Source organism: Ruegeria sp. YTSC192 (assembly GCF_059609705.1).
Genome location: NZ_JBXWMG010000005.1, coordinates 1 through 110517, shown reverse-complemented (window position 1 = coordinate 110517; position 110517 = coordinate 1). Strand labels below are relative to the sequence as shown.

The 110517-nt window shown below is 59.1% G+C and carries 114 protein-coding genes, 3 tRNA genes and 1 riboswitch (1 of these 118 only partly in view); of the genes, 55 read left to right on the top strand and 62 right to left on the bottom strand.

The genetic code is table 11. The annotated features are described in order from the left end of the window. Both rpoH and AC2FD8_RS09210 read right to left on the bottom strand, forming a co-directional pair. A protein-coding gene (gene rpoH, locus AC2FD8_RS09215) for an RNA polymerase sigma factor RpoH (RefSeq protein WP_496855597.1) crosses the window boundary here: on the bottom strand, positions 1-741 show its 5' portion. It extends 156 nt beyond the left edge of the window; 741 of the gene's 897 nt are visible here — the first part of the coding sequence; the start codon lies at positions 739-741; its stop codon lies off the left edge, out of view. A gap of 145 nt (positions 742-886) precedes the next feature. Beyond that, the gene (locus AC2FD8_RS09210) at positions 887-1921 is read right to left on the bottom strand and encodes an RluA family pseudouridine synthase (protein WP_496855595.1); all 1035 of its coding nucleotides are present in this window, start codon (positions 1919-1921) and stop codon (positions 887-889) included. Here AC2FD8_RS09210 and AC2FD8_RS09205 point away from each other — a divergent pair. After that, positions 1920-2228, top strand: coding sequence for a DUF6476 family protein (locus AC2FD8_RS09205; protein ID WP_496855593.1), 309 nt, complete (start codon positions 1920-1922; stop codon positions 2226-2228). The two genes, AC2FD8_RS09210 and AC2FD8_RS09205, sit on opposite strands and share 2 nt — an antisense overlap. Here the strand turns inward: AC2FD8_RS09205 and lipB are convergent. Beyond that, complete coding sequence (gene lipB / locus AC2FD8_RS09200; protein WP_496855591.1) at positions 2225-2890, bottom strand: lipoyl(octanoyl) transferase LipB; 666 nt, start codon at positions 2888-2890, stop codon at positions 2225-2227. The two genes, AC2FD8_RS09205 and lipB, sit on opposite strands and share 4 nt — an antisense overlap. A 39-nt stretch (positions 2891-2929) precedes the next feature. Beyond that, positions 2930-3589, bottom strand: coding sequence for a DsbA family oxidoreductase (locus AC2FD8_RS09195; protein ID WP_496855589.1), 660 nt, complete (start codon positions 3587-3589; stop codon positions 2930-2932). A gap of 130 nt (positions 3590-3719) precedes the next feature. On the opposite strand from AC2FD8_RS09195, the gene AC2FD8_RS09190 reads away from it, so the two are divergent. Beyond that, positions 3720-3806, top strand: a tRNA-Leu gene (locus AC2FD8_RS09190). A gap of 654 nt (positions 3807-4460) precedes the next feature. Here AC2FD8_RS09190 and AC2FD8_RS09185 read toward each other — a convergent pair. Then, entirely contained in the window at positions 4461-4877 is a 417-nt protein-coding gene (locus AC2FD8_RS09185) for an HIT family protein (protein WP_496855587.1), read from the bottom strand. Positions 4878-5184: 307 nt separating this feature from the next. On the opposite strand from AC2FD8_RS09185, the gene ctaD reads away from it, so the two are divergent. The 3 genes from ctaD (at position 5185) to AC2FD8_RS09170 (ending at position 8149) form a co-directional block, all read left to right on the top strand. Continuing rightward, the gene (ctaD, locus tag AC2FD8_RS09180) at positions 5185-6858 is read left to right on the top strand and encodes a cytochrome c oxidase subunit I (protein WP_496855585.1); all 1674 of its coding nucleotides are present in this window, start codon (positions 5185-5187) and stop codon (positions 6856-6858) included. Between the two features lie 146 nt (positions 6859-7004). Beyond that, complete coding sequence (locus tag AC2FD8_RS09175; RefSeq protein ID WP_496855583.1) at positions 7005-7604, top strand: 2-hydroxychromene-2-carboxylate isomerase; 600 nt, start codon at positions 7005-7007, stop codon at positions 7602-7604. Positions 7605-7648: 44 nt separating this feature from the next. After that, complete coding sequence (locus AC2FD8_RS09170) at positions 7649-8149, top strand: DUF2244 domain-containing protein (protein ID WP_496855581.1); 501 nt, start codon at positions 7649-7651, stop codon at positions 8147-8149. 2 nt (positions 8150-8151) lie between these two features. Here the strand turns inward: AC2FD8_RS09170 and AC2FD8_RS09165 are convergent, their stop codons facing one another. After that, positions 8152-8637: a GatB/YqeY domain-containing protein gene (locus tag AC2FD8_RS09165; protein ID WP_496855579.1), complete on the bottom strand. Its 486-nt coding sequence runs from the start codon at positions 8635-8637 to the stop codon at positions 8152-8154. A 182-nt stretch (positions 8638-8819) separates the two neighbouring features. Between AC2FD8_RS09165 and carA the strand changes: the two genes are divergently transcribed. Together carA and AC2FD8_RS09155 are read left to right on the top strand one after the other, a co-directional pair. Then, entirely contained in the window at positions 8820-9986 is a 1167-nt protein-coding gene (gene carA, locus AC2FD8_RS09160) for a glutamine-hydrolyzing carbamoyl-phosphate synthase small subunit (RefSeq protein ID WP_496855577.1), read from the top strand. Positions 9987-10080: 94 nt separating this feature from the next. After that, positions 10081-11964 carry a glycosyltransferase family 2 protein gene (locus tag AC2FD8_RS09155; protein ID WP_496855575.1) on the top strand — a complete coding sequence of 628 codons (1884 nt, stop codon included), beginning with the start codon at positions 10081-10083 and terminating at the stop codon, positions 11962-11964. Positions 11965-12060: 96 nt separating this feature from the next. Here AC2FD8_RS09155 and AC2FD8_RS09150 read toward each other — a convergent pair whose 3' ends face one another. After that, positions 12061-12708: a GntR family transcriptional regulator gene (locus AC2FD8_RS09150; protein ID WP_496855573.1), complete on the bottom strand. Its 648-nt coding sequence runs from the start codon at positions 12706-12708 to the stop codon at positions 12061-12063. Between the two features lie 100 nt (positions 12709-12808). Between AC2FD8_RS09150 and AC2FD8_RS09145 the strand changes: the two genes are divergently transcribed. The 3 genes from AC2FD8_RS09145 to AC2FD8_RS09135 all read left to right on the top strand — a co-directional run bounded on the left by AC2FD8_RS09145 (position 12809) and on the right by AC2FD8_RS09135 (position 15058). Next, entirely contained in the window at positions 12809-13453 is a 645-nt protein-coding gene (locus AC2FD8_RS09145) for a pyrimidine 5'-nucleotidase (protein WP_496855571.1), read from the top strand. Between the two features lie 86 nt (positions 13454-13539). Then, on the top strand, positions 13540-13788 hold the full coding sequence (locus AC2FD8_RS09140) for a hypothetical protein (RefSeq protein ID WP_496855569.1): 249 nt from the start codon (positions 13540-13542) through the stop codon (positions 13786-13788). A 73-nt stretch (positions 13789-13861) separates the two neighbouring features. Beyond that, positions 13862-15058, top strand: a complete 1197-nt coding sequence (locus AC2FD8_RS09135) for a UbiH/UbiF family hydroxylase (protein WP_496855567.1) — start codon at positions 13862-13864, stop codon at positions 15056-15058. A gap of 12 nt (positions 15059-15070) precedes the next feature. On the opposite strand, the gene AC2FD8_RS09130 is transcribed toward AC2FD8_RS09135, so the two are convergent. Then, positions 15071-16198, bottom strand: coding sequence for an aminotransferase class V-fold PLP-dependent enzyme (locus AC2FD8_RS09130; RefSeq protein WP_496855565.1), 1128 nt, complete (start codon positions 16196-16198; stop codon positions 15071-15073). A 230-nt stretch (positions 16199-16428) separates the two neighbouring features. Between AC2FD8_RS09130 and hutC the strand changes: the two genes are divergently transcribed. Further along, the gene (gene hutC, locus AC2FD8_RS09125) at positions 16429-17130 is read left to right on the top strand and encodes a histidine utilization transcriptional repressor HutC (RefSeq protein ID WP_496855563.1); all 702 of its coding nucleotides are present in this window, start codon (positions 16429-16431) and stop codon (positions 17128-17130) included. A gap of 6 nt (positions 17131-17136) precedes the next feature. Here the strand turns inward: hutC and AC2FD8_RS09120 are convergent, their stop codons facing one another. Continuing rightward, positions 17137-17595 carry an Lrp/AsnC family transcriptional regulator gene (locus tag AC2FD8_RS09120; RefSeq protein ID WP_496855561.1) on the bottom strand — a complete coding sequence of 153 codons (459 nt, stop codon included), beginning with the start codon at positions 17593-17595 and terminating at the stop codon, positions 17137-17139. Then, on the bottom strand, positions 17592-18047 hold the full coding sequence (locus tag AC2FD8_RS09115) for an Lrp/AsnC family transcriptional regulator (protein ID WP_496855559.1): 456 nt from the start codon (positions 18045-18047) through the stop codon (positions 17592-17594). The genes AC2FD8_RS09120 and AC2FD8_RS09115 overlap by 4 nt, the downstream gene beginning before the upstream one ends. A 131-nt stretch (positions 18048-18178) precedes the next feature. Here AC2FD8_RS09115 and ilvC point away from each other — a divergent pair, with 131 nt between their 5' ends. Both ilvC and AC2FD8_RS09105 read left to right on the top strand, forming a co-directional pair. Next, on the top strand, positions 18179-19201 hold the full coding sequence (gene ilvC / locus AC2FD8_RS09110; protein ID WP_496855557.1) for a ketol-acid reductoisomerase: 1023 nt from the start codon (positions 18179-18181) through the stop codon (positions 19199-19201). A gap of 229 nt (positions 19202-19430) precedes the next feature. Then, positions 19431-20333, top strand: a complete 903-nt coding sequence (locus tag AC2FD8_RS09105; RefSeq protein ID WP_496855785.1) for a DMT family transporter — start codon at positions 19431-19433, stop codon at positions 20331-20333. Here AC2FD8_RS09105 and glmM read toward each other — a convergent pair. From glmM to AC2FD8_RS09065, 8 genes are all read right to left on the bottom strand, one after another. Continuing rightward, positions 20330-21673: a phosphoglucosamine mutase gene (gene glmM, locus AC2FD8_RS09100; protein WP_496855555.1), complete on the bottom strand. Its 1344-nt coding sequence runs from the start codon at positions 21671-21673 to the stop codon at positions 20330-20332. The two genes, AC2FD8_RS09105 and glmM, sit on opposite strands and share 4 nt — an antisense overlap. A 35-nt stretch (positions 21674-21708) precedes the next feature. Continuing rightward, a complete protein-coding gene (gene folP, locus AC2FD8_RS09095; protein ID WP_496855553.1) occupies positions 21709-22707 on the bottom strand; it encodes a dihydropteroate synthase in 999 nt (332 codons plus the stop codon). Beyond that, a complete protein-coding gene (locus AC2FD8_RS09090) occupies positions 22704-23624 on the bottom strand; it encodes a dihydroneopterin aldolase (RefSeq protein WP_496855551.1) in 921 nt (306 codons plus the stop codon). Before AC2FD8_RS09090 ends, folP begins: the two co-directional genes overlap by 4 nt. A 163-nt stretch (positions 23625-23787) precedes the next feature. After that, complete coding sequence (locus AC2FD8_RS09085) at positions 23788-24429, bottom strand: cell wall hydrolase (RefSeq protein WP_496855549.1); 642 nt, start codon at positions 24427-24429, stop codon at positions 23788-23790. Between the two features lie 186 nt (positions 24430-24615). Beyond that, entirely contained in the window at positions 24616-27177 is a 2562-nt protein-coding gene (locus tag AC2FD8_RS09080; RefSeq protein ID WP_496855547.1) for a putative PEP-binding protein, read from the bottom strand. A gap of 68 nt (positions 27178-27245) precedes the next feature. Further along, a complete protein-coding gene (gene glyS / locus AC2FD8_RS09075) occupies positions 27246-29441 on the bottom strand; it encodes a glycine--tRNA ligase subunit beta (RefSeq protein ID WP_496855545.1) in 2196 nt (731 codons plus the stop codon). A 9-nt stretch (positions 29442-29450) separates the two neighbouring features. Next, complete coding sequence (gltS, locus tag AC2FD8_RS09070) at positions 29451-30662, bottom strand: sodium/glutamate symporter (protein ID WP_496855543.1); 1212 nt, start codon at positions 30660-30662, stop codon at positions 29451-29453. Between the two features lie 10 nt (positions 30663-30672). Further along, positions 30673-31194 (bottom strand): DUF6446 family protein, encoded by a 522-nt coding sequence (locus tag AC2FD8_RS09065; protein ID WP_496855541.1) that lies wholly within the window; start codon positions 31192-31194, stop codon positions 30673-30675. Between the two features lie 79 nt (positions 31195-31273). Here AC2FD8_RS09065 and AC2FD8_RS09060 point away from each other — a divergent pair, with 79 nt between their 5' ends. Continuing rightward, positions 31274-31906 carry a MarC family protein gene (locus tag AC2FD8_RS09060; RefSeq protein WP_496855539.1) on the top strand — a complete coding sequence of 211 codons (633 nt, stop codon included), beginning with the start codon at positions 31274-31276 and terminating at the stop codon, positions 31904-31906. Positions 31907-31914: 8 nt separating this feature from the next. On the opposite strand, the gene AC2FD8_RS09055 is transcribed toward AC2FD8_RS09060, so the two are convergent. After that, the gene (locus AC2FD8_RS09055; RefSeq protein WP_496855537.1) at positions 31915-32844 is read right to left on the bottom strand and encodes a glycine--tRNA ligase subunit alpha; all 930 of its coding nucleotides are present in this window, start codon (positions 32842-32844) and stop codon (positions 31915-31917) included. Positions 32845-33049: 205 nt separating this feature from the next. On the opposite strand from AC2FD8_RS09055, the gene AC2FD8_RS09050 reads away from it, so the two are divergent. Continuing rightward, on the top strand, positions 33050-34789 hold the full coding sequence (locus tag AC2FD8_RS09050; RefSeq protein ID WP_496855535.1) for a serine protease: 1740 nt from the start codon (positions 33050-33052) through the stop codon (positions 34787-34789). Between the two features lie 60 nt (positions 34790-34849). On the opposite strand, the gene AC2FD8_RS09045 is transcribed toward AC2FD8_RS09050, so the two are convergent. From AC2FD8_RS09045 to metZ, 5 genes are all read right to left on the bottom strand, one after another. After that, on the bottom strand, positions 34850-36424 hold the full coding sequence (locus AC2FD8_RS09045; protein WP_496855533.1) for a 5-guanidino-2-oxopentanoate decarboxylase: 1575 nt from the start codon (positions 36422-36424) through the stop codon (positions 34850-34852). Next, a complete protein-coding gene (locus AC2FD8_RS09040; RefSeq protein ID WP_496855531.1) occupies positions 36424-37872 on the bottom strand; it encodes a TrkH family potassium uptake protein in 1449 nt (482 codons plus the stop codon). Before AC2FD8_RS09040 ends, AC2FD8_RS09045 begins: the two co-directional genes overlap by 1 nt. 51 nt (positions 37873-37923) lie before the next feature. Beyond that, positions 37924-38598, bottom strand: coding sequence for a hypothetical protein (locus AC2FD8_RS09035; protein ID WP_496855529.1), 675 nt, complete (start codon positions 38596-38598; stop codon positions 37924-37926). Positions 38599-38880: 282 nt separating this feature from the next. Further along, the gene (gene folE2, locus AC2FD8_RS09030) at positions 38881-39984 is read right to left on the bottom strand and encodes a GTP cyclohydrolase FolE2 (RefSeq protein ID WP_496855527.1); all 1104 of its coding nucleotides are present in this window, start codon (positions 39982-39984) and stop codon (positions 38881-38883) included. Between the two features lie 218 nt (positions 39985-40202). Then, positions 40203-41396, bottom strand: coding sequence for an O-succinylhomoserine sulfhydrylase (gene metZ, locus AC2FD8_RS09025; protein ID WP_496855525.1), 1194 nt, complete (start codon positions 41394-41396; stop codon positions 40203-40205). Between the two features lie 65 nt (positions 41397-41461). Beyond that, positions 41462-41539, bottom strand: a riboswitch (SAM riboswitch). 132 nt (positions 41540-41671) lie between these two features. On the opposite strand from metZ, the gene AC2FD8_RS09020 reads away from it, so the two are divergent. Continuing rightward, positions 41672-42607 carry an alpha/beta hydrolase gene (locus tag AC2FD8_RS09020; RefSeq protein WP_496855523.1) on the top strand — a complete coding sequence of 312 codons (936 nt, stop codon included), beginning with the start codon at positions 41672-41674 and terminating at the stop codon, positions 42605-42607. A 23-nt stretch (positions 42608-42630) separates the two neighbouring features. Beyond that, positions 42631-43320, top strand: coding sequence for a glutathione S-transferase N-terminal domain-containing protein (locus AC2FD8_RS09015; RefSeq protein ID WP_496855521.1), 690 nt, complete (start codon positions 42631-42633; stop codon positions 43318-43320). A gap of 69 nt (positions 43321-43389) precedes the next feature. Here the strand turns inward: AC2FD8_RS09015 and AC2FD8_RS09010 are convergent, their stop codons facing one another. Both AC2FD8_RS09010 and AC2FD8_RS09005 read right to left on the bottom strand, forming a co-directional pair. After that, positions 43390-44208, bottom strand: a complete 819-nt coding sequence (locus AC2FD8_RS09010) for a DUF2189 domain-containing protein (RefSeq protein WP_496855519.1) — start codon at positions 44206-44208, stop codon at positions 43390-43392. An 84-nt stretch (positions 44209-44292) separates the two neighbouring features. Then, positions 44293-44664: an OB-fold nucleic acid binding domain-containing protein gene (locus tag AC2FD8_RS09005; protein ID WP_496855517.1), complete on the bottom strand. Its 372-nt coding sequence runs from the start codon at positions 44662-44664 to the stop codon at positions 44293-44295. A gap of 127 nt (positions 44665-44791) precedes the next feature. On the opposite strand from AC2FD8_RS09005, the gene AC2FD8_RS09000 reads away from it, so the two are divergent. Both AC2FD8_RS09000 and AC2FD8_RS08995 read left to right on the top strand, forming a co-directional pair. Beyond that, positions 44792-45115, top strand: a complete 324-nt coding sequence (locus AC2FD8_RS09000; protein WP_496855515.1) for a 2Fe-2S iron-sulfur cluster-binding protein — start codon at positions 44792-44794, stop codon at positions 45113-45115. Beyond that, complete coding sequence (locus tag AC2FD8_RS08995) at positions 45115-45882, top strand: FG-GAP repeat domain-containing protein (protein WP_496855513.1); 768 nt, start codon at positions 45115-45117, stop codon at positions 45880-45882. The genes AC2FD8_RS09000 and AC2FD8_RS08995 overlap by 1 nt, the downstream gene beginning before the upstream one ends. Before the next feature lie 80 nt (positions 45883-45962). Here AC2FD8_RS08995 and purD read toward each other — a convergent pair whose 3' ends face one another. Beyond that, positions 45963-47225 (bottom strand): phosphoribosylamine--glycine ligase, encoded by a 1263-nt coding sequence (gene purD / locus AC2FD8_RS08990; RefSeq protein ID WP_496855511.1) that lies wholly within the window; start codon positions 47223-47225, stop codon positions 45963-45965. Positions 47226-47301: 76 nt separating this feature from the next. On the opposite strand from purD, the gene xseA reads away from it, so the two are divergent. Further along, complete coding sequence (gene xseA / locus AC2FD8_RS08985) at positions 47302-48786, top strand: exodeoxyribonuclease VII large subunit (protein WP_496855509.1); 1485 nt, start codon at positions 47302-47304, stop codon at positions 48784-48786. Positions 48787-48789: 3 nt separating this feature from the next. On the opposite strand, the gene AC2FD8_RS08980 is transcribed toward xseA, so the two are convergent. Then, complete coding sequence (locus AC2FD8_RS08980; protein WP_496855507.1) at positions 48790-49185, bottom strand: hypothetical protein; 396 nt, start codon at positions 49183-49185, stop codon at positions 48790-48792. A 129-nt stretch (positions 49186-49314) separates the two neighbouring features. Here AC2FD8_RS08980 and AC2FD8_RS08975 point away from each other — a divergent pair, with 129 nt between their 5' ends. From AC2FD8_RS08975 to AC2FD8_RS08955, 5 genes are all read left to right on the top strand, one after another. After that, positions 49315-49953, top strand: a complete 639-nt coding sequence (locus tag AC2FD8_RS08975; protein ID WP_496855505.1) for a lysoplasmalogenase — start codon at positions 49315-49317, stop codon at positions 49951-49953. A 59-nt stretch (positions 49954-50012) separates the two neighbouring features. Next, a complete protein-coding gene (gene ftsY, locus AC2FD8_RS08970; protein WP_496855503.1) occupies positions 50013-51122 on the top strand; it encodes a signal recognition particle-docking protein FtsY in 1110 nt (369 codons plus the stop codon). 88 nt (positions 51123-51210) lie between these two features. Beyond that, positions 51211-52113, top strand: coding sequence for an EamA family transporter (locus tag AC2FD8_RS08965; protein ID WP_496855501.1), 903 nt, complete (start codon positions 51211-51213; stop codon positions 52111-52113). 16 nt (positions 52114-52129) lie between these two features. Beyond that, complete coding sequence (locus AC2FD8_RS08960; protein WP_496855499.1) at positions 52130-52735, top strand: inner membrane-spanning protein YciB; 606 nt, start codon at positions 52130-52132, stop codon at positions 52733-52735. Positions 52736-52856: 121 nt separating this feature from the next. Next, a complete protein-coding gene (locus AC2FD8_RS08955; protein ID WP_496855784.1) occupies positions 52857-53525 on the top strand; it encodes a Crp/Fnr family transcriptional regulator in 669 nt (222 codons plus the stop codon). Between the two features lie 223 nt (positions 53526-53748). Here AC2FD8_RS08955 and AC2FD8_RS08950 read toward each other — a convergent pair whose 3' ends face one another. The 6 genes from AC2FD8_RS08950 to rpiA all read right to left on the bottom strand — a co-directional run bounded on the left by AC2FD8_RS08950 (position 53749) and on the right by rpiA (position 59931). Then, the gene (locus AC2FD8_RS08950; protein WP_496855783.1) at positions 53749-55185 is read right to left on the bottom strand and encodes a Do family serine endopeptidase; all 1437 of its coding nucleotides are present in this window, start codon (positions 55183-55185) and stop codon (positions 53749-53751) included. Between the two features lie 185 nt (positions 55186-55370). Further along, the gene (locus AC2FD8_RS08945) at positions 55371-55565 is read right to left on the bottom strand and encodes a DUF2065 domain-containing protein (RefSeq protein ID WP_496855497.1); all 195 of its coding nucleotides are present in this window, start codon (positions 55563-55565) and stop codon (positions 55371-55373) included. Then, positions 55565-56443, bottom strand: coding sequence for a protease modulator HflC (gene hflC, locus AC2FD8_RS08940; RefSeq protein ID WP_496855495.1), 879 nt, complete (start codon positions 56441-56443; stop codon positions 55565-55567). Before hflC ends, AC2FD8_RS08945 begins: the two co-directional genes overlap by 1 nt. Then, positions 56443-57588: an FtsH protease activity modulator HflK gene (gene hflK / locus AC2FD8_RS08935; protein WP_496855493.1), complete on the bottom strand. Its 1146-nt coding sequence runs from the start codon at positions 57586-57588 to the stop codon at positions 56443-56445. Before hflK ends, hflC begins: the two co-directional genes overlap by 1 nt. Positions 57589-57660: 72 nt before the next feature. Then, complete coding sequence (gene gor, locus AC2FD8_RS08930) at positions 57661-59019, bottom strand: glutathione-disulfide reductase (protein WP_496855492.1); 1359 nt, start codon at positions 59017-59019, stop codon at positions 57661-57663. Positions 59020-59142: 123 nt separating this feature from the next. Further along, entirely contained in the window at positions 59143-59931 is a 789-nt protein-coding gene (gene rpiA, locus AC2FD8_RS08925; RefSeq protein WP_496855491.1) for a ribose-5-phosphate isomerase RpiA, read from the bottom strand. A gap of 169 nt (positions 59932-60100) precedes the next feature. On the opposite strand from rpiA, the gene AC2FD8_RS08920 reads away from it, so the two are divergent. From AC2FD8_RS08920 to AC2FD8_RS08905, 4 genes are read left to right on the top strand one after another with little or no spacing between them, the layout of a single operon-like run. Further along, on the top strand, positions 60101-60802 hold the full coding sequence (locus tag AC2FD8_RS08920) for a glutathione S-transferase family protein (RefSeq protein WP_496855782.1): 702 nt from the start codon (positions 60101-60103) through the stop codon (positions 60800-60802). Between the two features lies 1 nt (position 60803). Further along, a complete protein-coding gene (locus tag AC2FD8_RS08915) occupies positions 60804-62177 on the top strand; it encodes an L-serine ammonia-lyase (RefSeq protein ID WP_496855489.1) in 1374 nt (457 codons plus the stop codon). A 21-nt stretch (positions 62178-62198) separates the two neighbouring features. Then, complete coding sequence (locus tag AC2FD8_RS08910) at positions 62199-62615, top strand: GFA family protein (protein WP_496855487.1); 417 nt, start codon at positions 62199-62201, stop codon at positions 62613-62615. 45 nt (positions 62616-62660) lie between these two features. After that, on the top strand, positions 62661-63575 hold the full coding sequence (locus tag AC2FD8_RS08905; protein ID WP_496855485.1) for a DMT family transporter: 915 nt from the start codon (positions 62661-62663) through the stop codon (positions 63573-63575). On the opposite strand, the gene AC2FD8_RS08900 is transcribed toward AC2FD8_RS08905, so the two are convergent. Next, positions 63520-64227, bottom strand: coding sequence for a thiamine diphosphokinase (locus AC2FD8_RS08900; protein ID WP_496855483.1), 708 nt, complete (start codon positions 64225-64227; stop codon positions 63520-63522). The genes AC2FD8_RS08905 and AC2FD8_RS08900 overlap by 56 nt on opposite strands. Positions 64228-64350: 123 nt before the next feature. Here AC2FD8_RS08900 and AC2FD8_RS08895 point away from each other — a divergent pair, with 123 nt between their 5' ends. Beyond that, positions 64351-65979, top strand: coding sequence for a hypothetical protein (locus tag AC2FD8_RS08895; RefSeq protein ID WP_496855481.1), 1629 nt, complete (start codon positions 64351-64353; stop codon positions 65977-65979). Here the strand turns inward: AC2FD8_RS08895 and AC2FD8_RS08890 are convergent. The 6 genes from AC2FD8_RS08890 to nthA all read right to left on the bottom strand — a co-directional run bounded on the left by AC2FD8_RS08890 (position 65863) and on the right by nthA (position 69734). Continuing rightward, positions 65863-66297: a hypothetical protein gene (locus tag AC2FD8_RS08890; protein WP_496855479.1), complete on the bottom strand. Its 435-nt coding sequence runs from the start codon at positions 66295-66297 to the stop codon at positions 65863-65865. The genes AC2FD8_RS08895 and AC2FD8_RS08890 overlap by 117 nt on opposite strands. A 68-nt stretch (positions 66298-66365) precedes the next feature. Next, entirely contained in the window at positions 66366-66605 is a 240-nt protein-coding gene (locus tag AC2FD8_RS08885) for a DUF2842 domain-containing protein (RefSeq protein WP_496855477.1), read from the bottom strand. Continuing rightward, positions 66605-67900 carry an adenylosuccinate synthase gene (locus tag AC2FD8_RS08880; RefSeq protein ID WP_496855475.1) on the bottom strand — a complete coding sequence of 432 codons (1296 nt, stop codon included), beginning with the start codon at positions 67898-67900 and terminating at the stop codon, positions 66605-66607. Before AC2FD8_RS08880 ends, AC2FD8_RS08885 begins: the two co-directional genes overlap by 1 nt. A 213-nt stretch (positions 67901-68113) precedes the next feature. Next, positions 68114-68449, bottom strand: coding sequence for a nitrile hydratase accessory protein (locus AC2FD8_RS08875; protein WP_496855473.1), 336 nt, complete (start codon positions 68447-68449; stop codon positions 68114-68116). Continuing rightward, positions 68446-69123: a nitrile hydratase subunit beta gene (nthB, locus tag AC2FD8_RS08870; RefSeq protein WP_496855471.1), complete on the bottom strand. Its 678-nt coding sequence runs from the start codon at positions 69121-69123 to the stop codon at positions 68446-68448. The genes AC2FD8_RS08875 and nthB overlap by 4 nt, the downstream gene beginning before the upstream one ends. After that, entirely contained in the window at positions 69120-69734 is a 615-nt protein-coding gene (gene nthA / locus AC2FD8_RS08865; protein ID WP_496855469.1) for a nitrile hydratase subunit alpha, read from the bottom strand. The genes nthB and nthA overlap by 4 nt, the downstream gene beginning before the upstream one ends. 150 nt (positions 69735-69884) lie before the next feature. Between nthA and secG the strand changes: the two genes are divergently transcribed. From secG to AC2FD8_RS08810, 11 genes are all read left to right on the top strand, one after another. Further along, positions 69885-70250, top strand: coding sequence for a preprotein translocase subunit SecG (gene secG, locus AC2FD8_RS08860; RefSeq protein ID WP_496855467.1), 366 nt, complete (start codon positions 69885-69887; stop codon positions 70248-70250). 160 nt (positions 70251-70410) lie between these two features. Beyond that, entirely contained in the window at positions 70411-72054 is a 1644-nt protein-coding gene (pyrG, locus tag AC2FD8_RS08855; protein ID WP_496855466.1) for a CTP synthase, read from the top strand. A gap of 97 nt (positions 72055-72151) precedes the next feature. Continuing rightward, positions 72152-72928 carry an isocitrate lyase/PEP mutase family protein gene (locus tag AC2FD8_RS08850; protein WP_496855464.1) on the top strand — a complete coding sequence of 259 codons (777 nt, stop codon included), beginning with the start codon at positions 72152-72154 and terminating at the stop codon, positions 72926-72928. Positions 72929-72990: 62 nt separating this feature from the next. Beyond that, complete coding sequence (locus AC2FD8_RS08845) at positions 72991-73284, top strand: DUF1330 domain-containing protein (protein ID WP_496855462.1); 294 nt, start codon at positions 72991-72993, stop codon at positions 73282-73284. Positions 73285-73326: 42 nt separating this feature from the next. Next, a complete protein-coding gene (locus AC2FD8_RS08840; RefSeq protein ID WP_496855460.1) occupies positions 73327-73776 on the top strand; it encodes a tellurite resistance TerB family protein in 450 nt (149 codons plus the stop codon). A 20-nt stretch (positions 73777-73796) separates the two neighbouring features. Continuing rightward, the gene (locus tag AC2FD8_RS08835; RefSeq protein WP_496855458.1) at positions 73797-74234 is read left to right on the top strand and encodes a tellurite resistance TerB family protein; all 438 of its coding nucleotides are present in this window, start codon (positions 73797-73799) and stop codon (positions 74232-74234) included. Positions 74235-74239: 5 nt separating this feature from the next. Next, positions 74240-74983, top strand: a complete 744-nt coding sequence (locus AC2FD8_RS08830) for a phosphate/phosphite/phosphonate ABC transporter substrate-binding protein (RefSeq protein WP_496855781.1) — start codon at positions 74240-74242, stop codon at positions 74981-74983. A 110-nt stretch (positions 74984-75093) separates the two neighbouring features. Continuing rightward, positions 75094-75885 carry an ABC transporter ATP-binding protein gene (locus AC2FD8_RS08825; protein WP_496855457.1) on the top strand — a complete coding sequence of 264 codons (792 nt, stop codon included), beginning with the start codon at positions 75094-75096 and terminating at the stop codon, positions 75883-75885. A gap of 34 nt (positions 75886-75919) precedes the next feature. Next, complete coding sequence (locus AC2FD8_RS08820; protein ID WP_496855455.1) at positions 75920-76669, top strand: transporter substrate-binding domain-containing protein; 750 nt, start codon at positions 75920-75922, stop codon at positions 76667-76669. 81 nt (positions 76670-76750) lie between these two features. Continuing rightward, the gene (locus tag AC2FD8_RS08815) at positions 76751-77638 is read left to right on the top strand and encodes an ABC transporter permease (RefSeq protein ID WP_496855780.1); all 888 of its coding nucleotides are present in this window, start codon (positions 76751-76753) and stop codon (positions 77636-77638) included. Next, complete coding sequence (locus AC2FD8_RS08810) at positions 77635-78441, top strand: ABC transporter permease (RefSeq protein WP_496855454.1); 807 nt, start codon at positions 77635-77637, stop codon at positions 78439-78441. Before AC2FD8_RS08815 ends, AC2FD8_RS08810 begins: the two co-directional genes overlap by 4 nt. Before the next feature lie 91 nt (positions 78442-78532). On the opposite strand, the gene AC2FD8_RS08805 is transcribed toward AC2FD8_RS08810, so the two are convergent. After that, a tRNA-His gene (locus AC2FD8_RS08805) sits at positions 78533-78609 on the bottom strand. A gap of 47 nt (positions 78610-78656) precedes the next feature. Continuing rightward, positions 78657-79139, bottom strand: a complete 483-nt coding sequence (locus AC2FD8_RS08800) for a GNAT family N-acetyltransferase (RefSeq protein WP_496855452.1) — start codon at positions 79137-79139, stop codon at positions 78657-78659. 78 nt (positions 79140-79217) lie between these two features. On the opposite strand from AC2FD8_RS08800, the gene AC2FD8_RS08795 reads away from it, so the two are divergent. After that, positions 79218-79406 carry a DUF6324 family protein gene (locus AC2FD8_RS08795; RefSeq protein WP_496855450.1) on the top strand — a complete coding sequence of 63 codons (189 nt, stop codon included), beginning with the start codon at positions 79218-79220 and terminating at the stop codon, positions 79404-79406. 6 nt (positions 79407-79412) lie between these two features. Here AC2FD8_RS08795 and AC2FD8_RS08790 read toward each other — a convergent pair whose 3' ends face one another. The 6 genes from AC2FD8_RS08790 to AC2FD8_RS08765 all read right to left on the bottom strand — a co-directional run bounded on the left by AC2FD8_RS08790 (position 79413) and on the right by AC2FD8_RS08765 (position 83374). Further along, the gene (locus tag AC2FD8_RS08790) at positions 79413-79844 is read right to left on the bottom strand and encodes an MmcB family DNA repair protein (RefSeq protein WP_496855449.1); all 432 of its coding nucleotides are present in this window, start codon (positions 79842-79844) and stop codon (positions 79413-79415) included. A 313-nt stretch (positions 79845-80157) separates the two neighbouring features. Further along, on the bottom strand, positions 80158-80463 hold the full coding sequence (locus AC2FD8_RS08785; RefSeq protein ID WP_496855447.1) for a hypothetical protein: 306 nt from the start codon (positions 80461-80463) through the stop codon (positions 80158-80160). 59 nt (positions 80464-80522) lie between these two features. Next, entirely contained in the window at positions 80523-81005 is a 483-nt protein-coding gene (gene nusB, locus AC2FD8_RS08780; RefSeq protein ID WP_496855445.1) for a transcription antitermination factor NusB, read from the bottom strand. Further along, complete coding sequence (locus tag AC2FD8_RS08775; protein WP_496855443.1) at positions 81002-81553, bottom strand: 6,7-dimethyl-8-ribityllumazine synthase; 552 nt, start codon at positions 81551-81553, stop codon at positions 81002-81004. The genes nusB and AC2FD8_RS08775 overlap by 4 nt, the downstream gene beginning before the upstream one ends. A 2-nt stretch (positions 81554-81555) precedes the next feature. Then, entirely contained in the window at positions 81556-82677 is a 1122-nt protein-coding gene (ribB, locus tag AC2FD8_RS08770) for a 3,4-dihydroxy-2-butanone-4-phosphate synthase (protein WP_496855441.1), read from the bottom strand. Positions 82678-82786: 109 nt separating this feature from the next. Further along, positions 82787-83374, bottom strand: coding sequence for a riboflavin synthase (locus tag AC2FD8_RS08765; RefSeq protein WP_496855439.1), 588 nt, complete (start codon positions 83372-83374; stop codon positions 82787-82789). 140 nt (positions 83375-83514) lie between these two features. Between AC2FD8_RS08765 and AC2FD8_RS08760 the strand changes: the two genes are divergently transcribed. The 3 genes from AC2FD8_RS08760 to AC2FD8_RS08750 all read left to right on the top strand — a co-directional run bounded on the left by AC2FD8_RS08760 (position 83515) and on the right by AC2FD8_RS08750 (position 88033). Then, complete coding sequence (locus tag AC2FD8_RS08760) at positions 83515-84813, top strand: capsule polysaccharide biogenesis protein (RefSeq protein ID WP_496855437.1); 1299 nt, start codon at positions 83515-83517, stop codon at positions 84811-84813. 136 nt (positions 84814-84949) lie between these two features. Next, positions 84950-86026: a polysaccharide biosynthesis/export family protein gene (locus AC2FD8_RS08755; RefSeq protein ID WP_496855779.1), complete on the top strand. Its 1077-nt coding sequence runs from the start codon at positions 84950-84952 to the stop codon at positions 86024-86026. Between the two features lie 3 nt (positions 86027-86029). Then, the gene (locus AC2FD8_RS08750) at positions 86030-88033 is read left to right on the top strand and encodes a capsule polysaccharide biogenesis protein (protein ID WP_496855435.1); all 2004 of its coding nucleotides are present in this window, start codon (positions 86030-86032) and stop codon (positions 88031-88033) included. On the opposite strand, the gene ribD is transcribed toward AC2FD8_RS08750, so the two are convergent. The 6 genes from ribD to AC2FD8_RS08720 all read right to left on the bottom strand — a co-directional run bounded on the left by ribD (position 88030) and on the right by AC2FD8_RS08720 (position 91614). Then, positions 88030-89130 (bottom strand): bifunctional diaminohydroxyphosphoribosylaminopyrimidine deaminase/5-amino-6-(5-phosphoribosylamino)uracil reductase RibD, encoded by a 1101-nt coding sequence (gene ribD, locus AC2FD8_RS08745; protein ID WP_496855433.1) that lies wholly within the window; start codon positions 89128-89130, stop codon positions 88030-88032. The genes AC2FD8_RS08750 and ribD overlap by 4 nt on opposite strands. Beyond that, positions 89127-89597 carry a transcriptional regulator NrdR gene (nrdR, locus tag AC2FD8_RS08740; RefSeq protein ID WP_496855431.1) on the bottom strand — a complete coding sequence of 157 codons (471 nt, stop codon included), beginning with the start codon at positions 89595-89597 and terminating at the stop codon, positions 89127-89129. Before nrdR ends, ribD begins: the two co-directional genes overlap by 4 nt. Before the next feature lie 118 nt (positions 89598-89715). Further along, complete coding sequence (locus AC2FD8_RS08735) at positions 89716-90129, bottom strand: secondary thiamine-phosphate synthase enzyme YjbQ (protein ID WP_496855429.1); 414 nt, start codon at positions 90127-90129, stop codon at positions 89716-89718. Between the two features lie 18 nt (positions 90130-90147). Further along, positions 90148-90552: a hypothetical protein gene (locus AC2FD8_RS08730; RefSeq protein ID WP_496855427.1), complete on the bottom strand. Its 405-nt coding sequence runs from the start codon at positions 90550-90552 to the stop codon at positions 90148-90150. A gap of 76 nt (positions 90553-90628) precedes the next feature. Next, positions 90629-91174 (bottom strand): DUF4166 domain-containing protein, encoded by a 546-nt coding sequence (locus AC2FD8_RS08725; RefSeq protein WP_496855425.1) that lies wholly within the window; start codon positions 91172-91174, stop codon positions 90629-90631. Then, positions 91171-91614: a thiol-disulfide oxidoreductase DCC family protein gene (locus tag AC2FD8_RS08720; RefSeq protein ID WP_496855423.1), complete on the bottom strand. Its 444-nt coding sequence runs from the start codon at positions 91612-91614 to the stop codon at positions 91171-91173. The genes AC2FD8_RS08725 and AC2FD8_RS08720 overlap by 4 nt, the downstream gene beginning before the upstream one ends. 285 nt (positions 91615-91899) lie before the next feature. Here AC2FD8_RS08720 and AC2FD8_RS08715 point away from each other — a divergent pair, with 285 nt between their 5' ends. Next, positions 91900-92940 (top strand): helix-turn-helix domain-containing protein, encoded by a 1041-nt coding sequence (locus AC2FD8_RS08715; RefSeq protein WP_496855421.1) that lies wholly within the window; start codon positions 91900-91902, stop codon positions 92938-92940. A 191-nt stretch (positions 92941-93131) separates the two neighbouring features. Here AC2FD8_RS08715 and rpoD read toward each other — a convergent pair whose 3' ends face one another. The 5 genes from rpoD to AC2FD8_RS08690 form a co-directional block, all read right to left on the bottom strand. Further along, positions 93132-95120 carry an RNA polymerase sigma factor RpoD gene (gene rpoD / locus AC2FD8_RS08710; protein ID WP_496855419.1) on the bottom strand — a complete coding sequence of 663 codons (1989 nt, stop codon included), beginning with the start codon at positions 95118-95120 and terminating at the stop codon, positions 93132-93134. A gap of 114 nt (positions 95121-95234) precedes the next feature. Next, entirely contained in the window at positions 95235-97184 is a 1950-nt protein-coding gene (gene dnaG / locus AC2FD8_RS08705) for a DNA primase (protein ID WP_496855417.1), read from the bottom strand. Positions 97185-97264: 80 nt separating this feature from the next. Further along, complete coding sequence (locus AC2FD8_RS08700) at positions 97265-97561, bottom strand: hypothetical protein (protein ID WP_496855415.1); 297 nt, start codon at positions 97559-97561, stop codon at positions 97265-97267. A 172-nt stretch (positions 97562-97733) separates the two neighbouring features. Then, complete coding sequence (locus AC2FD8_RS08695; RefSeq protein WP_496855413.1) at positions 97734-98423, bottom strand: hypothetical protein; 690 nt, start codon at positions 98421-98423, stop codon at positions 97734-97736. Between the two features lie 225 nt (positions 98424-98648). Beyond that, positions 98649-100079, bottom strand: coding sequence for a Glu/Leu/Phe/Val family dehydrogenase (locus AC2FD8_RS08690; RefSeq protein ID WP_496855411.1), 1431 nt, complete (start codon positions 100077-100079; stop codon positions 98649-98651). Between the two features lie 424 nt (positions 100080-100503). Between AC2FD8_RS08690 and AC2FD8_RS08685 the strand changes: the two genes are divergently transcribed. The 3 genes from AC2FD8_RS08685 to AC2FD8_RS08675 are packed head-to-tail and all read left to right on the top strand — an operon-like array spanning position 100504 to position 103449. Next, positions 100504-102192 (top strand): Tad domain-containing protein, encoded by a 1689-nt coding sequence (locus AC2FD8_RS08685; protein ID WP_496855409.1) that lies wholly within the window; start codon positions 100504-100506, stop codon positions 102190-102192. Between the two features lie 50 nt (positions 102193-102242). Further along, positions 102243-102758 (top strand): TadE/TadG family type IV pilus assembly protein, encoded by a 516-nt coding sequence (locus AC2FD8_RS08680; protein ID WP_496855407.1) that lies wholly within the window; start codon positions 102243-102245, stop codon positions 102756-102758. Next, on the top strand, positions 102748-103449 hold the full coding sequence (locus AC2FD8_RS08675; RefSeq protein WP_496855405.1) for a TadE/TadG family type IV pilus assembly protein: 702 nt from the start codon (positions 102748-102750) through the stop codon (positions 103447-103449). The genes AC2FD8_RS08680 and AC2FD8_RS08675 overlap by 11 nt, the downstream gene beginning before the upstream one ends. Here the strand turns inward: AC2FD8_RS08675 and AC2FD8_RS08670 are convergent. Beyond that, positions 103430-103897 (bottom strand): hypothetical protein, encoded by a 468-nt coding sequence (locus AC2FD8_RS08670; RefSeq protein ID WP_496855403.1) that lies wholly within the window; start codon positions 103895-103897, stop codon positions 103430-103432. The genes AC2FD8_RS08675 and AC2FD8_RS08670 overlap by 20 nt on opposite strands. Before the next feature lie 158 nt (positions 103898-104055). Here AC2FD8_RS08670 and AC2FD8_RS08665 point away from each other — a divergent pair, with 158 nt between their 5' ends. Then, positions 104056-104967 carry a pirin family protein gene (locus AC2FD8_RS08665; RefSeq protein ID WP_496855401.1) on the top strand — a complete coding sequence of 304 codons (912 nt, stop codon included), beginning with the start codon at positions 104056-104058 and terminating at the stop codon, positions 104965-104967. A 24-nt stretch (positions 104968-104991) separates the two neighbouring features. On the opposite strand, the gene AC2FD8_RS08660 is transcribed toward AC2FD8_RS08665, so the two are convergent. Next, entirely contained in the window at positions 104992-105579 is a 588-nt protein-coding gene (locus tag AC2FD8_RS08660) for a TetR/AcrR family transcriptional regulator (protein ID WP_496855399.1), read from the bottom strand. 99 nt (positions 105580-105678) lie between these two features. Between AC2FD8_RS08660 and AC2FD8_RS08655 the strand changes: the two genes are divergently transcribed. From AC2FD8_RS08655 to AC2FD8_RS08635, 5 genes are all read left to right on the top strand, one after another. Continuing rightward, the gene (locus tag AC2FD8_RS08655; protein WP_496855397.1) at positions 105679-105927 is read left to right on the top strand and encodes a hypothetical protein; all 249 of its coding nucleotides are present in this window, start codon (positions 105679-105681) and stop codon (positions 105925-105927) included. A gap of 230 nt (positions 105928-106157) precedes the next feature. Then, positions 106158-107444 carry a homoserine dehydrogenase gene (locus AC2FD8_RS08650; protein ID WP_496855395.1) on the top strand — a complete coding sequence of 429 codons (1287 nt, stop codon included), beginning with the start codon at positions 106158-106160 and terminating at the stop codon, positions 107442-107444. A gap of 71 nt (positions 107445-107515) precedes the next feature. Next, positions 107516-108499: a class II fructose-bisphosphatase gene (glpX, locus tag AC2FD8_RS08645; RefSeq protein WP_496855393.1), complete on the top strand. Its 984-nt coding sequence runs from the start codon at positions 107516-107518 to the stop codon at positions 108497-108499. Between the two features lie 92 nt (positions 108500-108591). Next, positions 108592-110334, top strand: coding sequence for a single-stranded-DNA-specific exonuclease RecJ (gene recJ / locus AC2FD8_RS08640; RefSeq protein WP_496855391.1), 1743 nt, complete (start codon positions 108592-108594; stop codon positions 110332-110334). A gap of 108 nt (positions 110335-110442) precedes the next feature. Continuing rightward, positions 110443-110517 (top strand) — tRNA-Glu (locus AC2FD8_RS08635).

Sequence of the window (110517 nt, the reverse complement as noted above, 5' to 3'; positions counted from 1 at the left end):
GCGCTGAGTCAGGATATCCTTCTCGCGATCATTCAACACCTCAAGTGCGGCTGCCAGCAGCTCACGCCGGGCGTCCAGCTCATCGCGTGCCTCGTAGTCGCCCGCCTGATCGGCGTCCTCGTCCTCAAGCCAGTCCTGCCACTGCATGGTGCCTTCGCCCTCGGACCCGACGGTCGCGTTCAGCGAGGCATCACCACCGGACATGCGGCGGTTCATGCTGATGACTTCTTCCTCGGTCACACCCAGATCATTGGCGATCCGTGCGACGTTTTCAGGGCGCAAGTCGCCCTCTTCCAGCGCACCGATGCGGGCCTTGGCCTTGCGCAGATTAAAGAACAGCTTTTTCTGTGCCGAAGTGGTGCCCAGTTTCACCATCGACCAGGACCGAAGGACATATTCCTGGATCGAGGCCCGAATCCACCACATGGCATAGGTCGCCAGTCGGAATCCTTTTTCAGGATCGAACTTCTTGACCGCCTGCATCAGGCCCACATTGGCCTCGGAAATCACTTCGGATTGCGGCAGACCGTAGCCGCGATAGCCCATGGCAATCTTGGCCGCAAGACGCAGATGCGACGTGACCATCTTATGCGCGGCCTCGGTGTCCTGCTCTTCGACCCAGCGCTTGGCCAGCATGTATTCTTCTTCCGGCTCCAGCAGAGGAAACTTGCGAATTTCCTGCATATAGCGGTTCAGGCCGCCCTCAGGCGTCGGCGCGGGGAGATTTGCGTAATTTGCCATTTTGATGTCCCTCCGACAAATGTTTAGTTCTTTAACATACGATATGGGTAAGGAACCCATCCCTTTCAAGAGGTACCGTTAACAGTTTGAAATTAAGCTTGGGTAAAGAAAAGCTAAGAAACTCTTACTCACAGGAGTTTGCGTATTATGACAGAGGGGTGCGCAGCGTTTCAATCAGGTCCTGCATGTCCTGCGGCAGATCCGCTTCAAATCGAAGGTTTTCGCCTGTCACCGGGTGCTCAAAGCCCAAGACGGCGGCATGCAACGCCTGACGCGGAAAGGCACGCACGGCCTCAGAGGTTGCCGCGCTGAACGCTTTGGCCGCCAATTTGCGCTTACCACCATAGACCGGATCACCAACCAGACCATGACCTGCATGGGCCATGTGCACGCGAATTTGGTGGGTACGCCCTGTCTCAAGCCAGCATTCCACCAGCGTCACCCCTGCCGGAGACCCAAACGTCTCGACCACACGCGCACGTGTCACGGCGTGCCGCCCACCGTGAAACAGAACCGCCTGTCTCTGACGGTCGGTTTTGTGCCGCGCAAGCTGAGTAGTCAGGCGCATGATGTTGCCCGGCTCGAAACTCACCCCTTTGACGCCCCGCAAGCGCGGGTCATTGGCATCCGGTACCCCGTAGCAGACCGCTCGGTAGTAACGCTCGACACTATGCGCCTCGAACTGTGCGGCCAGTCCATGATGAGCTGCATCCGATTTGGCGACCACAAGAAGCCCACTGGTTTCCTTGTCGATCCGGTGGACAATGCCGGGTCGTTTGACCCCGCCCACCCCGGACAAATCTGCCCCGCAATGGTGAAGCAGCGCATTTACAAGCGTCCCGCTCGGCGATCCCGGCGCAGGATGCACGACCATTCCGGCGGGTTTGTCGACCACAATCAGGTCGTCATCCTCGAATACCACCTCAAGCGGGATATCCTCGGGGCCGATATGGCTGTCTTCGGCCTCAGCAACCGTGATGACCACCACGGCTCCTTCCGCCACTTTGGCCTTTGGATCGCGCACCTCTGCCCCCTCGACCAGAACCGAGCCCTCTTCGATCAATCGCACCAGACGGGTGCGCGACAGGTTTTCCCCGGCTGGCACATCCCGCGAAAGCGCCTTATCAAGGCGAGGCGGCGGAGCGGCCGCGATCTGAAACTCAACCTGTCGGGTGCCCATGACTGTCCCTTCCGAACCCCAAGAAGAACCGCAGGAAACGCCGCAGCTGAGGCTGCTTCGGCGTATGGTCATGCTGCTGACCGCGGTGATGATTGGCGGGGTTCTATTGACATTCGCACTGATTGTCATCCGGCTATCGGACCGAACCCCGACCCTGCCCGATCAGATTGAGCTGCCAGACGGCGCCAAAGCTCAGGCCGTGACGATTGGAAACAACTGGTATGGCGTGGTCACCGACGATAACCGCATTCTGATCTTCGACAAAACCACCGCGAGACTGCGGCAAGAGATCGTGCTGGAGCCCTAGGCGCGCTGTGCGTCGGCTTGTTCAAAGACTTCCGCAAAGCTTTTGCGCAGGGCGGCATCCACATCTGCCATTGTCACCGGCAGCCCCAGATCAACCAGCGATGTGACGCCGTGTTCCCGAATGCCGCAAGGTACAATGCCCGAGAAATGGTCCAGCTCAGGCTCGACATTGATCGAAATGCCGTGAAAGCTGATCCACTTGCGTAGGCGCAGACCGATCGCAGCGATCTTGTCTTCTGCAGGCTGACCGGTGATCGTCAGCGGCTTGTCATCCCGCTGCACCCACACGCCGACGCGCCCGTCGCGAATCTCACCCTTGACGTTGAACTCATCCAATGCGGCGATCACCCAGGTCTCGAGCTGCTTTACAAACAGGCGCACATCGCGGCCCCGTTTGTTCAGATCCAGCATGACATAGGCCACCCGCTGACCGGGGCCGTGATAGGTGTATTCACCACCGCGCTTGCTGTCATAGACAGGGAACCGGTCAGGGTCGGTCAGATCCTGACGCCGTGCAGACGTACCCGCCGTGTAAAGAGGCGGATGTTCCAACAGCCAAACGCATTCATCGGCTTCGCCCGCAGCGATGGCTGCAACCCGCGCATCCATAAAAGCGACGGCCTCGGGGTAGTTGGTCAACCCATCTGTGATCTTCCATTCCATGCCTGCCTCATACCGTGCCGGACGGTTGAGAGAAAGAGGTCACGCGGCCTCTTCCAGACATTGCTTCAGGACATTGGCGTATGTCTCGGCCCCTTGCGCCCCCGTGGTCAGGTATTTCCCGGCAAACACCATCGAAGGCACGCCGGAAATGCCCCGACTGGTCCAGAATTGCTGTTTCTCCCGCACCGAGGCCTGATGATCCCCAGATGCCAACGCCGCCCGCGCGGCTAGCGGGTCCAGACCTGCGGCCTCAGCCGCGCCTGCAAGCACATCAATGTCCGAGACATCTTTCTGATTCGTAAAATACGCTTCGAAGAGCGCCAGTTTCAGCAGGTGCTGTCGCCCCTGCCCCTCGGCCCAGTCCAGCAACTGATGCGCCTGGAACGTATTCACCATGCGGCTGTTGTCGGTGAAATTGAAAGCAAAGCCAAGCTCTGCCCCGATCGAGGTCAATCGCTCGCGCGCCTGAGCGCTTTGTTCGACGGTGCTGCCGTATTTCTCCATAATGTGTTCACGCAGGTTCTGCCCTTCGGCTGGCATCTGCGGATTCAGCTCAAACGGATGCCATCTGAGCCGGGCAAGGACGTTTTGCTGCTGCAACGCCTGATCAAGCTGTTTGAAGCCGACGATGCACCAAGGGCATACGACGTCAGAAACAACATCAATCTGAACAACGGGACGGGTATCCGGGGTGGTCATAGGGGGCTCCTGCAGGATGGTTGGATTGTACAGATATGAATGCCGACGCGGAAATCAAACCGACGCGCTTTTGCCTCTTCACATCCGGGTTCCAAGCGTCTATACGCCGCGCTACCAAGTCATTGGCAGTGCGGTCGTGGCGGAATTGGTAGACGCGCAGCGTTGAGGTCGCTGTGGGGTAACTCCCGTGGAAGTTCGAGTCTTCTCGACCGCACCATTTAAAACAATGATTTAGATGTGGTTCATCAAAGCTAAAACAACTGCAATAGCAACCGGAATATAATTTTTGGCGGATCATTTGCCGTTTCTTTCTCAAACCACGCTTTAGATCGAACCATCGCCTTTTTGATACGGCTTTCCACAATTGTCCGAACGCTTCAGGCGTGGGGAATGATCGGATTTTCTCGTGCGCCAAAGGTTTCCGAAGTTTCAAATGGGTATGAAAGATCCATGTTTTTGGTTCGTCAGGGTCAACCACGGAACTGACCCGGCCCAACACACACCAATTTCGAATCGCCGGGACGGCCAAATCCTCATACAATCTCCGCGCCTGCACCTCTCTGTTTCCAAGCTGCAGCTAGCGGTCGTTTCAACCCTGCAATATTTGGCAGCCATTGTGACCATTTAAGAGAAAGCTTAACCAAATTTCACTAAATTGGCATACATTCGCCCAGTTGCAGAGTAACATTGTCCTACCAGTCTTGAGTGAGTGGTATGTTAACCGGTAACCCGGATCTGATCCGGGGACCCGTGAAGTGTATGGGTACGAGTCTGCCGTTCCGACCCCAAATCGGAACGGCAATTTCGTTTCAGGGCAATGTTTCCGGCAGCTCTGACGGCTTAGCACCCGAAATCACGCAGCCTCGAAGACCTAAAGCGCAGCCTTGACTTGCTCGGCGTGTTTGGCAATGACCTCGAAATCCCCCATCGTGCCGGGTGCGCGCAGGGGTTTGCCCTCATGCCGGGGCAGAATGTGGAAATGCAGGTGGAAGACCTCCTGCCCCCCTGCCGCTTCGTTGAATTGCTGAATCGTGATTCCACCTGCATCAAACGCCTGTTTGGCGGCGCGTGACAGTTTCTGCACGGTTGCCATGACGGCGTTCAGCTGCTCGGGCGTGGCGTCCAGCACGTTGCGGCACGGGGTTTTCGGGATGACCAGCAGATGACCATCGGCACGGGGCATGATGTCCATGAACGCCAGCGTCTCATCATCTTCGTATACGCGGGTCGAGGGGATTTCGCCGCGCAGGATTTTGGCAAAAATGTTGTCCGGATCATATGCTGACATGTCGGGCCTCTGAAATTGCAATGCGTTTACAGGTGTTCTGCGACCCGAATGTGCTTGGGTCAAGGCGGAACTCGGCCAATTGGGGCTGACGACCCGGCGCGACCTCTTGAAAGAAGGAATGAAATAGCCAGATTCGAGCCATCCATGATCTGAAATCGCGGCGCAGCGCTCTGCCCGCGACAATTAATCTTGATCCAGATCAAACTCGGCCATTGAAGGCGACCTCTTCGCAATCTAAAACCAGCAGTAATCCTGCGCACCGGAGAGGTCTGGCTGCGCGGCGCAGTTGCAACAGGAGGCACCTAAAATGGCAGACGCAGCCATTCATGGCCACGATCATGAAGACGAGCGCTCGTTCTTTCAGCGCTGGTTCATGTCGACCAACCACAAAGACATCGGGATTCTATACCTGATCGTCTCGGCACTTGCCGGTTTGATCTCGGTTCTGATGACCGTTGTCATGCGGATCGAACTAATGGAGCCGGGGGTACAGCATATGTGCCTGGAAGGGTTCCGACTGTTCGGCAGCGGTGCAGAGCTTTGCACACCGAACGGTCATCTGTGGAACGTGATGATCACCTATCACGGTGTTCTGATGATGTTCTTCGTTGTCATCCCCGCCCTGTTCGGCGGATTTGGCAACTATTTCATGCCGTTGCAGATCGGCGCGCCGGATATGGCGTTCCCGCGGATGAACAACCTGTCCTTCTGGCTTTATGTCGCAGGTACATCGCTGGGTGTTGCCTCGCTGCTCAGCCCCGGTGGGAATGACCAGTTGGGTTCAGGCGTGGGCTGGGTATTGTACCCGCCGCTGTCCACGACCGAAGGCGGCATGTCCATGGACCTGGCGATTTTCGCAGTTCACGTCTCGGGCGCGTCATCGATTCTGGGCGCGATCAACATGATCACCACCTTCCTGAACATGCGTGCCCCGGGCATGACCCTGTTCAAGGTGCCGTTGTTCAGCTGGTCGATCTTTGTCACGTCGTGGCTGATTCTGTTGTCGCTGCCGGTTCTGGCGGGCGCGATCACCATGCTGCTGATGGACCGTAACTTTGGCTTCACCTTCTTTGATCCTGCTGGTGGCGGTGACCCGATCCTGTATCAGCACATCCTGTGGTTCTTCGGCCACCCCGAAGTGTACATCGTGATCCTGCCCGGCTTCGGCATCATCAGCCACGTGATTGCGACCTTCGCACGCAAGCCGATCTTCGGTTACCTGCCGATGGTCTGGGCGATCATCGCGATTGGTGTTCTGGGCTTCGTCGTTTGGGCGCACCACATGTACACCGTTGGCATGTCGCTGCGTCAGCAGGCCTACTTCATGCTGGCCACGATGGTCATCGCGGTTCCGACCGGGGTTAAGGTGTTCTCGTGGATCGCCACCATGTGGGGCGGCTCAATCGAGTTCAAGACACCGATGCTGTTTGCCTTCGGCTTCCTGTTCCTGTTCACCGTTGGCGGTGTAACCGGTGTGGTTCTGTCGCAGGCCGGTATCGACCGTGCCTATCACGACACCTACTACGTTGTGGCGCACTTCCACTATGTAATGAGCTTGGGTGCTGTCTTCGCGATCTTCGCCGGGATGTACTTCTACTTCTCGAAGATGACAGGCCGTCAGTATTCCGAGTTCTGGGGCAAGGTTCACTTCTGGCTGTTCTTCATCGGCGCCAACCTGACCTTCTTCCCGCAGCACTTCCTGGGCCGTCAGGGCATGCCGCGCCGCTATATCGACTATCCTGAAGCGTTCGCTCAGTGGAACTTCGTGTCGTCGATCGGTGCTTTCGTGTCCTTCGCTTCGTTCCTGCTGTTCTTCGGTATCGTGATCTACGCCCTGTTGCGTGGCGCCAAGGAAACACGTCCGAACCCGTGGAACGAATACGCGGACACGCTGGAATGGACCCTGCCGACCCCGCCGCCCGAGCACACGTTCGAGCAGCTGCCAAAGCAGGAAGACTGGGACAAAGGCCACGCGCACTAAGCCCCGGCTGAGAGACCAGGAAAACCCCGCCATCCCGGCGGGGTTTTTCTTTGCGCACTCACCTTTTCGAACAACACATCGCCAGAGCGGGCAAAATGGGCTATTCTGGTAAGGGAAACTCATCCGGCAATCCGGGGAGGGTCCAGATGCCCGAAATTGACTTTTGGTATTCGATCGGCAGCACATACAGCTTTCTGACGATCATGCGCCTTGACGATTGGTGCGCCGAAAACCACGCCTCTGTGCGTTGGCGTCCGTTCAACGTGCGCAGCGTGATGTCCGAACAGCAGAACGTGCCCTTTACCGGCAAGCCGGTGAAATCTGCCTATATGTGGCGTGATATCGAACGCCGGGCGGCCAAGTATCATATCCATGCCAAGCTGCCTGCGCCCTACCCTATTTCAGACCTGCCTCTGGCCAATCAGATCGCCCTACTCGGGATGAGTGAGGGTTGGGGTAAGGATTACACCCAGAACCTCTATCGGATCTGGTTTGAAGACGGTGTCGAAGCAGGCAGTGAGACCGCTCTCTCCGAGGCCCTACTACGGTGCCAGCAAGATCCCCGCCTTGTCCTTGCCCGCGCGCGCAGCCCTGATGCCGTTGCGGCGTTAGAGGCTGAGACCGAACACGCAAAACGCCTCGGAGTTTTCGGCGCACCCAGCCTTGTCGTCCGGGGTGAGGTCTTCTGGGGCGATGACAGATTGGACGATGCGCTGTCCTGGGTCCGGGTGGGCCACGTTGTGTGATCTTTAACCTTAGACAGCGCACCACTTTGCGCTAGTTTTTCGTTATGCCTTATCAATGGAATCACACCTCGGATCTGGAACAGGAATTGCGCCTCTGGCCGCACAATTCATTGCCGCCTCGCGGCGCGATGATCGTGATCCTTTCGGTTTTCACCTTCGGCCTGATTCCAATTCTGGCCATGCTCGGATCAGTTGTCTTATGGGGATTGCTGCCCTTCCTGTTGCTGACAGTTCTAGGCCTGTGGCTCGCGATCCAGACGAACTACCGCGCGCGCAGCGCGGTCGAGGTTCTGACCCTCAGCGGCTCACAGGCGCGTCTGGTCCATCAGTCTCCGGGCAAGCCGCGGCAGGAATGGTCCTGCAACAGATATTGGGCCCGTCCTGAAATGCACAAGACAGGCGGACCTGTGCCGCATTACGTGACCCTGATCGGAGCAGGTCGCGAGGTCGAGATTGGCGCGTTTCTGTCCGAGGATGAACGGATCACCCTCTATGACGACCTGATGGCAAAGCTGCGCGGACCGGCCGCGCAGCAACAGGTTTAGCTTTAGCAGTTGCCGTTTGAGGCGGCACAGAGATGGTCTTTGACCATCGGGCCGACCTTGCCGAAATCCATCTGACCGGTGTAACGCGTCTTCAACTCGCCCATCACCTTGCCCATATCGCGGATCGAACCCGCCCCTGTCGCGGTGATCGCGGTCAGAATCGCTTTCGAGACCTCGTCTTCATCCAGCTGCTTGGGCAGGAATTCTTCGATCACCGAGACTTCCAGCAATTCCCGTTCCGCCAGATCCAGGCGTCCGCCCTCTTCATAGGCGCGGGCGCTTTCCTTGCGCTGCTTGGTCATTTTACCAAGGATTTCAAGAACCTCGGCATCACCGCAGCCCTTGGCCTCTTCGTCTTGCGAGCCCCGCGCGGCAATATCGCGATCCTTGATCGCAGCATTGATCAGCCGCAGAGTCGACAGCCTCTCGGCTGCCTTGTCTTTCATCGCTTGCTTCAGGGCGGCATTCACCCGTGATCGCATGTCCATATGGTTTGTCCATCCCCATGACAAAGGAACTCCGAACATATCCAAACAAAAAGCGTGATACAACAGGGGACGAATGCCGCTAACATATTGAAAAACAACGATAGCCTAAAAAATGATCAGACTTGACCCGAACGTATAACCCCCTTAGGTATGCGCCGATTTACCTGCAGGAGAGTTGCGCCATGGCCCAGAACGCCCCGTCCAAGCCCACCGCATGTCTGGCTTTGGCCGACGGAACTTTGTTCTACGGAATGGGCTTCGGCGCCACCGGACAGACCGTGGCCGAGCTGTGCTTCAACACCGCCATGACCGGCTACCAAGAGATCATGACCGACCCCTCTTATGCCGGTCAGATCGTTACCTTCACCTTCCCTCATATCGGCAATGTCGGCGTGAACCGCGAGGACGATGAAACCGGTGATCCCGTGGCTGCAGGCATGGTGGTCAAATGGGATCCGACCGAGCCATCGAACTGGCGTTCAGCTGAAGAGTTGAAGGGCTGGTTGGAGCGTCGCGGCCGTATCGCGATCGGTGGCGTCGACACCCGCCGCCTGACCCGCGCAATCCGCCAACAAGGTGCGCCGCATGTCGCCTTGGCCCACGACCCCGAGGGCAACTTCGATATCGAAGCGCTGGTTTCCGCCGCCCGCGGCTTTGCCGGGCTTGAAGGGATGGATCTTGCGAAAGACGTCACCTGTGCCCAAAGCTACCGCTGGGATGAGATGCGTTGGGCCTGGCCGGACGGCTACCAGCGACAAGAGGCCCCCGCCCACAAGGTTGTTGCCCTTGATTTTGGTGCAAAGCGCAACATTCTGCGCTGCTTGGCGTCGGCCGGATGTGATGTGACCGTTCTGCCCGCAACAGCCACAGCAGCCGAAGTTCTGGCCCATGAGCCAGATGGTGTTTTCTTGTCCAACGGCCCCGGCGATCCGGCGGCTACAGGCGAATATGCCGTACCGATGATCAAAGAGATCCTCGACACCACCAAACTGCCGGTGTTCGGCATTTGCCTTGGCCACCAGATGCTGGCCTTGGCGCTTGGCGGGCAGACCGTCAAGATGAACCACGGCCACCACGGCGCAAACCACCCGGTCAAGGATCTGGAGACCGGCAAGGTCGAAATCACCTCAATGAACCACGGCTTTGCGGTCGATGCGCAGTCACTGCCCGATGGCGTGGTGGAAACGCATCGCTCATTGTTTGACGGCTCCAACTGCGGCATCCGCATGACCGACCGCCCGGTTTATTCGGTGCAATACCACCCTGAGGCCTCGCCCGGACCGCAGGACAGTTTCTACCTGTTCGAACGTTTTGCCAACGCGATGGCGGATGCAAAAGCACAGGCATAAACACCAAATTCCCATGTATTTATCAGAGTTAACCGCGCGTTAACCTAAATTGATCAACCCTGACGCCAACAAAAGGTGTCAGGGTTTCTTTTTTATGGTTGATTTGAACGCACAAAAAGCCGCTGCAACACATCCGATCCTGTCGCCTGAGCTTCGCAAACCCGTAGGGGCGTGTCTGGTCGATGCCGGAGTGATCACGCAGAACCAGCTGGATCATGCGCTGGACCTTCAGGCCCGTCAGAACGCTCCGCTCGGTGAAATTCTGGTAAGTGAGGGTTGGGCAAGCCGCAAAGATGTTCTGGCTGCTTTGTCCGCGCAAACCAATCTGCAGATCGCCGATCTGGTCCACACCCCGCCTTCGGCGGAGCTAAGTATGCTCAAACCGATGGGGTTCTGGCTGCGCCACAATGTGATCCCGTGGCTGCGGATCGGTCCGTTTCTGTTTGTCGCAACCGCGCGACCGGATCGCTTTGCCACAGTGTCGGCCGAAATGGCGGGCTGCAATTTGACCATCGTTCCGGTCGTCGCCGCCGCTGATCAGATCGACCGCTCGATTGCTCAGATTTTCTCGGACCAGTTGGCCCAAAACGCCGAAGCCCGCGTGACCGAAGATCAAAGCTGCCGCACCTGGACCGCCTGGTCCCGAACCCGTAGCGCAAGCATTGTGGCGCTGGCCCTGTTCGCTTTCATTTCGTTTCCGCTGACGGGGATGGCCGTTTTGGCGACGGCGGCAGTGGTGTCTTTGCTGTTGTTCTTGATCATGCGGTTCTCGGGCCTGTTGGCCTTTGCCTACCAAAACCTGCGCCCGCAGCCTGCCCCATCCTCGCCGGTAACTGCTCTGCGGCAGCCCTGCGTGTCGATTATGGTGCCTCTTTACAAAGAGCGTGAGATCGCAGGCGCGCTGATCCGGCGCCTTCAGCGCCTGACCTATCCCAAGGCACTGCTGGATGTGATTTTGGTGCTGGAGGAAAAGGACGACGTCACGCGGGACACACTGTCAAAGGTCGACCTGCCCAGCTGGATCCGAACCATCGAAGTGCCCGAACTGAACGGCCTGACCACCAAACCTCGCGCCATGAACTTCGCTTTGGATTTTTGTCGGGGTGATATTCTGGGCGTCTGGGATGCCGAAGACGCCCCCCAACCCGATCAGGTCGAGCGGGTCGTTGATCATTTCACACAGGCCGCGCCGGAAGTTGTCTGCCTGCAAGGCGCGCTGGATTACTACAACCCGCGCACCAACTGGCGCTCTCGCTGTTTTACGATCGAATATAATAGCTGGTTCCGCGTTATTCTTCCGGGAATCGCCAAACTGGGTTTCGTGGTCCCTCTGGGCGGCACGACCTTCTTCTTTCGCCGCGACAAACTGCTGGAGCTTGGTGGCTGGGACGCCCACAACGTGACCGAGGATGCGGATCTGGGCGTTCGCCTCTGCCGCGCTGGTTACCGAACCGAGATCGTGAACACCACCACCTTTGAAGAGGCCAACTTTCGCGCCTGGCCGTGGGTCAAGCAACGCTCGCGCTGGCTCAAAGGTTTCATGGTCACCTATCTTGTCCATATGCGCGCGCCGCTGCGCCTGCTGCGGGATCTGGGGCCGCTGAAATTCATTGGCATTCAGGCGTTTTTCATGGGTACGGTTGGGCAGTTTTTGCTGGCCCCCGTCCTGTGGATGTTTTGGCTAACCACGTTGGGGCTAGACAACCCATTCCTGCAAGTGATCCCGATGCAGACCTTCAAAACCCTGATCTGGCTGTTTCTGGCCGCAGAAGCGTTGAACTTTATCATCGGCGTCATCGCCGTTTGGGCGAAAGAGCGGCGGTTTCTGCTGCCTTGGGTGCCCACGATGATCCTGTATTTCCCGCTGGGGGTCGTGGCGGCCTACAAAGCATTGTGGGAACTGGCCGCCAAACCGTTCTTCTGGGACAAAACCCAGCATGGGCAGGCTTCTGAGGACCTTCCGCCGCAGGGCGCCTAGATCGCTTTGCGTTTGATTTGAAACGAAATACGCCGCCTCTCCCTACGGTCGAACGCGCATTTCGATAACTTTGCCTCGGATAAAACGCAAAGCGCTTTAGCCGTCGCGCCGGATCGCATCCTGTTTCAGACGAGTCATGAACGCGACCGAGATATGCTCTTTCAGGGCCTTCGCTGCGCCCTCTTCATCCCCTGCTGCAATGGCTTCGACGATGCCCTTGTGTTCGCTCTGCGCGATTTCACTGCGCCCTTGCGCCGCCAGAGATGTGGTCGCCATCAGCGCCATGGTCCGATGCACAAGGTCCAGTTGCTGCACCAGATAGCGGTTGTGTGAAGCCAGATGGATCTGTTCATGAAACCGCCGGTTCGCCCGCGACAGCGCGGCCGGGTCGTCGATCAACGCATCATCCTCGGCGACCATCTCCTGCAGCACGCGAATTTCTTCCTCGGTCGCATGTTTGGCGGCAAGGCTTGCGGCCAGCCCCTCCAACTCGCGCCGAACAATGTAAAGCTCGGCCATCTGGTTGTGATTCAGGGAAGCCACGATCAGCGACCGCCCGTCCCGTTCCAGCAGGGACTGCGTTTCCAGACGTTGCAACGCCTCGCGAATAGGGGTGCGGGATACGCCGAACCGTTCGGCCAGTTCGCTTTCGACCAGACGATCTCCGGGCTTGTAGACACCGACATCGATGGCCTCGAGTATCAGCGAATACGCGTCTTTGCTGGGGTGTCTGGATTGGGGCATGGGATGATTGGTCTCCTGGTTCGGACCTGTCTATCCGTCCTGACCGCCTGCAATCAAGTGCAGCATTGAAAACCCGCCCACAGCGCCCTACACCCTAGGCATGGTCAAACCGTCCTTCAGCCACGTCACGCAATGGGTGTTCGATCTGGACAACACCCTCTACCCGCCGCAGATGCGCCTGTTCGATCAGATCGAGGTGTTGATGACGAATTACGTCGTGCAAGCCATCGGCGTCGACCGGGCCGAGGCTGACCGCCTGCGCGGGCATTACTGGCGCGAATACGGAACCACTCTGGCCGGATTGATGGCCGAGCATGATCTGGACCCTGACCCTTATCTGCATGCGGTTCACCAAGTCGACCTGAGCCATATGGACCCTGACGCCGAACTGGCCGACCATATCCGCGCCCTGCCCGGTCGCCGCATCGTCTACACCAATGGCAGCGCACCTTATGCGGAGCGCGTCCTTGAGGCGCGCGGGCTGACCGGTCTGTTCGATGCCATCTACGGCGTCGAGCATGCCGGATATCGCCCCAAACCCGAAAAGGCCGCGTTCGAGGCAATCTTTGCGCAGGACGGGATCACAGCTGAGACAGCCGCGATGTTCGAAGACGACCCGCGCAATCTGGCCGCCCCGCATGAGATGGGAATGCGCACGGTACACGTCGCGCCTGACCCTCATGACGCCGATCATATCCACCATCACACCGACGATCTGACCGCCTTCCTCGCCCGCCTGCGATAGGCTGTCACACTGCGACGATCTGTATATTCTGCAGCTGCAAAATCATCCCTATATGCCGGTCTGCGACGAACAGAACGGAGACCCCGATGACCGCGATCATGATGCCGCAGCGCCTGCCGATTTGGCAGCGCCTGCTCTTTGCAATTCCCCTCTTTGGCTGGATGGCCCGCGACGTGGCCGATGGTCGCCCCGAGGATCTGGGCTATACCGCTGCTGCGATTGTCAGCATGTGGGGCTGTTCGGCATTGCTGTTTGGTCTGCCGGGCCTATACATCCCTGCACTGATGATGGTTCCGGTGATGTTTCTGGTGCTCATCCTGATTTCGCGGGGCTAACACACGGGACAGGATGTCGCTTGGCGCAGAGGCATGAACCGAACTAGGTTTTGCCGGGAACGGAGAATGCGCCATGACAGACAGCTGTGACATCCTGATTTCCGGTGGCGGCATCGCAGGGCTAACCGCTGCCGCCGCATTCGGCGCCGCTGGGTTCAACGTGGTGTGCGTTGACCCTACACCGCCAATCACGGAACGCGATGTGGATGGCTCGGACCTGCGGACCACCGCGTTTCTGCAACCCTCCCGCGTTTTGCTGGAACAATGCGGATTGTGGGACCGGCTGGACAGCTACGCGGCACCACTGCAAGTCATGCGGATCGTTGACGCGGGCGGCGACATTCCCGAACCGCGCGTCGTACGGGATTTCAACGCCTCGGATATTTCCGAGCAACCCTTTGGCTGGAACCTGCCCAACTGGCTGCTGCGGCGCGAGATGGTCGCACGCCTGTCCGAACTGCCCAATGTTGATTTCCGCCCCGGCACCGCAACGGTCAGCCTGTTCACCCGCACCGCCGAGGCCCGCGTTGGGCTAAGTGACGGCGGCCGTATCCGTTGCAAGCTGGTGATCGCTGCGGACGGACGCAACTCCCCAATGCGAGAAGCCGCGGGGATTTCCGTTCATACGACGCGCTACGGTCAAAAGGCGCTGGCCTTTGCCGTGACCCACCCCATCGCGCATGAGAATGTCTCAACCGAAATCCACCGCTCTGGCGGGCCATTCACGTTGGTGCCATTGCCGGATTGGCAGGGTCAGCCATCGTCAGCCATCGTCTGGATGGAGCGCGGCCCGCGCGCGGTCGAACTGCTGAACCTCGACGCTGAGACCTTTGAGGCCGCGATGACAGAACGCTCCTGCGGGGTATTCGGACCTTTAAAGCTAGCCTCACGCCGCACGATCTGGCCGATCATCAGCCAATCCGCCGAACGGCTGTCGGGCGAGCGCATTGCTCTGATGGCCGAAGCCGCCCATGTCGTGCCGCCCATCGGCGCGCAGGGTTTGAACATGTCATTGGGAGATCTGCGAACGCTTCTGGACCTCGCGCAGGCCCGACCAGATGGTCTGGGCGACGCACAGATGCTAGAGGCCTACCACAAGGCCCGCCATGCCGAGATCGAACTGCGGGTAAAGGGGATCGACCTTCTGAACCGCACCTCAATGCTTGAGGCGCGGCCCCTGAGGGATGCACGTGCTATGGGCCTGAACGCGCTTTATTCCATGGCGCCGGTGCGCAAGACGTTGATGCAGATGGGCCTCGGCATGCGCTGAGGCCCCAGTGGCTTACAGAACCTGATCCAACACGCGCTTCAAACGCGCAATCGTGCCATCGACGTCATAGAGCTTATCAAGACCAAACAGACCCAACCGGAAGGTGCTGAACCCGGCAGGCTCATCACATTGCAGTGGCACACCAGCCGCGATCTGCATCCCCAAAGCGGCGAATTTCTTGCCGTTCTGGACCTCGGGATCGGCAGTATAGCTGACCACGACGCCCGGAGCGCCAAAGCCTTCCGCCGCGACTGAAACGATGCCCCTGTCCTTTAGCATCGCGCGCACGCCATTGCCCAAGGCCCATTGCGCCTCGCGCAGTTTTTCAAAGCCGTAATCCTGCGTCTCGGCCATCGTATCGCGGAACGCGCGCAGCGCGTCGGTCGGCATGGTTGCGTGATAAGCATGACCGCCATCCTCGTAGGCCTGCATGATCTGCCGCCACTTCTTGAGGTCAATGGCAAAGCTGTCGGACTGAGTGTCCTGCAACCGCGCCTCGGCTCGTTCGGACAGCATGACCAGACCGGCACAAGGCGACGCGCTCCAGCCTTTCTGCGGGGCTGAGATCAGCACATCCACACCGGTGGCCTTCATGTCGACCCAGACGCAGCCCGACGCGATGCAATCCAGAACCATCAGCGCGCCAACCTCATGTGCGGCGGCAGCCATGGCCGAGACATAGTCATCCGGAAGAATCACTCCGGCCGAGGTTTCCACATGCGGGGCAAACACCACATCCGGGCGCTGCTCGCGGATCGTTGCAACGACATCTTCGATCGGCGCCGGCGCAAAAGGCGCAGGGCTTTCATTGCCCGTCTCGCGCGCTTTCATCACCGTGACCGACCCGGTCAGCGCGCCGTTTTCGATAATCTGGCTCCAACGGTAGGAAAACCACCCGTTGCGCACCACCAAGACATTGGCACTACGCGCAAATTGACGGGCCACCGCCTCCATCCCATAGGTGCCGCCACCGGGAATGATGGCGACGCCATCGGCATTGTAGACCTGCTTCAACATGCCCGAGATATCGCGCATCACCTGCTGAAAACTCGCTGACATGTGGTTCAGGGATCGGTCCGTAAAAACAACCGAAAATTCTTCAAGACCATTGGGGTCGATGGAATCCAGCAAAGCGGGCATGACATGTCCTTTCAATCAAAGTTAAAGGCACCTTCCTCTCAATACCATTGCGGGTAAAGCTCAATTGCAACGAAATGAGCACTCGAAACACTGTTTGAGCATAAACTGTGACGAAAAACAAAATGGCCAGCGCCTCAATATTGACGCCAACTAGTGTCACTTCCCCTTTACACTTCTGAGTGCTTCTGAACAGATGCATACACGTTTAAACTGAAGGGAATTAGAAGCCCGTGACTGCACAAAAGCGGATCAGCTTTCAGATTGTTCGAGATGAGGTAAAGCGCCGGATCGAAAGCCGAATTTGGCCTCAGGGTTCGTTGCTTCCGACCGAAGCCCAGCTTGCCGAAGAGTTCAACTGCGCCCGTGCGACAGTGAACCGTGCCCTGCGCGAACTGGCCGATCAGGGCGTTGTCGAAAGAAAGCGCAAAAGCGGAACCCGCGTGAAGAAAGAACCCAGCAAACATGCCAAGCTGGAGTTCTCGCTGACCCGTCAGGTCGTGGAAAACCAAAACGCCGCGTATCGCTATGCCCTTGTCGAGCGAAACATCGTGATCAGCCCCGGTTGGCTGGCCTCACAACTCAGCGTTGCGCCGGATGCCCGTGTGCTGCACGTCATTTGCATGCACTATGCCGACAACAGGCCATTTCAGTTAGAGGAACGCTGGATCAACCTTGATACCCTGCCCGAAGTCGAGGGCGCTGACCTGAGCGATCACGGCCCGCATGAATGGCTGTTGAATGTGGCACCGTTCACCGATGCCGAGGTCGCCTTTTGTGCCGTATCAGCCGACAGCCGATTGGCCGAGTTCATGGGCACCACCACAGGTACGTCTATGATCCAGCTGGAACGCACAACCTGGAAAGATGAAAAACCACTCACCTTTGCGCGGATGACTCACCATCCGGGTTTCTACATCCGCACCAAATACTGATCCCGCTCAACCAATTGGTCCGGGCAAACGTTCTTCGCTGAGCAAGACATTCGCCTCGACATCGCCAGCACCGGGAAGGGTCATGATCCGCCGCCGCAAGACCCGTTCGAAATCTGCCAGATCACGCGCCACAACACGCAGGCGGTAGTCGTACAAGCCCAGAACATGCTCGACCGTCTGCACCTCGGGGATGGCGCTGACGGCGCGTTCGAAATCCTCCAGGCTCACCTGCCCCTTGCGCGCCAGCTTGACGCCAAGAAAGACCGTGACGCCGAAACCCAGGGCTTCGGCATTCAGGCGTAAACGACGGCCCTTGATCACCCCTGCCTCTTCCAAACGGCGAATACGCCGCCATGTGGCAGGCTGCGACAGTTCCAAACGACGCCCGAGCGCGCCTGCGCTTTGGGTTGCGTCCTGTACCAGCGCGCGCAGGATCTTGCGATCGATCTCATCCAGTTCGATCATACCGGCAGCACCTCATCCCGTTTGACCCGCGCGATATGCATCAAAGCCTCGATATCCGCGATATGCGGCAGGGTCAGAATGCGGTCGCGATAGACCTGCTGATAGTGCGCCATGTCCCGCGCCAACACCGAAAGGCGCACATCCACACGACCAAGGAAAGTCTGTATCTCAATCACCTCGGCAACCTCTCGCGCAGCTGCGGTGAATTCGTCAAACGCCCGGGCCTGTGTCTTGTCCAGCGTGATCCGTAAGGAAACTTCAACCGAATACCCCAGGACGGCCCAGTCGATCACGGCCTCCTGCCCTTCGATCACCCCGGCCGCCTGCATCTTTTCGATCCGCCGCCAGCAGACGCCCGAACTGATACGGCAGCGCTCGGCCAGTTCCGCCGTTGTCAGGCTTGGATCAGCCTGAAAATGGCGCAATATCCGCCGATCAACATCATCAAGCATGATTTTTTCGTATTTCCCTCAATCAAAGAATTATTCTTCATCTTTTTGACAAATACTCAATCCCAACCCTATCGCCAATACCAAAGGCTCAGGCTAAAAGCACAGCAATCGAAACAGAAAGGACCAGCGAAATGCGCGTCTACTACGATCGCGATTGCGACATCAACCTGATCAAAGACAAAAAAGTGGCCATCCTTGGCTATGGCAGCCAGGGTCACGCGCACGCGCTGAACCTGCGCGACTCGGGTGCGAAGAACCTTGTCGTCGCTCTGCGCGAAGGCTCTCCCTCGGCCAAGAAAGCCGAAGGTGAAGGTCTGCAGGTCATGGGGATCGCCGAAGCGGCCGCATGGTGCGACGTCATCATGTTCACCATGCCCGACGAACTGCAGGCTGAGACCTACAAGAAATACGTACATGACAACATCAAGCCCGGCGCGGCGATCGCCTTCGCTCACGGCCTGAACGTCCATTTCGGCCTGATCGAGCCGAAAGAAGGCGTCGATGTCATCATGATGGCCCCCAAAGGCCCGGGCCACACCGTGCGTGGCGAATACACCAAAGGCGGCGGCGTGCCTTGCCTTGTTGCCGTCAACAACGACGCAACCGGCAAAGCACTGGAAATCGGCCTGTCCTACTGCTCGGCCATCGGTGGCGGTCGTTCGGGCATCATCGAGACCAACTTCCGCGAAGAGTGTGAAACCGACCTGTTCGGCGAACAGGCCGTTCTGTGCGGTGGCCTGGTCGAACTGATCCGCTGCGGCTTTGAAACGCTGGTCGAAGCGGGCTACGCGCCCGAAATGGCCTATTTCGAATGTCTGCACGAAGTGAAGCTGATCGTTGACCTGATCTACGAAGGCGGCATCGCCAACATGGATTACTCGATCTCGAACACGGCTGAGTACGGCCAGTACGTCACCGGCCCGCGTATCCTGAAATACGACGAGACCAAAGCGCGTATGAAAGAGGTTCTGAACGACATCCAGCAGGGTAAATTCGTTCGCGACTTCATGCTGGAAAACGCGGTTGGCCAGCCGACCATCAAAGCGTCGCGCCGTGCCAATGACGAGCACATGATCGAAGAAACCGGTGCCAAACTGCGCGGCATGATGCCCTGGATCTCGGCCGGCAAAATGGTCGACAAAGAAAAGAACTAAAGCGTTTCGGGTTTTACCTGAATCGCCGAGTGACACGAATGTCCCGAGAACGCTGAAAGCGTGACAGGGTATTCGTGTCACAGGTTTAACCTGAAACGCTATAAGCCCGGCATCCGTCGGCGAAAGGGCGGCCCGTCTGGCCGCCCTTTTTCATTTGCAACGGCGCGAACCCCCTACCATAAACTTGTGAACACAAGCGCTTTTTCACCTCAACCCCACAGGCACAACCATAGTTTCCCAGCCCACAAAACACGATTGGATCGGCGTCTTCTCGCTTGGCCTTATCTGGGGCGGTACATTCATGGTCGTGGCCATGGCGCTTGAGGGGTATGGCCCGATCACGGTTGCAACGTCCCGCACCACACTTGGCGCTTTGACACTGCTCTTTCTGATGCGGATCACCGGACGCCGGTTTCCAACGCTCACCCCGGCGCTTGGCGGCTCGATCATCCTGATCGGTGTACTTTCGACTGCGATACCGTTCATGCTGCTGAGTTGGGGACAGCAATTTGTACCATCGGCCTTTGCGGGCCTGTCTATGGCGGCCATTCCCTTGATGGTTCTGCCACTGGCGCATTTTTTCTCGGACGAACCGCTCAACCTACGTCGATTTCTGGGAGTGTGCCTCGGGTTTTCCGGCGCATTGATCCTGATAGGTCCGGGGCTATTGCAACTGGGCCAAGGAACCGAACCACTTGCGCAAATGGCCTGCATCACAGCGGCGTTGTGCTACGCGGTTTCCTCGATTCTGACGCGACGATGCCCACCGATTGATCCGGTTGCACTGGCTGCACTGACATTGCTGGTGGGCGCGGCGCTGCTGTTGCCCATCATGCTGATGACCGAGGGACTGCCCGAATGGCAAGACCCCCGCCCTACCCTCGCGCTGATCATATTGGGCCTTGTGCCAACGGCCTTGGCAAACTTCTTGCGCGTTTCGATCACACGCAGCGCGGGGTCGGTGTTTCTGACGCTCGTGAACTATCAGGTCCCCGTCTGGTCGATGGTTTTCGGAGCGTGGATTCTGTCCGAGGCCCTGCCCCTGCGGTTCTACATCGCACTAGCCATGATCCTGATGGGCATGACCATCAGCCAGTGGTTCAGCCTACGCAAAGCTCTGATCGGCCGTTAAGACGTTGCCGCCTCGACCTCGGCCACGATGCCATCAACCACCTGCGTCAACAGAGCAGCATCCTCACATTCCGCCATGACACGAATCAGAGGCTCGGTCCCTGACTTGCGGATCAGCAGACGGCCCTGCCCGTTCAGGCGTGCTTCGGCATCGGCTATTGCAGCTTGAACGCTGGCGACCTCAAGCGGCAATTGATCCTGCTGGTAGCGTACATTCTTCAACAGCTGAGGCACCGTTTCAAACTGCTGCGCAAGCTCAGAGGCCTTGCGTCCGCTCAGAACCATTTCTGACAGAAAGTGCAGCCCGGCCATCAGGCCATCGCCGGTTGTTGCATAGTCGCTCATGACGATGTGGCCCGATTGCTCACCACCAAGGTTGAAACCGCCCTGGCGCATTCGCTCCACAACATAGCGATCACCAACTGCCGTCCGCTCCAACCGCAGGCCCTGCCCTTGCAAATGTCGCTCCAACCCGAGGTTGGACATCACTGTCGCAACCAATGCACCGCCACTTAGCCTCTCGGCGCGGGCCCAAGCCCCGGCCAAAAGGGCCATCAGTTGATCGCCATCGGCAACCTTGCCGTTTTCGTCAATCACGACGACCCGATCCGCGTCGCCATCAAGGCATATACCAACATCAGCGCCATGCGAGACAACGGTTTCCGCAGCCACGCGCGGCTTGGTGGACCCGCATTCTAGATTGATGTTCTTGCCATTCGGCGACACGCCCATCGGGATGACGTCGGCGCCAAGCTCCCACAGGACCTCGGGCGCCGTGCGGTGGGCGGCACCATTGGCGCAGTCGATCACCACTTTCAAACCGTCCAGACGCACATCGCGCGGAAGTGAGGACTTGACCCGCTCGCCATAACGGAACCGCGCATCATCCACCCGGCGGGCGCGTCCGATATTCTGCGCCTGAGCGGGGCTGACGCCCTCTTCGATCAAGCGCTCAATCTCAAGCTCGGCCTGATCCGAGAGCTTGTAGCCATCGGGCCCGAAGAACTTGATGCCGTTATCCTCAGCCGGATTATGGCTGGCCGAGATCATGACCCCCAGATCCGCACGCATGGATTGGGTCATCAGACCCACCGCGGGGGTCGGCACCGGCCCCAGCAGCAGCACGTTCATACCGGTCGAAGTCAAACCCGCCGTCAGCGCGTTTTCCAGCATATAGCCGGACAGGCGCGTGTCCTTGCCGATGACCACGCGGTGAACTCCGGTCGCGTCGCGGCGGAAGTAGCGACCGACCGCCGCGCCTATGCGCAAGGCCATTTCTGCTGTCATCGGATGCGTATTGGCTGTGCCCCGCACACCGTCAGTTCCGAACAGCTTGCGCATAATCAAGTCTCCGTAAAAATTTCCTTGTCACCGAATTAACGGACGGCAGCCCATAGGCGCAAGGCCTGAGCGGTCTCGGCCACGTCATGGACCCGAATGATCTGCACGCCCTGGGACAATCCGTCCAAAGCGATCGCAATTGATCCCGGTGCGCGCGCTGTTTTTCGCGGCTCCTGCCCGATAGAGCCAATCAAGCCCTTGCGCGAGACACCCAGAAGAATCGGGCAGCCCAGCCCATGGAACAGACTTAAGTTTCGCAGCAGGGCCAGATTGTGGTCCTCGGTCTTGCCGAAACCAATGCCCGGATCGACGATGATCAGATCCCGGTTCAGGCCCAGCGCCTCAAGCCGTTCGATCTGACCGGCCAGAAAATCGTAGACATCCAGCACGACGTTTTCATAAACTGGATTGTCCTGCATGGTCGCGGGATCACCCTGCATATGCATGACACAGACGGGCGCGCCCAGCCCTGCGCAAAAGGGCGCAAGCTCCGGATCGAAGGTGAAGCCCGAGACGTCATTGACCAGCCCCGCCCCGGCCTCACACGCCGCTTTGGCCACAGCGGCTTTGCGGGTGTCGATCGAGATCAAGGCGTTTGTTTCAGACCGGATCGCTTCGATCACCGGACGGGTCCGGGCGATTTCCTCATCCACTGGCACAAAATCCGCTCCGGGGCGCGTGGATTCCCCACCGATATCCAGAATCGTGGCCCCGTGCGAGACCATCTCAAGGGCCCCAGCCCTCGCAGCCTCGACCGAGCTGTGGATACCGCCATCCGAGAAACTATCGGGCGTTGCGTTCAGGATGCCCATGATATGAGGGCGCGCCATGTCCAGACCGGACAGGGGCGCACGCGGGCGGCTGAGGCGGTGCAATACATCCGCAGGAATATTCTCTGCAGCTACGACCTGAGACGCTCCACCGCGCGAAAGCGCTTCGGCATGGGTGAACCACAGCGACTGGCCTGCCAGAGGCACGGCGCCATCCGGGCGGGTCGTACCATGCTGTACCAGCGGTCTGTAGTATCGGCTCACAATTGCGCCTGATCGATGGTCACGGCACGCAGCGGCGTTTTCGGCTCGCTCGGCAATGCGCCCCCGATCACCATCATCTCGCTGGCCTCGAACGTCGCCGCAAACCACGCCGCCAGCGCAACCGCGTCCGAGGGCGCAGCCGAGGGGCCATCAACAGCATCCAGAACGATCTTTGACGGAGCCCAGACACAAATCTGGCCGTTCTTCATCGCCCAATCCAGCTCGGTCCGGGTTGAGACGACTACGCAGCGATGATCGCGCGCGGCCAGAACCCATGCGTTCTGCTCAATCGACAGCAGGTCGATGCGGCGCTGTGTCATAGCGTGACCGGTCTGCGGCACAGTCAAATCCGAGGCCCCGACACACAGGATCAAAGGACGCTGACGATTTTCCAGCTGATCAATCCAGCCGGTCAGATTGTCCGAGGCCATCGCCTCGTTCGACAGAAAGACCAGACGTGGATGGGGGCGTTCCTCTTCCACGACGTCGTGATGCACGGCGTCCTTGCCGCGCACGATCTCGACCCCAAGCGCACCGGGGCCGCGATCCAGCTTTTCGATCCGGACAAACACGCGGATGGCCTGAGGTTCCAGCAGGATACGTTCGGCCACGCGTTCGGCCAGCGTTTCCAGCAGGTTCAGGCGCTCGGCGGCCAGTTCATAGGCAATCGCTTCGGTCACACGGTCATAGGACAGGATGCGATCCACATCGTCGTCAATATCCGAGGTAAGCGGGCGCACCTCGACCACAATATTGAAACAGATCCGCTGGGTTGTGCCACGTTCAGCCTGAAAAGCACCGATCTCGACCTCGACAGTGTGGTCCCGCAGCGAGATGCGATCCAAAGGCCCCCGGGGCGAGGTCGCCTCGGACCGTTCAGAGGGGTGCGCAAAAGCGAGGCGGATTTCAGAACTCATGGGTCAGGCCTTCTTGGGCTCGTTGAAACATTCGCCCAGTCTAGGCGTTTCGAGGGCCTATAGCATTCATACAAACGCCATTCCAACCGTTGATTTCGACGCTTATTCGGCGTGCAACGGTATACGCTGCGCCTTGAATTCAAGACGCAGCGTGCGACCTGCCTCAGTTGCTCGCAGTGCGGTAATTGTGGCGGTAGAAGATGTGAACACCAATCTGCGCCGTCTGTTTATAGACCCGTGCCCAGGATGGGCGGACCGCAGTGGTATGATAGTGGGTCGCCCCTTCGGTCAGTTCCCTGGCAACGCCATCCATCGCCGCACGGGCCACTTTTGAAACACGCTCAAAAGCTTTCTCTTCGTGGATCACTTCTTTGCGGCCATCACATGTATAGGTGAACTGGCATTGATATTTCTTGCCTGTCCCCTGTCGGATCACACCGCAAAGGCTATTGGGAAAACGGCTGCTCTTGACCCGGTTCAGGATGACCTCGGCCACGGCAAACTGGCCGCGCACGCTTTCGCCACGAGCTTCGAAATACAGCGCCTCAGACAGGCATTTCCAGCCTTCATCCCCGGTCGCTTTGGGCTGCTGGTCCAGCCAGTCCTTGGAATAGGACACTTTGATCGGTTCAACCACTTTGCGCGGCTGGAACAGTTTCAGATAATCCCGAAAGCTCTGACCCGGCAATTCACTGCGGGCAACCAGTTCTTTCTTGTCGGTATCCGTGGCTTCCCTCTCAGCGTAGGACGCACTCGGCAGCACGGTTGCTGCCAATGTGGCAACAGCCATTATATAACGTAGCATCAGATAACCTCGCACAGGCACTTCACGCGCCAAACCCTCCCCCGGCGGGCGCGACGAGGCATTTAGCGCAGTCTTGCGCAAAGGTCCAGATCAGAGATGAATACAAGTGGAAAATCGCTCGTGGAGAAGATTTTTTCTGCCACAAGTTCGCTTATGACCCACTAATCATGGGGTTTCAGGCTAGTGTCAACCCCCAAGTCTGGACGAAATCGCCAGTTGAGCGGCAGCCAGCCGAGCGACCGGAACCCGGAATGGAGAGCAGGACACATAGTCAAAACCCAGATCGCGGCAAATGGCGATTGATTCGGGGTTACCGCCATGCTCTCCGCAGACCGAAAGGGTCACATCGGGCTGGGCGAGGCGCCCTCTTTCGGACCCGAGCTTAAGCAATTCACCAACCCCGTCCGCGTCCAGCACATGAAACGGGTCTTCGGTAAAGACCCCCTGCCGGACATAGGCAGACATGAAACGCCCCGCATCATCGCGCGACAGACCATAGGTCATCTGGGTCAGGTCGTTGGTTCCAAAGCTCAGAAACGCGGTGTTGGGTGCAATCTCTTCGGCACGCAGGCAGGCGCGCGGTGTTTCGACCATCACGCCAAGGCGGTATTCGAATTCCTGCCCCTGTTCCGCCGCGACGGCGGCCGCCACCGTGTCGATGCGGGATTTCACCAGCTCGACCTCTCGCTTGGCCGAGACCAGCGGGATCATCACCTCGGGCACGACTGGCGCACCGTTCTTGCTGGTCTCAAGCGTGGCCTCAAAGATCGCCCGGGCCTGCATGTCATAGATTTCGGGCACCGTAACGCCCAGGCGAACCCCGCGCAGGCCCAGCATCGGGTTGTATTCCGTCATCGCGGCAACACGACGCTCCACATCCGAGACCGGCAAATCCAGCGCTTCGGCCAATTCGCGCTGGCCACTACGGGTGGTGGGCAGGAATTCGTGCAGCGGAGGGTCGAACAGGCGAATGCAGACCGGCTGGCCTTCCATGATACGGAACAGTTGAACAAAGTCGTCGCGCTGCATGGGCAGCAAACGCTCCAACACCGCCGCACGGCCTGAAGAGGTTTGCGCAAAGATCATCTCGCGCATCACGATCAGACGACCGGGATCAAAGAACATATGCTCGGTCCGGCACAGGCCGATGCCCTGCGCCTGAAAGTTTCGCGCGGTCTGCGCATCCGCTGGGGTATCGGCATTGGCGCGGATATCGATGTCCCGCTCGGCATCGGCCCAGCCCATGAGCGTCTGGAAACAGTCATCCAGCGCAGCCTCGAGCATCTCGGGCCGCCCTGCCAGAACCTGACCCGAGCTTCCGTCGATTGTCAGGACGTCACCGGTCTTGAACACCCGTCCATCCGGCGTCGACAGCATTTCCTTTTTGGTCTGGAACCGCATCTCGGACGCGCCGACGATGCAGGGCAGACCCAAACCGCGCCCGATCACGGCGGCATGGCTGGTCATCCCGCCCTTTTCGGTCAGAACGGCAACGGCGGCATGCATGCCCCGCACATCCTCGGGCGAGGTTTCGCGGCGCACCAGAACACAGGCCTCGCCCCGCGCGGCACTGGCTTGCGCCTCGGCAGCTGTAAACACGATCTTGCCGGTCGACGCCCCCGGACTTGCGCCAATCGCGGTGGTCAGCACATCCCGCTCTGCCTCGGGGTGGACCTGCCGGTGCAGCAGTTCGTTCAGGGCATGCGGGTCCACACGCATCACCGCCTCTTGCGGCGGGATGATCCCGTCTTCGGCCAGCCGCACCGCAATCCGCATCGCCGCGCGCGCGGTTCGTTGAACACGCACACCGTCCAGAATATGCACATTGCCGTTCTGGATCACGAATTCGACCTGCATCTCCTCGCGCAGCTTCTCGCGCATCAAGGCGGCCTGGGCTTTCAGATCGGCAAATGCATTGGGTGCCACCTCTTCCAGTGACGCCCCCCTTGGGTCTTTCTCAAGATACAGCGCCGAGACATCTTCGCCCAACGCATCCCGCCCCTGGCTCTGGCTCAGATACCGGCCGGTGATCTGAGGCATGCCCGTAGTCGGATCGACCAACTGCAGCACGCCCGAGCCGCATTCGCCCTGCCCGACGCCCGGTATCATCTCTTGGATGACCAGCCCCAGCCCCGCATCGGCTGGCGCGCCCTTGGCCTGACGCAACAGCCGCGCCGAGGTGCCATCCCACGCCCGCGCCATCGAACGCAAAACGCCGATCAACTGTTCACCGGGATCCTCAGGAAAGACTTCATCGGTCTCATCCTCATAGGCGTGCAGAGTACGCTTCAACCCCGCGACACCATCCTCGTCGATCTCGTCGAACACATCCGCATCCAGACGCGCCACATGGATCGCGTAGCTTTGCACGAACCGCAAATACATGGCGGCTGCAGCCTCATCCCCCATCGAGTTCGACAGTTCAGCAAACCGCGCCTCGTTCATGCCAATGTTCAGAACCGCACCGGGGCCGCCCCAATCGGGGTCCTCGGAACTGGGCCGTACACACAGCAAGGCCGTCGGTTCGAATTGCTCAAGGATTGCCGCCAGATCGGGGATTTGCCCTTCGGCAATGTGCTGGACGGCATCAAACGACAACGCGACCGTGCGCGGCACCGGCATCTCCAACCGGACCAGACGTTGCAGGCACTTTGCCCGCCCGCCATGGGTGTGCGGGGCAACGGGCGCGGTGGGCGTGATGAGCGTGGTATGCGGATTATTCTGCACTGCGGCACCTTTTGGTTTCACCGCAGCATAGGCCCCTGCGCCCGTCGCGCAAGGGTGATCTGGGCGCGCAAATCCGCGCGCCCGGACCTTTAGCCTTCGATCTTGGTCAGATCGGCCACGCTGGAACAGACCGAGCGGATCTGGCTGAGCAGGTTCAGGCGGTTGCGGCGCAGGATGTCATTGTCGGTATTGACCTGCACATCCTCAAAGAACGCATCCACCGGCCCGCGTAAGCTTGCCATTGCCGCCATGGCCGTCGGGAAATCCTCGGCCCCCAGCGCCGGATCAATCTGCGCCTGCGCCGCATCCAGTGCCGCAAACAGAGCCTTTTCGCTGTCGGTCTCGGCAAATTTCACATCCGCGCCGTAGGAATATTCCACCCCGTCCTTCTCTTCGGCCTGTGTCAGGATGTTGTTCGCCCGCTTGAACCCTTGCACGAGGTTTTCACCATCCTCGGTCGCAATCACAGCATTCAGAGCACGGGCGCGTTTGACCAGCAGGTTGAGGTCATCATTGCCGTCCATCGCGATACAGGCGTCGATGATGTCGTGTCGGATGCCTTCGTCGCGGAGGAAGACTTTGAGGCGGTCGTGGAAGAAGGTCAGCAAATCGACGGGTGCTGCCAAAACAATCGCCTGTGCCGCTTCGACCTGATGCGCCAACCCGTGCACCTGCTGAGCGGCGGCCTCCTTGTCCTCAGGCGAGGCTTGGTTCGCCTTGGCCTCGAGCAAAGCACCCTGCCATTCGGGCAGTTTCAGCAAGGTGCCCACCGCCGAGGCAGATACCTTTTGCAGGTTCACACGCAGGTCATTTGTCAGCAGCAACCGAATGACCCCCAACGCCGCACGGCGTAGGGCAAACGGGTCTTTCGAGCCGGTCGGTTTCTCATCAATCGCCCAGAACCCGGTCAGCGTGTCCAGCTTGTCGGCCAGCGCAACGGTCACCGAGAGCAGCGCGGTCGGCACGTCATCCGACGGGCCCAATGGCGAGTAATGCTCCTGTGCCACGGCGGCAACTGCGGCGTCCTCGCCTGCCGCTTCGATGTAGTACCGCCCCATAAGCCCCTGAAGTTCCGGGAATTCATAGACCATCTCGGAACTCAGATCGGCCTTGGCCAAACGCGCGGCTTTCTCGGCCTGATCGGCATCCGCTCCGGTCACCGGGGCCAGTTCGCGGGCCAGTGCGGCGATGCGGTCGATGCGTTCAGCCTGTGTACCCAACTTGTTGTGGAAGGTCACATTCTCCAGCGCGCGGGTCCATTGGGCGATGTCCGATTTGGTAACGCGCAGGTCGTTTTCCCAGAAGAATTTCGCATCCGCCAAACGGGCCGAGAGGACCTTCTGGTTCCCGGCCAGAATCGTCGCGCCATTGTCGGCGGTCTCGCGGTTGGCGACGGTGATGAAACGCTCGATCCGGCCGGTTTTGGGGTTCTTCACGGAAAAGAACTTCTGATGCTCTTTCATCGAGGTCTGCAGCACCTCGGGCGGCAGGTCGAGGAATTCGTCGTCGATCTGCCCCATCAGCACGACGGGCCATTCGACCAGACCGGCCACCTCGGCCAGCAGGCCTTTGTCGTCGACCACCTCAAGACCGGCAGCAAACGCCATGTTTTGGGCGTCGTTCCAGATATGCTCGGCGCGCTCGCTGGGCGACAGCACAACAAAGGCGCGTTTCAGCTTGGCGGCGTAATCCTCGAACGAGGTGACGGCAAAGCGGTTCGGGGCCATGAATCGGTGGCCCTCGGTCGTGTCGCCCGAGTTGATGCCTTCGACCTCAAGCGGAACGACTTGCGCGCCCGCCTCATCGGTCAGAATGCACAGGATCGAGTGCAGAGGCCGCACCCACCGCATCGGGCCACTGCCCCAGCGCATCGACTTGGGCCATGGGAAGTTGCGAATGGTGGCCTCAAGCACCTCGGCCACTATCCCTGCCGCTGGGCGTCCGGGCTTTTCGATCTGGGCGAAATAGACTGCACCTTTGGGGGTATCGCGTTCTTCTAGCTGGTCGCGGGTCAGACCTGCGCCGCGCAGGAAGCCTTCGATCGCTTTGTCAGGTGCGCCGACTTTGGGGCCTTTGCGTTCCTCGCGGATGGTGGGGCTTTCAGCCAGCAGCCCTTCGACCGCCAAAGTCAGGCGGCGCGGCGTGGTCAGGGCGGCGGCAGAGGCATAGGTCAAACCGGCCTCGACCAAGCCATCGGTGATCCGCTTTTTCAGGTCCTCACCGGCGCGGGTCTGCATACGCGCGGGGATCTCCTCGGAAAACAGTTCGATCAGCAGGTCGGGCATTTTCGGTCCTTAGAAATTTACGATCGTCTGGATGACGATGGCATTGGCGATATCCACAAAGAATGCGGATACAAGGGGCAGCACGATAAAGGCAATAGGGGATGGGCCATATCGCTTGGTTACGGCAGTCATATTCGCAATTGCAGTGGGGGTTGCGCCCAAGGCGAAGCCTCCGAATCCCGCGGCCAGCACTGCGGCGCGATAGTTTGAGCCCATGACCGGGAACAGCACCCACAGTACGAAAACCACCGTAAACAGGGTCTGGGCGGACATGATGACGACGATGGCCATGCCGAGCTCGGCAATGGTCCATAGCTGAAGGCTCATCAATGACATGGCCAAGAATGCACCCAAGGCGAATTCCGAGATCAGCGCCAGTGACGGCGTTCGCGATACCGGCGGGGCCGATGGTGCCACCACGGCGCGCAGATTGGCGATCACGATGCCCATGATCAGACACGGTACAAACAAGGGCAGCTTGAGACCGGCGGCCGAGATCGCCTCGCCCAGAAAATATCCCCCGATGATCGCAAGGTTCAGGTAAAGCAAAACGCGCATGATCGTCAGGTGGTCGATGGCTGGCGCTTTGCCCTCTGGTTCGTCCGGCAGCCCGACACTTGGCCCTTCATCCGGGCGGTTGGGGCTGAGATTGCGCCCTTCGACCAGAAACCGCGCGATCGGCCCACCAACCAGAGCGGCCAGAACCAGACCCAGCGTTGCAACGGCCACCCCCAGCTCGGTCGCGCTGTCCAGCCCTGTGGCCCGCGTGACTTCGGGTGCCCATGCGATGGCTGTTCCATGCCCGCCGATCAGCGCCGCCGAACCAAACAGGACACCCGCCTGCGCCGGATAGCCGAACATCGATGCCCCGGCAGCCCCGATCACGTTTTGCAAAAGGATCGTCACCAGGGTCAGGATCAAAAGCAAAAACAGTGGCTTACCGCCTGCAATCAAATCGGAAAGACGCGCATTCAGGCCGATCCCGGCGAAGAACAGAACCAGCAGAAAATCCCGTGTACTCAGCTGGAACGACAGTTCAAGATCAAACAGCAGATACAGCAACAACACGACGAGCGAGGCCAGCAGCCCTCCGGTCACGGGTTCTGGAATGTTGAAATTGCGCAGCATGGCGACACGATCGTTGATCTGAGCGCCAAGCAAATAGACGGCAAAACCCAAGGTCGCCGTCAGAAACTCGGGGATTTCGACGCCGTGTTGCACGAGGGCCTCCTTACTCCTGTGGTCTGGCTGGGCATTCCTCGCCCACTACGGTGCCATCATAGGCTTTTTCACCGCAATTGTTCAGAGAGTGCCAGACATAACCGCGCCCGTCTTCGGTGATCGCAACGATGCGGTCGACTCCGTAGTGAATATTTTTCGCGCTGATAAAGGCCTGCGCCTGCCCCGTCTTCAGTGCCTCGGCCACAGCAACCGCATCGTAGCAGTCGAACCAACCCGGAGCGGTCAGGGGTTCGGCATTTTCAACCGGTACGAAGCCGGACAGCTGATCCTTTGACAAATCCGTGCTGAAACACGCCCGATACCGGATCGGAGAGCTATCGGCATCAATTGCCTGAAACGACGAATAGGCAATCGGCTGCGGAGTTTCGCCGCCCGCAGGTAGCAGTGCTACATCCTGTCCGGGTGTCGGTTCGACCTCATAGTAAAAGCCGTAGACCTGCAGGTAATACATGCCTACCCCGGCCAACACGGCCGAAAGCCCCAGAATGATCGCAAGCAATTTTCCCGTCATTGTCTTAGGCTGCCTCTTTCAAGTTCCTGAAAAATGGGACAGGTTTCGAGGTGAAACTGGATACCACAAAGGTGTTTTCATGGAATCGACCCTCGCCGTTGGGTTCTTTGGTGCGCTGTTTGCGATCATGAACCCGGTCACCAACCTGCCTGTGTTCCTGAGTGTTACGCAGGACCTGCCCCCTGCGGATCAACGCAAGGTCGCAGTCAAAACGTCGCTCTATTGCCTGGTCCTGGGCGGCGCGTTCGCAGCCATCGGCAGTCAGACGCTGAGCCTGTTCGGAATCAGCGTAGACCATCTGCGCGTCGCCGGAGGGCTGGTCGTGCTGATGATCGGCCTGAACATGCTGAACGGCAACGAAAGCACCTCGCATCACGGAACGGACGGAGAAAAAGAGGCCTATCCTTCGCCCGATACGGTGGCGTTCTATCCTCTGGCCTTTCCCATTCTCGTCGGTCCCGGCACGATCACGACCCTGATCCTGTATGCACATCACGTCAACAAGCCGCTTGAGGCCGTTGTTTTTGCAGGTGTATTCGCAGCCGTGGTCGCGTTGCTTCTGATCACGTTCTGGAATGCCCCATGGCTGTCCAAGCGACTTTCGAGCAACGCGCGCGTCATCATGAGCCGCTTTATGGGCATGATCCTGTCGGCCATAGCCATCGGCATGATTTCTGACGGCCTCAAGGCATTGCTGCCCGGATTGGCCTGAGCGCTGCATCAGGCCTCGTACCCGGCGGCCTCGGTCAGAACGAACGCATCCGCGCATTGCTTGGCCAGCGCCCGGACACGGCCGATATAGGCCTGCCGTTCGGTTACCGAGATCACCCCGCGCGCGTCCAGCAAATTGAAGATGTGGCTGGCCTTGATGCACTGATCATAGGCCGGGTGCGCCATGACGATGCGCTTGCCGGTTTTGGGATCGTCATGCTCGTGTGCCAGAATGGCGGCGCATTCGGCCTCGGCCTCTTCGAAATGACGCAGCAGCACTTCGGTGTTGGCCACGTCAAAGTTCCAGCGCGCGTATTCTTCTTCGGTCTGCTTGAAGATGTCACCGTATGTCAGCGGACTGGGGGATTGCGGATCGTTGAAGGGCATGTCCATCACGTGGTCTATGCCCAGCACATACATCGCCAGACGTTCCAGACCATAGGTCAGCTCGCCCGAGACCGGCGTGCAGTCATGGCCGCCGACCTGCTGGAAATAGGTGAACTGGCTGACTTCCATGCCGTCGCACCAGACCTCCCATCCAAGGCCCCAAGCGCCGAGAGTCGGGCTTTCCCAGTCGTCCTCGACAAAGCGGATGTCGTGCAGTTCCATATCGATGCCGATGGCTTCAAGGCTGCCTAGATACAGCTCTTGCAGGTTCGGCGGGCTGGGTTTGATCAGAACCTGATACTGATAGTAGTGCTGCAAACGGTTCGGGTTCTCACCATAGCGCCCGTCGGTCGGACGGCGCGAGGGTTGAACATAGGCCGCAGCCCACGCCTTGGACCCCAGCGCCCGCAGAGTTGTCGCCGGGTGGAATGTCCCTGCCCCGACCTCCATGTCATAAGGCTGCAGAATCGCACAGCCTTTCGAGGCCCAATAGGTCTGAAGCCGCAGGATGATCTCCTGAAAAGAACGAGGTGCGCTGGACTGATCGGTCATGACATTCCCTTTGGGCGCGCCTGCGCCCGGTTCCGATGGGTTTGGCCCTTCCTATGCAAGGGGCCGAGGGGCGTCAACGGGCCAATGGGTCCTTGCTGTATCTGCGCTGCCACACCGCAAATTCCCCGCATTCCCACCATGGCTTTCACCACTCGAAATCGCGTATTCTGCGCAAAAGCATCAAAACTGCATAAACGGGCAGAAAATGACACGAGTATTTACGGCAATTCTATTGTTTCTTTTGGTCGGCCTACGCGCCGCAACCGCCCAGCAAGATCAGGGCGTCTGGGTTCAGGTCGAGGCACAGCCATCTCTGCGTGAAGCGCAGGATCGGGCGCAGGCCTACGCCCGCGCATTGCCTGACGTGAACGGCTTTCGCCTGAACAGCGGCTGGTATGCCATCGTGATCGGACCCTATCTGCGCAGCGACGCGGAACAGGTGCTGCGGGTTTACCGCACCGAAGGACAAATCCCACGCGACAGTTTCATCGCCTTTTCAAACTCGCTGGGTCAGCAGTTCTGGCCGGTTGGGGCGAATGTGCTGAACCGGGGCACCGTTGCCCCGCCGGTTGAACCCGAAGAGCCCGCCGTCGACACGCTGTCAGACGCAACCCCAAAGCCTTCGGATGAAACCCGTGCTCAGGCGCTGCAATCCGAGCGTTTATTGACGTCTCAGGAGCGCAAGGACCTGCAGACCGCGCTTCAGGCCGCCGGGTTCTACAACTCGACCATCGACGGAGCCTTCGGTCAAGGCACGCGCCGGTCGATGGCCGACTGGCAGAGCTTCAACGGATATGAGGCAACCGGCGTTCTGACCACTGTCCAACGCAGCGCGTTGATCGAGGATTATAACGCGCCGCTGATCAGCGTCGGTATGGCGCGGTACAGTGACGATCAGGCCGGGATCTCGATTGATCTGCCGCAGGAGGCCGTAGCCTTCGATCGCTATGAGGCCCCTTTCGCGCATTTCAAAAGCACCTCTGACCTGAACGCACAAGCGCTGCTGATCAGTCAGGAGGGCGGCAAATCCACCCTGCGCGCACTTTACGAGGTGATGCAGTCGCTGGAAATCGTGCCGCTGGACGGCCCGCGAGAGCTGCGCGGTGATCGCTTCACTCTGGAGGGGCGCGGCAAAGGCGTCGTCTCTTACACCGAAGCGGCGCTGAAGGACGGCAAGATCAAAGGCTTCACGCTGGTCTGGCCCGAGGGCGATGAAGCCCGCCGCGCCCGCGTTCTGGCCGCGATGAAGGCCAGCTTTGACACCACGGATGCGGTTCTGGATTCCAGTGCCGGCGCAGATGCTGAGCAGCGCGTTGATCTGGTCTCGGGGCTTCAGGTTCGCAAACCGCGCCTGTCCCGCTCGGGCTTTTTTGCGGATGCGTCCGGCACTGTCCTGACCGTGTCCGAGGCCGCTGACAGCTGCAGCCGTGTGACGCTGGACGGTGATCAGGAGCTTCAGGTGGCCTGGACAGATGCCGATCTGGGTGTCTCTGTCCTGCGCCCGCGCAAGTCTTTGGCCCCGATCAACGTGGCCGAGTTCCGCTCGGATCAGCCGCGTATTCAGTCCGAGGTCGCGGTCTCCGGGTTCTCTTACGAAGGGGTCTTGGGGGCACCGACGCTCACCTTCGGCCAGATCGCGGACGTGCGCGGCCTGAACGGTGAAACCGGTGTAAAACGTCTGGCTCTGGCCGCTCAACCGGGCGATGCCGGTGGTCCGGTCTTTGACGACAGTGGCAGCGTTGTCGGCATGCTGCTGCCCCCCCCGTCCGAGGGGCGCACCCTGCCCGGATCGGTCAGCCTGGCGGTTTCGACCCAAGGCTTGAACGACGTCCTGACGCAAGCGGGCATCTCGGGCCAAGCAGCGCAAGAGACGGCTGAAATCTCACCCAACGAGCTGAGCCGCCGCGCAAATGGGATGACCGTTCTGGTGCATTGCTGGGACTAATAGCGTCCTAAAACTGAAAAGGCCGCTGCGCATCTGCGCGGCGGCTTTCTTGTTTTCCGGCTACAGAATGCCCGGCGTGACGTGGATCAGTGTCGGCCCAGAGGCCTGAAATGCAGCTTTGACCGCCTCCTGCATCTCATCCACAGTTTTGGGCGCACTGGACAGCGCCCCAAACGCCTCGGCCAGTTTGCAGAAGTCAGGATTGCGCGCCACAACCGCGTTGGGCGCAATCTGGCTGCGGACCATACTGTCCTCAATCTCTTTCAGTTTGCCATTGTCCCAGAGGATAATCGGCAATGACAGACCCAGTTCCACTGCTACGCCCAGTTCCTGCATCGTGTATTGAAAGCCATAGTCCCCGGCGATCACCGCCGTTGGCCGCCCCCGCCGCGCCACCGCACCGCCGATACCAGCGGGCAGAGCGTAGCCCAAGGTGCCGAAGCCGGTCGGATGATGCCAATGATGAGGATAGGCCATATCCCAGACCTCTTTCGTGGCATAGGCGAATTGGGTCATGTCGGAATATATCATGGTGTCAACAGGCATCGCGGCGCGCAGCGCATCTGCGACTGGCACGATGCCCGGACGCTCTGCATCAACCTCGGCTCGCCAGCGGGCACGGGCCTCGGCAACTTCCTTGGCCGTCCAGCCCGTCGCAGGCTTGGCGCTTTCGGTAACGGCCCACAGGGCGCGGGCAAAGCTGGCGCTATCGGCCTGAATTTTGACGGCGGCGCGATGGCGGTCTGACAGGACCTCGGGGTCCAGATCGACGCGAACCAGATGCGCCGTATGGCCCAGCTCTTCCCGCCAGAGGTCAACCTCGCCCAGTTCGGCCCCAACAGCGACCACCAGATCGGCCGAGGCGATCACCTCGGCGCTGCCGGGCCGAGGCAGCATTGCCCCGAAATCCAACGGATAGTTCACACCGACCATTCCACGCCCTGCGTAAGTCGTGAAACAGGCCGCACCGAGCTGGGTCAGGATTTGCCGCCATTCGTTGGACCGACAGCCACCCCCCAGTATGAACAAAGGCCGTTTTGAGATATTCAGCAAGGACACAACCGGCGCGACATCCGGGGCAAAGACCTTGGTGCGCAAGGCCGGTTGGTTTGGAAATGGCGCGGGGTCTGCTTCGCCCTCAAGCTGTGCAATCGGCACCTGTATGTGCTTGGGCCGTGGGCGAGAGAGTTCGAATTCCTCAAAGGCGCGCTCGACCAGACCATAGGCGGCCTGCGCGGTGTTCGCCTGCGCCGACCAATCGGCAACCGTAGCCGCCGCCCCCTGTTGGTCTTTCATCTGATGCAATTGACCACGCTGCGCCTGCGTCTCATCCAGACAGGATGACAGAACCAGCATCGGGACCGAGTCGCTATAGGCCTGCCCCATCGGCGTCATGATGTTGCACAGCCCCGGACCGGTGATGACATAGGCAACGCCCGGCTTACCAGTCGCGCGCGCATAGCCATCGGCCATAAACCCCGCGCCCTGCTCATGCCGGGCCAGCACATGGGTGATCCCGGCCTCTTCAATGCCGCGATACATTTCCTGATTGTGAACGCCCGGAATGCCAAAAATCACATCCACGCCGCGATCCCTCAGCATGTGGGAGATTTGCGCGCCAAGGGGTCTTTTCATCAGTCTCTCCAGAATTGGACGGTAAAGATTGCGTAAACGGCCAGCAGCTCCAGCCGGCCGACCAGCATGCCTGCGGTCAGCAGCCATTTTGCGGTGTCACTAAGGCCGGCGAAATTGCCTGCCGGGCCGATCTGGTCCCCCAGCCCCGGCCCGACATTGGCCAGCGCCGTCGCGGCACCCGAAACGGATGTGATGAAGTCCAGGCCGGTCAGCGCCAGCGCCCAGGACAAAATCCCCATCGACAGGACGAAGAACATGAAAAAGCTCATGACCGAGGTCAGAACGTCCCGGCTGACAGGGCGTCCGTCGTAGAGCGGAACGAACACCCCATGCGGCGACCGAATGCGCCGGATCTGCGTTTTGATCGATGCGAACAGAAGTTGATAGCGGAACACCTTGATCGAACAGGCTGTCGATCCGGCGCAGCCTCCGATCAGGCCGATCAGGAAGAACAGCATGATCGGGAAGCTGCCCCAAAGCATGTAGTCGACACTTGCATAACCGGTGCCCGAAATGATCGAGGTGATGTTAAACAGCGACTCGCGCAGGGCCCTTTCCCAATGGTGCGGAAAGACCGAGGTCAGGAACACAGACATCACGACGACCAGTACGAGAATGGTTGCCAGAAAGGCGCGGATCTGACTGTCCTGCCATAGCGACGAGGTGTTGCCATTGGCCAGTTGCACATAGCGTACGAAAGGCAGCGCCGCGAGGATCATGAAGACCGAGGCCGCGTATTCTGCTGGGCCACTGAAGGTTGCAAACGAGCCATCGTAGTTGGAAAACCCACCCGTTGCGATGGTGGTCATGGCGTGAACCACCGCATCAAAGAACCCCATCCCGACAGCCGCATAGACAAGGCCGCAGGCCAGTGTCAGAAACACATAGATCAGCGATATTTGGCCCGCGATCTCCTGCGCGCGGGGAAGGATTTTCCCCATGGTTTCAAACCCTTCCGACCGGAAGATTTGCATACCACCGACCCGCAGCTCGGGCAGGAAAACCATCGCCACAACGATGATCCCGATACCGCCCAGCCATTGCAGGATTCCGCGCCACAGCAACAAGCCCTGCGGCAGATCATCCAACCCCGAGATCACGGTCGATCCGGTAGTGGTCAGGCCCGACATCGCCTCGAAATACGCGTCGACAAAGCGCAGCTCGGTCTCGCCGAACAGAAACGGGATCGCCCCGAACACCGGCAACGCCACCCAGACGCCCGAGGTCAGCAAAAAGGTCTGACGGATGGTCAGTCCTTCGCCGACGCCATTGGCGCAGCTCAGCGCAAGGACAACGCCGGTCAGAACGGTGATGATCGCGCTTTCAAGAAAGACATGCCACTCGTCCCGCCCCTCGATCATGTCGGCGAGCATAGGCAGCAGCATGGTCGCCCCCAGAATGGCGACCAGCATGCCAATCACATATCCGACCGGGCGAAGATCCATCATGACGCGCAGCGTTGGCGCGCCAGCCCGACCGTGTCAAGCAGATGACCCCGATTACTCGTCGGTTTTCGCAGCAACCTTGGGCATCGCAGGCGGTTTAGACGGCGCGCGCGTCTTGCGAAGGGCCGGCTGAGGGGCCTCTGGCTTCGATGCAGCTGCTTTGGCCGGTGCCGGTGTCTTGGCTGAGGGTTTTGGCGCAGGCTTGGGGGCCGCCGGTGTTTTGACCGGTGCCGCCTTTTTAGCCACGGTCTGTGCCGGAGTTGCCTTGGCCGCGGGTTTAGGTGTTGCGGGCGCAGGGGTAGCCTTAACAGCAGGTTTCGGCGTTGCTGGTGCAGACGCAGCTTTGGCCGCAGGTTTCGGCGTCGCAGGTGCAGGCGCAACTTTGGCGGCTGCGGGTTTTGCCGCCTGGCGCGGTTTGGCGGTGAATTTTGCAACCGGTTCGGCCCTGGGCTTCGATGCGGCGGGTTTGGATTGCGCCTTCTTGGCAGTCGAGGCCCGCTTGGCCGGAGCCGGTTTGGCAGCAGGTTTCGGCGCAGTAACTCGCTTTGCCGCAGGTTCGGCCGGGGCCGGTTCCGAGGCCGTATTGCGCAGCGCCTGAAGCGGCGCCAACGGCAGTTCCATGGCCGACCGGGCCATGATCTGCATTATCTTCATCTGGCTGACCATTGCATATCCAGCCACACGCATTGCAGCCGCCTGCAGCTCCAACGGTTGGGAAATTGGGTTCATGACATGTCTCTCCTTTAAATGCGATGCAGCCGGAGATCTGAGAGAGGGGTGCCCAACCCGCGCCGATCACTCGGGTGGTTGGCGGGGTATTGCAGTCCAAGGCGTTGCACGTCTCGGCTTCCTTCCGGGGGCGGCACACCCGTATGACAACGGGCAAGCGGCAGCTGCATTCCCTACCTTCATAGCGCATTTACTGCGCAAACGCAGCAATTTTCGCTGCATTGCGGCGAAAAGGCGCTATTTTGGAAAAGACACGGCTAAATTTTCAGCGTTCCAGCAGGGTTAGCCCACGTGGAACAAGGTCGTGAACAGACGCGGATCAAGGCTGGAGGCCGCGAAAGTGGGCCCTTCCGTCAGGATCGAGACCGCATCATGGCTGTGCAGGCTCTCCTGATGGCTGGCGATCACGCGGAAATCGCTTACGTGATGATCGGCCAGCAATTCGGCACAGAACAGGCGCGCCGCGTCTTCGACAAAGATCGGATTGGCCGCGTTCAGCTCGGCAAAAGCCTGTTCATCCTCGCGCTTGACCATGACCTGCGTTTCCGTCGGAACCGCACGGCGGCAAAGGTCGATCAGGTCTTCGAACCACAGGCAATCGGCGTCGCAATCCACAAGCACCGAAATCCGCGCGACCGAGCGCTGCGAGTGCGGCGTCGCCAACTGCCCACGCTGCGAGCGCGCATGCTCGCTCAGCTCCAGCGAGCAGGGACAGGTCGAGGAATAGACATAGTCCAGATGCATGATCTTCTGTCGCACACCGTTTTGCGTCACCAGCTCCAACGCGATGTCGTAATATTGGTACCCTTCCAGGCCGGATCGCAGGCTTTTCACCTTTGCAGGATAGGAAAAGCGCATCTGCAGGCGTGCATCAAAACTGTCGAGGTCGGTCAGATAGTCGCTCAGCGCGGCTTCCATCACCTCAAAGCTGAAGGTCCGTTCGGCGTGTTTGTAGAAAGACCGCATGATGCGGGACATGTTGATGCCCTTTTTCTCGGCCTCAAGACTCACCGTGCCGGTGATCGAGGTCTCAAGCGTCAGATCATCCCCATCCTTGCGGTGAAAGCTGATCGGCAGGCGAAAGTTCGAGATTCCCACATGCTGGATCTGCTGCTTCGCCCCCCGGATCAGACTGGACGGACCGTTTTGCAGGTCGGGCAATGTGGCCCGATACGCCTCATCCGCGACGAAACCTTCAGGGTATTCACGCGACAGGGACGGATAGTTTACCCCTGACCTGCCGGGCACCAGCCGCGCCAAAGCCGGGTCCAGCTGGCTGATCTCGGCCGCAGGCGCGGTCTTGGCCCATTGCCGCAGCAATTTCAGTGCTTCAGCGGCCTGTTCCCGGCTGGGGGCGTCGTCGATGTCACGGGGGTGAACATTCATAGGCTGGGTTCCTCGGTTGGCCGTCGAAATCCAGACGGCTGAAGTTCAGTATCCAGTTTAACCCGATACGGGATCATTAACAGGATGGATCGAAAAAACCCAGCGTAAATCCGGCATTCTGCGTGCGTCAGCGACACATTGCTTTGCTAGCCCTCACGGATCAGAGAGGCAGGTTTCACCACCTCTCTGCCCATCACGGCGCCAACTAAAGGCGTTTTCTACTGACCCTGCGAAACGTCCAGCGCGTGACGGATATCGGCCAACAGATCGTTTGCATCCTCAAGACCGACCGACAGGCGGATCAGACCAGGTGTAATGCCCAGTTCCTCTTTCAGCTCATCACTCAGGCGCTGGTGCGTTGTGGTTGCCGGATGGGTCGCGATGGATTTCGCATCCCCCAGATTGTTCGAGATCACCGGGATCGTCAGCGCATTGAGAAACGCAAAGGCCGCATCCTTGCCGCCCTTGATGTCCAAAGACAGCACGGTGCCGCCCTTGCCGCCCAGTTGCGTCTGCACCAGAGCGTTCTGCGCATGGGTTTTCAGACCCGGATACAACGTCCGTTCCAGCGCCGAATGACCTTCCAGCGCCTCGGCCACGGCCTGCGCCGTTGCAGCCTGCGCGTTGACCCGCAGGGCCATTGTCTCGAGCCCCTTCAGCATGATCCACGCGCTGAACGGGCTAAGCGCGCCGCCGGTATGTTTCATGTAGGGTTCGACCGTGCCGCGGATGAACTCCTTGGTGCCAAGGATCACGCCGCCCAGCGCCCGGCCCTGCCCGTCAATATGTTTGGTCGCCGAATAGATCACGACATCCGCGCCCTGCTCGACCGCGCGCGAAAACACGGGGGTCGAGAACACGTTATCCACCAGAACCAGAGCACCGGCCGCATGGGCCAGTTTCGCAACGGCGGCAATGTCGATCACCTCAAGCGTCGGGTTAGACATGGATTCGAAGAAAACAGCCTTGGTGTCGGGGCGGATCGCGGCCTTCCACTGGTCAAGATCGGTGCCATCAACAAACGTCACCTCGACCCCGTAGCGGGACAGGATGTTTTCCAGAATGAACAGGCACGACCCGAACAGTGCCTTGGCCGAGACCACATGGTCCCCTGCCTTCAGCATCGAGGTCAACGCCCCACTGACAGCCGCCATGCCGGACGCGGTGGCAAAGGCATCCTCGGCCCCTTCCAGCGCTGCGATACGCTGTTCGAACATCGACACTGTCGGGTTGCCATAGCGGGCATAGATGAACTCATCCGGGCCACATTCCAAGAACCGGGCCTCGGCCTGTTCGGCTGTGTCGTACACGAAGCCCTGGGTCAGGAAAATCGCTTCGCTCACCTCGTTGTACTGACTGCGACGGATGCCGCCATGGACGGCTTGGGTGCGTTTGGTCCAGTTCTCGCTCATGTCATTCCTTTCGGCCCCGCTCCAAGAGGCGCATCAAAAAAACCCCAGACGCGGTCAAGCGAAAGGGGCCTTTCATCCTGACCTTTTAGCGGTGTTGTTTAGCGTGGCCCGCAATCCGGTAACAAATCGCCACGTAGTGATGTTGCCATTACGCCGCAGTCGCGAATTCGTCAAGCCCGCCAGGGCAACGTCACGGTTTTGTAACCGTTCATTCATGGAAGCGTCATAGCGTTATGACAAAGCGGCGCCACAACATCTTGTGTGAGGCAGAGCATATGCCAGTAGTCAGGATCAATGCTGTCAACGGACGTGCCGAGTTGCATGGCAGCAGTCGCCCCCTCAGCGGGGCTTTGCGGCAGAACCAGCAGACGGACGGCCCGGTCATTATCTTGACCCATGGCTACAAGTATCGACCAGATGATCCCGATGCCTGCCCACACCGGCATATCCTGTCGCTCCATCCCAAGGCGTTACCCTGGTACAGCCCCAGCTGGCCTCAGCATCTGGGCTTTGGCAGCGGGTTTGAAGACGAAGGTCTGGCCATCGCGTTTGGCTGGGATGCCCGCGGCCCGCTTTGGTCAGCACAGCGTCGCGCCGTCGAAGCGGGTAAGGTTCTGGCCGAGGTCATCCGCCAGGTCCATCAGTTGAACCCAGAGCGCCCGATCCATTTCATCGGACACTCCATGGGCACTGAATTGGCGCTTGAGGCTCTGCACCACATTCCTCCCGGCGCACTGTGTCGGATCATTTCCCTGACCGGGGCCGCCTACCAATCCCGCGCCGTCGCGGCCCTGACCACGCCCGCTGGTCGCAAGGCCGAGTTCATCAACATCATCAGTCGCGAAAACGACTTCTTCGATTTCCTGTATGAAACCTTTATTCAACCGCCCCGCCCTGGGGATCTGAGCATTGGCGCTGGCCTGACGGCACCAAACGCAGTCACTTTGCAGATTGATTGCCCGGACACGGTGAACCACCTGTCAGCCCTGATCTTCCCGCTCGCCGCGCCCGATCGGCGCATCTGCCATTGGTCCAGTTACACACGTCCCGGCGTGCTGCGGGTTTACAACGCCTTGCTGCGCGACCCCGACCGTCTGTGCCTGCAAACGCTGCAAAGTGGCATCCCCAAGATGCCTCACCCGCGCTGGTCACGGCTTTTTGCCTTACCCCGTCTGCAGGGGCTCTTGCCGTTTGCGCAGAAAGCTTCATGATCCCCTCAACCTGAGGAGACATCATGATCGACTTGTATTTCTGGCCCACCCCGAATGGTTGGAAAGCCTCCATCGCGCTGGAAGAGATGGAGCTGCCTTACACCACCCATCTGGTAAATATCGGCAAGGGTGACCAGTTCGATCCGAAGTTCCTGAAGATTTCGCCCAATAACCGTATGCCTGCAATCGTCGATCCCGATGGCCCCGATGGTGCGCCGATCACGGTTTTCGAAAGCGGCGCGATCCTGATGTATCTGGCGCGTAAGACCAACCGCTTTTATGGCACGACCGAACGGGACAGAATTGCGGTAGAGGAGTGGCTGATGTGGCAGATGGGCGGCGTTGGCCCGATGGCGGGTCAGGCGCATCACTTCCTGAAATACGCCCCCAACCTTGAACCTCCGCAGGACCTGCCCTACGCCAAAGACCGCTATCGGAGCGAAGTCGCCCGGCTTTACGGCGTGCTGGATCGGCGACTTGCCGAGAACGAGTATGTCGCGGGTGATTTCTACTCGATCGCGGATATGTCAATCTGGGGCTGGGCGAGCCTTTGGGAAGGTCAGCAGCAGGTGCTGGACGACAAGCCTCACTTCGCCCGCTGGCTAGAGGCCGTAAGCGCCCGCCCAGCGGTTCAGGCCGGACGCGCCTTGTATGCAGAGCTGCGCGGGGATCACAGCAGCAAGCAGGCGCAGAGCAATTTGTTCAAACGGTAGTTTTGGCTGGCAACGGCAACTAAATCCAAAGCTGGCGAAGCAAGCCGCGCAGTTGCTGAAGTGGCCGGTTCATCCCTCGACTGGTGAGACCGCCCTCAGATAGAGATGCCATGTGGTGTGGCCAAGGATCGGCAGAGTGAAGATCAAGCCGAGAAACGCGGGAACTAGCGACAAGAGCATCGTGACCGAGATGATTGCCGCCCAGCTTAGCATCACCACTGGGTTCTCGGTAACAACGCGAATAGACGTCAACATGGCAGAAACGAAGTTGACCTCCCGATCCAGCAACAGCGGCATGGCTACGACGGTCACTGCGAACAGAACAACTGACAAAAATACGCCGACGCAGGTGCCTACTGCAAGGAAGGTCCAGCCTTGCGGCGTGAAGAACACGGTGTTTAGAAACCCGCCAAAATCCGAGAAGGATGCGTCCTGCAGGATGATCGCAAGCCAAAGCCGAACTTGGTAAACCCACACCCAGAAAATGAACAGGGTGACAAAGGCCATCCAACCCATCTCGCGCTTGCTTTGATTGGCCATGGTGGTGAGAATTTCTGACCAGCCGAAACTCTCACCATTTTGTAAGCGGCGGGACATTTCGTAGAGCCCTGCGGCAGCGAAAGGTGCAACCAGCGGAAAACCCACTATAGCAGGAATAATCATCCAAATCTTGCCCAGCCAGACCAACGTCCACACAAACAACAACCCGAATACTGCGTAGAAAAGGCCGAAGAAACCGCTCATGACCGGGCGTGCCAGAAAATCGGAAAACCCGGACTTCAACGATTCAATGATATCGTCCGCAGTCACTTTGTTGACTGTGGGCATGGCCGGTTCTCGCGGCATTGGATTGTCCGGTGGCTTGGAACCTGCGGCCTTGGATTTCACGACAAACTCCTTTGTCTAGAAGTTTGCTCTAGATGAGACGCTGGGGCAAGGCGTGTATGATTGCTGGACCGGCGAAGCCGCCTCTCACTCATCCCCCCGCACCAGAACATCCAGCATCCCCGAGATATCCTCGATCTCTTCCGCAATCACATGGATCACGGCGTCGGCCTTTTGCATTCGGCCCGTGACCCTCAGCAACCGCCCCGAGATCACCGCGCGGCGGAATTGCTCGTAGATCTTGCGCCAGACCACGATGTTCACGATCCCCGTCTCATCCTCAAGCGTCAGAAAGATCACCCCTTTGGCGGTTCCCGGCCGCTGCCGCAGGATCACCAGCCCCGCCACCGCCACCCGCGCGCCTTCGGGTGGCTGATCCAGAAGGTTGGCGGGCAAACAGGCAGGCGGGCGAGGCCAGGTTCGGTTTGAAACATCAGGGTAAGTCGCGGCAACAGGCATGAGAACAAAAATAGAACATATGCGCAGAAAGTCCAGACGCGGCACACAGAGTCGTAAATGAGGCTGGAAAGACCCAAATCCCTTGATTAAGGAAGAATTCGAACATCGCAAAAGGAAGACGCACGCAATGGCAAAGATCACCTATGTCGAGCATGGCGGTACCGAACATACAGTCGACGTCGCCAACGGACTGACCGTCATGGAAGGAGCCCGTGACAATAACATTCCCGGCATCGAGGCCGATTGCGGCGGCGCCTGTGCCTGCTCGACCTGTCACGTCTACATCCACCCCGACTGGGTCGAAAAAGTCCCTGCCAAGGATGACATGGAAGAGGACATGCTGGACTTTGCCTATGAGCCTGATCCGGCCCGCTCGCGCCTGACCTGCCAGATCAAGGTCACGGACGCACTGGACGGTCTGGTCGTGCAGATGCCGGAAAAACAGATCTGATGCACTCCAAAGCGCCGCGTCCCCCCGTCCGCCTCTGGCACCGTCGGGCACGCGGCGCAGCACTGATGTTGTGCCTGTGGATGGCAGGCTCGCACACCGCCTCGGCATCAGAAGAAATCATCGACGCCCGATTTACCGAACCCACAACACGCTATGCTCATGGCGTATTGGGCGACGACGTGGAATACGGCGCATTGGAACTCCGGGTCGGAAGCCACGGCTCAGACAACCTCGACACTCTACGTACAATACGGCTACCTCAAGACCGCGTCTTCGAAGACCTTTCTCCACGATTGGTAGACATGGACGCGGACGGAAAGCCCGAAGTAGTCGTGGTCGAATCCCACGCCCAACTTGGCGCACAACTTGCCATCTACAACACGCACGGCGAGAAAATCGCCGCCACCCCGCATATCGGAACCCGCAACCGCTGGCTCGCCCCAGTCGGAGCCACCGATCTGGATGGCGATGGCCACATCGAAATCGCCTATGTCGACCGCCCTCACCTCGCCAAAACCCTCCGCATCTGGCGCTACAAAAAGGGTGCCTTGACCGAGATCGCCTCTCTACAGGGACTAACCAACCATCGCATCGGCGAAGACTACATCTCTGGCGGCCTGCGTGACTGCGGCGCGACGCCAGAACTGATCACAGCCAGCGCCGACTGGTCACGCATCATCAGCGTCACTTACAACAAAGAATGGATCACTTCAGACCTCGGCCCCTTCACAGACCGCCAAAGTCTGGACCAAGCCCTAAAGTGCTGATCCGCTCTTCATCTGGCTAAAAATATCTTGGGGGAGAGGCCGCAGGCCGAGGGGGCAAAGCCCCCTGACCCGCATCAAAGTCAAAGCGCCCGCCAACCAATATCGCGGCGACAAAAGCCCTCGGGCCAATCCACCCCATCAACCATTGCATAGGCCCGCTCCCGCGCTTCTTGCAACGTCGCACCTCGGGCGGTGACATTCAGCACACGTCCACCCGCGGCTTGAATCTGCCCCTCAACGGCCTTTGTACCGGCGTGGAAAACCATGTTGCCGCTGTCTTCAGGAAGGCTGTCCAAACCTTTGATAACAGACCCTTTCTCATAGGCACCCGGATACCCGTTGGCAGCCATGACAATGGTCATCGCATGATCATCGGCCCAGTTCACCCGCGTTTCACCCAGGCGCCCTTCGGCTGCGGCATGCATCAGGTCCATCGCCTGCGCACCAAGACGCATCATCAATACCTGACACTCGGGATCGCCAAACCGAACGTTGTATTCGACCAGGCGCGGCTGCCCGTCCTTGATCATCAGACCGGCATAGAGAACCCCTTGGAACGGCGCGCCCCGGCGCTTCATCTCGGCCATGGTCGGGCGGATGATTTCATCCATCGCGCGCGCCTCGACCTCGGCGCTCAGAACCGGAGCCGGGGAATAGGCCCCCATCCCACCGGTGTTCAGACCCGTATCCCCCTCGCCCACCCGTTTGTGGTCTTGCGCGGTGCCGATGGACAGGATGTTCTCTCCATCACAGAGAACGAACAGCGAGGCCTCTTCGCCATCCATGAACTCTTCGACAACAACTTCGGCACCAGCGCCACCGAAGGCCCCGCCAAACATGTCGTCAATTGCGTCCAGAGCGGTCTGCTCGTCCATCGCTACTATCACGCCTTTGCCTGCCGCCAGACCATCAGCCTTGACCACGATCGGAGCGCCCTGCTCTTGGATATAGGCCTTGGCTGGCGCGGCTTCGGTGAACCGTGCATATGCGGCGGTAGGCGCGTCGGATGCATCGCACACCTCTTTGGTGAAACTTTTCGAGGCTTCCAACCGGGCCGCTTCGGCAGACGGGCCAAACACCAGCACACCGGCTTCACGCAACCGGTCGGCCACGCCAGCGGCCAGAGGGGCCTCGGGGCCGACGATCACGAAGTCAATCGCGTTCGCCTCGGCGAAGTTGACAACCGCACCGCCATTCTCGATATCCAGCGACGCGCATTCGGCGATCCGGGCGATCCCGGCATTGCCCGGCGCAACAATCAGACGGTCGCATTTGGGGTTCTGCATCACCGCCCAAGCGAGGCTGTGCTCACGCCCACCGCTGCCGAGAATAAGAATGTTCATAAGGTCGTCTCCGATCTGCTTGGCCTCGCCTGCGCGGCGTTCTAAGCTGGCACGGCATTTGACACAAGGCGCTGAAATGTCCGACCTGCTTGACGACCCAATTCCCGGCCAAAACACCCCCGAATACTCGGTTTCCGAGATTTCGGGCGAGGTAAAGCGCACACTAGAGGGCTCGTTCGGACGAATCCGTGTACGCGGCGAGGTCGGTCGCGTGTTCAAGGCGCGCTCGGGCCATCTGTATTATGACATCAAGGACGACCGGAACGTTCTTTCATGCACCACATGGAAAGGTCAGATTTCCGGCCTGTCCGTTGTGCCCGAAGAAGGGTTGGAGGTCGTCGTCACCGGTCGCCTGACGGCATTCGGCGCGCAATCCAAATACAACATGAATGTCGATGAGGTCGCGGTCGCCGGCCAAGGCGCGCTGATGGCGTTGCTGGAAAAGCGCAAAAAGCAGCTTGAGGCCGAAGGGCTGTTCGCGCCCGAGCGCAAGAAACCACTGCCTTACCTGCCCCAAATCATCGGTGTCGTGACCTCTCCGTCCGGGGCGGTGATCCGCGATATCCTGCATCGCCTGCGCGACCGGTTTCCCCGCAAGGTTCTGATCTGGCCCGTCGCTGTACAGGGTACAAACTGCGCGCCCGAGGTGACCCGCGCCATCGAAGGCTTCAACGCGCTGACGCCCGGTGGTGCGCTGCCGCGTCCCGATCTGATCATCGTCGCGCGCGGCGGCGGCTCAATCGAAGATTTGTGGGGGTTCAACGAAGAAAACGTGGCCCGCGCGGCTGCGGCGTCCGAGATCCCGCTGATCTCAGCCGTGGGGCACGAGACGGACACGACGCTGATCGACTTTGTCTCGGACCACCGCGCGCCCACGCCGACAGCCGCTGCGGAGTTAGCCGTCCCTGTGCGGATGGAGTTGTTGGCCTGGACCAACGAACAGGGCGCGCGCCTGTCGCGGGCCGCCAGCGATGCGGTTCAGCGTCGCGCCCAGCGTCTGCGTGACCTGTCGCGCGCGCTGCCACGCCCGGATAGCTTGTTGAACTCTCCACGGCAACGCCTTGATCTGATTGCAGAACGCTTGACCCCCGCACTGAATCGCGGGGTGCAAAACCGTCGCCTGCAACTGGTTGAGATGTCGGCGCATCTGCGCCCTTCAACGCTGCGCAGCGTCGTGTCCTCCCGTCAGGAACATCTGCGCAACCTGTCTTCGCGCCTCTCCCTCCGCCCGATCCAGCGCGAGATTGAACAGCAACGCCAAGCCACCGCCCGACTGGCCGAGCGGCTGGACGCGGCCCAAACCGTCCGACTGGAGCGTTTGCGCCAGCACCTGAGCGCAACCGACCGCTTGCGCGAAACGCTGAGCTACAAGGCAACCCTGTCTCGGGGCTATGCGGTTGTGCGCGCCGAAGGCGACGTCGTGACCACCAAGGCTCAAGCAAGCAAACATACAGCACTTGAAATCGAATTCTCGGACGGTCGCCTGACGACTGGTCCCTCTGGCCGTCCGTCTGTGAAAAAACCCAAACCCGACGCGCCGGATCAAGGATCGCTGTTCTAGGGATCAAACCCCAACCTCGGGCCCCAGGCACACCATCTCTTCGCCTAGATCATCTGCCTCGTAGAGTTCGGTCGCCTGGGGATCGCCCTCGAATTGCGCGATCAGCCCACCGCCCGACCGGGTGAATACCCAGCATTGCGGGTCCAACCGATCCTCGTAGATGAAACAAATCTGGTCCTCACGCTGATACCAGACGCCTTCTTTGCACTGACCATCCAGAAACGACCAGATCACACGGCGGTTGGGAAGATATCGCTCGACCCCGTAAACCTGCCCTTCAAAACCATAAAAAAGGGTTTTGCCCCGCGTGTACTCATCAAATTCGGCCCCGGACAGCGCGGTTTGCGCGCCCGCAGACTGCGCCGAAAGGGTTAGTAGAATCAAAAGATGCCTCAACATGGGGCCATAGTGTCAGATGCAGGCGGGCATGGCCAATCACCACGCCGGTATTCGCCTGCCCCCACGTCATTATTGTGCCGCCTGCCGCTGCAAAGAACACTGGCCCCGAACAAGACCGAGGGGACCGAAGTGACACACCTGCTATTCTGGCTCGCCGCCGCGTGCGCCTTGGCCTATTTGCCGCTATCCCCGCGCCCGGCAAGCTTGCTCCGCACCCTATTGAAAACCGCTTCGGTTGCCGTTCTGGCCCTCATCGCCCTCCAAGGCGGAGGCGCGACCTTGCTGGTTGTCGCATTGGGCCTCTGTGCAGTCGGGGATGCTCTGCTGTCGCGAGAATCCGATACCACTTTCATGGCAGGGATCGGTGCGTTTGCCGCTGGTCATATCGCCTATATCGTGCTGTTCCTGACCCACCCCGGCAGCAACATTGACCTCATTCTGGAACGGCCGGGATATTTCTGGTCGCTCCTCATTCTGGGGATCGTTGCCGCCACTTTACTGGCCCCGCGCGCCGGAGAGCTAAAACTCCCGGTTCTGATCTACATCCCGATCATCCTTGGCATGGGCGTCGCAGTTCTATCTTTGCCCGAGACCGGAATGCTGCGTTGGGCCTTGCCTGCGGCACTGGCCTTCATCGCCTCGGACCTCGTGCTGGCGACCGAGAAGTTTCTGCTGCCCCACGACCATCCGGCGCTGAAGCTAACGCCCTATCTGGTCTGGCCGCTCTATTGGGCCGCGCAGGCTGGATTGCTGATCGCTTTCACCTGACCCTTTGCAACTCCGGCAAATCCACATTAGGTGGAGGGGCACACCTGCGGAGACCGAAAATGGCGTTTTTTTCAAAGCTGAAGGACAAGCTGTTCAAATCCTCATCCCGTCTTGAGGAAGGGCTGGACGCCATTGTCGAAGACGGAGGCGAAGAAGCCACCGCACCAGAACCGGTGGATCAGACGCCTGAACCCGCCCCGCAACCGCAACCGCAACCGCAACCGCAACCGCAGGAAACTGCTCCGCAATCTGAGACTGCGCAAGAAGATCAGCCCACACCCAGCGGCTTGCTGGGTCGCCTGTTCAGCCGTACGGAGGCCAAGGCCGAAATCCGCCGGACCCTGGATGACGATATGCTGGAACAGCTCGAAGAGCTGCTGATCGCCTCGGACATGGGCGTCGACACCGCCCTGCGCGTTACCTCGAACATGGCCGAGGGGCGATTTGGCCGTAAGCTCTCTTCCCATGAGATCAAGCAACTACTAGCGCAGGAAGTGGCCCGTGTGATGGAACCGGTCGCCCGCCCCCTGCCGATCTACCCCAAACGCCCGCAAGTGGTTCTGGTGGTTGGTGTCAACGGATCGGGCAAGACCACAACCATTGGCAAACTGGCCAGCCAGTTCAAATCCGCTGGCAAAAAAGTCGTGATCGCCGCCGGAGACACCTTCCGCGCCGCCGCCGTGGAGCAATTGCAGGTCTGGGGTGACCGCGCTGGCGTCCCGGTTCTGACCGCGCCCGAAGGCTCGGACCCTGCCAGCCTTGCCTTTGACGCCCTGACCAAAGCGCAACAGGACGGCGCCGACCTTCTGATGATCGATACCGCAGGCCGCCTGCAAAACCGCGCCGACCTGATGGAGGAACTGGCCAAGATCGTCCGCGTGATCCGCAAGGTCGATGAGACCGCGCCGCACAACACCTTGCTTGTGCTGGATGCGACCACGGGCCAGAACGCCCTCAGCCAGGTGGAAACCTTCCGCAAACTTGCCGATGTTTCGGGCCTTGTGATGACAAAACTGGACGGCACAGCCAAAGGCGGCGTGCTGGTCGCGCTGGCAGACAAGTTCGGCCTGCCCATCCACGCCATCGGCGTTGGGGAACAAATTGACGATCTCGCTCCGTTTGACCCCGAAGAATTCGCAGCGGCCCTGACCGGCCTCGATCAAAACTGATCCGCATCTTCATCTGGCTGAAAATATCCTCGGGGGGTGTGGGGGGCAGACAGCCCCCCACCCTCTCCACCCGCGAAAGACATTGGTATTGAGCGACTGGCTGATCTCTCTCGAAGGCACCGAAGCGGGCCACCAACTTGCGCTTGGCCTCGCCTTGATGGCCGCTTTCCTGCATGCGGTCTTCGGAGCGCTGCAAAAGGGCCGCCACGATCCATGGTTGTCTCGCGGGGCCATCGACGCCTGCTATGGCCTGATGGCCGTCCCTTTCGCCCTTTTCGTGGTGCCGTGGCCCGAAGCTTATATGTGGCCGATCTTCGGTACTGTCTGGCTGATCCACATCGCCTACAAGATCCTGCAGGCGATGGCTTATGCCAAAGGCTCCTACACGGTGGTCTATCCGGTCGTTCGCGGTACCGGCCCGCTGTTCACCGTAATCGGCGCCTATCTGCTGTTCGGAGAAACCTTCACTGGCACGCAATGGTTCGGGGTGGCCGTCCTTCTGGCCGGTATCTTCGGGCTGGCCGCCTATAACCTCCGCTTTCTGGAAACCAACCGCGAGACACTGGGCATCGCTCTCACCTTGGCGATTGCCACCGGCCTCTTCGTGGCGCTCTACACGACCTATGACGCCTATGGCATCCGCGCCACCGCTGATCCGTTCACCTTTCTGGCCTGGTTCTTCATGATCGACGGCGCCGCCATGCCGATCTACGCGTTCCTCAGATGGCGCGCCATGATCAACCGCCCATCCCCCGGCCCGTTGATGCTTCGGGGGCTTGCAGGCGGCTTGATCGCGCCGCTGTCTTTCGGAGCCATCATGCTAGCCACCCGATTGGACAAAGTCGGAGAAGCGGCTGTACTGCGCGAAACATCAACTGTATTTGCAGCCTTGATCGGCTGGCTGGTTTTGAAGGAAACCGTTGGCCCACGGCGCATCGCCCTGATGGCACTGATTGCATTGGGCGCTGTAATTGTTGAAATGGGCGGATAAACAGCAGGACACCACGATGACAGGTAAAAAAGACATCAACCCGTTTCTGAAACAGGTGCTGGAACTGGGGCCTCCGCTGGCCTTCTTCTTCATCTACCTGCGACTGCGCGATGACAGCTTTCTGATCGGCGGAACCGAGTATTCGGGGTTCATCGTGGCCACCATCCTCTTTGTGCCGCTGATGCTGGCGGCAATGGGTATTCTGTGGTTCCTGACGGGCAAGCTCAGCCGGATGCAGATTTTCACTGCTTTCATGGTGATCTTCTTCGGCGGCCTGACCGCCTGGTTCAACGACGAGCGGTTCTTCAAGATGAAAACCACACTGGTTTACGGGTTCTTCTCGGTCATTCTCGGGATCGGATTGCTGCAAGGCAAGTCCTACCTCGCCTACGTTCTGGACGAGATGCTGCCGATGAAGCACGAAGGCTGGATGATCCTGACCCGCCGCCTCTGTGCCTGCTTTGCGGTTCTGGCCGTCGCAAACGAGGTCGTCTGGCGCACAATGTCCACCGATCTGTGGGTCAAGATCGAAACTTTCGCCTTTCCCATCGCGTTGATGGCCTTCCTGATGTTCCAGTTCCACCGCCTGCAAAGCTATCTGGAAGATCCCGATCACCAGTAGGAAGACAAAAGTAATAGTGACATCAATTTGCAGTCCAAGCGCGGAAACCGCTTGGCTTGTTGGCCTTGCTGTGAATAATTGAGTAACCACTCATCATCCTACTCCGGAGATCATGACCCGAATGGCGGTGTTCCCAAATAGCGGCTTCCTATCCGATGCATCCGAAGGCCTGCGCGAGATGCTCTCGGCGTTGGCAACGGAAATCTCTTTGGATAAAAACGAAACCCTGTTCGATCAAGACGACGAAGGCGATGCGCTTTATGCAATTGTAGCGGGGACGCTCGAGGTGTCGTTTCTGGCCATGAGCGGTCGAAAACTGACACTGACCCTGATGCGCCCCGGTGAAGTCTTTGGTGAAATCGCGCTGTTTGACAGCGGCCCGCGCACCGCAACTGTCACCGCGGCAGAGGCGTCCAAGGTTCTGCGTGTCCGCCGTCGTGATGTGATGGATCAGATTCGCCAACACCCCGATCTTGCAGTCGATATGGTTCGGCTGGCTGGTCTGCGCATGCGCTGGATGGGATCGCAACTGAATGAACAGGTCTTCCTTCCCATGCCGATTCGACTGGCGCGCAAACTGCTGCACCTGTCTTCTCTGCAGGACGACCCCACCGAACGCATCACCCTGTCCCAGAGTGAATTGGCCGAATTCGTAGGGGCCACCCGCGAAGCCGTCTCAAAAACCATTTCGACCTGGAAACGCGACAATGTGGTCGAGGCATCGCGCGGTGGATTGCTGATCCACGATTTTGAAGCATTGCGTGCTTTGGCAGAGTCAGACTTAATCTGACCTTTTGTGATCTTGTTCACATACGAATCGAACAGCCATGTCCTAGGGTAAACCTGTTACCGTAGGAGGTCAGTAATCATCCCCGATATCTGTCCACTGATCTCTCCCTGTACCTAAGCCATATGCCCAAAAGGCATATGGCTTATTTTCTTTCTGCAGGACCAAAAAGACATGAAAAAAGGCCGGGGAAACCCCGGCCTTCAACTTCGGCTTTGTGGTGAGCCTAGTTTTCCAGGCTCAGCGCAACAAACCGCGGGTCGCCGCCACGGCGCACCAACAACAGCAGAGATTTGCGGCCGGCTTCGCTGGCCTCTTCCATGCGCGCCTCAAGATCACTGATGGATTCGACCTTCTGCTGACCGGCTTCGGTGATCAGATCACCCGCGCGCAGACCCTTGGCAAAGGCTTCCGAAGCTTCGTCAACCTCGGTCACAACCAGACCGTCCGCCCCGGCGTCCAGCCCCAGATCCTCACGCAGCGTATCTGTCAGCGGTGAAATGGTCAGGCCCAGAATGTCAGCATTTTCGTCGGTCGGCGCATCCGGAGTATCTTCCTCGCCCGCGTCAGCACGCTCAGCATCCTCACGGCGTCCCAAAGTGACCAACACGGTCTGCGTGCCACCATCGCGATGTACGACCACACGAACCGATTTGCCCACGGTCGTCTCACCGACATGACGTACCAGACCGCGTGTGTCCTCGACTTCGGCCCCATCAAAGCTGAGGATCACGTCCCCCGCTTTCAGACCGGCCTCTTTCGCAGGGCCCTCCGGTACATCGCTGATCAGCGCGCCGCCGGGCTTGTCGAGACCCATCGCCTCGGCCATATCCTCGGTCACGTCCTGAATGCGCACGCCCAGCCAGCCACGGCGGGTTTCACCGAACTCACGCAGCTGATCGACAACCTTGGTCACAACATTGGAAGCCATCGAAAACCCGATACCGATCGAGCCTCCGTTAGGCGACAGAATCGCTGTGTTCACACCGATGACCTGACCATCCATGTTGAACAACGGACCGCCCGAGTTGCCCCGGTTGATCGCCGCATCAGTCTGAATGTAGTCATCATAAGACCCGCTCAGCGCGCGGTTGCGGGCCGACACAATACCCGCCGAAACCGAGAATCCCTGCCCCAGCGGATTGCCCATTGCAATCACCCAATCGCCAACGCGGGCCGTGTCGCTGTCGCCAAACTGAACGTATTGCAACGGCCCCGAGGCCTCGACCTTGAGCAGCGCGATATCGGTTTTTTCATCCGTGCCGATGACCTTGGCAGGCAGTTCCTTCACGGGCTGACCGTCACCGGGGAAGAACTCGATCAGGATCTCATCCGCCTCGGCGATGACGTGATTATTGGTGACGATAAAGCCGTCTTCCGAGATCACGAACCCCGATCCCAACGCATTGCTGCGGCGTGGGCGGTCGTCATTGTCACCGTTGCGATCCTGAAACTCGCGGAAGAAATCTTCGAACGGAGAGCCCTCGGGCACGATGCCCTGCGGCCCGGTCTGGCCTTCGATCAGGGTTGATGTGGTGATGTTGACCACTGCCGGGCTGATCTGTTCAGCCAGCGGCGCAAGGCTTTCCCCACGCGCATAAGCCGCAACTGTTTGCGCTGCGATCAGAACCATCGCTCCGAAAGTCAGCCACATCAATCGCATGAAACCAACACCATCGTCCCGCCGGACGGAAATACTGCGCGCTTGTGCCTGCACTTGGGAACTCCTTGTCGTCAATTTCATAAAGACCGCCCTAAGGCAGACTATCTTTCCACCCAATGTAGTCGGTTTGATCACGCTCGCAACTGAGGATCGCGGGGAAATCACCGGCAAGTGAGGTCAGCGCGTCAAAACCCCAACTGATACGCCCCCCAAAGCAGCACCAGACCGCTGACAACACAGAGCAGCCCGGCCAATCGCCGCGCCTGTTCGGGCAGCGTTCGCAGCGCCTCAAGCATACGTTCAATAAGCGAAGGGGCCAGCGCATAGGCCAGCCCCTCGACAATCAGCACCAGCCCGAAGGCCAGAAGGATAATTCCCATTACTGGTTCGCCTGCCCATTGGGCGACTTCAGGTAGTTGAAGAACTCGGAATCCGGGCTGAGAACCATCGAGCTGTTGCCGCCGCCCAGTGCTTTTTCATAAGCGGTAAGCGAACGATAGAACTCGAAGAACTCGGGGTCTGCGCCATAGGCTTCGGCGAAGATCGCGTTGCGCTCGGCGTCAGCCTCACCGCGGATGATCTCGGCTTCACGGTTGGCATCCGAGACCAGTTCAACCACGGTCCGGTCAGCCTGCGCGCGGACACGCTGCGCGGCTTCGTTACCACGGGCGCGCTCATCCGTGGCCTCACGTTCCCGCTCGGCCTTCATCCGGTCAAAGGTCGCCTCAAGGTTGGCCTGCGGCAGATCGGTCGCTTTCAGACGCACGTCAATGACGCTAACACCCAGCGCCCGCGCTTCGGCAATCGCGCTGTTGCGGATCCGCAGCATCAGCGCTGCACGGTCCGAGCTGAGAATATCCCGCGAGGAGACCGAACCCAGAACTTCGCGGGTTTCAGCGCGCAGGATGCTGTCCAGACGATTCTCGGCCACCGGGATGCCACCGACACCAACCGCTTGGCGGAACTGGTTCAGGTCGGCAATCCGATAGCGGGCGAAGGCATCAACCACCAGACGGCGGTCATCCAGAGGTGTCACCTCCAGCGGTTGAACATCGATTGACAGGATACGGTCATCATAGCGCACCACTTCCTGAATCAGCGGAATTTTAAATGCCAGTCCGGGCTCTTCCTTGACTGCAACAACGCGGCCAAATTGCAGAACCAGCGCGCGTTCGCGTTCATCCACGATAAAGATCGAGGACAGAATACCGACAATCGCAAGAAAGACGACGGGTAGAATAAGTGTCGTTTTACGCATCAGTTGCCCTCCTGACCGGAATTGCGGCGCAGTTCGTTCAGCGGCAGGTAAGGTACGACGCCCTGCCCCGAGCCGCCGGTGTTTTCATCAAGGATAATCTTGTCCACATCGCCCAGAACCTGCTCCATCCGTTCAAGATAGAGGCGCTTGCGGGTCACGTCCGGGGCTTTGGAGTACTCTTCCAGAACCGCGCTGAAGCGGCTGGCCTCACCCTGCGCGCTGTTGATCTGCTGCGCGCGATAGCCTTCAGCTTCTTCCAGAACTTGCGCAGCTTCACCGCGCGCTTCCGCGAGAACGCGGTTTGCATAGGCGTCAGCGACATTCTGCAGGCGGTCACGTTCCTGCGCTGCGGCCTGAACGTCGCGGAACGCAGCGATCACATCCTGCGGCGGGTCGGCCTTGTCGAAGTTTACGCGGATGATGTTCACACCCGAATCGTAGCTGTCCATTGTGGACTGGATCAGCTCTTTCAGGCGTTCGCCGATGACACCACGATCCCGGTTCAGGATCGGGGCCAGTTCACTTTGCGCGATAATCTCACGCATGGCCGACTCCGACACTGCACGGATGGTCTGGCGCGGGTCGCGCAGGTTGAACAGGTACTGGGCTGGATCGTTAATGTTCCAGACGACCTGATAGTCGATATCGACCACATTTTCATCGCCCGTCAGCATCAGACCGTCATCGCTGCCGCGATTGCCGCCCATGTCTTCGGTCTGTTCGCGGGTCACCGGGATGACCTCAGCGGTGACAAACGGCCACGGGGCGAAGTTCAGACCGGGATTACCGACCGAAGAGAACTCGCCCAGGAAAAGCTCTACCGACTGTTCTTCAGGTTTCACCGTATAGAAGCTGGCAGCACCCCAAAGACCGATTGCGACCAATGCGCCAATCGCCAAGGTGCCCTTGGTAAAGATCGGACCACCGCCGCCACCGCCTGAACCGTTGCTGCCACGTCCACCGCCGCCACGACCGCCCATGAGGACGCGCAGCTGCTCCTGACCCTTTTTCATCAGCTCGTCAATTTCGGGGATCTGCGGGCTTTCGCCTTCGGGTGGCTTGCGCCCGTCACCGTTATTGCCCCGATTTCCTCCACCACCTGAGGAGCCTCCGCCCCCCCAGGGGCCACCGCTGTTGCCCGCCATATGAGTCTTTTCCCTTGTGTTTGACCGTGTGATCACGGTGTTCCTTGTAACTTGGTTGCGCGCAGTTGCAAATCAAGCCGTGCGTACAGGTTGCCGCATTGTCACCAGTTCTTCGGCCATGACCGGGTGAACTGCAACCGTACGGTCGAAATCTTCCTTGGTCGCGCCCATTTTGACGGCGATGCCCGCAAGCTGGATCATCTCACCCGCGCCCGGCGCCACGATATGGCAGCCCAGTACCTTGCGCGTGGCCTGAGACACGATCAGCTTCATCAGAACCCGCTGAATGCCACCGGCAAAGGATTTCTGCATCGGCTTGAACGAGGTCGCATAGACCTCAACCGGTTCCTGTGCGGCCGCCTCTTCCTCACTCAGGCCCACGGTGCCGAATTCGGGCTGGGTGAAAATCGCGGTCGGGATCAGTTCATGATCTACTGGCGTCGGGTTGCCTTTGAAGACAGTCTCGACAAAAGCCATGCCTTCGCGGATCGCAACCGGGGTCAGGTTTACGCGGTCGGTCACATCACCAATCGCATAAATCGAGGGCACACCTGTCTGGCTGTACTCATCGACAATGATCTCACCCTTGCGGCCCCGTTCGACGCCCACGGCCTCAAGCCCCAGATTGTCGGCATTCGGAGCGCGCCCGGTGGCATACATGACCACGTCGTAGTGATCCTCGGTCCCGTCGGTGGCTTTGACGCGGATCTTGGCGCCCTCTTTTGTCATCTCAAGTACATTGGTGCCCAGACGCACGTCGATGCCGTTCTGGCGCATCTCTTCACAGATCAGGCCGCGCGCTTCTTCATCGAACCCGCGCAGTATCTGCGCACCGCGGTAGAACTGGGTGGTCTTGACGCCCAGCCCGTTCATGATCCCGGCAAATTCACTGGCAATATAGCCGCCGCCAACGATCAGGATGCTTTCGGGCAGTTTCTCAAGGTGGAAGATTTCATTCGAGGTGATTGCCAGATCCGAGCCGGGGAAATCCGGAACAACCGGGCGGCCACCCGTCGCAATCAGGATATGCTTGGCGGTTTTGCGCGTGCCGTCGGCCAGTTCAACCGTATGCGGATCGACCACATGGGCGCGCTGATCAAAGCTCTCGACGCCGTTGTTTTTCAAGATGTTGCGATAGATACCTTCCAGCCGGTCCAATTCCGTCACCAGCTTGCCGTGGAAGGTGTTCCAGTCGAACGCACCGGGCTGGATGTCCCAGCCGAAAGCCTGCGCGTCACCGACCATGCCCGAAAATTCGCTGGCGAAGACCATCAGTTTCTTTGGAACGCAGCCACGGATAACACAGGTGCCGCCATACCGATCCTCTTCTGCCAGCGCCACTTTGGCACCGTTTTCGCCCGCCGCCACACGCGCCGCGCGGACCCCGCCCGAGCCTCCGCCGATTACGAAGAGATCATAGTCAAAGCTCATGCTGGGTTCCTTCATTCAGCTTGCAAAATTCTTTGGATATCTGGGCGCGAAAACCGCCCTGCCAACCCCCAAAGGCGCAAATTTCGGTATATTTCACCACGTCTTCGGGATGCCGCCTGCCACTCAGTCCGAAAAATCCGAAAACAGGTTGTCCTTGGCACCCCCAAGGAACTGATCCAGTTCAACGGTTCCCGCATTGATGTCGCGCAGCGCGACGCGGCCATCGCCGTAGCCCACAACCACCTTGTCGCAGATGTCTATGAACAGCCCGTTCTCGACCACACCCGGCACCTGGTTCAAAACCAGCGCCATCTGTCGGGCATTGCCGATCCGCTGCAGATGCAGGTCGAGGATATGGTTGCCCTCATCGGTCACAAATGGGGCCTCACCATTCATCCGAAGGGCCGAGTTGGTGCCCAGCACATCCATCGTGTCCAGCACTTCTTCGATCAGCGTTCGCGTCGTCTGCCAGCCAAAGGGGATCACCTCAACCGGCAGCGGGAATGCGCCCAGCGTTTCGACCTCTTTCCCGGCATCTGCGATCACCACCATCTGGTCGCTGGCCGTTGCCACGATCTTTTCCTGTAGATGCGCGCCACCGCCGCCCTTGATCAGGTTCAGATCACCGTCGAACTCATCCGCGCCGTCAATCGTCAGGTCCAGCCACCCGGCCTGATCCAGCGACACGACCTCGATCCCGACCTCACGCGCCAGTTGCGCGGTCCGGGTCGAGGTGGGTACACCTTTGATGCGCAACCCCTCTTCCTGAACGCGCTCGCCCAGACGACGGACAAGCCATGCAGCGGTCGATCCGGTACCCAGCCCGACCCGCATTCCGTCTTCGACCATATCGGCCGCGCGGCACGCCGCAACGTATTTGGCTGTGTCTATCGGTGACAAATCCGCGGTCATTGGCAGTCTTCCCCAAGTGGTCTGCAAGACTTATATGCAATGCTCAACCCAACTTCGAGACCCAATTCACCTCGCCCTGCCATGAAAGATGTTGCTCAATTGCGCGTTTCCGATAGGAAACGTCGCAAACAAGGCTTTTCTGGTGACCGTTGCCGTATATCTAGACCGTATGATGACGCCTTATCGCCTGCACTTTGCCCCTGACAACGCCTCGCTGGTGATCCGGCTGGCGCTGGACGAATTGAACCAGCCCTATGAGACGATGCTGGTTGATCGCCGCCAGAACGCGCAGGACAGTGCAGCCTACCGGGCGCTGAACCCGAACGGGCTGATCCCGGTGCTCGAAACCCCTCAGGGGCCGATATTCGAGACGGCAGCCATTCTGCTTTGGTTGGCGGACACCCACAGGCAACTTGCGCCCTCCGTGGATGCGCCTGACCGGGCCGCCTTTCTGAAATGGCTGTTTTTTGCATCAAACACGCTCCATGCAGACCTGCGCGTCCTGTTCTATGCTGAAAAATACATAGACCCAGAACAGGCCGAGACTTTGCGAGCCGGGATACGTCCAAGGCTGCGCAGCCATTTGCAAAATCTGGATGCGGTCGCCGCGCAGGCACCGAATTGGTTCAGCGCTGATCAGCCGTCGGTTCTGACATACTATATCGCCTGCATGATGCGGTGGATGGCGCTTTATCCGTCCAAAGCCGATTACAGTTGGTATCAACTGGCCGACACGCCTTATCTTCAGCGCATCCTGACAAGGCTGGAGATGCGCCCCGCAACTCGTTTGGCCATCGCCGCCGAAGGTCTTGGGGCCACGCCATTCACCTCACCCATCTATGCCAACCCTTCTGAAGGCTCAGCTACCTGACATGTTCCTCTCTGTCTTCGATATGTTCAAAGTGGGCATCGGCCCGTCCTCGTCCCACACCATGGGCCCCATGGTGGCCGCCGCGCGTTTTCTGGACATGATGCGCGCGTCGCCGTTTGAATTTGCCGGGTTGCGCGGCTCGCTGCACGGCTCGCTCGCATTTACCGGGGTGGGTCACGCCACCGACCGCGCCACCATCCTTGGCCTCGCCGGTTTCCTGCCGGACACCTATGACAACGACAAGGCCGTGGCCGCACTGGCCGCGATTGCTGAGACGCACACGGTAACGCCCGAGGGGCTGCCGACGCTGGCCTTCAACCCCAAAACCGATCTGGTCTTTGACTACGATCACAACCTAGCCGGTCACGCCAACGGCATGATCCTGATGGCGACGGATGCGCAGGGCGATGTGATCCTGCGGCAGGTCTTCTACTCGATCGGTGGCGGCTTTGTTCTGACCGAAGAGGAACTGGCCGCTGGCAAGGCTACTGACGAAGGCGCGCCTGTGCCCTTCCCCTTCAAGTCCGCCGTCGAGATGTTGGAGATGGCCAAGTCCAGCGGCAAGTCCATTGCCGAAATGAAACGCGCCAACGAAATCGCACGTGGCTGCGCGGATAGCTTTGCCAAAGGCTCTGCCCGGCTTTGGCAGGTCATGAATGACTGTATCGAGCGTGGATTGACCACCGATGGCATCCTGCCCGGCGGCCTCAGCGTGCGTCGCCGTGCCAAGGGTATATATGATGCGCTGATGGCCGAGCGCGGTATGAACCTGACCGCGCCGCACACCATCAACGATTGGATGAGCGTCTATGCCATGGCCGTGAACGAGGAAAACGCGGCCGGAGGTCAGGTGGTCACCGCACCAACCAACGGTGCGGCGGGCGTTTTGCCTGCAGTGCTGCGCTATTACCTCGACCACGTGCCCGGCGCGTCGGAAAGCCATATCGAGGATTTCCTTCTGACCGCAGCTGCCATTGGAGGGCTGGTGAAATTCAACGCCTCGATCTCGGGAGCTGAGGCGGGATGTCAGGCCGAAGTGGGCAGTGCCTCGGCGATGGCGGCGGCTGGTCTTTGCGCCGTGATGGGTGGTACGCCCGAGCAGGTGGAAAACGCGGCTGAAATCGCGCTGGAGCATCATCTGGGCATGACCTGCGATCCGGTCGCGGGGCTGGTTCAGGTGCCATGCATCGAGCGCAATGGTCTTGGCGCAATCAAGGCCGTTTCGGCCGCGTCTCTTGCATTGCGCGGGGATGGCCAGCATTTTGTACCTCTCGACGCAGTGATCGAAACCATGCGTCAGACCGGGCATGATATGCATGAGAAGTACAAAGAAACCTCATTGGGTGGTTTGGCCGTAAACGTCCCGAACTGCTGAGGTCAGACAGGAGGTGGCGAAATGCGTGGACATTGTTTGTGTGGCAAGGTCGCGTATGAAGTTGATCCTCCGGTCTTGTCCTGCGTCTCCTGCCATTGCGACAGTTGCCGCCGCCAGTGTGCCGCCCCTATGACGACCTATTTCGGGGTACGCGACGGCCAATGGCGCTGGACCGGAGAAGAACCGAAGCGCTTCAACTCTTCGCCTGGGGTCGAGCGGAGCTTCTGCCCGCATTGCGGAACACCAATCTCGTTTCGGTCGACCAATATGTCGGACATTCTTCATCTTTATGTCGCTACTCTGGAGAACCCCGAAGCCTTGGAGCCAACTCTTCATGTATCACATGAAGAGAAGCTGAATTGGCTGAAACTGGACGATGATCTGCCCACCTGCATCGGCCCGGACTACACCAAGGTTCAACCCCTGCCGAAGGCTTGAGAACAGAGCTTTTCTCGGCCTCGGCAAACCGCTAGCGTCGCGGGCATGACTAAGGATCGTCCCGTTTTCGGCATCGTATTGATGCTTGGTTTCTGCGTGCTTGCCCCGATGGGAGATGCGCTGGCAAAGCTGTTGGGGGAAACAACCCCGCTGGCGCTGTTGGTCTTCGTGCGTTTTGCCATTCAGGCGGCGATCCTTGTGCCAATGGTTGCACTGACGGGCAGGCCGTGGCGCATGCGGGGCCGCATCCTGCGGCTGACCGTGATCCGCACGCTTTTACACATCGCAGGCATCACGGCGATGTTCTCGGCGTTGCAGTTCCTGCCGCTGGCCGATGCGGTCGCCATCGCCTTTGTGATGCCCTTCATCATGCTGCTGCTCGGCAAGTACATATTGAACGAAGAGGTCGGACACCGCCGCCTTGCGGCCTGTATCGTCGGGTTCGCCGGAACCCTTCTGGTCATTCAGCCCAGCTTTGCCGAAGTCGGGCTGCCCGCGCTTTTGCCCCTGATCGTCGCCGTCGTCTTTGCCTTTTTCATGCTGGTCACGCGACAGATCGCCAAGGAAACCGACCCGATGTCCCTGCAGGCCGTCTCGGGCGTGTTTGCCACGATCCTGCTGCTGCCGCTTCTGATCTGGGGAACGCAGTCTGAGATCTGGGTGCTGTCATTCACCCTCCCCTCGGGCAACGAACACTGGCTGCTTCTGTCGATCGGGGTGCTGGGCACTGTCGCCCATCTGCTGATGACATGGTCGCTGCGCTATGCGCCTTCGGCCACGCTGGCACCGATGCAGTATCTGGAGATCCCCGTCGCCACCCTGATCGGCTGGCTGATCTTTCACGACCTGCCGAACGGTTTGGCTGCGCTTGGCATCCTGATCACGATCGCAGCAGGTCTCTATGTTATTCTGCGTGAGAGGGCCACGGCGCGCTCTGCCCCGACTGAAACGCCTGCATGACCTGATCCAGCGCGCTGCGCGGCACCATCACCAGCATTCCCGGGCCGTCCATCTGCAGTTCAACCTTTGAAATGACACGGTTCGAAGTCCCCACCTGCCCGCTCGGATCGAAGTGAAGGCCTTCGATCGGCCACTCCAACCCACGGCTGCGCCCGGTGACATGTTTCAGAGGAAAGAGAGAAACGACCGCGCCCGGCGTCAATTCCAATACCATGCCGGGCGGCGCGTGAAACACGATCTCATGTGCGCCGATCAGCACGCAGGCCTTGTCCGGGTATCGAACCAGAGTATTCAGGACCGCCAATTGGTGATCCAGCCGCCCTCCCAGAAATCCGGCCCCAAGCACCAAAGGGGCCTGCACGCTGCGCAGCGCCTTGTCGAAATCCGTGCTGTCCTGTTCCGCAATCGGAAAAAGGCGATCTTTCGGAATGCGGGTTTTGACTTCCGGCGGTATTGAATCGAAATCGCCGATCACGGCGTCCGGAATCCGCCCCGAATCAACCAAAACCGAGGCTCCGCCATCTGCTGCAACCACGGATGTGACGCGATTCAGCACCAAATTCAGGTCCTCAGGACCGATCTGCCCCCCTCCAAACAGCCCGATTGGGCCCTTGGAACGTACAATTACCTTAATTTTTCTCGGATTGATCATTTTTTCCGGATTTGGACACATTGAGACCACAAAATGATAGATTCATGCAATTGGTTCCGAGTCGATCGGGTTGCCCCTGTCCGGGCGGATCGGCTCAGTTAGTTTGTAGAGGACGCATGTCTGATGGTACAGAACAACAAGGTATTAACAGTTTCCTATGGGACTTTCTCCTGCACGCTGGAAGGGTTCGACGACTCCTTCGAGACGATGAAGGCCATAGCCGAATACTTCCGCGATCTTGCGGCAGAAGACAGATACTTTGGGTCTGAACCACCACAGCCTGACGCCGAAATGCTGACACGGATTGCGCAACGCGACGGCACGCAACAGATCGAAGCCCGCCCAAGCGATACCGGTCTGGTTTTGCGCGCCTCGGAAACGCCCCCCACTGCTGATATACCCCCTCCCCCTGAAGCGACCCGGCCACAGGATAACGCCATGCCCCCCTCGCCAGATTTGAATGATGTCCAGCAGACCCCCTCTGCGACATCAGAAATAGACCCAGCCGCGTCCTTCTTTTCCGAGACCGTGCCAGCCGAAGCCGACCCGGACCCCGCACCCGACAGTCTGGCCGCCAAGCTGCAACGCATTCGGGCGGTCGTTTCGCATTCGGATGTGAACGCGGACAGCTATGCCGAGGAAGAAGCCGCACCCCTGACGGCCAACGCCCCAGCCCCCCTGGACGCTGTCTCTGCCGCTTTCGCCGCAGGTTCGCTCAGCCCCGAAGACCTGCAGCCTCAGCCCGCGGCCCCCACCGAAGAACCTATCGTTGAGGCCGCGCCCATCGAAGAAGCACAAGCGCCTGAAATGCCTGAGGCTCAGGGCGGGGATGCCGCGCCGCTCGTTTTGCAAGATGAGACCCCAGTGCAAACCGAAAGTGAAGACGCAATAGAAGAAGAGACCCCCGAGGTGATCTGTGCCGAATTCGACGAAGACACAGATGAGGCGACCGCTGACAGCGATGAGGTTGAAAACATCCTCAGCCAGACGGACGACGCCGAAGACAGCCAGCAAGGTCTTCTGTCTGCTGAAGACGAAGAAAGCCTGTTTCTGGAGATTTCCGAGATCGAAGAGGAAATGGATAGGCAGTCGCCCATGGCGTCCTCGGATCTGGATCAGGACGTTTCGCGCCTGATGGCAAAAGCGGACGAGCAGATGGAGGATCCGGCCTCCAGCGACACGCGTGAGGCTTACTCACATCTGCGCACGGCCGTTGCCGCAACCTCGGCCGAAGATGTGACCCAGAAAGCCGCAACTGATGAGGAGTATCGCGGCGATCTGGCATCAGTCGTCAGCCCCCGCCGCCCGGATGATGTGCAGGTCACCAGCAAACGCCCCGGTGCGGACACGGCGACCCCTCTGAAACTGGTCGCAGAACAGCGCATCGATGACCCCAATGCGGATGCAGGCCCGGTGACCCCCCGCCGCGTCACCACGGATCAGACCGAAGATGCGACGGAAGAAAGCGGTTTTGCCCAGTTCGCTCAGGATCAGGGCGCGCAGTCCCTGTCCGACCTTCTCGAAGCTGCTGCGGCCTATTTGTCGTTCATCGAAGGGCAAGAGCAATTCTCGCGCCCGCAATTGATGAACAAGGTTCGCTCGTTGAAACAGGATGAGTTCAATCGCGAAGAAAGCCTAAAGTCCTTCGGGCAGCTTCTGCGCGACGGCAAAATCGAAAAAGCCGGAGGTGGCCGTTTCGCCGCCTCTACCCAGATCGGTTTCCGCCCGGATGATGAACGCGCGGCCGGTTAAAACCGTTCGTATCGCAGCCAACAACAAGGTCGGGTCTTCGCCCGGCCTTTTTTCATGGCACATCGCGAGGTCGGAATTTCGGTGAAAGATCAGAAGTTGAACGCAAGCGCGACGTAAAGCGCTGTTGAGAATATTGAAGATAGAAGTGCTGCCGTCGATGGGTGGGTTACGACCGATATCAAGTGATGTACGAAAATCCGGCCCCCAGATATAAGGCGCTACGGTGTATTTCCAATCGCTTGCTTGTGCCGAACTTGTCAGCGCAAGCCCCCCGAACAGCACGGAAAAACAGTTTTTCTTGTCAAAATTCAGAAACATAATCTGCCCCAATTTCGCATTGAGGCAGAGTGTCAAGGCAGTCGCACCAACGCAACTGCCGCATGAGTTCAGGAATCGTCCGGATCTTCTTTGCCGACACCTTTGAAAACGAACTTGAAAGGCAAAGCCCACAGAATGCCCAGCGCCACGTAAACCAGCAGCTCTAGCCAGATCGGAGGACGATCCAGCCAGTTCACCACAGTGACCACGGCGACAATATAGACAGGCAGGCCGATCACCAGAATGAACAGAGACCAACGCCTGCGCGCCTTGTAGCTAAGGCCGGGTGCTTTATCATCCGACGACATCAGTCTGCAAACGGGTCGGTCACCAGAATGGTGTCGTCCCGCTCCGGGCTGGTGGACAGCAGCGCCACAGGGCATTCGATCAACTCTTCAACCCGGCGTACATATTTGATCGCGTTCGCGGGCAGATCAGCCCAGCTGCGCGCGCCTTCGGTGGATTCGCTCCAACCGGGCATTTCTTCGTAGACAGGCTTACAACGCGCCTGCTGATCGGCAGCGGTCGGCAGATAGTCCAGACGTTCTCCGTCCAACTCGTAGCCGGTACATATCTTCAGCGTTTCGAACCCATCCAGAACATCAAGCTTGGTAAGAGAGATGCCGTTCACCCCGCTCGTCGCACAGGTCTGGCGCACCAGACAGGCATCGAACCAGCCGCAGCGACGCTGACGACCAGTGGTCGTGCCGAATTCGTGCCCACGCTCGCCCAGTCGCTGACCGTCAGCATCTTCAAGCTCGGTCGGGAACGGCCCCTCACCCACACGGGTCGTGTAGGCTTTGACGATCCCCAACACGAAGTCGATCGAGCCCGGCCCGATCCCCACGCCGGTCGCCGCTTGACCGGCAATCACGTTCGAAGATGTCACAAAAGGATAGGTACCAAAGTCGATATCCAGCAGCGCACCTTGCGCGCCTTCGAACAGGATACGTTTGCCCGCCTTTCGTTTTTCGTTGAGAACCTTCCAGACCGGAGCCGCAAAGGGCAGAATTTCCGCTGCAATTTCCTTCAGCTGCGCCAAAAGAGCATCGCGGTCAACAGGTTCAATCCCCAGACCTTTGCGCAACGGATCATGATGCTGCAAAGCACGGTCAACACGGGCTTCCAGCGTCGCCTCATCGGCAAGATCCGCAACACGCACGGAACGGCGCCCAACCTTGTCTTCATAAGCCGGGCCAATCCCGCGCCCCGTGGTGCCGATCTTGGTTCCTTTGCTCGCGGCTTCCTCGCGCGCGCGGTCCAGCTCGCCATGGATCGGCAGGATCAAAGGTGTGTTCTCGGCAATCATCAGCGTCTCTGGCGTGATCTCAACGCCCTGCGCGCGCACAGTCCCGATCTCTTTGATCAAGTGCCACGGATCCAGAACGACACCATTGCCGATCACACTAAGCTTACCGCCGCGTACAACGCCCGAAGGCAACGCGTGCAGTTTGTAAACCTCGCCATCAATAACCAGAGTGTGGCCGGCATTGTGCCCGCCCTGAAAACGCGCGATCACGTCTGCCCGCTCGCTGAGCCAGTCGACAATCTTGCCTTTTCCTTCGTCACCCCATTGGGCGCCGACAACAACCACATTGGCCATATCCGGTCCTTTTCGCGAAAAGATATCAAACTCGGCTGATATAACGAGGCTCAGACGGTAGGGAAACCGATATTTCGCCGCAGCTGAAAATCGCGCTGCGCGCGATGCCTCCGGCGGGGATATTTTTAGCCAGATGAAGAACGGATCCGCTGCTTCATCTGGCCGGAAATATCCCGGGGGAGTCGCCAAAGGCGGCGGGGGCAGCGCCCCCTACTAGCTTTGCGGCAAACGCACCGATTTGCCGTGAGGCGTAGTCAGATAAGCTGTTTCCCAAGCGCTTTGCAGCAAGGTGACCTCATCCGCGGGGGCATCCCCTTGTTCAGCCAACAAGGCCTCAAGGGTTTCTAGCCATGCGTGGAAATAGTCATCCCCGCCATCCAATTCTTTGTTCAGACCGTTCCGTTTCAATGTTTGCGAAAACCTGTCTGCCCAGTCGGTCCAGTCAAAACGCCCCGCCTCGTTCAGCGCGACGGTGACCGCAAAAACCTGGGCATGCCAGGGTTCTGAGAACACAGGCTCTGGGGCGGCGGCTGTGATGCAGTTGCTCATGCAGGCTCCAGATAAGATTGCCACAGGTCCAGCACCACCTCATCCCTTGGGTGTTCCGGATCGGCCCATAACTCGGACGCCAGGAACGAAACGGCGTAGAGAGGTTCTGGTGCCTCTCCCAGCCCGTGGGCATTGGAATCGGGCAGAACATGCGTGCCGTGCAGGCGAACAATCCGGCCTTGTGCCCCAGCGGCGTAGTTTGGCAAACGCGTGTGCCCACCATCCACCAAACAGTTCGCGGCGGGTCGCACTGTTTGTACCATCTGCCCGACCTCGAACTGTACCGCGATGTTCGAGTTGCGGTCCGCAGGACCGCCTTTGGCCAATGCAGCTGCGACGGCTTGCGCTTTCAGCATGCGGTCCGCCAGTGGATGATCCTCGACCGAGGTTTCTCCGCGCAGGTCTTCGAGGGTCAGCACCCCTTTGGCGACCAACAGATCGGCCAGCCCAGAGATCCATTTCTCATAATAGGAAAACCGGGTGTAGTCCTTCGGCGACAGCTGCTCGCGCGCGTGGCGCGATGTGTCGATGTTCCACTGCCCCAAAAAGCCCGAGGCCAGCGTTACGGCCAAGGCCCGCGCGTGCCAGTCCTCAGCAAAAATGGGGGCATCTTCGGCTTCTGGGTTGACCGGGCCGTCGCCAAAACGCCCTCCCATATCATGAACGCGCGTCATGATGCCTCCTTGGGCAGGCCCGTGCCGATCATGCTGTCGCGCGTGACCAAAGCGGCCAGTTCCTCTTCGCCCAGACCTTCTGTGCCCTCGGGGCGCATCGGCAGCACGAGATAGCGAATCTCGGCCGTGGAGTCCCAGACGCGTACCGCCGTGTCCTCGGCCAGCGTCACACCAAACTCAGCCAGTATCTTGCGCGGCTCGCGCACGGCGCGTGCGCGGTAGGCGTCGGATTTATACCAACCGGGCGGAATACCCAGCAGCGGCCATGGGTAGCAACTGCAAAGGGTGCAGACGACCATGTTGTGTTGCTCCGGCGTGTTTTCGACCACCACCATATGTTCGCCCTGACGACCATAGTATCCGAGCTCGGCCACGACTGGCGTCGCATTCTCAAGCAATGCCGCTTTGAACGCAGGATCGCTCCAGGCTTTGGCGACAACACGCGCTCCGTTCTGCGGGCCGATCTTGTTCTGGTAGGTGTCGATGATTTCATCCAGCGCCGCCGGGTCGATCAAACCCTTCCGGGTCAGAATCGTTTCGAGCGCTTTGACGCGCAGCGCGGGTTCGGGGGGCAGCAAGGCGTGCGGGTGGTCAGAATGATCATGAGGCATGGCCGCAGGGTGCGCCAAGCTTGACCGATCTGTCCAGACCCTTTGGCGTGATGTGCAACATCATCAGTTGTGATGGCAACTCGTGACTTGCCCCCAGAACCAAACTTGCATAAGTACCACGCGATACACGCACCCCTGTACAGGACCACCATGGAAAACGTCGTTCTCATCATCCATCTTCTTCTGGCTCTGGGCCTGATCGCCGTCGTTCTGATGCAGCGGTCCGAGGGAGGCGGTCTTGGCATGGGTGGCGGTGGCGGCGGTGCCATGACAGGCCGCGCAGCTGCGACAGCCCTGGGCAAGGTCACCTGGATTCTGGCCGCTTGCTTTATCGTCACCTCGATCACCCTGACGATTCTGGCGGCGCAGAAGTCCTCGGGCAGCTCGGTCATCGACCGTCTGGGCGTTTCGGCCCCGGCAGCTACGGAAGAAAGCACACCTGCGGTTCCGTCCGCAGATGACTTGCTGCCACCGGCTCAGGGTGACGATGCTCCGCTGATCCCGCAGGCTGACTAAGCCACAAAACCTAGAAACCTGAAAGAGAACTGCAACAGCATCTTGCGGTTCTCTTGCGCTTTCGGCGCGAATCCTTTATACGTGAAGTCCCGTGATGCAGCGGTTTTTCGGAACCGTCGGGCAGCAGATTTTGACGTCTCACGGGAGCAGCCGAAAAAACATGGCGCGTTTTATTTTCATCACTGGTGGTGTGGTTTCGTCCTTGGGCAAAGGATTGGCTTCGGCGGCGTTGGGATCGCTGTTGCAGGCCCGGGGATATTCGGTGCGTCTGCGCAAGCTGGACCCCTATCTGAACGTCGACCCCGGTACCATGTCGCCTTTCGAGCATGGCGAGGTTTTTGTTACCGATGACGGGGCCGAAACCGATCTGGACCTTGGTCACTATGAGCGTTTCACCGGCGTAGCCGCACGCAAGACCGACTCAGTCAGTTCGGGACGGATTTATTCCAACGTGTTGGAAAAAGAGCGGCGCGGAGACTACCTCGGCAAGACCATTCAGGTCATCCCGCACGTCACCAACGAAATCAAGGACTTCATCTCCATCGGCGAGGATGAGGTCGATTTCATGCTGTGTGAAATCGGCGGCACCGTGGGCGATATCGAAGGCCTGCCCTTCTTTGAAGCCATCCGTCAGTTCAGCCAGGACAAGCCGCGCGGTCAGTGCCTGTTCATGCACTTGACTCTGCTACCCTATATCAAGGCGTCTGGTGAGTTGAAGACCAAGCCGACCCAGCATTCGGTGAAAGAGCTGCGCTCGATCGGTCTGGCCCCGGATATTCTGGTTTGCCGGTCCGAAGGGCCGATCCCTAAGAAAGAACGTGAAAAGCTGGCCCTGTTCTGCAATGTACGCCCCGATAGCGTGATCGCGGCGCAAGATTTGTCGACCATCTACGACGCGCCTTTGGCCTATCACAAGGAAGGTCTGGATCAGGCGGTTCTGGACGCGTTCCAGATCAGCCCTGCCCCCAAGCCCGATCTGGCAAAATGGGAAGACGTCAGCGACCGTATCCACAACGCCGAAGGCGCGGTGAAGGTTGCCATCGTGGGCAAATACACCCAGCTTGAAGACGCCTATAAGTCGATCGCCGAGGCACTGACCCATGGCGGCATGGCCAACCGCGTCAAGGTCAAGGTGGAATGGGTCGATGCCGAGGTATTCGACACCGAAGATGCCGCCCCCCATCTGGAAGGATTCCACGCTATTCTTGTGCCCGGCGGGTTCGGAGAGCGCGGCACCGAAGGCAAGATCAAGGCGGCGCAATACGCACGTGAACATAAAGTGCCTTACCTGGGCATCTGTCTGGGCATGCAGATGGCCGTGATCGAAGCTGCGCGAAATGTGGCTGGCATTGCCGAAGCCGGGTCCGAGGAATTCGACCACGAGGCCGGTAAGAAACGGTTTGAGCCGGTGGTTTATCACCTCAAGGAATGGGTTCAGGGCAACCACAAGGTCGAACGCAAAGTGGGCGACGACAAGGGCGGCACAATGCGTCTTGGGGCCTATAACGCGGTTCTGGCCGAAGGTTCGAAAGTCGCGAATGTCTATGGCGGTACCCAGATCGAGGAACGTCACCGTCACCGCTATGAGGTCGACATCAAATATCGCGAGCAGCTTGAAAAAGCGGGCCTGAACTTCTCGGGCATGTCGCCCGATGGCCGCCTGCCCGAGATTGTCGAATGGTCGGATCACCCGTGGTTCATCGGCGTTCAATACCACCCCGAGTTGAAATCCAAGCCGTTTGACCCGCATCCGCTGTTCCGCGACTTCGTACGCGCGGCCAAGGACAGCTCTCGCCTGGTGTGATCCGGTCGCTGCAACGTGATGTACCGACACAATTAAGCGCTTAGCAATCTGGCGTCATGGGATTAACTGTTGAACGAGCTTCGACAGGAGATACCCCATGACGACACAAGCCCAGCGTGCTGAGACTTTCACCCGCCTTCATATCAAAGGCGATCCCGTCATCCTGTTCAACATCTGGGACGTAGGCAGTGCCGCCGCGGTGCGCGACGCAGGCGCACAGGCGATCGCGACAGGTAGCGCCCCTGTTGCGATGGCACAAGGCTATGCGGACGGGCAGCACATCCCACTGGAAGTCGCGCTGGACAATGCCAAGCGCATCGTCAGCGCCGTTGATCTGCCCGTCACGCTGGACTTTGAAGGGGCTTATGCCGTTGATCCTGCGGATATCACTGAAAATACAGCGCGCGCGTTGGATTGCGGTGTCGTGGGCTTCAACTTCGAAGATCAAGTCATCGGCGGAGACGGCCTTCATGCCATCCCCGATCAAGCCGCGCGCATCGACGCGATGCGCAAGGCCTGCGACGCGGCTGGTATCCCCGCCTATATCAACGCCCGCACGGATATCTTCCTGAAAGCACCGGCCGACACGCATGATTCTGCCATGTTAGAGGACGCCATTGCCCGCGCCGCCGCCTTCCAATCCGCAGGCGCCAGCGGGTTCTTCGCGCCCGGTCTGAAAGATCAGGCCATGATCCGAGAATTGTGTGAGGCCACAGAGTTGCCGGTCAACATCATCGCTCTGCCCGGAACGCCGGATTCAGCGACACTCGCCAGGCTGGGCGTGGCCCGGATCAGCTATGGCCCTGTGCCCTATCGCCAGATGATCGCATGGCTGACAGATCAGGCGCGTCAGGCAATCGGCTACGCTGGCTAAGCTCGACTTGCAATTCCAACGCAAACTCCGCACCTTGCCCTGAACCGAAACGGGAGGGAAGCATGAGCAAGGGCTACTGGGTGGCCCATGTCGATGTCGACGACATGGAGGCATACAAGACCTACATTGCAGCGAACGCCGAACCGTTCTCGGCCTATGGTGCCCGCTTTCTGGTGCGCGGCGGATCGCGTGAAGTCAAAGAAGGCGCGGCGCGGTCAAGAACGGTCGTGATCGAGTTTCCCAGCTACGAACAGGCCCTCGCCTGCTACGAAAGCGAGGGCTACCAAAAAGCCAAAGCGCTGCGCGATCCTGTCTCGCTCGGCGATCTTGTGATCATTGAGGGCTATGACGGGTAGTCTCAGCTTGGCGCGCCACAAAATATGGATTAGATTGGCCTCATGTTGAAAAAACTCTTCCAAGCATTCCGACCGCCACAGACGGAACACCTGCCTGACCCCGACGCCGAACTGGCGCTGGGGGCGTTGATGGTGCGCGTTGCGCAGGCGGATCGGGACTACAAGCTGGAAGAGATCAGCCTGATTGATCGTATTCTCGCGCGTCTTTACCAGCACAACGCAATCGAAGCTGCCAAGGTTCGCGCCACCTGCGAGAAACTGCACGCAGCGGCGCCGGACACCGATACGTTCGGCAAGCTGATCCGCGAAACCACCAACCTGAACGAACGCCTCGCCGCGCTGGATGCTTTGTGGGAGGTGGTACTGGCCGACGGCGACTCGGACGAGGGTGAGATCAAGATCGTTGAAGAGGCCCGGATTGCGATGGGCCTCAGCTTCAATGACAGCAAATCCGCCCGTCAACGGGTGCAAAGCCGCTTGGAAGCTTCTTAACCTGCGTCTATATCTGTCTCATGTTTCGTGATTTTCTGTCCCGGCTGACACAGCCTGACCCTGACCCTCTGGCCGAAGATGACGCCCGACTGGCGCTGACGGCCCTTTTGGTGCGCATCGCCCGGTCCGACAATGACTATGCCGACTCGGAAATGGCCCGAATCGACAAGGTCTCGGTCGAACGCTATGGCCTGTCGCCTTTCGAGGCCGCAGGCCTGCGCGCCCGCGCCGAAGACCTAGAAGCCGAGGCCCCAGACACCGTCCGCTTCACCCGCGCGATCAAAGAGGCCGTCGCCTACGAGGATCGGCTGGCCGTTGTACAGGCCATGTGGTCTGTTGCACTGGCGGATGGGCACCGGACCGGCGAAGAGGATTCGCTGCTGCGCCTCGTGGTCAGCCTGCTGGGTGTCAGCGATGTAGATTCGGCCCTCGCCCGTCAGAAGGCTGCCAAAGCGTGACAGCGATGCTGGGCATGTATGACATGCCCGCCCTGCGCGCCTGCAATGATCGCTTCTGGGATCTGATCCGGTCGCATTTGAGGTTCGGCCCCGCCAGCCTGGACCGGTCCCTCGATTTTTGGGATATCTGGCGCGATCCCGATCTGATCTTTGCCCAAACCTGCGGCATGCCTTACCGAACGCAGCTTCATGGCGCAGTGCAACTGGTCGGTACGCCGGACTATGGTCTACCGGGATGTCCAAAGGGTTACTACAGGTCTGTTTTCATCGCCCGTGCCGATGATCCGCGCAGTCTGGCAGAGCTGACGGATGGGGTATTCGCCTATAACGAAGCCCTGTCTCAATCCGGCTGGTCTGCACCGGTTACGCATTTGTCCAAATTGGGGCTTGCACCGAAAAACCTGTGGCAAACCGGAGCGCACGCCAACTCTGCGCAGGCAGTGGCCGAGGGTGCGAGTGATTTTGCCGCGCTCGACGCGCTGACCTGGGAGCTTCTCAAGGCGCATACCGATCTGGGAGACGCATTGCGCGACGTTGCCGAAACGGAACCGACCCCCGGGCTGCCCTATATCACGTCGAAATCACAGGATGCACTTCGGATCGCACGCGCGGTTCAGACCGCCATTGATGATCTGACGGATGAGGATCGAGGAAAGCTTCGCATCCGTGGGCTGATCGATATTCCTGCGCGCGCATACCTCGCCGTTCCAACCGCACCTTCACCCAACGCATTGCTGCACAAGTGTTGACCAATTTGATCACAACCTTTGGTCAATTTGGGTGATTCCAGGTTCGATTCTGTCTTTTGCGCATTGCATTGCGCCGAATTTTCCGTCCTATTACCCCACCAATACCAATCATGACTGGAGTTTCCGTGACAGATTCCTCTGCCGTAATCGAGATCAAGGACCTTCACAAAAGCTTCGGTAATCTCGAGGTGCTCAAGGGTGTGGACATAACCGCGAAACGCGGTGATGTGGTCACGCTCATCGGCTCCTCTGGCTCGGGTAAATCCACCTTGCTGCGGTGCTGCAACCTGCTGGAAGATAGCCAGCAGGGTGAAATCACCTTCAAGGGTGAACCGGTCAAATGGAACGGTTCGGGCAGCGCCCGCCGCCCCGCCGACCCCAAACAGGTCCTGCGCATTCGCACGAACCTGTCGATGGTGTTCCAGCAATTCAATCTGTGGGCGCATATGACCATTTTGCAAAATGTCATGGAGGCCCCGGTAACCGTTTTGGGCCGTGACAGGGCCGAAGTGGAAGACAGCGCGCGCAAATACCTAGAGAAAGTCGGCATCGGCGACAAATGCGATGTCTACCCTGCACAACTGTCCGGTGGTCAGCAACAGCGCGCCGCCATCGCGCGCGGTCTGTGCATGGAACCCGAAGCACTGCTGTTCGACGAGCCCACTTCGGCGCTCGACCCCGAGTTGGAGCAGGAAGTGATCAAGGTGATCAAGGATCTCGCCGCCGAGGGTCGGACGATGATCATCGTGACCCATGACATGAAGATGGCCGCCGATATCTCAAGCCACGTGGTGTTCCTGCATCAGGGCCGGATCGAAGAGGAAGGCACCGCAGAAGATATCTTTACCGCACCCGAATCCGAACGGCTTCGGGGCTTTCTTTCCGCCACTCAGGCGGCATAAGTTTCAAAAACAGAACCAAACTGGGGAGTAACCAATGAAAAACCTGATTCTGTCTACCGCAGCACTGGCGCTGACTGCCGGTATCGCAATGGCCGAGACTGTCCGCATGGGCACCGAGGGCGCCTACCCTCCGTACAACTTCATCAATGACGCCGGCGAAATCGACGGTTTCGAGCGTGAAGTGGGTGATGAGCTGTGCAAACGCGCAAACCTGGAATGCGAGTGGGTCAAGAACGACTGGGACTCGATCATTCCAAACCTGGTCTCGGGTAACTACGACACCATCATCGCAGGCATGTCGATCACCGACGAACGCGATGAAGTTATTGATTTCACTCAAAACTACTTCCCCCCCGCCGCGTCAGCCTATGTTGGCGCATCGGACGGTGTTGACGTAGGCGGCGGCATCGTTGCGGCTCAGACTGCAACCATTCAAGCGGGTCACGTTGCTGAATCCGGCGCGACTCTGGTCGAGTTCGCGACCCCAGAAGAAACCATCGCAGCCGTGCGCAACGGCGAAGCGGATGCCGTGTTTGCCGACAAGGATTTCCTTGTACCGATCGTCGAAGAATCGGGTGGTGAACTGGTATTCGTAGGGGATGACGTCGCTCTGGGCGGCGGTATCGGCCTGGGTATCCGTGAATCCGACGGCGAACTGCGCGGCAAGTTTGACGAAGCGATCACCTCGATGAAGGCGGATGGTTCGCTGAACGAACTGATCGTCAAATGGTTCGGCGAAGGCGTTCCGACCTACAACGCCGACGGATCTGTCGTCATCAACTGATCTGCACTAGAAGGTTCGGCGTCTTGAATGCGCCGAACCGGCCCCGGCCATGCGCCGGACAAGACGTTCGAAAGACGCCGTATGTTTTCCTATTGCGCTGATCCCGACACGCTGGGCACGTTCCGCTGGTTTTCGTGCTATTTGACCACCGGCGTGCATTGGTCGTTCTATCTGTCCTTCCTCAAGGTGCTCGGTCTGCTGGCGGTGACGGCACCTGTGGCCTTGGGGTTCGGATTTGCGGGGGCAATGTCCGCCCGGTCGCACATCGCGCCGCTTAGTTGGCTGGGCAAAGGATACATCGCCGTTGTGCGTGGTGTCCCGGACATCGCCTTTTTCCTGTTCTTCGTCATCGCTCTGGATCAGGCCTTTGAGTGGACGCGCCATCAGGTCATGTGCCCCGAATGGACAGACCCGGTCCGTCAAGGCAATGACTTCATCGTTTGCCAGGCCGCCAAACTGCCCTTGGGAAGCGCCCCGGAATGGGTTCACGAAACCTATGGGTTCTTTCTGGCCGTTATTACCTTTTCCATCGTCTTTGGCGCGTTCGCAGCCAACGTTCTGTTTGGCGGTATGAGCGCGGTGCCGCATGCGCAGCTTGAAACGGCCGAGGCTTATGGCATGAGCCGCCGCCAGACCTTCTGGCGTATTCTGGTACCGCAGATGTGGGTCTACGCCCTGCCCGGTCTGTCGAACCTGTGGATGGTGCTGATCAAAGCCACCCCGCTGCTGTTCCTGCTGGGCATCGAAGACATCGTCTATTGGGCGCGCGAACTGGGCGGCACCAAGACGTCACGCTTTACCGACTACCCGCATGGCGACTGGCGTATGTGGTATTTCCTGTTCCTGCTGATCTTCTACCTTGGCATGACCCGCGTCTCGGAGATCGTGCTTGAGAAACTGATGCGCCGCCTGTCCCATGGTCAGGCCACATCCGGCGGAGAGCTGCTGCGCAAGGAGACGACGGCATGAGCTGCATCCAGACAATCCAGGATTACGCCCTGCGCTCTGTCGGGCTTGGCGAACGCTTGTTGCCGAAATCAGACTTTACCCTATGCGAACAGTTTACCCTCATCGGCTCGGGCATGATCTGGAATGTTTATTTCGGCATCATGGCCCTGGCGACTGGCTTCTTCCTCGCCACCGCGCTGGCCGTCGGCAAAGCATCTCCGAACAAATGGCTGCGCAAACCTTCGGAATGGTTCATCTTTCTGTTCAGGGGTTCCCCGCTGTTCATCCAGTTCTTCTTTGCCTATTTCTTCTTCCTGTCGCTGAAGAAGCCCTATCCGATGTTCGACGCCCTGACATCGGCGTGGCTGGGCGCATTGATCGTGTTGTTCCTCAATACAGCCGCCTATACGGGTGAGATCTTCTATGGCGCCCTCCGCTCGATCCCAAAGGGTGATATCGAGGCTGCGGATGCCTATGGCATGACCGGTTGGGCCCGCTTTCGCCGGATTGTCTGGCCGACCATGCTGCGACTGGCTTGGCCCGCCTATACCAACGAGGCGATCTTTCTGTTTCACGCAACAACGCTGGTCTTCTTCTCGGCCTTCCCTGCCTGGCAGCAGCGCGGAGACGCGCTCTATTACGCCAGCTATTTCGCAGACAAGACCTTCAACCCGTTCGTCCCCTATCCGATTCTGGCCTTCTATTTCATCCTGCTGACGCTGGTCATCATCTGGGGCTTTGGACTGGTCAACAAGCGATTGAACCGGCACCTACCCGCCGCACGGAAAAGCAAGATGAAGTTGCGGCTTAACCTGGCGCGCTGATCTCCAGTGCGTCTGAGCCTCGAAATCGAACACACTAAACCGTGCTATCAGCGCGGTTTTTTGTTCGAAACTTAGGTAGATCGAGGGGAAATGGTACCGCCTCCCTGGCTTGAACAGGGGACCTCTGGATCCACAATCCAGCGCTCTAACCAACTGAGCTAAGGCGGCACTTGTGAGGGGCGATTTACCGAACGCGCCACGGGAATGCAAGAGGATTAAAACCGAATTTTCCAGCTTTGTTCGACAAGATCGACACCAAAAGAACGCACCGGCTTGTTGTCCGCCAACTGCCATCCCGTTGACTTGTACAAGGCACAAGCGGCCTTGTGGCTTTCATGCGTCCAAAGCTGCATCTGCTGGTATCCTGCCTCCTTGGCAAAGCTCGTACAGGTGCCAAGAAGCCGTTTTCCCAGCCCCAGGCCGCGCGCCTCGGGCACCAAAAGGAACAGGCGCAGTTTTGCGGTCTGCGCGTCGAGTTTGACGCAAAAGATGCTCCCCAGTCTTTGGCCTTCTGCCTCGGCGATCCAGCCCCTCTCGTACAGGGGGTCATGATCGGCGACAAAGCCATCCAGAATACGCGCGACCAGAGGGGCGAAGCTGTCGTCAAACCCTTCATCGCGGGCGTAGAGCGTGCCGTGACGATCCACCAGCCACGGCGCATCCTGAGGCTGAAAAGGTCTGATGCTTACATTCTCCATACCGTATCAGAGCGTAAAGGCGGCTTGATTCTCAACCCCGCGCGCGCTAGCAGGAACGCTCAGTCCCCGGAGGCGAGTATGAGTATCAACACCGAACGCGACATTCAGGCCAACCTTCAGATCGGCCCCACTGATCAGGGTATGGTACGCCTGTTTATCGAGGCCGACGGCCTTGAGATTCCGATGGATTTCGATCCCGAGGAAGCCGAAGAGATCGCGGACGAGCTGCGCGCCGCCGCACAGGCTGCTCTGGCCGTCAAAGGCTGATCTGCGTCACAGCCGCGGGTCGCGTAGCACCTGCAATCGACGCGCGGCGTCTGTAGCGAATTTCTGGATCATCTTTTTGCGCCGGGCCGGAGGCAGCTTGTCCTCGGGCGCCATACGAATGATCTCGGCATCATAGGCATCAGCTATGATCAGGCCGGTTTCAGCGGGCAGCAGCTCGGTCGGGAAATCCGTGTCGACGGCCCAAAAGAACCGATCACACCACTCCAGATAGCCCTGCCATTTCGCGTCGGACTGAAAATCCGCCCGGCTGGACTTGCATTCGATTACCCAGATTTCACCCTTTGGCCCCAATCCGATCACGTCCACGCGCAACCCGCGGGCCGGCACAAATTCCTCGACCGAGACAAAGCCATGCGCTGTCAGGTGGCGCGCTACGCCACGCGCCAGTTTCTGTCCGGGTTGCATATCCAAGGTCATGCGAAGAATGTGAACAATTCGTGAACAAATGTAAAGTGGAACAGTTTGAAGCACTTGTCACGCACAAAGCACAGTCCGGTGCGGTACTGTGAAAAGTTAGACCTTGTAGAAAGCCCCATCCCGCCTTACCTAAGCCCGTGGCGGGTTCTGCCCTTCTTGTGACAGGTAGCATTCTGGTGGCCTTAAGCAATTCCGAGGGGGCTGGCTCTGTTCAGGTCCTGGCCTGATTACCTGGCGCCCACCTGTACATACAGGTCCTCGGGAATCAAACCGCACGGTTGACTGGTGGTCCCGCCACATTTTCCCCTGAAATTCAGCGCTCTGCGCGGGCTTCTTGCTTGGCCAATGCCGGCTTGAAGCTGTCAACCGCAGGCGAGCCGCGACGCGGGCCGCCGGGTTTTTCTGCCATGCTCATGATCTTGTAACCGAACTGGACACCGGCAAACACGATCCCGTTCATGAACCAGATCATCGCAAGGGCGACCAGACCGATTTCCGAGCTGGTGATCAAATGACGGAGGTTTGCAACGTTAAATGCCAGAAGCACCCCGACAAACACGGCCGAGATAACAAAACCCCAGGCGACTTGTGTGATATACAGGCGGATCAATTTGGGCATGGCGAACCTCATTGCGCTATGACATTCAATTTAGCGCATATCTGGTTCGGGTAAAGGCGTCAGAATGCCTCGGGCTGTGCCTCACGGGCCATGTGATCCAGCACGGCGTTGACGAATTTTGGCTCTTTGCCTTCAGGGAAGAAGGCGCGTGCAACATCAACGAACTCGGTGATGACCACTTTGGGCGGTGTATCGCTTTGCGTCAGTTCCGCGCCAGCAGCGCGGAACAGCGCCCGCAGGGTCGGGTCGATGCGTGCAATCGGCCACTTGGCGACCAGAGCACGGTCGGTCATCTGGTCAATCGGGGCCTGATAGTTCACCGCATTGTCGACCAACGACCGGAAGACTCTGATGTCGCCGTCCAGCATTTCTTCGCCCTCATAGACGGCGCCGAACCGGTGATCCAGAAACTCATTCACAACCGCTTCGGTCGTCTGCCCGGACTGTTCCATCTGGAACAGAGCCTGCACAGCATAAAGCCGGGCGGCGGATTTCATCAGGCGTTTCTGGTTGGCCGGTTTCGGCGCGTCTGTCTTGGTCATGCTGTCGTGGATCCGTTGCTGTCGCCCGCCACAAGGATGGACTCGGACGGCGGCTTGAAACCCACGCCCTTTTTGGAAGAGCCCCACTTACGGCTGAGCGCGATCAGATGCAAGGCCGCAGCGGCTGCTCCGCCGCCTTTATTCATCTTTTCGGGATTGGCACGGGCTTCGGCCTGATCGTCATTCTCGACCGTCAGGATTCCGTTACCGATGCACAGGCCCTGAAGGCCCATCAATTGGATGGCGCGACTAGAATCGTTGCAGACGGTCTCATAGTGCGTAGTCTCACCGCGAATGACGCAGCCCAGCGCGACATAGCCGTCGAAGTTGCACTGACGATCAGCCATAGCGATGGCGGTTGGGATTTCCAGCGCACCCGGAACCTCGACAACCTCACAAGTGCCGCCTGCCGCTTCGATCTCGGCCTTTGCACCTGCAATCAGGTTGTCGGCAATCGCACGGTAGAACGGGGCTGCAACGATCAGCAGCTTTACCGGTTTGTCGAAGCTGGGTGTCGGCAGAATGCCATGTTTGTCTTGTTCAGCCATGATCAGTCTTCCTTCAGGATCGGACGGGTGCCAACGATGGACAGCCCAAAGGCGTCCAGCCCCAGATAAACGGTTTCCGGCGAGTCGGTCAGCAGGACCAGCTCCTGCACGCCCAGTTTGGAGAGGATCTGAGACCCAAGCCCGGTTTGCTTGATCGTCCGAGGGCCTTCATCCTCAGCCGCGTAGAGAGAGTTGCGCGGCTGCCGGAACAGACAGACAACCCCCCGTCCCTCTTGCGCGATAATCTCCATCGCGCGCGGTAACTCGCGTGAGGATTTTGGGCCGAGGCCCAGAATATCCGGCGCTTCGTGCAGCGCATGGGTGCGGGTCAGAACAGGCTCGGGTGTGGTGATGTCGCCTTTGATCATGACGACGTGTTCGATCCCGTAAAGCTGATCGGTGAACAGGCGCATTTCCCATTCGCCACCATATTCAGATGCCACCGTCTGGCGCGAGGTTTCAACCACGAGGTTGTCGTTGCGCGAGCGATAGGTGATCAGGTCGCTGATCGTACCGATCTTCATGTCATGCTCTTTGGCGAATTCCACCAGATCGGGCAGACGCGCCATGGTGCCATCGGGCTTCATGATCTCGCAGATCACGCCTGAAGGGTTCAGCCCTGCCAGACGCGAGATATCCACCGCTGCCTCGGTATGGCCAGCGCGTACCAGCACCCCGCCCCGTTTTGCGCGCAAGGGAAAGACATGCCCCGGCGTCGCGATCTGTGCCATGGTGTTCTGTTCGTTGATCGCCGTTGCCACGGTCAGCGCGCGATCTGCGGCTGAAATGCCGGTCGAGACACCCTCACGCGCTTCGATCGACACCGTGAACGCGGTCTCATGCCGGGAAGAGTTGTTCACCGCCATCATCGGCAGCGCCAGCTCATCGACCCGTTCGGCCGTCATCGGCAGGCAGATCAACCCGCGCCCATGCGTTGCCATAAAGTTGATCGCCTCGGCATCGGCAAATTCTGCGGCAATGACCAGATCGCCTTCGTTTTCGCGATCTTCATGATCGACGAGGATGTACATACGACCCGCGCGGGCCTCTTCGATGATGTCCTCGATCGGGCTGATCGCGTCGCGCAGCTGGGCCTCGACCGGGCCAGGGGTTTCAAAGCTCATGGGGCAGCCTTTCACAAGAGCATTTCTGCAAGGCGGGATAGACCACCCCGCATCCAAAAGCCAGAGCACAAACGGCCTGAGCGTGCTAGAACGCGACGTATGCTAACGCTCAGGCGGTCTCGGCCAGGCGGGCGACGTAGCGGGCCAGCGTGTCGATTTCCAGATTAACCCGATCCCCTACGGCGACATCCCCCCAAGTCGTGGCCTCTTTGGTGTGGGGGATGAAGTTGATGCCGAAATCGCATCCCTCCACATCATTCACGGTCAGCGATGTCCCGTTCAATGCAACCGATCCTTTGGGCGCGATGAAACGTGCCAAATCCTTGGGCGCGCGCAAGGTGACACGGGTGCTGTCGCCTTCGTCATGCAAATCGACAACCTCGGCGACACCGTCCACATGGCCTGACACGATATGACCGCCCAGTTCGTCGCCTACTTTCAGCGCCCGTTCAAGGTTGACGCGCTTGCCCAATGTCCAGCTGCTCAGGTTGGTTTTCGAAACGGTCTCGGCGCTGATCTGAACGTCATACCAGTCATCACCCAGCGCGATCACGGTCAGACAGACACCATCGCTGGCAATTGACGCGCCAATATCAATCGAGGCCGTGTCATAGCCCGTCTGAATGCGCGCGCGCAGGTCGCCTTGCTGGTCCAGCTCGGTCACTGTTCCGATATCGGTCACGATTCCTGTAAACATTCCGTCAACCCTCGCGTTCTACCCTGTCTCAAACTATCAGGGCCGAGGTAAGCTGATCCGCGCTGTCCGGCAAGCCCAACCTTGCCGAGAAATCCACAGACAGGCATAGTTTCGACAAGAATAATGGCTAAATCGCGCAGATGCACCACGCTGACTATCACTCCGACCCTCGGGTCTTTCTGTTCCTGCAAGGACCGCATGGCCCGTTTTTCAACGCATTGGGCAGGATGCTGCGGGCCTCGGGGGCGCAGACATGGCGTGTTGGCTTCAACGCGGGCGATCAGGCGTTCTGGTGCGACAGGAAAAGCTACATCCCCTATCGCGACCCACCCGAACACTGGCCCGAGGTGCTGCAAGCGCTGATCGCCGAAAAACAAGTAACAGACATCGTTCTATACGGTGACACCCGCCCGATTCACGCCAACGCCGTCAGGATTGCAAAGGCGCAAGGTATCACCGTACATGTGTTCGAAGAAGGTTACCTGCGCCCATGGTGGGTCACCTATGAGCGTGACGGCTCGAACGGCAACTCGCGGCTGATGTCTCTGGATCTGAACCAGATGGCGCAGGCACTGTCGCATTCGGGTGGGCATGCGCCACCGCCGCCGTCCCATTGGGGCGACATGCGACAACACATCTTCTACGGCGCGCTGTATCACTGGTTCGTACTGTTTCTGAACGGGCGGTACCGCAATTTCAAACCGCATCGCGCGCTGCCGGTCTCGAAAGAGTTTCGCCTGTATTTCAAACGTCTTATGCGGATGCCCTTACACCGACTGCAACGCAGTCTGGCCACGATGCGAGTACGTAGCGGGGCCTTTCCCTATCACCTTGTGCTGTTGCAACTGGGGCATGACAGCTCGGTCCAGTCGCATTCGAACTATTCGGGGATGTGCGCTTTTGTTGACCAGATGATCGAAGGATTCGCCAAAGGTGCCCCTGCTCATCATCATCTGGTCATCAAGGAACACCCGCTTGAGAACCACCGCGAGCCCCTGCGCCGCCGCGTCCGTGAAAGGGCGCGCAATTTTGCGATCGAACACAGGGTTCATTACATCCCCGGCGGCAAACTTGCGAGACTACTGGATGACGCCAGCTCGGCTGTGACCATCAACTCGACCGCCGGGCAGCAGGTGCTATGGCGCGGCATCCCTTTGCGGATTTTTGGTCGTGCGGTCTATGACAAGCCGGAACTTGTGTCACAACAGGAGGTTAGCTGTTTCTTCGCCGCCCCTGAATTGCCCGATATTGAGGCCTACCAGCTCTATCGGCGGTTTCTGCTGGAAACCAGTCAGGTTCCGGGCGGCTACTATTCCCGGCGCGGACGTCGGCAATTGCTGCGCCGCGCTGTCGACATGATGCTCAGGGCCGATGACCCTTATCAGGCCGTGTTGTGCGACGACGCGACCCCAGAGCCACAGTTGAAGATCGTTGAGTAAACGCAGCGATCCTTTTCTGGAAGTTGCATTGGTAAAAGGTTAGTTTTCCTCAAAACAAGTAGAACTGAGGTTTTCGGCAGTGCATCGCTTTCCAATCCGTTGGGTACGGGGGGTCGCCCTTGTGACCTCGCTCGTCATGCTGAGTGCATGCCAATTGCCCAAATCGGGCCCCAACAAGAACGAGATTCTGGCGGGCTCTGTAAACAATGGCGGCAACGCCTTCGTCGTGGAAGTCGACGATCGCGTCGCAAGGGCCACATCATCCGTGCCTCAGTTCGGTTTCTCCTCGTCCTTTACCTCAGCCACATCACTGACAGCAGATACAGTGCGCCCTGGGGACGTTTTGGGCCTGACGATCTGGGAAAACGTCGATGATGGGTTGTTGGCTGGCGATGCGGGATCCTCGACTGCTTTGAACGAGGTGCAAGTTGACAGTGAAGGCTTCATTTTTGTCCCCTACGCAGGCCGTTTGCGCGCCGCAGGCAACACTCCGGAAGAGTTGCGCGGGCTAATCACGGACGAGTTGAAAGAACAAACCCCCGACCCTCAGGTCGAAGTACGCCGCCTCGCCGGGGACGGGTCCACCGTTTCGCTGAGCGGAACCGTCGGCGCGCCGGGCATCTACCCCATCGAACGCCCCACCCGAACACTGCTGGGCATGCTATCTCAGGCCGGAGGGGTCTCGGTTGAATCCGATATTGCGCTGGTCACCCTGATCCGGGGCGACCAACGCGGGACAGTCTGGTACAATGACCTGTTCCACAATCCCAAGCTGGACGTCGCCCTACGCGGCGGAGACCGCATTCTGGTCGAAGGCGACAGCCGCTCTTACATCGCGCTCGGCGCAACTGGCGGGCAATCGCGCGTGGCCTTCGACAGCCAGGACTTGTCCGCCCTTGAGGCACTGGCGCAGGTTGGCGGTCTTGTATCCGTTTTGTCAGATCCAACAGGTATCTTCGTGCTGCGCCGCGAACGCCAGGACATCGCCCGTCAGGTGATGGGGCGCCCGGATTTGCAGGGCGATCAGCGCATGATCTATCTGCTGAACCTGACCGCGCCCAATGGCCTGTTCATCGCGCGCGATTTCGTGATCCGTGACGATGACACGATCTACGTGACCGAGGCACCGTATGCTCAGTGGACCAAGTCGATCTCGCTAATCGCCGGGGGCCTGACTCCAGTCGCGAATGTCGCCACCCTGACCGGCAACTAAACCATGACCCAAGGGGACCCCAGCGCAACTGGCGCGGCGCGGTCCCGGGCATTTGTCTACAATGGCGGGTTTCTGACCAACCGGCGCATCCGGCGCATTCTGTCCCTTTCGGGATATGACATCCGGCTGGGCCTGCCCCGCCCCGAGGACACCGTCGCCATCTGGGGCAACAGCCCCACCGCCCATCGTGGACGGCGCATCGCTCAGGACCGGGGCACCTCTTTGCTGCGGGTCGAGGACGCCTTTCTACGATCTCTCCATCCCGGACGCGCGGGCGAGCCGCCCTTGGGCCTGCTTCTGGATCGGTCGGGCCTGCACTTTGACCCCAACCAACCGTCGGATCTGGAAACGCTTCTGGCGACACATCCACTGGATGACACCGCGCTTCTGAACCGCGCGCGCGGCGCGATTGAGCGCCTGAAAGAATTGAACCTCAGCAAGTATTCCGCTTTCGACCCCGACATACCGATCCCTGACCCCGGCTACGTGCTGGTGATTGATCAGACAGTTGGTGACGCTTCGGTCACGGCCAGCGCAGGGGATCGCGCGCGGTTTCTTGAGATGCTGGTGATCGCACAGGAAGAAAACCCCGGATCGCCGGTTCTGATCAAGACCCATCCCGAAACACTGGCCGGTCACCGCACTGGGCACTACACCGAGCAGGACCTGTCGGACCGCGTTTCCTTCGTTGCAGAGAACATCAGCCCATGGCCGCTGCTGGACGGCGCGGTCAGTGTCTATACGCTGTCGTCGCAAATGGGGTTCGAGGCTATTCTCGCCGGTCACAAACCCCGCGTCTTCGGGCAGCCCTTCTATGCCGGATGGGGTTTGACACAGGATGAAAACCCCGTTCAACGCAGGCAACGCAATCTGACGCGCGCGCAGCTCTTTGCCGCCACCATGATGCTCTACCCCGTTTGGTATGATCCCTATCGCGACCAATTGTGTGAGCTGGAGGTCGTGCTGGATACGCTTGAGGCCCAGACCCGCGCGTGGCGGCAGGACCGTTTGGGGTGGACCGCATCGGGCATGCGGATGTGGAAGCGCCAGCACCTGCAGGCCATGTTCGGACAGCACCAGAAGATACGGTTCTCACCCTCGCCTCCGGCCCCCTCCACCCGCCCACACATGGTCTGGGCCAACCAATCCCGCGAGGCTGAGGGTGTCACCCGTATCGAGGATGGCTTTCTCCGCTCACGCGGGTTGGGGGCCGATCTTGTGCCTCCCCTGTCGCTGGTCACGGATGATCTGGGGATCTACTACGACCCGACCCAAACCAGCCGATTGGAAGAGTGGATATCCAAGCGCGAAACGCTGCGCCCGGATCAGGAGTACCGGGCCGAGCGGGTGATCTCGGCCATCCTGTCCAAGGGGTTGAGCAAATACAACACCGGCGGCGCTGCGCCAACTCTGCCCAAAGGGCACCGCATTCTGGTGCCGGGGCAGGTTGAGGATGACGCCTCCATCCTGCTGGGCACCAGCACCATCCGCACCAATCTCGACCTGCTGCGCGAGGTTCGGGCCGCCAATCCCGATGCTGTGGTGATTTACAAACCCCACCCGGATGTCGAGGCTGGCCTGCGCTCGGGCCGGATCGACGCCGAAGGGTTGGCGGATGTGATCGCGACTGAGACCGACCCATCCGCCTTGCTGTCCGAGGTGCAGGAGGTCTGGACCATGACCTCGCTTTTAGGGTTCGAGGCGCTGCTGCGCGGAATTCCGGTCACCACTTTTGGCGCGCCGTTCTATGCCGGTTGGGGCCTGACGACAGACTTGGGCAGTGTCCCGGCCCGTCGCGGCGCGCGTCCGTCCCTGCTGGGTTTGGCACATGCCACCCTGATCGACTATCCCCGCTATCTGGACCCGGTGACCGGCGCGTCCTGCCCCGTGGAGGTCGCCATTGAACAGCTGGCCCAAGGGCAGCCCCCCAAACGCGGGGCGCTGAATCGCGCCTTGTCAAAGCTACAGGGTGCTTTTTCCACCCATGCCCATCTCTGGCGACGCTAATGCGTTGTGCGGGCCCAACGGTGCAATACGTCGCCACCGACCGGGCGCGCCTCGATCAACTCAAACCGAGGGGCACTATCCAGTTTTTCCAGCCCCAATGCGCCAATCGCCGAAAGACCCTCGGCGCCGATGGTCAAACCGGCGGTGAAACCGACTAGCTCATCGACCAGATCCTGCGCCAGCAACGACGCCGCCAAAGCCGAACCGCCTTCGCAGAAGATACTTGTCAGACCTTCCTGACCCAATTGTAGCAACAGGTCGCGCGCATCAATCTGATGATCGCGCAATGCACAGGGCAATAACCGCGCGCCCAACCCCTCCCACGTGCGGGCGCGCTCGGCGTCAGGGTGCGGGCCATGACACAGCCAGACTGGTATTTTCGAGGCCGTGCGTGCCAGTTGTCCCATTAAGGGCAGATCCAGATGGCGCGAGACGACCACACGTACCGGTTGGCGCTCTATCCCCAGATCCCGAACCGTCAGCGAGGGGTCATCCGCGCGCGCTGTGCCAGCCCCAACCATGACGGCATCGTGTCGGGCGCGCATCGCGTGAACTTCGCGTCGGGCGGTCGGGCCGGTGATCCACTGGCTATGACCGGAGGACGTGGCAATACGCCCGTCAAAACTGTTGGCCAGTTTCAACGTCACAAATGGACGTCCTTGTTCGGTTTTCAGAAAGAACCCGGCCAGATCACGCTCTGCCTCTTGCGCCAACACGCCGGTTTCAACCTCAATCCCGGCCTCGCGCAGCATGGCAAAGCCCTGCCCAGAGACCCGAGGATCACTATCTTCAATCGCCGCAACAACGCGGGCCACACCCGCGGCGATCAACGCCTCGGCGCAAGGGGGTGTCTTGCCGTAGTGGGCGCATGGCTCCAACGAGACATAGGCCGTGGCCCCTTGAGCCTGCGCGCCTGCTTGCGCCAAAGCCTCAGGCTCTGCGTGGGGTCGTCCGCCGGGTTGTGTCCACCCTCGGCCAACAATCCTGCCGTCACGCACGATCACGCACCCGACGGCCGGGTTGGGCCAGCACGCCCCTTGACCGCGCCGACCCAAAGACAAAGCCAGCGCCATAAATCGCTTATCTGTTTCGCTCACTCGTCCGTCGAAGGCTGCGGCGGGCGCAGTTCGTGGACAAACTCCTCGAAATCATCGGCCGCCTGGAAATTCTTGTACACACTCGCAAAGCGAACATAGGCGACGGTGTCGATCCGCGCCAGAGCTTCCATGACGATCTCACCAATTCTGCTGGACGGAATATCCGTGTCGCCCATGCTTTCCAGACGCCGCACGATGCCCGAGATCATCTGATCAATCCGTTCAGGATCAACCGGGCGTTTCTGCATTGAGATACGGATCGAGCGTTCCAGCTTGTCGCGATCGAAATCCTCGCGTTTTCCGTTGGTTTTGATCACCACGAGGTCGCGCAATTGAACCCGTTCATAGGTCGTGAAACGCCCCCCACAGGCCGGACAAAACCGACGTCGGCGTATTGCAACGTGATCCTCCGCCGGACGTGAATCTTTCACCTGAGTGTCGATATTTCCGCAAAACGGGCAGCGCATCCGCCGTCTCCTCGTCCCTAGCTGGCCTCTTTTGTAAGCACTTTGGCTTACTTATCCACAACTATAGGGCAGCCGCTAGGATTTGGGTAGTCGGAATTTTGCACCGCAAAATAAAGGGTCAGGTCAGATGTGCCGCGACCAGCCTTTGATGCGGGGCGCGGCGGTGTTCAAACAGGTAAATCCCCTGCCACGTGCCCAAAACCATACGCCCCTGACGGACAGGAATAGACAAGGACACCGGCATCATCGCCGCCTTGATATGGGCTGGCATGTCATCCGGCCCTTCATATGTGTGGCGCAGGTAAGACATCGAAGGATGATCGGACGGAGGCACCAGGCGCTCAAAAAACGCATGTAGGTCTGTCTGAACCTCGGGGTCCGCGTTTTCCTGCACCAGCAAAGAACAGGAGGTGTGCCTGACGAACAGCGTCAGGACACCATCCCGTTCAATTGGACCAAGCCAACCTGCAACCTGAGACGTGAATTCGTACAAGCCCGGCCCATCGGTCTGGAGCACGAATTCCGTCTGCATTGCTGGTCTACCCTGATCTCAATTGTCGAAGATTTGCCGACGACCGCACCGCGCGTTGGCACCCTGCACAGATATGCTGGAGCCGACGACGAAAGGACCGCGAACTCCGCTGGTTTGCGTTGGTGCGTCCGCTGCGGGCTGTTTCAGCGAAAACTGTACTGCTGTTCTACGCCCGGTTGTCACGCTGGGTCCATAGCTTCGCAGGACATAAATCGGATCTTTCCAACCTGCTCCAAGATCGCGCCGCGCGAAATCAGCCGCTGCGCACCAATACCCATCTGTATCATCGCGGATACGAGGGACAACTTCGAAATCCGAACCATTGATCGCGTTCGTCTGATATCCCAAACGGGCTGCATCGGCCGACAGCGGAGCGCTCAGGGCGAACACCGCCAGAGCTGCGCAATATTGTAACTGTTTCATCATACTCTTTCCTCACTTGCTGCCCCTTTTAGTTTAGAAGGCAACGCGCCTGCGAAAAGCGTGCCTCACAATCATTTCAGCCAACACGAGCCTTTCCGTGAAGCGGCGTGAGCCAGCCTTGGTAGCGGATCAGCAACCCCAAGCCGGGCATCGTGGCAGCCACGTCAAACCGAAAACGGCCCAATTCATCCTGCCACTCGGTCGTTGACGATTGCGGCAGTAAAACCCGAGGAAGCGGCACGCCAAAAACCGTCAGGCGATGGACTTGCACCTCTAGCCCCTGTTTCGACGCAACGGGCCTAAGCCAGATTGAAAGCGGCCCGAAACATTCGTGAACGTGCCCCGTTTTTGCATCAAACCTCAGCTCTGACGTCGTTTTGTGCCCCCTGAAATCCCGCAGCCAGCTGTAATTTCCGGCCTGCGCCCTGATCACCAGACGAACAGGCACATGCCGACCTGCAGGGGGAAATCCCCCTAGCTTGAGCGCAAGGCGAACCAGACTGCTCCGGCCACACTCGATATCGCATTCACCCACATATTCACCCGCTGTACAGTGCAAGTCACGGACGGTTTCGGGCAGGATACCAGAATCTTCCAACGCTTGAAGAAAAGGATCTGTCACGCGTCAAATCCCTGTTTGGCAAAGCGCGTGCGAATAGCCGCGTCCGGAATCATACAGGTATCGTAGCGCCCGAACAGAGCATAGCGATTACGGGCGACTGAGAAATACAGCGGGTCTTTCACAACGCGAGGCAGGAACCGCGCCAGCGAAAGAAACGACCACATCCCCGGCAGCGCGCGCATGGCCGCTGCGACGGCATCAAGCCGTTGAAACACCTTACCATCCAAAATCACGAGATTGCTCTCATAATCCGCAACAGGCAGGTCCAGCGCCCGGTACAGTCTTTGACCAAGTGGCGATTGCGCTGTTGCAAACTGAAAACGCCGGGCTTTGTCGCGTTTCAGCATAAAGCGGAAGAACCCGGAACACAGAACGCATTCTGCGTCAAAGACGATCAGGTTGCGCCCTTCGAACAGATCGGGTGTGTCAGTCCCAGCCATGGTGCCGCTGCCTATCCAAGCTTGCGCTTTCAGCGTGGCATAGGGCCAACGGGCAGACAATGCGACACGAAGGAGGGGGGTGTGCCGGGGAACCCGGAGACCGGCTGGTAGGACCGGCGGCGGCTCTGACCTCATCCCCAACAAGGCACTGACCCGGCAACAAAAAGGATATAGGCACGAACCGGTGCCCGGTCTTTTGACATACGGTCAAATCCATTCGAATTTCTGCCAGAAAAGCCCTATGCTGGACCCGCACCTGATCGAAAAAGGAAAGGCTTCGCTGCAATGGATGTGGATATCGACCGCCTTCATCTGCTGCGACGGGCGCTTGACGCGCGGTTGGGACATCCAAACACCGCGCTTACAGTGCTGAACCGCAGCGGACTTGGCGCGCAGGACCTGCCGGACGATGCCACCTCGTATTGCGCTCATAAAGAGGCGTTGTTTGTCCGCCATGCCTGCGATGCCCTGAACGATGTCACCTTTGCGGCCAGTGCCGGGCTTGGCGTCACGTCTTCTTCGACATTGACGGCCTATATCAGCAAACACTCCCGCGATCTGGAGCAGGTGATTGAAAACACGTCGCATTTCCACGACATGATTGATCCGGCCATTGCCTTCAACCTGCGCGTTTCGGGAAACTTCGCCGCGTTCGAGGCCCAGTGGAAAGATGCCAGCTTTGCCCGTTATCACCGCCGGACCGAGTTTTTGGTATTTGCCGCCCTCGCCCGGATGCGCAACCTGACACAGACCGGATTCCGCCCCATTGAAATACGGTTTCAACACGAGGTCGGGGATCACGCACAAGCCTTCCAGAAATTGGCGGGTTTTCCGGTTGTCTTCGGTTCTGAAAGCCTTGAAATCGTCCTGTCCTTGTCCTCGCTGAACCTGCCCGTCCCAACCTACGACCCCAGTCTGCGCGCCCACCTGCTGCAATACGCTGAGCGTGTTCTGGCCGAGCGTCGCCTGCCGCCGCAAAAGACCCGCGCCAAGGTCGACGGGCTGATCACCCGCTCACTGCCGGGCAAAATCCCCAGTGCGGACGAGGCCGCCGAGAAACTTGGCATGAGCGCCCGAACCTTTGCCCGCCGGCTGCAGAGCGAAGGCACCAGCTACCGCGACATCACCGAAGATCTGCGCTGCGATCTGGCCCAGACCTTTATCACCAATGGAATGAACCTGTCCGAGATCGCCTATTCTCTGGGCTATGCCGACCAATCCGCGTTTTCCACGGCGTTCAAACGTTGGACAGGTCAATCCCCCAGCGCCTTCAAAACGCGAGTCGAGCATCCGCTGACACATGGAAGCCGGGGGTCATCAGCTTAGCCGCCTCGCCCCGGCCCGCCCCATGAGTGGACCAGACGGATATAGAAACGGGCGTGCGGCACCACGTGTGAAGTCGCGCCAATGTGTTTGGATATTCTGCCAATGTGAACGGCTGTAGTGTTTCGGGTTACACCTGTGACATGAAACGCATTGAACGAAAAAAGGCGCCTCGGTCCGGGGCGCCTTTGATCTTACTGGTCCAGGAACGACCGCAATTTCCGCGATCGACTTGGGTGTTTCAACTTCCGCAGGGCTTTCGCCTCGATCTGGCGGATACGTTCACGGGTCACACTAAACTGCTGACCGACCTCTTCCAGCGTGTGGTCGGTGTTCATACCGATGCCGAAACGCATCCGCAGAACCCTCTCCTCACGCGGGGTGAGCGAGGCCAGAACCCGTGTCGTCGTTTCCTTGAGGTTTTCCTGAATGGCGCTGTCCAAAGGCAGCACGGCATTCTTGTCCTCGATGAAATCGCCCAGCTGGCTGTCTTCCTCGTCACCGATTGGCGTCTCAAGGCTGATCGGCTCTTTGGCGATTTTCATCACCTTGCGCACCTTCTCAAGCGGCATCTGCAGCTTCTCTGCCAGTTCCTCCGGCGTCGGCTCGCGGCCGATTTCGTGCAGCATCTGGCGGCCGGTCCGGACCAGCTTGTTGATCGTTTCGATCATATGCACAGGAATACGGATGGTCCGCGCCTGATCCGCAATCGAGCGTGTGATCGCCTGACGGATCCACCAGGTTGCATAGGTCGAGAACTTGTAGCCGCGGCGGTATTCGAACTTGTCCACCGCCTTCATCAAGCCGATGTTGCCTTCTTGAATAAGATCAAGGAATTGCAGGCCACGGTTCGTGTACTTTTTGGCAATCGAGATCACCAGACGCAGGTTGGCTTCGACCATTTCCTTCTTGGCCTGCCGGGCTTCTTTCTCGCCCTTCTGAACCTGCTGCACGATGCGGCGGAATTCGCTGATATCCAGACCGACATATTGCCCGACTTGGGCCATATCGTTGCGCAGTTCCTCCACCTTGTCGGTCGAGCGTTCGATGAACATCTGCCAGCCCCGGCCCGGCTTTTCGGCCATCTCGGCCAGCCAGTTCGGGTCCAGTTCGCGACCGCGATACGCGTCGATGAATTCACGGCGGTTGATGCGCGCCTGGTCGGCCAGTTTCACCATCGAGCTGTCCAGCGACATGATGCGCCGGTTGATGCCATAAAGCTGGTCGATCAGTGCTTCGATCCGGTTGTTGTGCAGGTGAAGGCCATTCACCAGTTCAACAATCTCGGAACGCAGCTTCTGATAGGTCTCTTCGTCTTTCGCACTGAACGAGCCATCCTCGTTCAACGTGGCTGAAATACGGCTGTCCTGCATTTCCGACAACATCGAGAAGTCGGTCGAGATACGCTCCAGCGTGGTCAGAACCTGATCCTTGAGGGCGGCTTCCATCGCGGCCAGCGACATGTTGGCCTGATCGTCCTCGTCATCGTCATCATCATTGTTCAGCGGATTGCCATCCGCATCCAGTTCGGGCCCGGTGTCTTTCTCAGGCTTCGCCGTCTGCACGGCCGAGGTATCAACGACAGGCTCTTCGACATCGCCTTCTTCGTCCAACTGGTTGCCAAAGGTGGTTTCCAGATCGATGACGTCGCGCAGCAGAATGTCTTCGGACAGAAGTTCGTCATGCCAGATGGTGATCGCTTGAAAGGTCAGAGGGCTTTCGCACAGACCCGCGATCATCGTGTTCCGACCGGCCTCGATCCGCTTGGCGATGGCGATCTCGCCCTCACGGCTCAGCAGTTCGACCGAACCCATCTCACGCAGATACATGCGAACGGGGTCGTCGGTGCGGTCCAGTTTTTCGGTTGCGGCACCGGCCAGAGCGACCTCACGGTTATTGTCCGTGGTCGCCAACTCGGTCGAGCCCTTGTTTTCTTCTTCCTCGGCCTCTTCATCTTCGATGATGTTGATGCCCATCTCGGACAGCATCGACATAACATCTTCGATCTGTTCCGAGCTGACCTGATCAGGCGGCAGAACCTGATTGAGCTGGTCGTAAGTGATGTAACCTTTCTCGCGGGCCTCGGCGATCATCTTCTTGACCTGGGCCTGGCTCATGTCCAGCGAGATTTCCTGTTCCTGCTCGTCTGACTTGCGATCTTCTGACGTGTCTTTGGCGGCCATTCAATGCTCCTGCAGGGATGGGTGATTCGTTTGACCCGAATCATTAGCGCGTGAAACTGATTCGGCCACCCGTTTACCTGTTTTTCTTTTCCAGTGCCTTATGAAAACACCACTTCAACGGCGTTTCCGTTCGAAATTGATCCCGGACATGATTGCCTTGAACGCATCCTTTTCGTCGCGATTGATTCGCGCGCCATTGTCGGCGATGTCGAAAACGGCCCTGTCCTCATTCTGGCTGCGGCTTGTACGGTTACGCTCTTCGGCGGCTTGCGCCAGCCGATATGTCAGCGCCTCATCGGCCAGATCAGACAGCTCCTCTGCGGCTTCGGCAATCTCAGCATCCAACCCCCGGAGCGCTTTGATTTTCGCGAGTTCCTCGGCCAGTGTCATCTCGGCCTTTTCAACGTCGCCTGGTTTGAACACACAGGGGATCACTGCGACATGGCGAAGGCTTAGCAGATTTTCAAGGGCTTCGGCCCCCAAAGTTTCAACGATATGGTCCCGAAGGTTTTCAGGATCGTCAATCGCATGGCGCAGAATGGCATGACGCAGAGCAGCATGATCAGGATCATGACAATCCATCTCTTCCAGCTGCGCCTCGAACTGCACCACGACCTGCGGGTTCAGGATCGCAATGGCCAGAATCGCGGCTTCACGCAGATGGATGTCCGCATTGTCCGAAGACGCCAGGAATGAGGCCCGCGCGCCCGCTGTCGCAGGTTGCTTTTGCGGCTGCCACTTCCCCTTTGGTTGCCACGCACGGTTTTGTGACTGTCTCTGCGGGCGAAACAATTGCCAGCGCAGATCCTTGATCTCTTGCCCATAATGGGAGCGGATCGAGGGGTCACGGATCAGCTTGATCTTGTCCCGAAGCACCTTGTCGAGCGCAGCTTTTCGTTCGGGGCTATCAAAAACCTTGCCCTCGGTCTCGCGCTGCCACAGCAGCTTGACCATTGGGATGGCCCTGTCCAGAACGGCCTGAACAGCCCCTGCCCCGTCGGCCCGAAGCAGATCATCCGGGTCTTTTCCTTCGGGCATCAGTGCAAAGCGCAGGGACTTTCCGGCCTCAAGTAGCGGCAAGGCCAGATCAACGGCCCGCATCGCAGCGCGCAGGCCTGCCGTGTCGCCATCCAGCGCGATGATCGGCTCATTCGAAATCCGCCAGAGCAGCTGCAATTGATGTTCGGTAATCGCCGTCCCAAGCGGAGCAACCGACGCGCCGAACCCAGCCTCGGCCAGCGCGATCACGTCCATATAGCCCTCGGCCACGATCAGCGGCTGCCCCTTCCCGGCCGCCTGTCGCGCAGGCCCGTGGTTGTACAGGCTGCGGCCCTTGTCGAACAACTCGGTCTCGGGTGAGTTCAGATACTTGGCATTGTCATTCGGGTCCATCGCCCGACCGCCGAATGCGATACACCGACCGCGCGGATCACGGATCGGGAACATGATCCGGTTGCGGAACGTGTCATATGGTTTCTTGCCCTTGTTCGACGGCTTGGCCAGACCCGCCCCAAGGATCAGATCTTCGGCCACGTTCTTGCCGGTCAGATGATCCCACAAAGCCTGCCAGCCATCGGGTGCAAAACCGATCTCCCATCGCTCCAACGCCTGGACGTCCAAACCCCGGCGGGCCAGATAGTCCCGCGCGGCGCTGCCTGCCCCGGTCTTGAGTTGCAGGCGATAGAACTGAACCGCCTGCTCCATCACCTCGGCCAATTGCGTGCGGCGATCCTGTTTTTCCTGCGCTTTCGGGTCGCGCGCGGGCATCGGCATGCCAGCTTCGCGCGCCAGAATTTCAACGGCCTCGATGAACGAGACGTTCTCGGTCTCTTTCACGAAGGTGATCGCGTCCCCTTTGGCATGACAGCCAAAGCAGTAGTAGAATCCCTTTTGATCATCTACATGAAAAGACGCGGTTTTTTCGTGATGAAACGGACATGGCGCCCACATGTCTCCCTTGCCCTGATTGGATTTCCGCTGATCCCACATGACCTTGCGCCCAACAACCTGAGACAGACTCAGCCGGGTGCGCAGCTCATCAAGAAATCCGGGGGGTAAAGACATGGTTCAAACCTGCCAGAAATGAAAACGCGCGCCAAGGGGATGACGCGCGGTTGTCCACAGGGAATTTGCGGAGCTGTGGATTATTGTTGCAGACACAGCTCAAGCCATGCCGCACCCAGGTCTTTTTTGCGCACGTCGCGCATCTTTTGTTCATAGACCCAGGGCGTGATGAGCGGGATTGCCGCGTTATAGTTCTTGGGCCATGTAGGGCTGGTTTCAGCTACGGCCTGCACAACATCGCGCTCTTTCACCTTGTCCAGACGTGCTTTCTGGATCGCAGCCACGACATCGGCTTGATGCTGGCAGCTTTGTTCCTTGGTTTCGGCTGCAGCCAGTGGCGTTGCAAGAAAGGCTGCAGCGATGGCGATACGCAACATTGAGGTCTCCCGGATTCGTTTGTCTAGTGGCAGCTTACATACATGCCCTTCGCTCTTCCACGTCGGATTGAAAGACTTAGCGGCAGCGTGGGTAGAAAGCACCCCGTTGTCATTGCCCAGGAAACAAGGGGACGATTGTTTCTGCACCATCACCTGCTATTTCCGGAAAGGGCTACTCGCCGAACCAGTCCGTTTCACGCGCCATTCGAATTCCTGTGACGGAACGCACACCACCATCCCACATACCGGCCAACGAGATCATCAGGTCGGGTATGTAGACAAAATGGCCCGGCAGTTTTTTCGACGTCCCATCGTCATTGAATATCTCCGTTTTCGCGCCAAAGGCCAATCCGTCATAGAGACATTCGCCCAACTCAACTTCTGTTTCGTAGAGCAGACGGAAGGTTGCGATTGCCTTTTTAGGGGTACTGGAAACTCTGTCGGAAACACGGCCGTCAATCTCAACTATTTGCCCAACCTCCATGTCTGGTACGACTGACAGGTCTTCCATAGGCTTCCACTTGTCCCAACCTTTGGAGGAATCGAAGTTCAGCAACCCAAAGTTGGAGTATCTGACAAACAGATCGCCACCCGGCGAAGGCGCGCGCCCGTCCAGAGACAACGCGATCCAAACCTTGTTTGGAGCTGTCTCGCGCACATTGACTTGGTTTTCACCATCTCTGGTCAGAAGCACAAAACCCGTTGAACGGTTGTGTGAGCTCGGACAGAGCGCGTCATCTGCCAGACTGGTTGTAGTCGCTACCAGTGCCAGCACCAGCGTGATTGAGGCCAACTTATGCAAGCTTTGCCCTTCTGAACCAGATGATTGTCCGTCGCGATGCACTATGCCGTCGTGATCCAATTGACCAGATGGGATTTAGCAGGACTGGCTTGGCCAAATTGTGTCGAAAACCTCATCCCCATATGTCCCATCCGATCAAATCAAACAATGGAAAAATGGCTCAAACAGCGGTTCTCAGACAAGAAGCGCCTTCCAATTTCGCGGACCAATATTGTGCAATGCGCTAATGAAAAAGGGAGCCAATCAAAGCTCCCTTTAATTTGCGAGACAAGCACGATGGGATAGCTACAGCCCTTTGGCCCGGTAGCTTTTGGCCACGCGATCAATCGCAACGATATAGGCCGCTGTGCGCAGGTCCTCGACATCGTCACGGCTGTGCCAGACCTCTCGCATGGACTGGTAGGCAATCCGCATCGTGTCATCGAGACCCGAGCGCACCAGCTCCAGCTCATCCGCGCCTTTGAGGTACTTGGCCTTGAAGTCGGGCGACATCGACCAGGCATCACCGAGGTAACGATCCAGCCGTTCAAGCTCGCTGACGATCAGCTCGTGCCGGGCCTCTTCCTGACGGCGCTGCATGCGGCCAAATCGAATGTGGCTGAGGTTCTTCACCCACTCGAAATATGAAACCGTTACACCGCCCGCATTGGCATACATGTCAGGAATGATAACGGTGCCCTTCTTGCGCAGAACTTCATCTGCGCCCGCCGTTACCGGACCATTCGCCGCCTCGATGATCAGAGGGGCCTTGATCCTGTCAGCATTGTCCAGATTGATGACACCTTCCAGAGCCGCCGGAATCAGGATGTCGCAGTCCGCCTCAAGCACCGAGGTACCATCGGCTGAATGGGTCGCGTCCGGGTAATCCTTTACGCCACCATGTTTGACGATCCAGTTGCGCACCGCTTCGACATCGATACCGTCGGGGTTATACAACGCACCGTCCCATTCGATGATCCCGACAACGATGGAGCCGTCTTCCTCGGCCAGAAACTTGGCCGCATGGTAGCCCACATTGCCCAAGCCCTGCACAATGACGCGTTTGCCATCCAGCTTGCCGGACAAACCGGCCTTGGCAATATCTTCGGGGTGGCGGAAAAACTCACGCAGCGCATATTGGATGCCACGCCCCGTCGCTTCGACCCGACCGGCGATGCCGCCTGCGTTCAACGGTTTGCCCGTCACACACGCGCGTGCATTGATGTCGGTTGTGTTCATCCGCGCGTATTGGTCAGCCATCCAGGCCATCTCACGCTCACCGGTGCCCATGTCTGGGGCCGGTACGTTTTGCGATGGGTTGATCAGGTCGCGCTTGGCCAGCTCGTATGCAAAGCGTCGAGTGATCTGCTCCAACTCGTGCTCTTCGTATTTGCGCGGATCAATGCACAGCCCGCCTTTCGAGCCGCCAAACGGTGTCTCAACCAAGGCGCATTTGTAGGTCATCAGCGCCGCAAGCGCCTCAACCTCATCCTGGTTCACCGCCAAGGCGTAGCGGATGCCGCCCTTGACCGGCTCCATATGCTCGGAATGAACGGAACGGTAGCCGGTGAACGTATGTATCTCACCGCGCAGACGCACCCCGAAACGAACCGTGTAGGTGGCATTGCAGACCCGGATCTTCTGCTCCAGACCGGGCGGCAGATCCATCAGGGAAGCCGCCCTGTTGAACATCAGATCCACACTTTCGCGAAAACTCGGTTCCTTGGTGCTGGTCATTAATCCCTCCGTACCGGTGAATGACGAACGTTATGCAGTTTTGTTGCACCACTGGCGCGAAGCTGCAATCATTTATGATGAATTTTTCATCACTTTGTGAACGGGTAGTGGTCACCCTTGCTGAGTCGCCTTTGAAAATTTCGCGGCGACAATTGTCGCCACAGCAGAAACAAAACTGCCGCCTTCCTGCGAAATGCGGCAGTTTTCCATTCAATCCCTGCAGCATAGTGATGACGTCGCCTAAATCTCGCCACGATCCACCAATAAATTATTAAAGTTGGCAAGACCCGCTTTCCGTTCGCCTGATCACATGCAGGGATTAGATATGAGAATACTGTTTAGGAATTCTGAATCCAGAAAACTCGAGCAATCCAGCCGCTCTGACAAAGCTGCTGCGCTGTTCCTGCGATCTGAGCGCGGGACCATGACGATTTTGACGCTGGGCTTGATCCTTGTCATCTTCACTGTGGGCGGATTTGCTGTCGACATGATGCGCTACGACCACGAAAGAGCGCGTCTTCAGTATTCACTGGACCGTGCCGTTCTGGCCGCCGCAGACCTTCAGCAGAACCTCTGCCCCAAAGAAGTTGTCGTGGATTATCTGGTCAAAGAAAATCTGGACGCGTTTCTGGACGGCGAGGTCAAAGTTACACCGAAATCCTGCGATGATGACGGCAACAAGCTGATCGTCGGCAAACGCCGCGTTGAGGCAAGCGCAACAATGCCGGTCGGAATGCACTTCATGCAGTGGTGGGATGTCGATTCCATCGACGTGAACGTCGTCAGCGTCGCCGAGGAATCCATCGGCAACGTCGAAATTGCCATGGTTCTGGATGTTTCGGGTTCAATGCAAGGGTCGCGCCTGACCAACCTCAAAGGTGCAGCCAAGAGCTTTGTGACCAAAATGTATGAGAACACGAGCACTGACAAGCTCTCGATCTCGATCATTCCCTATGCGACGCAGGTGGGCGTTCCGTCTGCCGTCATGAACCAGCTTACGACCGCCGGCTCCAACCGTTTTGCCAACTGCATCGACTTTGAAGCCTCGGATCTGGCCGCAGGGACGTTCGATCTGACGAAAACCTACAACCAATCGCTGTACTATTCTCGCTACGGCGGAGATCAGCGCCCGTCCGGCGGATACAGCTCGCCGCGAATTGACGAACGGTGTCGTTCCGAAGCCAGCCGTCAGCTTGTTGTACACCAGAACAACGAGGCAAATCTGCACACCTACATCGACTCGTTTTACGCGCGCGACAACACGTCGATCAATGTCGGTATGAAATGGGCTCTGACGGTGCTGGATGAAAACTTCCGCCCTGCTGTTAGCAACATGATCACAGCTGGCCAGATTCCGGCCGCTTTCGCGGGCCGCCCCGCCGACAGCGTCGGCAGTGACACGATGAAAGTCATCGTTCTGATGACCGATGGCGAGAACACTTCTCGTACTTGGGTCAAACCGCCATATAATGATGGTCAGTCAGGTATTTGGTGGAACGGAGATGAAGACGTCTATTCCGTAAATGTAAACCACTATGACGAGAACGAGGATAGCTTCCGATATGCGTGGCTGGGCGTGGACAGGGCATATTGGGACAGGAGCCGCGGCAGATACTGGGTGCGCGACGAGTTTCAGGACCACGCTTTTGGAAACGGCGATTTCAACGTCTACCTTTGCAGGGGAACCTACTACAGCAGCGGCTATTGCAGCAACCTCGACAGAAGCGAAGTTCGCCAGCTCGATGAAGATGGGACTGCCTTGTCTCTGACATGGCCCGCCTTATGGGAGCGCACCTCGCGGTACGAAATCTATCGGTTGTTGTATGATTCCGTCGGCTCGAACTACGCCTACAACTGGTACTATGATGCGACTGAGACCGAAAACCGTTCTACAAAAGACGATCAGGTCGAAGCGATGTGTGACTATGCGAAATCCGGCGCAAGAAACATCCTGATCTTTTCGGTCGCTTATGAGGCCACCAGCAACGGTCGAAACCTCCTATGGTACTGCAAATCTGATGACAACGCTTACTTTGCCCCGAGAGGATCCGAGATTGGCGAAGTCTTCGACGATATCGCTGCGAGCATCCAGAATCTGAGGCTGACCCAATGATCCGACACCTAAGAAACGTGCTGCGAAAGTTCCGGCGCGAAGAAAAGGGGATGGCCACAATTGAATTTGTGATGTGGTTCCCGATCTTCCTCATGACCACCTATACCGGCATCGAATACGGGATTCTGGCGTGGAACCATGCCAATCTGGAGCGCGCCCTGGATTCCACAATCCAGGATGTGCGCATGAACCGGATTGATCTGTATGAAGATGAAACACACTGGCACCACGATCTGATTAAACGGATCATTTGTGAAAAGGCCGGGGCCATTCCAGACTGCCAGGAAAACCTCTCGGTTGAGATGACGGCGGTCGATCAATTCAACAGTAGCTTGGTCCTTACTGGTGATTTTGACAGACCGTTCTGCGTTGATACCCCGGAAGAGATTCGCGGCAAAGATGACCGGATCTTTTCTCCCGGAACAGCAAATGAGTTGATGATCATACGTGCTTGTGTAGAGGTATCGCCTTTGTTCATTGGCACAACGTTTGGCTACTTAGTTCGCAAAGATCCCGATGGCCAATATGAACTGCATGCAACCACGGTGTTTGTCCATGAACCTTAGATCTTTCATCAAAAAACACTTAGCCGGTGTAACAGCACGCTTTCTGAAGAAAGAAGATGGTGTCGTCAGCATCGAAGCGATCATGACGTTCCCCCTGCTCTTCTGGTCCGTCTGGACGACATATTCCTATTTCGACGGATATCGTCAGGGTGCCAGTAACCTGAAGGCAGCCTACGCCGTTGCCGATATCCTGTCTCGAGAGAAGGACACGGTGACGGATCAGTACATCACATCCATGTACGATCTGCAGAAATACATGATCGAGGAAGGCAACGGATTGTCGTTGCGGATTTCTTTCGTGCGTTGGGACACTGGCGACGAAAATACTGAATCTGACGATCGGCACTACGTGGAATGGTCCTGCACACGCGGTGAAGGCCTAAAGCGGTGGTCCAACGCTACAGTTGATCAGGTCTCGAATCGAATTCCGATCATGGCGGACAACGCCACGATGATTTTGGTCGAGACAAGGCATCATTACGTGCGTCCGTTCAAACTCGGGATCGGCAGCAACGATTTCTTCATCGACAAGTTTATCTTTACACAACCCCGTGGATATACATTCATCGAGGGGCCGGACTCGTGCAAGGACGCCAACAACATTGATGACGGCGGGGCTTCTACAGGACACGACGACAGTACTCCGGAAGATAATTCCGGACCGCCGCCGGTCAACGTTGTAATACCATAGCCGACAGAATCTCGGACATGAACTTGGCCTCGGCGGACGCTGTCATGCCGCCGACGCCAACCCGGCGGCCCAGCCGCCACCACAGGCCGGGGGCCCAGACGTTGCTGGCCTTTTCGCGAGTTCGAACCAGAAACCCATTGGACGGCTTGAACGCAAAAACACCGCGATCCACGGCTTCAATTTCTTCAACCCGCGCAATCACCTGCCCCGATGCTGTGCGCAGTTCTGTTTCGGTCAGCTCGATCTTATCCTGAGTGGACATCCAAACGCGATACGCCAACCAAAAGGACGCCGCACCAACCGCCAACAAAAACACCTGCCAGACAAGTTCAGGCGGAGAAGCCAGCGCAACGTAGATCACCAAAGCACCTACGCTGCCCAGCATAGCAACACCGGCCACCCGTCTTGGGGATGATGCCTCGATCGTTGCCAGCACTTCGTCCTGCATGACTGCCTCCTGTCTGTCTGCAGTTTCGTGTATCCGCTTTGCGCAGAAATAAACAGACCCTCCCCTGCCCTACATTTGCGCACATTCATGGTGCCCCTGCGCGAATTGACCAGTTCCAGGCCGGGCATACATCCTGCAGACAGATCAAGGAGGATGCCATGTCCCTCAGACCCACATTGGAAACTCGCAAGGCCGTACCGACAATGGAAGGTGCGGGCGTCAAGCTGCATCGCGCCTTCGGGTTTCAAGACCCGTCCGAATTGGACCCGTTTCTGTTGTTCGACGACTTTCGCAATGAGCGCCCGCAGGACTACAAGGCCGGTTTTCCCTGGCATCCTCATCGCGGGATCGAGACGATCACCTATGTGCTGTCCGGTACGGTCGAGCATTCGGATTCGCTGGGCAACAGCGGGACGCTCGGCGCGGGTGATGTGCAATGGATGACGGCGGGGTCCGGCATTCTGCATCAGGAAATGCCGCACGGGAATACCTCGGGCCAGATGCATGGTTTTCAGCTCTGGGGCAACCTGCCCTCGGATCAGAAAATGACCGCTCCGCGCTATCAGGACGTTCAAGCCAAAGAGATCCCCGAGATCATCGACGATGACGGCACCACCGTGCGTGTCATCGTGGGTGAGTTCTGGGGTAAAACCGGCCCGGTGGACGGTATTGCCTCAGATCCCCAGTATCTGGACGTGCAAATTCCGGCCGGTGTCAAAAAGACCTTCAAGATCGACACCTATCGCCGCGCCTTTGCCTATGTGTTTCAGGGTCAGGCGGCTTTTGCCGATGCGTCCCAACCGACTGGGGTTTTGCTGGAAAAGGAAATTGCCGGGCAAGAGGTCAATATCCGCGACATGTCAGGAGACCGCACTCTGGTTCGGTTCGGCACCGGGGATGAGATCACCGTTCAGGCCGGGCCTGAAGGTGTTCGCTTTCTGCTGATCTCGGGCGCGCCGATTGATGAGCCTGTGGCGTGGCACGGACCCATCGTCATGAACACGCGTGCCGAACTGAAGCAAGCGTTTCGTGAGTTGCGCAATGGAACCTTCATTCGCCCCGCCCACTAAGGTCAAGCCTGACCCGATTATGGGTCAGGCAGTCACTGCGCGGCGAACCATGTCCCAATAGATCTGCTCGACCTCGTCCAACGACAAGCGTCCACCCGAGCGATACCAGGTCATCACACCATTCAGCATCGCAATCACCGCCAGCGTGGCGACCTTGGTGTCCGAGATCGCGAAGTGACCGGCTTTCTGGCCCTCACTCAATATCCGCTCCAGAGAATCCTCGTACGCGCGGCGAAGGTCCTCAATCTCGGTGAAGTTGTCTGGCGTCAGATTGCGCAGCTCCATATAGGCGATGAAAACCTCGTCGGGGCGTTCCAGATGAAACCGGATGTGGAACCCGACAAAGCGGCGCAAGGCCTCTTGCGCATCGCCGGTTTCTCCAAGGGCATCATAGGCTTGCTGCAACTCCTGCATGTGGTCGCGCATCAGGCGAAACAGCAGGCTTTGCTTGTCGGGCGTGTAGTTGTACAGCGCCCCGGCCTGAACGCCGACCTCACTTGCGATCTGGCGCATCGAAACTGCGGCATAGCCATGGCGCGCAAATAGGCCCAACGCTGCCTTGCGGATGCGCGGGCCGGTGATGTCCGAATGTGATCCCTGTGTACGAGCCATGGACCGACACTATCTGAACGCACGTTCAGATAGAACCCCGCTTGAACAGATCGGGTAAAAGAGGCATCACAAGATCAGTCCCTTGTGAAAGCGCCCGTTATGAAGCCCCTGCCCGTTTTGGTCCTGATCCTGACCCTTGCCGGATGCACCAACTTCCCCGAGCTGGAAGACAGCGAATCCCGCGCGGTCAAGACGGCGGCTTTCCCCAAGCTTTTGCCCTTGCCGAACGTTCTGGGCGCGCCCGCCGATCCGGTCAGCGAAGCCTCAATCGTTGAGCAGGACCTGACAGCCCGGAGCGAGGCTTTGGCAAAGAAAGCCGAAGCGCTGCAAAACGCGCAGATCAACTAAAGCGTTTCGGGTTTTACCTGAATCGCCAAGTGACACAAATGTCCCGAGAACGCTGAAAGCGTGACACGGTATTCGTGTCTCAGGTTTAACCCGAAACGCTATAAAGATCGGCTTTTCCCAGCCTTGGCCAACGCGTGACGGATTGCGCCCGTGCCCTGAACCAGCTAAGGCAGCGCTGAACGGGCAAAAGGCCCGAAATCAGACTGGTACGAGCGAAAGGAACCCACGGGATGACACAGGCGCTGCGGCTTGGAATTGCGGGCTTGGGAACTGTTGGCGTGGGTGTTGTCCGGATTGTCCGGCGTCATGCCGAAATGCTGCAGGTGCGCACCGGACGCCCGATTGAAATCGTCGCTGTGTCGGCGCGTGATTCAAGCAAGGACCGCGGCGTGAACCTGTCGGACTATGCGTGGGAAACCGACCCCGTGGCCCTGGCAAAACGCGATGACGTGGACGTATTTGTCGAGTTGATGGGCGGCGAAAACGGCCCGGCCAAAGCCTCGGTCGAGGCGGCGCTGGCCAGTGGCAAGGATGTTGTCACGGCCAACAAGGCTCTGCTGGCCATCCATGGTCAGGAACTGGCCGAGAAGGCCGAAGCCGCAGGCCGCGTGATCCGGTTCGAGGCCGCCGTCGCTGGCGGCATCCCGGTGATCAAATCCTTGACCGAAGGTCTGGCCGGAAACGAGATCACCCGCGTGATGGGCGTGATGAACGGCACCTGCAACTACATCCTGACCCGCATGCAGTCTCAGGAAAAGGGCTACAACGCGTTGTTCGATGAATGTGCAGAGCTGGGTTACCTCGAAGCGGATCCGAACCTGGATGTCGGCGGGATTGATGCAGCGCATAAACTGGCCCTGTTGTCCTCGATCGCGTTTGGCACGAAACCGAATTTCGACGGGATCGAGATTGAAGGCATCCAGCAAATCAGCCTCGACGATATCCATCAGGCCCATGACATGGGTTATCGGATCAAGCTGTTGGGTCTGGCCCAACGCACCGCACGCGGTCTGGAACAGCGTATGCAGCCCTGCCTCGTGCCCAGCGACTCGCCGCTGGGTCAGCTCGAAGGCGGCACCAATATGGTGGTGATCGAAGGCGACGCGGTGGAACAGGTGGTGCTGCGCGGCCCCGGTGCGGGCGAAGGCCCGACCGCAAGCGCAGTAATGGGCGATGTTTGCGATCTGGCGCGCGGTCTGAAAATCTCGACTTTTGGGCGCCCTGCGGCCAGCCTTGAAGATGCTACCCCTGCCATCACCGGCCTGCCTGCGCCTTATTACCTGCGATTGGGTTTGCTGGACAAACCCGGTGCCCTGGCCAAAGTCGCGGCCATTCTGGGCGATGCGGGCGTGTCGATTGACCGGATGCGCCAATATGGTCACAACGACAGCACAGCCCCTGTTCTGATTGTGACACACAAGACCACTCGGGCCACTCTGGATGTGGCATTGGACGGGTTCCGCGCGACCGATGTTGTCGCCGGTGAGCCTGTCGCACTGCGCATCGAACAGGTCTGAGCCCTTGCAGCCTGCGCCATCCGCAGGCTATGCCAGACGAAACGCCATTGCCTGCCGAAGGAATACAACGCATGAACGCTGCCAAAATCGACTTTAACGACCGCCTGCTGTCCCTGGGGCTTGCGCGGGTTGCGGAACAGGCCGCGCTTGCCTCTGCCTCGCTGGTGGGGCGTGGTGACGAGAAAGCCGCCGATCAGGCCGCTGTGAACGCGATGCGTGAACAGTTGAACCTGCTGGATATCGCGGGTGTCGTAGTCATCGGCGAAGGCGAGCGGGATGAAGCGCCGATGCTGTATATCGGCGAAGAGGTCGGCACCGGCGAAGGCCCCGGCGTGGATATCGCTCTGGACCCGCTGGAAGGCACTACGCTGACTGCCAAGGACATGCCCAACGCGCTGACCGTGATTGCCATGGGCCCGCGGGGTTCGATGCTGCATGCGCCGGATGTGTATATGGACAAGCTGGCCGTTGGCCCCGGTTACCCCGAGGGCGTCGTTTCGCTCGATATGACCCCGCGTGAGCGTGTTGAGGCGCTGGCCAAGGCCAAGGGATGTGAGCCGGCCGATATTACCGTCTGCATCCTGGAACGTCCGCGTCATGAGGCGATGATCGCCGAGGTGCGCGAAACCGGTGCCTCGATCCGTCTGATCACTGATGGCGACGTGGCCGGTGTCATGCACTGTGCCGAAAGCGAAACCACCGGCATCGACATGTATATGGGCCAGGGTGGAGCGCCTGAGGGCGTTCTGGCCGCCGCTGCTCTGAAATGTATGGGCGGTCAGATTTTCGGCCGCCTGCTGTTCCGCAACGATGACGAACGGGGCCGCGCCGCTAAGGCAGGCATCACCGATCTGGACCGTGTCTATGGCCGTGACGAGATGGTGACGGCGGATGTGATCTTTGCCGCAACAGGCGTAACCGGCGGCTCTCTGCTGCCGCGCATCAAGCGTGAGCCGGGCTGGGTTGAAACCACCACCTTGCTGATGCGCTCGAAAACCGGATCGGTTCGTCGCATGTCTTACCGCACGCCAATGTGGTCGCACGACGACGCCTAATCGGCTTGCGCCGATGCCTTTGGCAAGAGTATTTATAATAAGATGAAGAGGCCGGGTCCGAATGGGTCCGGCCTTGGCATATGAGGGGCGCGATGAGTTTTCTTGGGGTTGAGCAATCTTTGACCGGTCGCCGTTGGGTGGGGCCCACACCCGAGGTCGAGCGCGCGACTGAAATGCTGGTGCAGCAAGCCGGTTTGCCGCGCGCGCTCTGTCAGGTGCTGGCGCGTCGTGGGGTGCCCGCAATGGAAGCGGCCAGTTTTCTGGACCCCAAGCTGAAAGAACTCTTGCCTGACCCGCGCAGCATGAAGGATATGGAAACCGCTGCCGCCCGGTTCTTGAAAGCGGTGCGCGAAAAGCAGCGAATCGCGGTCTTTGCAGACTATGACGTGGATGGAGGTAGCTCAGCGGCGTTGCTGCTGATCTGGCTGCGTCAGATGGGGTTGCAGGCGACGCTTTATGTGCCGGACCGTATCGACGAAGGCTATGGGCCAAACGTGACAGCGATGCAATCGCTGGCAGCGGCGCATGACCTGATCATCTGCGTGGATTGCGGCACTTTGAGCCATGAGCCGATTGCGGCGGCCACAGACGCGGATGTGATCGTGCTGGACCACCATCTGGGCGGTGAGACCCTGCCGGACTGCGTGGCCGTGGTGAACCCCAATCGGCAGGATGAAAGCGGCGATCTGGGCTATCTCTGTGCGGCAGGCGTGGTGTTTTTGATGCTGGTCGAGGCCGGGCGGCAAATGCGTGAGGCCGGGGCCAAGGGGCCGGAGCTGGTGCCTCTGCTTGATCTGGTCGCCCTCGCGACTGTAGCCGATGTTGCCCCGCTGATTAGCGCAAACCGCGCATTGGTCCGACAAGGGCTGAAAGTCATGGCGGGCCGTCAGCGTCCCGGCCTGGTCGCTTTGTCGGATGTCGCACGTATGGATGCCGCGCCAAACAGTTATCACCTCGGGTTTCTGTTGGGACCGAGGGTGAACGCGGGCGGGCGTATCGGGCAGGCCGATCTGGGCGCGCGGCTGCTCAGCACGGATTCTTTGCACGAAGCACAGGCTCTCTCCGAGCGGCTAGACGCGCTGAACTCTGAACGGCGCGATATCGAAAACGCCGTACGGACCGCTGCGCTGGAACAGGCAGCGGAGCGCGGTCTGGACGCGCCCTTGGTCTGGGCCGCTGGCGAGGGGTGGCATCCGGGCGTCGTCGGCATCGTCGCCTCGCGCTTGAAGGAAAACGCCAACCGACCGGCCATCGTGATCGGCTTTGACGGGGATGAGGGCAAAGGATCGGGGCGGTCGGTCTCGGGTGTTGATCTGGGGGCCTCGATCCAGCGGTTGGCGGCCGAGGGGTTGTTGGTTAAAGGCGGCGGCCACAAGATGGCGGCCGGGCTGACCGTCATGCGCGATCAGTTGGAACCGGCCATGAAACGCCTTTCAGAACTGCTTGAGAAGCAGGGCGCTGGGCAAGGTGGCCCCGCGGATATGAAGCTGGACGGGGCGTTGATGCCCGGCGCAGCGACAGTGGATCTGATCGAACAGATCGAAAAAGCCGGGCCTTTTGGGGCCAGCGCCCCCGCCCCGCGCTACGCCCTGCCCGACCTGCAGGTGCGGTTTGCCAAACGGGTGGGAGAGTCGCATCTGAAGCTCTCGCTCGCGGACGGCCTGGGCAACGGACTGGACGCGATCGCATTCGGAGCCTTCGACGGACCGATGGGCGAAAAGCTCTCAAATCACGGCGGCGCTCGCTTTCATTTCGCTGGACGGCTTGAGGTGAATACCTGGGGTGGTCGCCAAAACGTACAGCTTCGTCTTGAGGACGCAGCCGACGCGAAATGACAGGGTTCTGGGCCATGGCGGGACAGGTCAAAAAACTTTCGCATCCCTGCGTTTTTCGGCTTGCGGGGGTCGGGGTGAAACCGTAAAAGGCCCTCCACAAGCTAGCGTGGCCCGTTCGTCTATCGGTTAGGACGCCAGGTTTTCAACCTGGAAAGAGGGGTTCGATTCCCCTACGGGCTACCA

Excerpts from the sequence above, each read along its gene's own strand:
- AC2FD8_RS09205 (WP_496855593.1), top strand. The coding sequence starts at position 1,920 with ATGACTGTCCCTTCCGAACCCCAAGAAGAACCGCAGGAAACGCCGCAG.
- AC2FD8_RS09210 (WP_496855595.1), bottom strand. The coding sequence starts at position 1,921 with ATGGGCACCCGACAGGTTGAGTTTCAGATCGCGGCCGCTCCGCCGCCT.
- lipB (WP_496855591.1), bottom strand. The coding sequence starts at position 2,890 with ATGGAATGGAAGATCACAGATGGGTTGACCAACTACCCCGAGGCCGTC.
- AC2FD8_RS09195 (WP_496855589.1), bottom strand. The coding sequence starts at position 3,589 with ATGACCACCCCGGATACCCGTCCCGTTGTTCAGATTGATGTTGTTTCT.
- AC2FD8_RS09185 (WP_496855587.1), bottom strand. The coding sequence starts at position 4,877 with ATGTCAGCATATGATCCGGACAACATTTTTGCCAAAATCCTGCGCGGC.
- ctaD (WP_496855585.1), top strand. The coding sequence starts at position 5,185 with ATGGCAGACGCAGCCATTCATGGCCACGATCATGAAGACGAGCGCTCG.
- AC2FD8_RS09175 (WP_496855583.1), top strand. The coding sequence starts at position 7,005 with ATGCCCGAAATTGACTTTTGGTATTCGATCGGCAGCACATACAGCTTT.
- AC2FD8_RS09170 (WP_496855581.1), top strand. The coding sequence starts at position 7,649 with ATGCCTTATCAATGGAATCACACCTCGGATCTGGAACAGGAATTGCGC.
- AC2FD8_RS09165 (WP_496855579.1), bottom strand. The coding sequence starts at position 8,637 with ATGGACATGCGATCACGGGTGAATGCCGCCCTGAAGCAAGCGATGAAA.
- carA (WP_496855577.1), top strand. The coding sequence starts at position 8,820 with ATGGCCCAGAACGCCCCGTCCAAGCCCACCGCATGTCTGGCTTTGGCC.
- AC2FD8_RS09155 (WP_496855575.1), top strand. The coding sequence starts at position 10,081 with ATGGTTGATTTGAACGCACAAAAAGCCGCTGCAACACATCCGATCCTG.
- AC2FD8_RS09150 (WP_496855573.1), bottom strand. The coding sequence starts at position 12,708 with ATGCCCCAATCCAGACACCCCAGCAAAGACGCGTATTCGCTGATACTC.
- AC2FD8_RS09145 (WP_496855571.1), top strand. The coding sequence starts at position 12,809 with ATGGTCAAACCGTCCTTCAGCCACGTCACGCAATGGGTGTTCGATCTG.
- AC2FD8_RS09140 (WP_496855569.1), top strand. The coding sequence starts at position 13,540 with ATGACCGCGATCATGATGCCGCAGCGCCTGCCGATTTGGCAGCGCCTG.
- AC2FD8_RS09135 (WP_496855567.1), top strand. The coding sequence starts at position 13,862 with ATGACAGACAGCTGTGACATCCTGATTTCCGGTGGCGGCATCGCAGGG.
- AC2FD8_RS09130 (WP_496855565.1), bottom strand. The coding sequence starts at position 16,198 with ATGCCCGCTTTGCTGGATTCCATCGACCCCAATGGTCTTGAAGAATTT.
- AC2FD8_RS09120 (WP_496855561.1), bottom strand. The coding sequence starts at position 17,595 with ATGATCGAACTGGATGAGATCGATCGCAAGATCCTGCGCGCGCTGGTA.
- AC2FD8_RS09115 (WP_496855559.1), bottom strand. The coding sequence starts at position 18,047 with ATGCTTGATGATGTTGATCGGCGGATATTGCGCCATTTTCAGGCTGAT.
- ilvC (WP_496855557.1), top strand. The coding sequence starts at position 18,179 with ATGCGCGTCTACTACGATCGCGATTGCGACATCAACCTGATCAAAGAC.
- glmM (WP_496855555.1), bottom strand. The coding sequence starts at position 21,673 with ATGCGCAAGCTGTTCGGAACTGACGGTGTGCGGGGCACAGCCAATACG.
- AC2FD8_RS09090 (WP_496855551.1), bottom strand. The coding sequence starts at position 23,624 with ATGAGTTCTGAAATCCGCCTCGCTTTTGCGCACCCCTCTGAACGGTCC.
- AC2FD8_RS09085 (WP_496855549.1), bottom strand. The coding sequence starts at position 24,429 with ATGCTACGTTATATAATGGCTGTTGCCACATTGGCAGCAACCGTGCTG.
- glyS (WP_496855545.1), bottom strand. The coding sequence starts at position 29,441 with ATGCCCGACCTGCTGATCGAACTGTTTTCCGAGGAGATCCCCGCGCGT.
- AC2FD8_RS09065 (WP_496855541.1), bottom strand. The coding sequence starts at position 31,194 with ATGACGGGAAAATTGCTTGCGATCATTCTGGGGCTTTCGGCCGTGTTG.
- AC2FD8_RS09060 (WP_496855539.1), top strand. The coding sequence starts at position 31,274 with ATGGAATCGACCCTCGCCGTTGGGTTCTTTGGTGCGCTGTTTGCGATC.
- AC2FD8_RS09055 (WP_496855537.1), bottom strand. The coding sequence starts at position 32,844 with ATGACCGATCAGTCCAGCGCACCTCGTTCTTTTCAGGAGATCATCCTG.
- AC2FD8_RS09050 (WP_496855535.1), top strand. The coding sequence starts at position 33,050 with ATGACACGAGTATTTACGGCAATTCTATTGTTTCTTTTGGTCGGCCTA.
- AC2FD8_RS09045 (WP_496855533.1), bottom strand. The coding sequence starts at position 36,424 with ATGAAAAGACCCCTTGGCGCGCAAATCTCCCACATGCTGAGGGATCGC.
- AC2FD8_RS09040 (WP_496855531.1), bottom strand. The coding sequence starts at position 37,872 with ATGATGGATCTTCGCCCGGTCGGATATGTGATTGGCATGCTGGTCGCC.
- AC2FD8_RS09035 (WP_496855529.1), bottom strand. The coding sequence starts at position 38,598 with ATGAACCCAATTTCCCAACCGTTGGAGCTGCAGGCGGCTGCAATGCGT.
- folE2 (WP_496855527.1), bottom strand. The coding sequence starts at position 39,984 with ATGAATGTTCACCCCCGTGACATCGACGACGCCCCCAGCCGGGAACAG.
- metZ (WP_496855525.1), bottom strand. The coding sequence starts at position 41,396 with ATGAGCGAGAACTGGACCAAACGCACCCAAGCCGTCCATGGCGGCATC.
- AC2FD8_RS09020 (WP_496855523.1), top strand. The coding sequence starts at position 41,672 with ATGCCAGTAGTCAGGATCAATGCTGTCAACGGACGTGCCGAGTTGCAT.
- AC2FD8_RS09015 (WP_496855521.1), top strand. The coding sequence starts at position 42,631 with ATGATCGACTTGTATTTCTGGCCCACCCCGAATGGTTGGAAAGCCTCC.
- AC2FD8_RS09005 (WP_496855517.1), bottom strand. The coding sequence starts at position 44,664 with ATGCCTGTTGCCGCGACTTACCCTGATGTTTCAAACCGAACCTGGCCT.
- AC2FD8_RS09000 (WP_496855515.1), top strand. The coding sequence starts at position 44,792 with ATGGCAAAGATCACCTATGTCGAGCATGGCGGTACCGAACATACAGTC.
- AC2FD8_RS08995 (WP_496855513.1), top strand. The coding sequence starts at position 45,115 with ATGCACTCCAAAGCGCCGCGTCCCCCCGTCCGCCTCTGGCACCGTCGG.
- purD (WP_496855511.1), bottom strand. The coding sequence starts at position 47,225 with ATGAACATTCTTATTCTCGGCAGCGGTGGGCGTGAGCACAGCCTCGCT.
- xseA (WP_496855509.1), top strand. The coding sequence starts at position 47,302 with ATGTCCGACCTGCTTGACGACCCAATTCCCGGCCAAAACACCCCCGAA.
- AC2FD8_RS08980 (WP_496855507.1), bottom strand. The coding sequence starts at position 49,185 with ATGTTGAGGCATCTTTTGATTCTACTAACCCTTTCGGCGCAGTCTGCG.
- ftsY (WP_496855503.1), top strand. The coding sequence starts at position 50,013 with ATGGCGTTTTTTTCAAAGCTGAAGGACAAGCTGTTCAAATCCTCATCC.
- AC2FD8_RS08960 (WP_496855499.1), top strand. The coding sequence starts at position 52,130 with ATGACAGGTAAAAAAGACATCAACCCGTTTCTGAAACAGGTGCTGGAA.
- AC2FD8_RS08955 (WP_496855784.1), top strand. The coding sequence starts at position 52,857 with ATGGCGGTGTTCCCAAATAGCGGCTTCCTATCCGATGCATCCGAAGGC.
- AC2FD8_RS08950 (WP_496855783.1), bottom strand. The coding sequence starts at position 55,185 with ATGCGATTGATGTGGCTGACTTTCGGAGCGATGGTTCTGATCGCAGCG.
- AC2FD8_RS08945 (WP_496855497.1), bottom strand. The coding sequence starts at position 55,565 with ATGGGAATTATCCTTCTGGCCTTCGGGCTGGTGCTGATTGTCGAGGGG.
- hflC (WP_496855495.1), bottom strand. The coding sequence starts at position 56,443 with ATGCGTAAAACGACACTTATTCTACCCGTCGTCTTTCTTGCGATTGTC.
- hflK (WP_496855493.1), bottom strand. The coding sequence starts at position 57,588 with ATGGCGGGCAACAGCGGTGGCCCCTGGGGGGGCGGAGGCTCCTCAGGT.
- gor (WP_496855492.1), bottom strand. The coding sequence starts at position 59,019 with ATGAGCTTTGACTATGATCTCTTCGTAATCGGCGGAGGCTCGGGCGGG.
- rpiA (WP_496855491.1), bottom strand. The coding sequence starts at position 59,931 with ATGACCGCGGATTTGTCACCGATAGACACAGCCAAATACGTTGCGGCG.
- AC2FD8_RS08920 (WP_496855782.1), top strand. The coding sequence starts at position 60,101 with ATGATGACGCCTTATCGCCTGCACTTTGCCCCTGACAACGCCTCGCTG.
- AC2FD8_RS08915 (WP_496855489.1), top strand. The coding sequence starts at position 60,804 with ATGTTCCTCTCTGTCTTCGATATGTTCAAAGTGGGCATCGGCCCGTCC.
- AC2FD8_RS08910 (WP_496855487.1), top strand. The coding sequence starts at position 62,199 with ATGCGTGGACATTGTTTGTGTGGCAAGGTCGCGTATGAAGTTGATCCT.
- AC2FD8_RS08905 (WP_496855485.1), top strand. The coding sequence starts at position 62,661 with ATGACTAAGGATCGTCCCGTTTTCGGCATCGTATTGATGCTTGGTTTC.
- AC2FD8_RS08900 (WP_496855483.1), bottom strand. The coding sequence starts at position 64,227 with ATGATCAATCCGAGAAAAATTAAGGTAATTGTACGTTCCAAGGGCCCA.
- AC2FD8_RS08895 (WP_496855481.1), top strand. The coding sequence starts at position 64,351 with ATGGTACAGAACAACAAGGTATTAACAGTTTCCTATGGGACTTTCTCC.
- AC2FD8_RS08890 (WP_496855479.1), bottom strand. The coding sequence starts at position 66,297 with ATGTTTCTGAATTTTGACAAGAAAAACTGTTTTTCCGTGCTGTTCGGG.
- AC2FD8_RS08885 (WP_496855477.1), bottom strand. The coding sequence starts at position 66,605 with ATGTCGTCGGATGATAAAGCACCCGGCCTTAGCTACAAGGCGCGCAGG.
- AC2FD8_RS08880 (WP_496855475.1), bottom strand. The coding sequence starts at position 67,900 with ATGGCCAATGTGGTTGTTGTCGGCGCCCAATGGGGTGACGAAGGAAAA.
- AC2FD8_RS08875 (WP_496855473.1), bottom strand. The coding sequence starts at position 68,449 with ATGAGCAACTGCATCACAGCCGCCGCCCCAGAGCCTGTGTTCTCAGAA.
- nthB (WP_496855471.1), bottom strand. The coding sequence starts at position 69,123 with ATGACGCGCGTTCATGATATGGGAGGGCGTTTTGGCGACGGCCCGGTC.
- nthA (WP_496855469.1), bottom strand. The coding sequence starts at position 69,734 with ATGCCTCATGATCATTCTGACCACCCGCACGCCTTGCTGCCCCCCGAA.
- secG (WP_496855467.1), top strand. The coding sequence starts at position 69,885 with ATGGAAAACGTCGTTCTCATCATCCATCTTCTTCTGGCTCTGGGCCTG.
- pyrG (WP_496855466.1), top strand. The coding sequence starts at position 70,411 with ATGGCGCGTTTTATTTTCATCACTGGTGGTGTGGTTTCGTCCTTGGGC.
- AC2FD8_RS08850 (WP_496855464.1), top strand. The coding sequence starts at position 72,152 with ATGACGACACAAGCCCAGCGTGCTGAGACTTTCACCCGCCTTCATATC.
- AC2FD8_RS08845 (WP_496855462.1), top strand. The coding sequence starts at position 72,991 with ATGAGCAAGGGCTACTGGGTGGCCCATGTCGATGTCGACGACATGGAG.
- AC2FD8_RS08840 (WP_496855460.1), top strand. The coding sequence starts at position 73,327 with ATGTTGAAAAAACTCTTCCAAGCATTCCGACCGCCACAGACGGAACAC.
- AC2FD8_RS08835 (WP_496855458.1), top strand. The coding sequence starts at position 73,797 with ATGTTTCGTGATTTTCTGTCCCGGCTGACACAGCCTGACCCTGACCCT.
- AC2FD8_RS08830 (WP_496855781.1), top strand. The coding sequence starts at position 74,240 with ATGCTGGGCATGTATGACATGCCCGCCCTGCGCGCCTGCAATGATCGC.
- AC2FD8_RS08825 (WP_496855457.1), top strand. The coding sequence starts at position 75,094 with ATGACTGGAGTTTCCGTGACAGATTCCTCTGCCGTAATCGAGATCAAG.
- AC2FD8_RS08820 (WP_496855455.1), top strand. The coding sequence starts at position 75,920 with ATGAAAAACCTGATTCTGTCTACCGCAGCACTGGCGCTGACTGCCGGT.
- AC2FD8_RS08815 (WP_496855780.1), top strand. The coding sequence starts at position 76,751 with ATGTTTTCCTATTGCGCTGATCCCGACACGCTGGGCACGTTCCGCTGG.
- AC2FD8_RS08810 (WP_496855454.1), top strand. The coding sequence starts at position 77,635 with ATGAGCTGCATCCAGACAATCCAGGATTACGCCCTGCGCTCTGTCGGG.
- AC2FD8_RS08800 (WP_496855452.1), bottom strand. The coding sequence starts at position 79,139 with ATGGAGAATGTAAGCATCAGACCTTTTCAGCCTCAGGATGCGCCGTGG.
- AC2FD8_RS08795 (WP_496855450.1), top strand. The coding sequence starts at position 79,218 with ATGAGTATCAACACCGAACGCGACATTCAGGCCAACCTTCAGATCGGC.
- AC2FD8_RS08790 (WP_496855449.1), bottom strand. The coding sequence starts at position 79,844 with ATGACCTTGGATATGCAACCCGGACAGAAACTGGCGCGTGGCGTAGCG.
- AC2FD8_RS08785 (WP_496855447.1), bottom strand. The coding sequence starts at position 80,463 with ATGCCCAAATTGATCCGCCTGTATATCACACAAGTCGCCTGGGGTTTT.
- nusB (WP_496855445.1), bottom strand. The coding sequence starts at position 81,005 with ATGACCAAGACAGACGCGCCGAAACCGGCCAACCAGAAACGCCTGATG.
- AC2FD8_RS08775 (WP_496855443.1), bottom strand. The coding sequence starts at position 81,553 with ATGGCTGAACAAGACAAACATGGCATTCTGCCGACACCCAGCTTCGAC.
- ribB (WP_496855441.1), bottom strand. The coding sequence starts at position 82,677 with ATGAGCTTTGAAACCCCTGGCCCGGTCGAGGCCCAGCTGCGCGACGCG.
- AC2FD8_RS08765 (WP_496855439.1), bottom strand. The coding sequence starts at position 83,374 with ATGTTTACAGGAATCGTGACCGATATCGGAACAGTGACCGAGCTGGAC.
- AC2FD8_RS08760 (WP_496855437.1), top strand. The coding sequence starts at position 83,515 with ATGCACCACGCTGACTATCACTCCGACCCTCGGGTCTTTCTGTTCCTG.
- AC2FD8_RS08755 (WP_496855779.1), top strand. The coding sequence starts at position 84,950 with ATGCTGAGTGCATGCCAATTGCCCAAATCGGGCCCCAACAAGAACGAG.
- AC2FD8_RS08750 (WP_496855435.1), top strand. The coding sequence starts at position 86,030 with ATGACCCAAGGGGACCCCAGCGCAACTGGCGCGGCGCGGTCCCGGGCA.
- nrdR (WP_496855431.1), bottom strand. The coding sequence starts at position 89,597 with ATGCGCTGCCCGTTTTGCGGAAATATCGACACTCAGGTGAAAGATTCA.
- AC2FD8_RS08735 (WP_496855429.1), bottom strand. The coding sequence starts at position 90,129 with ATGCAGACGGAATTCGTGCTCCAGACCGATGGGCCGGGCTTGTACGAA.
- AC2FD8_RS08730 (WP_496855427.1), bottom strand. The coding sequence starts at position 90,552 with ATGAAACAGTTACAATATTGCGCAGCTCTGGCGGTGTTCGCCCTGAGC.
- AC2FD8_RS08720 (WP_496855423.1), bottom strand. The coding sequence starts at position 91,614 with ATGGCTGGGACTGACACACCCGATCTGTTCGAAGGGCGCAACCTGATC.
- AC2FD8_RS08715 (WP_496855421.1), top strand. The coding sequence starts at position 91,900 with ATGGATGTGGATATCGACCGCCTTCATCTGCTGCGACGGGCGCTTGAC.
- rpoD (WP_496855419.1), bottom strand. The coding sequence starts at position 95,120 with ATGGCCGCCAAAGACACGTCAGAAGATCGCAAGTCAGACGAGCAGGAA.
- dnaG (WP_496855417.1), bottom strand. The coding sequence starts at position 97,184 with ATGTCTTTACCCCCCGGATTTCTTGATGAGCTGCGCACCCGGCTGAGT.
- AC2FD8_RS08700 (WP_496855415.1), bottom strand. The coding sequence starts at position 97,561 with ATGTTGCGTATCGCCATCGCTGCAGCCTTTCTTGCAACGCCACTGGCT.
- AC2FD8_RS08690 (WP_496855411.1), bottom strand. The coding sequence starts at position 100,079 with ATGACCAGCACCAAGGAACCGAGTTTTCGCGAAAGTGTGGATCTGATG.
- AC2FD8_RS08685 (WP_496855409.1), top strand. The coding sequence starts at position 100,504 with ATGACGATTTTGACGCTGGGCTTGATCCTTGTCATCTTCACTGTGGGC.
- AC2FD8_RS08680 (WP_496855407.1), top strand. The coding sequence starts at position 102,243 with ATGGCCACAATTGAATTTGTGATGTGGTTCCCGATCTTCCTCATGACC.
- AC2FD8_RS08675 (WP_496855405.1), top strand. The coding sequence starts at position 102,748 with ATGAACCTTAGATCTTTCATCAAAAAACACTTAGCCGGTGTAACAGCA.
- AC2FD8_RS08670 (WP_496855403.1), bottom strand. The coding sequence starts at position 103,897 with ATGCAGGACGAAGTGCTGGCAACGATCGAGGCATCATCCCCAAGACGG.
- AC2FD8_RS08665 (WP_496855401.1), top strand. The coding sequence starts at position 104,056 with ATGTCCCTCAGACCCACATTGGAAACTCGCAAGGCCGTACCGACAATG.
- AC2FD8_RS08660 (WP_496855399.1), bottom strand. The coding sequence starts at position 105,579 with ATGGCTCGTACACAGGGATCACATTCGGACATCACCGGCCCGCGCATC.
- AC2FD8_RS08655 (WP_496855397.1), top strand. The coding sequence starts at position 105,679 with ATGAAGCCCCTGCCCGTTTTGGTCCTGATCCTGACCCTTGCCGGATGC.
- AC2FD8_RS08650 (WP_496855395.1), top strand. The coding sequence starts at position 106,158 with ATGACACAGGCGCTGCGGCTTGGAATTGCGGGCTTGGGAACTGTTGGC.
- glpX (WP_496855393.1), top strand. The coding sequence starts at position 107,516 with ATGAACGCTGCCAAAATCGACTTTAACGACCGCCTGCTGTCCCTGGGG.
- recJ (WP_496855391.1), top strand. The coding sequence starts at position 108,592 with ATGAGTTTTCTTGGGGTTGAGCAATCTTTGACCGGTCGCCGTTGGGTG.